The organism is Campylobacter massiliensis, assembly GCF_014253065.1.
GTDB classification, from domain to species: Bacteria; Campylobacterota; Campylobacteria; order Campylobacterales; family Campylobacteraceae; genus Campylobacter_A; species Campylobacter_A massiliensis.
This window is the reverse complement of sequence record NZ_JACLZK010000002.1, coordinates 512,557-627,899: the sequence shown is the minus strand read 5'-3', so window position 1 is coordinate 627,899 and position 115,343 is coordinate 512,557. Positions and strand designations below refer to the sequence as shown.

The following is a 115,343-nucleotide window of genomic DNA, read 5'->3' as shown; positions in this document are numbered from 1 at the left end:
CTGAGTTTCGCGTCGGTTTTGGCGGTAGCGCGGTTAAAATTTAAGAAAGCCGGGTTGTAAAATTAAGGCGCTTTGGTTTATACGGCAAGTTTGGGTCAAATTTTAAACCGTCAAATTTGACCCAAATCGCTAAACTTAAATTTGACGCGCAAGCGGGCTAAATTTAGAAAGTATGCAAAACCGAGAAAGCTAAATTTGGCGTATCAAGGCAAAATATCGACGTTTATTTCGTTTTTTACCTCTACGGTTACGCTTTGGGTCGTGCCGTTGTATTCGGTGTAGTCTGCGCCTACGTTTCCTTGGGTAAAGTTTTTAAGATGTAGCGTATCTCCGCTCTCGCCGTCTATCTTTAGCCTGTTGTCGCTATCCGTCATATCAAGCACGTCCTCGGCGGTTATCGTAGTTTCAACGTCGTTTTCCGCGCCGCCTAACTCGAGTTTTTCAAAGTCTTTAACTCTGCTAAAGTCTATGGTTTCGGAGATGTTTAGCGTATCCTCGCCGCTGCCGCCTTTTATGGCGGAGGTTGAGATGTTCGCTCCTTTTTCTATCACGACCTTGTCGTTGTCCTCGTCGCCTCTTATTTCGGAATAATTATCAAAATTTGCTCCGGCTTTTATGCTGATAGTATCATCGCCTCTGCCTCCAAATATCACGGAGTGCGAGACGTTTGCTCCGACGTTTAGGTTTATGGTGTCGTTGCCTTCGCCTCCGGCTATGCGTGAGGTGTTTTGGATCTGCGCGCCGCTGTTGATATGTATTTCGTCGTCTCCTTCGGCGGCGTTTATCTGGGCTTTATCAAGGATCGCTCCGCCGTTTACGTTTATAGCGTCGTTGCCCGTACCGGTGTGTATGTAGGTGCCTTGTTTAAACTCGGCTCCGCTGTTTAGCGTTACGACGTCTTCGCCTTTGCCCGTGCCTATGCCGGCAGTATTTCCCGATGTCGCAGCGTTTTCAAAGGCGCTATTAGAGATAGTCACTTTGTCGTTATCATCCTCCATAAATAGCTCGGAGTTTATAAATTTAACTCCGTCTAGCTCGATCTTTTCCTCGCCTGCGCCTGTATTTACGGCGACGTTGGTGAGCGTTACGCCGGATTTTATATTGATGTTATCGTTGCCTGCGTATGTTGATATGATGGAGTCGTTTCTGTTGTTTGTAGAGCCGGTCACGTCGGATTCTATATTTATCGTATCGGCGTCTTTTCCCGTCGTTACTCTAACGTCTTTAAAGGTGGAATTTTGCCCCAATGTTACCTTGTTTTCTCCGTTGCCCGCGATGATATCTACTTTTTCTAGTGTGGAATTTTCAACCGTTATGATATCGTCGCCTTCATCGGTATCTATCGTGGCTTTTGAGCCGTCTTGACCTTTGATGGCGGAGTTTTTTATAGTCACCGTATCATCGCCCACGCCGGTATGTACTTCTGAGTTTTCTATAACTCCTCTTGTGTTTACGACATCACTGCCTGCACCAGTATTTGCGACGAAATGATTTACGTGGCCGCTAAGATTTAGCGTATCATCGCCCGTGCCAGTATTTATGTGCTTGCCGTCGGTTTGCGCATTTCCTTGTATGGTTAGGTAGTCGTCGTGGTCTATTATTTTGCCCGTTGCGCTAGAGTTTATTATCTCGGCGTTGTTCGTGGTGACGGTCAGGGTTAAATTTCTAGAGTAGTCTTTGTAGGTTATGCCGTAGTCTTCGTATTTGACGCCGTCGCTATCCAGCTTTGATTGGCCCTCTACGCCTTGGTTTTGGTTGTCGCTTTGCGTCGTAGGGGTGCTGGATAAATTTACTCCGTCGTGCCCGTCGTTATCTATGATTTTTACTCTTATTTGGACGTTGTTTATATTGTTGGCATCGGCGATGGCTACTTGATTTCCGCTAGTCCACGTGAGGCCGCCGTCAGTCGAATACTGCATAGAACCCGCCTCGTAATCTACACCCGCCGTCCCGCCGCTTAGGCTAAAATTTAGCGTAGTTGCCCTAGCTTTTAGGGCGCTTCCTACGGATAAAGCAAAGGTTAGATAATTGCCCGATCCCTCTATAACATCGCTTAGGGCACTTACGTTTAGGGCTTTTGGAACTGGCGTCGGAGTCGGAACTGGCGTCGGAGTCGGAACTGGCGTCGGAGTCGGAACTGGCGTCGGAGTCGGAACTGGCGTCGGAGTCGGAACTGGCGTCGGTTGCTGAGAATCAACATTCTCAGCAATGCCGCTTGCTGCGGCGCTAGCGAATGCTTTGATGCTTTCAGAAGTTTGACTTGACGCTAAGTTGCCGTATGTTGCAATTACGCTTGATATATGGCCACCTTCGGTAAATGTAACTTTGCTCAGGCTCACGCCATCCGAGCTAACCGAGCCGCCGCTACCGCCAGACACTGTTTCTTGTGCGTCTTGAGGCTGGATTTCGTCTAGCGATGCTTGCCGTGAGGCAATGATATCGGCCGCCATAGTCTCGTCTTCAATGTTTTCTTTTGCTGTTGCGCCTTGATCTGATAGCAAAGTATCTTCGTCTGTTATGACTACGTCTTTATCGCTATTTTGCGGTATGACGATGGCGTCTTTTACGACGCTTTTTGCGATACTTGCTTTGACCGACACGACTATCCTTTGCTTTAAATTTTGCGGTATTATATTATTTTTCCTATTTTTTGTATATTGTACTTGAGTGCAGGTTTAAAAAGACCCCATTGAGGATAAATAAAAATGGTATAATAAGTAAAATTTCAAATTTAAAGAGTGAGACATGGCAATCTCTAGTAGCGATATAAGCGCTTTGTATATTACTTTATTTAATAGGGCTCCAGAGGGTGCGGGGCATGAGTTTTGGTTAAAATCGGCCGATAAACAAGGTTTAAATTTGAGCCAAGTTGCCGCACAGATGCTTGATACGGACGCATCGAAAGAGTATTTTGCAGGCAAAGAGACGAATTTTGATTTTATAAATCATATTTACGCAAATTTATTCGGCAAAACCAACATTCAGGATCCAGATGGAGTAAAATTTTGGACGGATAGCATAGAAAAAGGCGCATCTAAAGCATTTATCGTATCGGAAATACTAAATGCCGCCACGAACAATGTCTATACTAAGGCCGAAGATATAAAAGCCCAAAAGCTATTTTTAAACAAAGTAAATGCCGCCGAAATCACCTATAGATCGATAAAAGACGTCCTAAGTAAAGGCACGATAAATGAAAAAATAGCTGGCTTTAGCGCGATACTAAAAAATATAAAAGAGGCTTGCCCTCCGGTACATATCGCTCAAGTCGTAAAACAAGAGGCTCTGAAGGCAAATTTACAAATTTTAAGCGATGATGAGGTCGCTAAAATCACAAAAGAAGTATTTGCGTCGGTAAGCATCGATGAGGCTAAAAAGGCTCTAAAAGAAACTACCGCCACTAGCGATATATGCCCGCCTAAGCCTAGTCCTGGAGGCGACGTCAAGCCTAGCGAGGAGTATATCAAGCTTAATCAAGTCGGCGATACGTCCGTTTATAAAAGCGACGACGGTAAGTATGTCGTGGATCTCGGTATGGACGAGGTAGCGTCCGGCAAGGCGCTAGCAGTCGGTAAAAATAGTAATAAAACATACGAGATAAGCGAAGGCTCAAATACCTCGCCGGTTTTAAAATTTAACGACAAACCGCTTTTGAAGCAGGATACTCAAGGTGGAACTATTTATAAAAACGGCGCCATCACGGTTAAATTTATATCCAAGGATGGCAAGGTGGTTTTTGCGTACGATGGCGAAAGCAGCGGCTTTGTGCTTAAAGAGGACGTAAACGACGGATATGAGACGATGTCGCAGGCAAAAATCCAAAACGGCGAATTTAAGGTAAATGCCGACGTAAAAGCTACGTATAAAACCGAGATCGTAAAAATTTCGTCGCAAAGCTATCAAATTTCTAAGATAAAAGCCTTTGACGGAGCGAGCGATTATAAATTTGGCGCAAACAAGCTTGCTGTAGACCGCGATCTGAAAATATCGCAAAAAGATATGACTTCTTTAAAAATCCCCCTAGTAAACGGCAAAATTTATAGCGGCGAGATAGACGGATTTACTGTTACGGCCAAGGCAAACGGCGAGCTTGAAAGTATAGAAAAAGATGGAGCGTTATATGCTTTTGATACTCAAGAGAAGGTGAAATTTGTTAAATTTGCCGACTATACGTTTGTCTTAAAAACTCCGCTTTATCTTAGTGACATTATCGCAAAAACGGCCGACGCTACGGGAAATTTGCTAGCAAAAGCGTCGTCTGAAATTTTAAACGAAAGCGGAGATAAATTTATATTAGACGCCGCAGGAAGCGGAAACGTAGAAAAGGCTCAAGTAAACGGAGGCGCCGAGCTAACTCCGGTGGCTGCTACGCCTTTTGGATTTGCGACGATAAACGATATGGAGATAGCAAAGGCGAAATTTAATGATGAGAATTTGGAGTTTACTCTCACGGCTATGCCGGCGCCAAAATATAGCGATGCAAAAACCTATCAAATCGCCCAGGGTAAAGAGATGGGTGGAGTAATGTTAAAGTCGGAAACGGGCTACGTAAACAGCAAAGTTGAAAAGGGCGGGCATAAATTTGAGGTTTTCGGTGGTGGAGAGAATAAATACAATATAGTAGAAAAAGACGAGAATAACAATGATTTATCGGCAGAGCAGTTTAATGACGGGCTGTATAAATTTGTCGAATATAACGGCACTGCGGTGAGCAGTATAAGGCTCGTCGGCAGCGAAAACGACGATACGGCCGTAGTGCGTGCTGGACATATCATCGGCATAGGTAGCGCCAACGAAGTAGGCATAAATAGCCTAAACGGCGGGATAATAAGCTTTGAAAGTATAGAAAAATTCGAATTTAACGTAGATCCAGCCGATTTTGTATATCTTGATAAATTTAACTCCATAAATAAAGACGGCACAAAAGAGATCAAGCTAAATGCGGATCTAACTATAAAAAGTGAAAACGGCGGCGCGATAGACCTTACCAAGGTTGAGTTTGGCGACAATAAGCTCAGCGTAAATTTGAAGGTCGGCGGCACGCAAGATACTATCAAATTTGGCGGTAAAATAGGAAATCTGGCAATAAGCGGCTTTGAGACGCAAGACAAAGTAGACTTTAGCGCATTAGGAGCTACTGATAAAAACGTCGCTCCGGTCACATTGGGCGCTGGAGCAACCGTCGAAAACGGCAAAATTTATACTACTGACGCTGGCGATGCGATAAGTGGCAAAAACTATGCGGGAGCACAGTTTGACGAGCTGTTTGCTGCTTCGGGCACAGCGTTTAAAACAGCCGTAACAGCAGCTGGAAAATCCATAATAGCTGTCAAGGGAAGTGATGTTACCAAGATATACCAAGTGGATAACGCAGAAGGTGCGGGAGTCGATACGATAGATGGTAGCGAATTGCATTTGGTGGGTGTTTTAGATAATGGAGCTGCTAGCGGGGATAAAGGCGTGATGCTAAGCGATGCCAATATTGCTTAAAACCGCAATATGCAAGTTTGGCATAAATTTATAATACACAATAAAACATGTATTTTTACGGTTAACTTATATTCAATATCAACAAAACAAAAGCTTAAAGATACAATTTGTTTTGTTTTTGTAAAAAGTTAAAAAATCTGCTATAATGCGCGCGTATTTCAAATTTCAAATAAGGAGACAGAATGTCAGTTACAAGCAATAACATCAGTGCTTTATATATCACTATGTTTAACAGAGTTCCGGAAGGGGCAGGACATAAATTTTGGCTAGACCTTGCCAATAAACAAGGCTTAAATGTAAGCCAAGTGGCAGAACAGATGCTAAATTCAGCCCCTGCCAAAGAATACTTTGCAGGTAAAGATGCCGATGTGGACTTTGTAAATCATATCTATTCAAATTTATTTGGTAAAACAATCGCCCAAGATCCGGAAGGCTCTAAATTTTGGATAGATCATCTTAAAGATGGCAAGTCAAAAGCTTTTATCGTATCTCAGATGTTAGATGCTTCTACGAATAATAAATACACTAAACCTGAAGAGCTTAAAGCTCAAAATTTATTCCTAAATAAAGTAAAAGCAGCTGAGATAGCTTATAAAGCTATCGAAAACGTTCCAAGCAACGGAACTATAATTGAAAAGATAGCCGGCTTTGCTGCAGTACTAAAAAATATAAAAGATACTAGCACGCCTACTCAGATAGCTCAAGTTATTAAACAAGAAGCTATGAAAGCAAATTTAACCGTACTAAGCAACAAAGAACTAGCTCAGATCACAAAATCTGTATTCCCATCTGTCGATGCTAATGCGGCTGAAAAAGCTCTTGATGCAACGACTGCTACTACTGATATTTACGCAAATACTCCAACCCCAACTCCAACACCTACGCCAACTCCTGGTGGCGGCGGAAGCTCAGGCGGTGGCTCAGGTAGCGGTTCTACTCCTCTTACTCCGGAGCAGCAAGAGCAAAAAGCAAGAGAAGAGGCTGTAAAACAAGCCCAGAAAAATCTCGAGACTGCAAAGGAAGAAGCAAAACAAGCGCAAACAGATAAGCTTGTGGCAAATTACGTTAAAGATGCGGTTAAAGACAGCGTTGATAGCCATGGCGGAATAAAACAAGACGCTTTAAATTATATCCAAAGCAAGATAGACGATCCATCTACTACAGAGGCGCAAAAAGAAGCTTTAGAGAAAGCAAAAGAGATAGTAAAAACTTTTGCCAAAATATTGGACGAAAAAAAGCTTGTTGAAGTAACGGGTGAAGCTAAAGTAGCTGACGAGATAAAAAAAGTAGCCGATGAGCAAGAAAAACTAGCTGAGGCTAAAAAAGTGTACGCAGAAGCTAGAATACCTGAACAAGAACTTGATAAAGATCTTCAAAAAGCGATTGATGAGAAATCAAAAGCTGACGATAACGCTGTAGCGGCTAAAGCTATTAAGGACGCTTTTGAGGGTGCTTTTGCAGCAGGAACCAATGATAGCTTGAAAAAAATAGAATCTGCTATTACTAGCGATCCAAAATATACCGATGGCCAAAAAAAGGCGATATCCGAACAAATCGCTAAACTAATGGCAAAACAAGGCATAGGCAAACTAGATGATGATTTTGATAGTGCCAAATATGACGCTCTAAAAACCGATGCTGGTCGTGAGCTAACTACCGCCAATGGCAACAAAAATGCTAAAGATGGTCTGTATAATACCGCTTTAGGTTCTCAAAAGGCAAATAAAGCAGGTATAGCTAAAGCTAATAAGGATGTAGCTCAAAAAGATCTTGACGCAGCAAAAGCGATAGTCGATCTAAGGGATGCTGAGGTCAAGGCCGCACAGAACAATAAAAACCAGGATCCTGATAATGCCGAACTTCAAGAGACTCTAAATAAAGCCACGGCCGCAAAAGCTGACGCAGAAGCCAAAGTAATAGAAGCTACCCAAAAACTCAATGAGGCGAATGCTGGTAATGTAGCCGCAGTAGCGGATAAACTCAACTCTGTGGTTTTAACGAAAGATGGCTCGGTATACAAGAGCGCAGACGGTAAATATACTGTCGATATTACCGATGCTACATTAGCCGAAGGTAGTACTTTGGTAGTTAGCAAAACTGACAATAAACTATATGAGATAGACGCTCAGACTACCGCCCTGCCTAGCACCTCCGATGCTAAATTTAACGATAAAATCATCGTAAAGACAGGAGAAGATGGCTTTGTAGCTAAAAACGGAACAAAAGAGTTTAGTTTTGTATCCAAAGATGGCAAGGTACTGTTTGCACATAAAGACGGCACCAATGCATTTGCGCTAAAAGCCGACGTAAACGATAGTTACAACAATATCAAAGATGCCGTAGTTGATGGTAGTGGCTTTAAGCTAAATTCTGCCGCGCCTGCTTCCGATGCTTATAAGGCAACGATAGTTAAAGTCGCAGGCTCTGAGGATTATAAAATCACCAAAATCGATGTTGGAGGAGCCAATGAATATGAATTTGAACAAGGTCCTATTATTAAGGATATAGAGAAAAATATTTCTGTTCACAATCTAGATCAGATAAAAGTTCCTGTAGTAAACGACAAGCTGCTCCTTGGTAAGCAAGGTGATTTCTGGGTTATAAATAAAGGTGGAGATAAAGTCTCAATAGTGCAAATACTTCCTGGCGATAATTATATGTTTTCTCTTGATGACAACGAAAGAGTTATTTCGGTTAGAAAAGATGGCAATCATTATACTTTAAAAGATTCTGCGAGCTTTAGTGACGCTTGGAGTAAAGCCAATGAGTCTGATTCAAAGCTGGCGCTAGCAAAGATATCCAAAACGATTAACACTGATGGTGGGCGTCTGTTGCTAAAAGCAGATGGCAGCGGTACGGTAGAAAAGATACAGGTAGATGCTCATAATGAGCTAACGTTAGACAGTAATACTGTATTATTTAACAACGCTTTTGATATCTCAAATGTTGCAATATCTAAAGCAAAAATCGGCGATGTAGAATTTAATTTCACAAACGCCACCAAGCCTGCATACGATGCGGTTATTCACTACAAAGTCATTGAAGGCAAAAATCTCCTAAAAGGAGCAGCTGGATATGTAGAGACCGAAGCTGTAGTGGGCAATAATAAATATGTCGTTAGCGATGTCGCAGCAGATAAATATACCCTTACAAACAAGACTGCAGACAATGCTCAGACTATATCTGTAGAAAAACTCGAAGGCGGTATAACTAAAACTGTTGATGCAAACGGCGTAAAATTAGCAGGAACTAAAGATGCAATAGATACTATAACAGTCGAGGATGATCAAACAACTACTGCCAATGTAGGTGCCTCAAACAAGATTGGAGTAGAAACACTCAATACTGGAAAGGTTTCTTTTGATAGTATAGAAAAAGTTGAGATAAAAACAACTAGTGATACTATGAGCCATAAAGGGTTTACTGCTTTATATAATGCCGTAAAGAATGGTAGCGACGATACTATGAAGCTTATTAACGACCTTACTCTAAAGAGTACCGATGGCGGTGATATAGAGCTACACAAGCTGGACTATAACACCAAAAAGCTTACCATCAATCTTAAAAATGCTGATGATAGTGCTGCAAACGGTAAAGCAGACACTATTGGGCTTGGCAACAAAGTGGGTACCTTGGAGATAAATGGCTTCGATGCTACTCAAGATAAGCTATACTTTAAAGGTTGGGGTGGTACTGACAGTAGCACAACCCCGGTTGCGGAGGATGCGGAGCAATCCATAGAAAACGGTAAAATTTATACTACAACCGTTAATGGTAATATAGCTGATAAATTTTATGGCAAAGTCGGAAGCAATCCTGTTCATTTTGGCGAGCTATTTGCGGCTTCTGGAAAAACATTTAAAACTAATGTTGTTGCTGATACCAAGTCTGTAGTTGCTGTTAAAGGAAATGATGTGACCAAGCTTTTATCTGTATACGATGAAAACTCATCTGGTACAATAGAGGATACTGAGGTGCATTTGATAGGCACTTTGGTTGGTGGTGTTAATTTAACTGACGCCAATATAGCTGCTGGTCATTAAGCATTTTAGCCCGTCGTCTTTTGATGGCGGGCTTTTTAAATATCCTAAAATCTTAACTTCAAATCTAAAATACTTTTGAAATAAATTTTGCTGTAAATTTGTCCATGACAAACTTATTTAACCGGTTATTTTTTGCTTGCTAATCTAGTCATATATAAAAATTAACGACAAATTCATACTCTTATCTTTGTTGATTTTTTATAACAGCGGTTTTGTTCATTTGGGGGTTGAGCAAATTTGTCTGACACAAAAGCTTTAAAATCATAAAGTGTGGCAAATTTAGGGTGATTTTTGAGTATAGTCAAATTTGCCGTGAAATTTGATAAAAGTTTCTATTTTTGCAAGCTAAATTTAACTAATCTAGCCAGATATTTTTTGAAGCATTTGGTTTAAGCGGTGAAATTTACGCTCCAAATTTGTGTCGCGTTATGCTATTTTCTTAGTCTAGCCAAAAGCCCTAAATTTGTCCATAATCTACCTATAAAATAAAATTTGAGCTAAGGCTTAAAGCCCTTTAGTCTGCAAGCTGAAATTTAAACAGCAAATGGCCTGCACTAAGCTAAATTTTATCTAGCAACCAAGTTTACAAAACTGCTTAATGTGCTAAATCCCATTTAAATTCAACTACTTTTTTATTTTAAAAATGTAAAATCTCGTTTAAAAACTTAAGGCTAAAAATGACTGCGCTCCTCGTCGCCGAATACATCGGCATAGCCTCCGCAGCCACGAGCGGTTTTATCTTCGCGGTTAAGCGCGACTGCGACTGGCTGGGTATCTTTATCGCCGCACTTCTGACCGCGCTTGGAGGCGGTTTTATGCGCGACGCTATCGTCTCGCGCCCGCCGTATTCGTTTACGCACTATGCTCCGTGCATCATCGTTATGGCGATGCTCTTTCTCTCGGCGTTTTTGCGCCTGCACAAACGAAGCGATATCGAGAAAAAATTCCTTTTCGTCACCACCGACGCCGTGGATCTGGTGAGCTTTTCTATCGTCGGAGCGATCGTGGCGCTGCAGTTTGGTTACAACGTCTTTGGCGTCGTGCTACTCGCGCTTTGTAACGGCGTGGGTGGCGGCATGATACGCGACGTGCTGTTTAACGAGATCCCTTGGTGTCTTAAAACCGGGCTTTACGCGACGGTTAGCATCGTCGTGGGGCTGATTTATTTTGCTATGGATTATGCGGGATTTACGAGCGTGTTTTGGGTGATGGGGCTTTTTGCGTTTGGCGTCGTGTTTAGGCTTGCGGCGTATTATCTTGGTTGGCATTTGCCGACTTTGCAGAAGTGAAATTTATCTAACTTTTTACCGCGATGCGTTAAATTTGAAAATTTGCAAAATTTACGCGCAAGATATGAAAAATACGGACTCGGACGTATATTTGAGGAGATAAAAAACTATGCTAAAAATGCGGTGAAAATTTCGGCAAAAGAAAGCGCCGATCGGCAAATAGGGCTAGGCGCGTCGAAATTTGGTGAACCATTCAGCGAGCCGTGGCTCGTGAACGAACAAACCGGCGAGCCGCTTCGGTTTATAGCGCAGATAAATTTTAGCGAAGTTTTGTGGGTTGAAAAACTAGGCAAAACATCGGCGAGCGGGTTCTACTGCTACAGATTGGCAGCAATGATGAAAACGAGATGATGTAGTGCGATTACGGTAAAATTTATCTGTGGATCAGAAAAAGCGATCTACGCGAGAAGAAGTTTTATAAAAGCTGGTTGGTGCTGCAGTGCGATTAAAATTGCGGCTACGGTTGGGTTTGCGGGCTTAAATTTGAGCAATGTAAAAAATCGGCGCGGATAAAAACAGTATCAAATTTAGCTTGCGTTTGTCGAGTAAAACAGGGTTTGTAGCGGTTGTTAAATTTGGCTAAATCATGATTTTATTTAGCGGTAAATTTCAGCCCATATCCGAGCTAAATTTAAAAGTCTAATCCGCGCTTTGCAGTATCGCCGCGGCGATAGCAAAGCCGCCGTCGTGACTTATGGTGATTTGCGCGTCTTTTATATTAAAATTTTTTATGATTTTTTCTGAGAGTTTTACTTTTGGAGCGTTTTTGTCGTCTTTGTAAATTTGTGCGTCAAAGAAAGAAAACTCAGCCGAGATCCCGCAGCCAAGAGCTTTACTGATAGCTTCCTTAGCTGCGAAAAATCCCGCTATCGTAGCGTCCGTTTTTGCGATATTTATCTCGTCGTCGCTCAAAAAATATCTCAAAAAATCCTCGCCCCGCCGCTCTTTAAGCCTTGAGATTCGCGAGATCGCTACGATATCTATGCCGATCATTGCACCACAAAGTCGGTAAAGTAGATGTTTTTTATGTGACCGTCGGCCAAAACTTCGTTTAGGCGGTCGACTATCTCGTCTTTGAGGCGGTTTTTGCCTTTTTGAGTGCTTACCTCTTCATACGTTTTAGACGAGAGGGTAGATACGATGATGTCTCTGATTAGCGGCTTTTTCTTGTCTATTTCAGGCGTTAGCGTCTCGGCGCTAAGCTCTAGATCGACCTTTGTTTTTAGGTATCTTGAACCGCTTTCGCTAAGTAAATTTACGATAAACTGATCGAGCGGATAAACGGGCCCCATATTTATGTAGTCGTTTGAGCGCTTGCCTGCCGTGTTTTTTGGTGTCGCTGATTGGACTTGCTCGGTTTGCGCTTGTGCCGTTTGCCCCTGCGTAGCGTCGTCGTTACCACTCATTAATAAAAACGCAAGCAACCCTCCGACCACCAAAAGTAGTATCAAAATAACGATGATTATGATTAAAACTAAGCTGTTGCTTTTTTTAGCTTGTGTCTCTTCAGCCATCTATTCTCCTTAAAATTTTAGCTATAATTATATCTTAAATTTTTGAAAAATGGGAAGGCAATGGTACATAAAACAAATGTCGCGAGGTTTCTAGACGGCAAACATATCCCCTACGAGCTAGTCGAATACGAAGTGGACGAAAGCGATCTAAGCGCCGTTCACGTGGCCGCCGTTTGCGGCGAGCAAATAGAAAAAATCTACAAAACCATCGTCTGCGAATGCGAACCGAAAGGCTACGTCGTAGCGTGCATACAGGGCGATTTGAGCTTAAATTTAAAAGCTCTTGCAAGGCTAAGCGGGCATAAAAAATGCGAACTTTTAAACTTAAGAGAGCTTGAAAAAGTGACGGGCTACATCCGCGGCGGCTGCTCGCCCATAGCGATGAAAAAGGCGTTTGAAACGTTTTTTGACGAGAGGATTTTAAAACAAGACTACGTCTACGTAAGCGCCGGCGTGCGCGGAAAACAGATAAAAATCGCGCCGCAAAGCTTAATAGAAGCCACCAACGCAAAGCTCGGCGACGTCGCCGTTTAGTAAAATTTAACCCAAAAATGCTAAAATACGCCGTCTTAAAATAAAATAAATTTAAAAAGGTAAAATTTTGATAGATGAAATTTTTAGAGAATACGATATACGCGGCGTTTATGAGCGCGATCTAAACGAAACGAGCGTCAAGGCGATCGGGTTAAATTTGGGCCGAGAAATGCTACGCCGAGGCGCAAAAAACGTTAGCGTAGGATATGATGCTAGACTAAGCGCGGGTGAGATTTTCGGCTGGCTGGTTAGCGGGTTAAATTTAGCCGGGATCAAGGTCTATGGTATCGGCTTACTGCCGACGCCGGTCGGGTATTTTAGCGTGTTTTCGGATAAATTTGACGCAAACGTAATGATAACCGGCTCTCATAATCCAAAAGAGTACAACGGCTTTAAAATCACGATTTTTAAGGACAGTTACTTCGGCGAGGATTTGCAAAAGCTAAAAGTCGCCGTGCTAGACGACATCGCGGCAAAAACGCAAATTCCAGACGATTTGAGAGCCGAAAAATTCGACATCGCGACGCCTTATAAAAATTTTCTTATAGAGCAGTTTGCGCATTTAAAGGCTCTGCCGCTCAAAATCGTCATCGACTGCGCAAACGGCGCGGTCGGAGCGGTTCTACCTGAAATTTGCGAGGCGTTAAATTTGGATGCTCAAATTTTATACCCCGAGCCCGACGGAAACTTCCCAAATCATCACCCCGATCCTAGCGAGGAGAAAAATTTAAGCGACCTAAAGGCCGCGCTCAAGGGCGAATTTGACATAGGGTTTGGTTTTGACGGCGACGGCGACCGCATCGCGGTTCTAACCAAAAAACGCAACATAAAAGGCGACGAGCTAGCATATCTATATAGCCTTGCGATGAAAAATCCGCGAGTGCTGGGCGAGGTCAAATGCTCGCAAAATATGTACGACGAGATCGACGCGCACGGCGGCAAAAGCTTCATGGGCAAGACCGGTCACAGCAATATCAAAAAGGCGATGAAAGAGCTAAATATCGACATGGCGGCCGAGGTGAGCGGGCATATTTTCTTTAAAGAGCGGTATTTCGGCTTTGACGACGCGACGTACGCGATGTTTCGCGCGCTAGAGCTTGTGGCAAAAGGCTTCAACCTAGACGGCGAGCTGGATAAACTACCGAAGGTTTTTAGCACCGACGAGATCAAGGTAAAAACGACCGACGCGCAAAAATTTAAGCTGGTTGCAAATCTAAAAGAGGTCTTGGTAGAAATTTACGAGAAGGGCGACGCGCAAAATTTGCTAGCAGGCCTAGGTAAGATAGCTGAAATCATCGATATAGACGGTGTTAGAGTGAGATTTGACGACGGTAGCTGGGCGCTAGTGCGAGCCTCAAATACGACGCCGGTTATCGTTACGAGATTTGAGACCAAGGATGAAAATTTACTGGCGCGGCTTCAAGAAACATTTTTAAATTTGGTCGAAAATTTAAAGCAAAAGGCGTAAAAATGACAAACGTTATACTTTGCGGCGGTTCGGGCACGAGACTTTGGCCGTTGTCGCGAACGCTAATGCCAAAGCAATTTATCAGACTTTTTAACGGCAAATCGCTCTTTGACCTTACGCTTAGACGCAACGTACACGCACAAAAAACGATCATCGTTTGCAACGAGGCGCACTATTTTTTGGCGCTTGACGAATGCGGAAGTAAAAAAATAGATAAATTTATTCTTGAGCCTTTCGGTAAAAATACTGCCGCGGCGATCACCTTTGCGGCGCTTTGCTGCGATGAGGACGAAATTTTACTCGTTACTCCGAGCGATCATTTGATCGAGGAGGAGGCTGAATACAAAAAGGCTCTTTTGATCGCAAAAAGTTACGCAAGTCAAGGATTTTTGGTGACGTTTGGCATAAAACCTAGCGAGCCAAATACCGGTTACGGCTACATCAAGGCTGATAAAAACGGCGATGTGGAGCGATTTATCGAAAAGCCTAACCTCGAAACCGCTACTAAATTTATTAAAGAGGGCGGATATTATTTTAATAGCGGCATGTTTTGCTTTAAGGCGGGCGTGTTTTTAAGCGAGATGAAAAAATATGCGCCAAGTATCGTAAAGGATGTTGCGGCGGCGATAGAGGGCTCGGTAAACGAGCCTTGCCTGCTAAAAATAAGTCCGAATTTTATGGATAAGATCGAGGATATCAGTATCGACTATGCCTTAATGCAAAAAAGCCTAAACATCAAAATGGTGCCTCTTGATGCTGGCTGGAGCGATATGGGCAGCTTTGACGAGCTGAGTAAAAAGATAAAAAACGAGGGCGAATCGCTACAAATCGGCGCAAGCGAAAATTTCATCCTAACTAAAAAACCGACCGCGCTCGTGGATGTGCAAAATTTGCTCGTAGTCGATACCAAAGACGCGCTTTTGATCGCTAAAAAAGGTAGCTCGCAAAAGGTAAAAGAGGTTTATAAGCACTTTTCAAATTCGTTGCCTGAAATTTGCGAAACGCACACGAGCGTGTACCGTCCGTGGGGTAGTTACGAGGTGCTAGGCGAGGGCAGCGGCTACAAAATGAAAAAGATAGTGGTTAAACCCGGCAAAAGACTAAGCTTGCAAAAGCACTTTAAGCGAAACGAGCACTGGGTCGTCGTAGAGGGCGAGGCGTTAGTAACCATAGATAATAGTGAGATGCAGATAAAACGAAACGAGTCTATATATATAAAAAAAGGACAGACTCACCGTCTGGAAAACACTACGAACTCGGATCTCATCGTCATAGAAGTGCAAACGGGCGAGTATCTGGGCGAGGACGATATCGTGCGCATCAGCGACGACTATGATAGAAAGTAGCGGCGACGCGGATGAAAAAAGCTCTGGTTTGCGACTGGCTAGAAACCTATGCCGGAGCCGAGCGTTGCGTGCAGAGCTTTACGGATATTTGGGATGATTTTGAGGTTTTTAGCCTCGTTGATTACCTTAAATTCGACGATAGGCAAAAGATTTTAAAAGGTAAATTTGCTCGCACCGGTTTTATTCAAAATTTACCGTTTGCAAAGAGCAAATTTAGAATCTATTTGCCGTTTTTTCCGCTGGCGATAGAACAGTTTGACTTGAGCGAATTCGATGTCGTGCTATCCAGCTCGCATGCCGTGGCAAAGGGCGCTTTGACGCATTCAAATCAGCTTCATATAAGTTATATCCACACTCCGATGCGCTATGCTTGGGATATGTATTTTGATTATTTGCGCCAAAACGAGCTAGAATGCGGGCTAAAATCGATGCTGGCTAGGTATATTTTACATAAAATCCGTCTGTGGGATATCGCCGCGGCAAATAGAGCCAACGTTTACGTCGCAAACTCAAATTTTATCGCGCGCCGTATACGTAAAATTTACGGCAAAGACGCCGCCGTGATCTATCCGCCCGTAGATACCGCAAATTTTAAATTAAACGAAAATAAAGAGGATTTTTACGTCACGGTTTCAAGGATAGTGCCATATAAAAAGATCGACTTAATCGTGCGCGCCTTTAACGAAAACGGTAAAAAGCTAGTCGTTGTAGGGGGCGGCGAGCAGATGAACGAGATCAAAAATATCGCCAAAAGTAATATTGAAATTTTAGGCTTCAGGGATGCGCGCGAGACTGCTGAGCTGATGAGCAGTGCAAAAGCCTTTGTTTTTGCGGCGATAGAGGACTTCGGTATAGCTCCAGTAGAGGCTCAGGCCTGCGGGACGCCCGTGGTCTGTCTGGGTAGAGGCGGAGCGAAAGAGAGCGTGATAGACGGCGTTACGGGTGTTTATTTTAGCGAGCAAAGCGAAGCTAGCCTAAACGAAGCGCTGATAAAATTTGAAAAAAATAGTGACAAATTTGATCCGCAAGCGATCAGACAAAACGCGCTAAAATTTTCAAAAGAACGATTTGAACGCGAGATAAAGCGGCTCGTAGAGGATAGCTACGAGAGATTTTTAGAGGGCGAGCTATGAGGTTGCGCTCTAAAATTTTGCTAAAAGCCGTAGTTGATTATGCTATTGTTATCGCTAGTGCGCCGATTTGGCTTGCGGTCGTCGCCGTCATAGCCGCAGTCGTAAAGATAAACGAGCCGGGCGAGAGCATATTTTTCAAGCAAAAGCGAATAGGGCGCTTTGGCAAGCCGTTTAGCTGCTATAAATTTAGATCTATGCATAAAAATTGGCGTAAAATTTTAGACGATTATCTCGAGCAAAATCCTGCAGAGGTCGAGCATTTTGCAAAATTTCACAAATACGAATTTGATCCGCGCATAACAAAAGTCGGCGGATTTATCAGACGCACTTCTCTTGACGAGTTGCCGCAGCTTTTTAACGTTCTTAGGCTTGAAATGAGCCTGGTTGGACCGCGTCCGTATATGTTTTACGAAAAAAAACAAATCGGCAAAAATTTAGGCAAGATAACAAGGGTCAGGCCGGGGCTTACGGGGCTTTGGCAGGTGAGCGGCAGGAATGAAATTTCATTTGACGAGCGGGTTCAAATCGACTGCAAATATGTAGATAGTTTATCGGTTTGGGGCGACATAAGCATACTTTTTAGGACAATCAGTATCGTTTTAAAGGGATAGTTTGTATAAAATTTAATCAAATTTGGGTAGAATATAAATAAAAATTTAGGCTAATTATTGATAAAAAATAAAATAATAAACATTTATCAACTTGTAAAATTCGATTTAAAAAGCAGATACGCAAAAACCGGACTCGGCCAAATTTGGTATATCGTTTCGCCTATCGTGATGCTTTTTATATACACCGTTATATTTTCTGATTTTATGAGTGCGAGGCTTGGTATCAGCGATCAGGCTTACTCTTACAGCATATACTTGATACCGGGGCTTTTTGCGTTTTCGGCTTTTAGTAGTGCGTTGGCTATAATGATAGAAACGCCCTTTGCAAAAGCCGGCATCCTAAAAAAAGTTAGCACCCCGCTTTATGCGTTTGAGCTTAGTCCGCTCATCATACAGTACATAATATTTGCATTTTCTATGTTTATCGGCATTCTGTTTTTAGCCGCTGTCAAGGGACTTAGCTTAAATTTGCTATTTCTCATTCCGCTTATGGCGCTTCAGTTTATTTTTACATTTGGGTTTGGGCTTTTATTTTCCGTGTTTTCGGTATTTTTTAGAGATATCAAAGAGGTCGTTCCGATAGTTTTGCAGCTACTTTTTTGGGCTACTCCGATAGTCTATCCGGCCGAGATTATAGAAAAAAAAGCGCCTATTTTGCTTGATATAAATCCGCTTTATTATTTTATAAAACCGTATCAAAATATATTTTTATTTGACGAGTTTAAAATTTCAGATTTTATCGCTCCGTTTTTTGCGGCATCGGTTGCTTTTTTGCTGGGATTTTACTTTTATAAAAAACTCATAAGCGCCGTTAAGGACGTATTGTGAGCGTAGTTTTAAGTGTAAAAAATATAAGCAAGGAATTTAAAGTTTACGAACGCGAGAGCGACCGCTTAAAAGAGATATTTTTCGGTAAAAAATGTCACAAAAGTTTCTTTGCGAACCGCGATATTAGTTTTGATCTAAGAAGCGGCGAGAGTCTGGGCATCATCGGGCTTAACGGCGCAGGCAAATCTACTCTTTTAAAGATAATCAGCGGCGTTTTGGCGCCAAGCTCGGGCACTGTCGAGAAAGCGGGAAAAATCGCCGCGATTTTGGAGCTTGGAGCGGGATTTAACTACGATCTAAATGGTATAGAAAATATCTATTTTAACGGCTATTTGCTCGGTATGGATAGAGCCTATATCGATGCGAATTTACAAAATATCATTGAATTTAGTGAGTTAAAGGATTTTATAAATTTGCCCATAAGTACCTACTCTTCAGGTATGGTCGTGCGTCTTGCTTTTTCCATCGCTATTTTTTCGGACGCGTCTATATTTATCATCGACGAGGCGCTGTCCGTGGGCGACGCGCACTTTTCGCAAAAATGCGTCAAAAAGCTAAAGGAGATCAAGCAACTGGGAAAAAGCGTGATATTCGTCTCGCACGATCTAAACGCGCTTAAACTGCTTTGCGACCGTATAATACTTTTAAAATCAGGCAGGATGGTCCAGGATGGCAATCCTTCCGACGTGCTCGATACTTATAACTATTTGATCTCCGAGATATCAAAAGAGGACGAAGAGATCAGGATTTCTGAAAATAACTATGGCACGAAAGAGGTTGAAATTTTACAAATTTCGATGCAAAAAGACGGCTTGCAAACTACAACCGTAAGCTGCGGCGACGAGGTAAAATTTAGCGTCAAGCTTCTGTCTGATTTAGATAGTGATAACGCATCGATCGGGATTTTGATAAAAGATAAATTCGGACAAGACGTCTACGGCACGAATACCGGTTTGCTAGGCGCGAAATACGCGTTTAAAAAAGGCGAAATTTACGATGTGGATTTTAAAATGCGTCTAAATATCGGCGTGGGATTATACACCTTGACCGTCGCCGTTCATCCTGACGAAACGCACATAAACGAGTGCTATCACTGGATAGATAACGCTTTAAATTTCGAGGTTATAAGCGGGGAGCAAAAGGAATTTGTCGGGCTTTGTAGGCTTGAACCGATAGTGGAGATAAAAAATGAACGATGATTTTTACGTGGCGTTTGAGGAAAAATTTAGGGGTAGTGAAGAGCTCATAAAAGAGAGGCAGAAAAAATATCTAAAATTTATTAATCCTCTAAAAATTTTAAAAGACGAAGTAAAAGCCCTGGATATCGGCTGCGGACGCGGCGAATGGATAAGCTTGCTAAACGAAAACGGTTTTAACGCGCGCGGTATCGACGTGAATGAAAGTATGGTCAAAGTAGCCTCGCAAAAGGGGCTAAACGCGGCGGTAAACGACGCTTTAGGCGAACTAAAAAGCTTAGATGAAAGCAGTCTTGATATCATAACCGCTTTTCAAGTCGTGGAGCATATCAAATTTGACGACGTGCTAGAGCTAATCAAAGAAGCAAAAAGGGTTTTGGCTCCATGCGGTATCTTGATCCTCGAGACGCCAAATCCCGAAAATATAATGGTCGGCACGCAGTGGTTTTATCTTGATGCCACGCATAAAAATCCTATTCCTTGCGAGCTTTTGTCGTTTGCTACGCATTATTACGGGCTGGAGCGAAATTTTATCTTTAAAACCAATGAAAAATCGCCGTCCGAATACGAGCGCGATATGGGGATTTTTGACGTATTTGAGGGTGTGAGCCCCGACTACTCCGTAATAGTGCAAAAAAATGGAGATCAAAGCGAGCTATTTGACGAAGCTTTTGCGGTAACGCCGGGAGTAAATTTGGCTCAAATTTCGGCAAGTTATAACAATAAGTACAACGAATTGGCAAACAAACACGCTGAATTATTAAATAAACATAACGAACTAAAACAGCAAGTAGACGGTATTTTGAGTAGCTATATCCAGCGCTATGAGGCAGCTCAAAACGAGCTAAACGATATGCTAAACAGTAAATCGTGGCGCATAACAAAACCGCTTCGAGTTTCTATGAAAATAGCTAAAAAAATAGTCGGCAGGCTAAAAAGATACGCCCGTAAATCAAAAATTTTAATGAGTAAAGAGATGATAATAAACGAACAAGCAAAGACGCTCACGAAAAAAGAGCTGCAAATTTATAATCTTTTAAAAAAGGACTGAGATGGGTTGCGTTTTAGTCGATTTGGGCTTTTTGAGCGACATAGATACCGCTAAATTCGAAGGTTTTAACGAGCGCGAGATAGAGTTTTTGATAAACGCGAACAAAGACGTAAATACGCTAAATTTGAGAAAAAAACTCGGCAAATTTAAATGCTATATTTTTGAGCCGACTCTTTATATCAGCGATCAAAATGAGATAAAAAAGCTAAAGCGGTATTTTTTGAAAAATACCAATTCCGATTTTATCGTTTCTTACGACGAATTTGAAAAATTTAAAATCCCCGAAAGCGAGCCCGAAAAGATAAGCGATAAAAAGCCGAGCTTGGCCTTTTTTTCACCGCTACCGAATGAAAAAACCGGCGTTAGCTTGTATTCAAAAGAGCTTTTAGATGAGCTTGGCGCGTATTACGAGATAACCGTTTTTGTTGAAAACGCAGCAAATGTAGATGCCGAATTAAAGCAAATTTACGATATAAAAGAGGCGAAGGCTTTTTTGGAGGGTCCGCATAAATTTGAGCGCATAATATACCAAATGGGCGGTTCGCACTATCATCTTTATATGTATGAGATTTTGAAAAAATTCGAAGGCGTCGTCGTTTTTCACGATTTTTATATGTCGCAGCTTATTTACACGCAGGACGCTTATTATCACTCCATATTTTACGACGAGCTTTACTATTCGCACGGATACGAAGCGCTTAGCTTTCTTAAAGAAAACGGACTTGAAAAAACGGTGCTAAAATATCCCGCAAATAAAGCACTGATAGATGCGTCGCTGGGTGTTATAGCTCATTCAAACGAGCCTCAAAGGATATTTGACGAGCTTTGCGACGGCGAAAACGGTATATTTGAAGTCATCCCGCTACTTAGAAAACCGGCTCAAATTTTGCCTAAAAACGAATGCAAAAATAGGCTAAATTTACCCGTAGATAAGCTTGTTGTTTGCACGTTTGGCTACGTCGGCTCCACCAAGCTTACGTTTGATATCGTAAGGGCGTTTAAGCAGACCTTGGCAAATGCCAAAAACGAAGCGATTTTGGCCATAGTCGGCGACAGCACGAGTATGGAGTATATCTCGCTCATAAAGCGCTACATAAAAGAGCACGACCTGCAAGAGCGCGTAAAAATCACGGGCTGGACAAACGATGATAGCTACAAAGAGTATCTAAACGCTTGCGATATAGCCGTGCAGTTAAGGGCGGACTCCAGGGGCGAGACGTCGGCTGCGGTTTTGGACTGTTTTAACTACGCTTTGCCCGTTATCGTAAATAAGCACGGCTCTATGAGGGATTTGCCGCAAGATTGCGTGCGCTTTGTCGAGGATAAATTTAGCTCGCAAGAGCTCTCAACCGCTATAGACGAGCTTTGCGGCGATATGTTTTTAAGAGAAAAAATAGCCAAAAACGCTAAAGAGTATTTGGATAAATTTCACGATCCTAAATTTTGCGCCGAGAAATATTTTAAATTTATAGAAAAAATTTACGCCAAAAAGCCGCTACTAAGAGAAATTTTGCCCGATTTTAAAGAATCCAAAAGCGATATCATCTCTCTTTCAAAATCCATAGCTTCGCTAAAACCGCCGCTTCTTAAGAAAAATAAAATTTTCGTCGATATAACCGAAATTTACGTAAAAGATATAAAAACAGGCATCCAGCGCGTAGTTAGAGCTCAACTTTTGCAGCTTTTGCAAATGCGAAATTTAGCCTACCAAATAGAGCCGATATATTACGACGATCTGCGCTCTACGTATTTTTGCGCTAAAGATTTTATGAGGGATCTATACGGACTAAAAGAGTGGAACGCCGTAAATGAAGCGGCCGATATGAGCGAAGGGGATATATTTTACGGACTTGATTATATGCCTATCGGCGCGGTAAATGCATACAAAAACGGCGTTTATCAAAGGCTTCGCGCGAAAGGTGTCAAGCTGTTTTTCGTCATTTACGATCTTATCCCGATTTTGTATCCGCAGTTTGTGCCATCCGTCTCCCCGGGCAATCACGACCGCTGGGTGAAAGCCGTTATAAACGTAGCGGACGGTCTTGCATGCATATCGGATGCCGTCATAGACGATGTGAAAGAGTATATCGCTAAAAATGATCTGCCAACTCCGCCAATCATAAAAAGTATGAAGCTTGGCTGCGATATAAAAGCGACCGCGCCAAGCTACGGGCTCGATAAAGCCTCGCTTGAAATTTTAGATAAAATTCGCTCAAAACCGACCTTTATAATGGTCGGAACGCTTGAGCCCAGAAAGGGTCACGACGCGGCTATAATGGCGTTTGAGACGCTATGGCGAAAAGGGCTTGATATAAATTTGGTTATCGCAGGCAAGGTCGGCTGGATGGTTGATGAGCTTTACGAAAAGATAAAAAAACACGAGGAAAACGGCAAAAGGCTTATTTATCTAAATTTCGTCAGCGACGAGCTTTTGGATGAAATTTATAAAAACTCGAGCTGCCTCATCGCCGCAAGTAGAGCCGAGGGATTTGGCCTGCCGCTCGTTGAGGCTGCTATCCACAAGATCCCGATAATAGCGCGCGAGCTTAATGTGTTTAAAGAGGTTTCAAACGGCTCGGCGACGTTTTTTAAGGATGACGATGATTTAGCGGGCACCATAGAGAGGTGGCTCGGGGATTTTAAAGAGGACAAACACATCAAATCAGACCTAATAGAGCTTGTATCGTGGCGACAAAGCACCGAGCAGGCTTATCAAATTTTAACAGGAGAATTATAATGAAAAAAGCGTTAATCACGGGTATCACGGGGCAAGACGGAGCCTATTTAGCGAAGTATTTGCTGGATCTTGGCTATAAAGTTTACGGCGCGTGCAGGCGAACGGCGAGCCTAAATTTGTGGCGTTTAAACGAGATTGAAGTCGCGCAAAACGAAAATTTGCAAATTTTAGAGATGGATCTAACCGATCCTTTTAACATCCTAAGCGTCGTCTCCGAGGTTAGACCGGACGAAATCTATAACCTTGCCGCGCAAAGCTTTGTCGGAGTTAGCTTCAAAGAGCCTTTTCACACAGCAAACGCTACCGGCATAGGCGTGCTAAATTTGCTCGAAGCCGTGCGCATCGTAGATAAAAATATCAAATTTTATCAAGCCAGTACCTCGGAGATGTTTGGCAAGGTCCAAGCTATCCCGCAGAGCGAAGATACGCCGTTTTATCCGCGCTCACCTTACGGCGTGGCTAAGCTTTACGGGCACTTTATTACGGTAAATTACCGCGAGAGTTACGATATCTTTGGCTCCAGCGGCATACTATTTAATCACGAAAGTCCTTTGCGAGGCCTTGAGTTCGTTACGAGAAAAATCACAAACACCGCCGCAAAGATCGCGCTGAAAAAAGCCGAGGTTTTAAAGCTGGGAAATATGGACGCCAAGCGCGACTGGGGCTACGCCTACGAATACGTCCAAGGCATGCACGCGATCTTGCAGCACGATAGGCCCGATACCTTCGTGCTCGCTACGGGCGAAACGACGACGGTTCGCGACTTTGTGAGGCTTAGCTTCGAGGCGCTTGATATCGAGCTGAAATTTGAAGGCGAGGGTGAAAACGAGGTCGCGCGCGATAAAAACGGCAAAATTTTAGTCTGCATCGATCCGCAGTTTTATCGTCCCGCCGAGGTCGATCTGCTCATCGGAGATGCGAGCAAGGCTAAAAAAGAGCTTGGCTGGCAGGCGAAAACGGACGTCAAAGAGCTTTGCGCTATGATGGTTAAGGCCGATCTTAAAAAAATAGAGCGCGGCTTTGAGTTTTAAGGTTTTCGTAACGGGCGCGGAGGGTTTTAGCGGCAGGTATTTGTGCGCGCATCTAAAAAATTTAGGCTACGAAGTCTTTGAGGCTACGACGCAAAACTGCGATATCTGCGATATAAAAAGCATAAAAGACGCCCTCAAATTTGATCCTGATTTCGTGATCCATCTGGCTGGTATTTCTTTTGCGCCAAGCGATGCGGAGCTTATTTTTAAGGTAAATGTTGCAGGCAGCAAAAACCTGCTCGATGCGCTTGGCGAGCAAAGAAAAAAGCCCAAAAGAGTGATTTTGGCAAGTTCGGCTTCGGTTTACGGCGCGCAAGAAGCCGGAGCCTTGTCCGAAAATTTGACGCCGCATCCCCTATCTGTATACGCTAAAAGTAAATTGCAAATGGAAAATTTAGCAAAGGATTACGACCTTGATATCTTGATAATGCGCCCGTTTAACTACACGGGAGCGGGGCAGGGCGTGAATTTTTTGATTCCTAAAATCGTATCGCATTTTAAGCGAAACGCTAGCGTCATCAAGCTTGGAAATTTAACCCCAAAGCGCGAATACAACAATGTTTTGGACGTGGTTAAAATTTATGAAAAGCTTTTAAATTTAAAGACCGGCGAGAGGATTTTTAACATCGGCTCGGGCAAAGGGTACGGCATAGGCGAAATTTTAGATTTTATGAGAGAGATCTCAGGGTGCGATATAAAAGTCGAGCAAAATCCCGCGTTTATGCGAGCGGACGAGCCCGAGGAAATAACGGCCGATACTGCGAGGCTTGAAGCAAACGGGCTAAATTTGTGCAAAACGCACATCAAGCAAACGCTAAAATGGATGTATGAAAACGAGTAAAATTAAAAACTGCGCACCAAAAAAAGAGGGCAAAGCTAAAATTTTAATCGACGCAAAGCCGCTTATTTCGCAGCTCACAGGTATCGGCAGATACGCTTACGAGATCGTAAAAAGGCTGGATAAAGATAAATTTGAGCTCTTTTACGACTATGGATTTGTTTCAAAAGAGCTAATTTTTAAGGGCTGTGAACAGAAAACGTCTTTTTCAAATTCACTCAAAAAAAGTTTGGTAAAAAAACTAAAATGGTTTGTGCGACTACTGCCTCTAGGTGTAAAGACGCGTTTTAGACTATTTTTAAAAAAGCTAAACGAGCGAAATTTTAAAGGGATGAAATTCGACCTTTATTTTCAGCCGAATTTTATCCCACTTGATATTGAAGCGAGACATCTCGTGGTCTCGGTACATGATTTTACTTTTATCAAATTTAGCGAATTTCATCCGAAAGATCGCATAGAGTTTTTTGAAAAAACCTTTATGCAAAATATAAAAAAAGCCACGCATATCGTCACTGGATCAAATTTTACCAAAAACGAGATTGTGGAAATTTTAGGATTTGATGAAAGCAAAATTAGCGTAATATACCACGGCTATGATGATAAAGTTTTTCACCCAAAAGACGATACACAAAAAGTAGCCGTAAAGGCTAAGCTAAATTTGGCAAAAGAATTTATACTTTTTGCGGGCTCTATTGAGCCTAGGAAAAATCTCGCTACGCTTATTAAAGCCTACAATCTATTGCCAAGCGATTTGCAGACTAAATTTGACCTAGTTATCGTCGGCGCAAAAGGCTGGGAAAACTCGCAAGTCCATGAGCTCATAAATCAAAATAAAAATATCAAATTTGCGGGTTTTGTCGCAGACGAGGAGCTGGCGGCTCTTTATAGTTCGGCTAGCGTTTTTGTATATCCGTCCATCTATGAGGGCTTTGGTATTCCACCGCTTGAAGCGATGGCTTGCGGGTGTGCGGTAGCGTTATCTGATATCGAAGTTTTTAGAGAAATTTACGGCGAGGATGCGGTTTATTTCGATCCTTTAAACGAAGCGGATTTAAAAGAGAAGCTACAAATTTTACTTACTGACGAGAAAATGAGGGAAGATTTCGCGAGGATTGGACTTCGCCGCTGCAAAGATTTTTCTTGGGCAAAGTCCGCCAAAGCTCATAATGAGCTGTTTTTAAAACTGCTTAGTTAAACGCGCTCTCAAGCTTGCTCATGCTTTGTTCGTTTATGTCATTTATTAGGCTTTCAAGCTCAAGATAGGCCAAAACCACGTTTCGAGCAGAAGCTATCAGTTCATTTTTTATCTTGTGGACTCTAGCTTTAGCGTCTAGTAGATCGACTAGATCCTTTAGTCCCTCTTCGTATCCGCGCTCTATTGAGCGTTCGTATACATTAGCGTGCTCAAGCGACCTTACGTTTATGTCGTACTCTTGGATATAGTTTTGGAGGTTGATGGTGGCTTGTCTTTGTGCGATATCGACATTTTTTCTAGTATCGTTTTGTCTAGAGATGCTAGCTTGCCTTAAAAACATGCCTTCTTCAACCCTATAGCTTGTGTACCAGCTTGAAAATATCGGCATATTTAGGCGGATATTGGTTTCAACCCTATGATTTTTATCGCCAAAAGCTCTATCATCCTTGTAATCGTTGTTTGAGTAGCCTATAGAAAAGTCGATGGTCGGCAGATGTTCGCTTTTACGCTTGGTGTGCTCTTTTTCGGCTATTTGCGTCAGTAGCGCGCTTTGTCTGTAATCTAAATTTTGTTCTATGTCGCTGTATTTTCTAAGATCAAGATTTTTGAAAAAATCAATATTTATATTTTCAAAATACTCCATAGTATCGATGTCCTGCCCGACTAGTTTAAAAAGCGACATCTTGGCTATGTCTATGCTTCTTTGTGCTTTGCTTACGCCTAGCATCGACTCATCGTATCTCACTTTTGATTCGAGCATGTCCATTTTATTGGTGAGTCCTAGTGAGAGCGAGCGCTCCATCTGCTCAAATTTAGCCCTATTTGCATCTTGATAGCTTAGTGCTAGTTTTAAATTTGCATTAGCATAGGCTAGTTCAAAATACGCCTTGGCTACTTTTTTGGCAAGCTCTTGTCTGCTATGTTCTAGCTCGATATGACTTCCTTGCATCCTTAGTTCTTCTTGTTGCCTTTGGTAGTACAAGGATGGTTGAAATATCGGCTGCCTTAGCGTCACGCCGTAACTCGTGTAGCTTTCATTGCTGTTCTTGTTGAATCTTTTATATTTGTCGCCATGATAGGATAGGTCGCCGTTTATGGTAGGCAACAACTGAGATAAGGCTTGATTGTACCTTTGCTCTCCGGCTAGACTGTTGTACATATAATATTTGTACTCTTCGTCGTTGCCTAGAGCCATATTATAGGCTTGAGATAAGCTTGCGGACTGCGCCGACAAAAGTATCGGCGCGGCAAGTAGGGATAAAATTTTAATCTTCATTAAATGCCCTTTTAAACATATTCGTAAACGGATTTAAGATATAGCTTAAAACTGTTCTATCGGTCGTTTGCACCATTACCTCTGCAGGCATACCTGGAAGCAAGAAAAATTTATTATTCTCTAGTTCCTTTATGCCGTTTTCGGTGAGTTTAACCTTTATCTCATAGAACTGATGTCCGTTATTATCCTGTAAGCTATCGGCGGATATATATATGACTTCGCCCTCTACTACGTGGGCTTGCTGAAGCTCAAATGCGCTAAAGCGCACGTCGGCTAGTAGTCCTATAGTGACTTTGTCTATATCGGTCAAGTTCATCTTTGCATCGACGATATATTCGCTCGTATCCGGAACTATGTTCATTATTACTTCGCCCGGGCGCACGACGCCACTAATAGTATGCACGGTCATACCTACAACTGTTCCGCTTATCGGAGCCCTTATCTCGGTTCTAGTCAGTTGATCGTTTAGGGCTATATATCTTGATCTTAGAGCGTTTATAGATTTTGTTACGTTTTCTAGTTGCTTTAGGACTTCTTCTTTAAAGGTTCTTTCCCTTAAAATTATTTGAGATTTCGTCTCGGTTATTTGGACGTTTAGTCTAGCGATTTCTGCCGCGCTTGAGGCTATCTCGCCGTCAACAGCTATCTTTTCTCGCTTTGAGTCTCTAAGCCTTATCTTGTCGCTTAGTTGTTCTTTATATAGCCTATCCCACTCTTTTATCTCTTCGTCTAGCGATGCTGCTCTTAGTTTTCTTGAGGATATTATGGCGTTTAGTCCATCTATTTGCTTATAGAGCTGAGAGATGCGCTGATTTAGTATCTCTTTTTCATCGCTTAGCATTTTTCTTTGCTCATTAAAGATACTTATTTGCGCTTCCGAAGCTTCTTTAAAGCCGTCTAGTTTCTTTAGCTCGTCGCTGAAATTTATCTGTTTTTCGCTATCCCTCTGCGCTATAAGCCTGGCTTCCAAGACACCGTTTTGTAGATATTCTGTTGCGGAAGCGTTAAGGTCTGCTTGGAGTCTAGAGTTTCTTATTCTTAAAAGTACGTCCCCTTCTTTTACCTTATTGCCGTCTTTTACGTAAATTTCGTCTACTACGCCGCCTTCTAGGTGCTGTACGACTTTCTTGTCGTTTATTACGCTTACTTTTCCGACCGCTACGGCACCGCCTTTAAGTGGGGCAAAAGCTGCCCAGCCGCCAAACACTCCAACTAATATCAAAATAGTTAGTAGGCCAAATCTTATCGTTCCTCTTTCGTCAGACAGTATCATTATTTTTCCTCTGTTATCTTTTGCTTAGCCTGTTGCTGCACAGCCTGGTTTTGATTTTTGGTAAGCTCGTGTAGTACAGCGTCTCTTAGACCGAAATATATAAGTCTGCCGGCGGTTAGAACCGCTATTTTGTCGACTATTCCTAGTATGTTTAGCTTATGAGTTATCAATATGATAGTAGCTTTGCCTTTCATATTTAGCAGAGCTTGATGCAGCGCTCTTTCTCCGGCTTCGTCGAGGCTTGCGTTTGGCTCATCCAGTACGATTATCTTGGGCGATTTATAAAATGCTCTAGCCAAAGCTATCCTTTGTCTTTGTCCTCCGCTTAGGCTTGAGCCGCCCATGCCTATTTTGGTATCGTAGCCTTCCGGTAAATTTAATATCATCTCATGCACGTTAGCTAGTTTTGCCGCTTTTATTATTTCCTCGGAGTCTAGTTCGCCAAACCTTGCTATATTTTCAGCTACTGTTCCCTCGAAAAGCTCCACATCTTGAGGCAAGTACCCTACAAATTCTCCAAGGTGGTTGCTGTCGTATTGGTTTATATCCGCACCGTCTACTCTGACTGTTCCCTTAAATAAAGGCCATACACCCAGCACTGCTCTGGCAAACGAGCTTTTGCCTGCCGCACTCGGTCCTATCACCGCACACATATCTCCGGCGTTTAGGCTTAGCGTTACGTCCATTAGCGATAAGGTTTTTGCGTTAGGCGGCACTAAGGATACGCTCTGACACTCTATCTGGCCTATAGGATCTGGAAGTTTTATTCTGTCGGTTTCAGCAGGGAATTCGTCTAAAAATCTATCTAGTCTTTGATAGCTCTCTTTCGCACCCTTGTAGTTTTTCCAGCTGGCTATCAAGATATCAAGCGGAGCCAGAGCTCTGCCCATTATAATTGATCCCGCAATCATCATTCCTGGAGTTAGCTCCATTTTTACGACGAGGTACGCACCAAGGCCCAGCATCAAGGACTGAAAGGTGACGCGTGCCGTTTTACTTATGTTTGCGTAGACTCCGGCTTTTGAGCTTGCGTCCGAATGTGAATTCAAAAACTCATCATGCTTTTTCTCCCAAATTTTTCTCAAATTTGCATTCATTCCCATAGCTTGTATGACTTCGGAGTTTCTCAAATTTGAATCCACAAAACGCATCTCTTTTTTGTAGCTGTCATTTGAGTTTTTAAGCCCGTCTTTTGTTGCGTTTTCGTTTAAAAGCGCAAGGATAAAAAGAAAAATCGCGGCAAATACGCTAAACCAGCCGTAGTACGGGTGAAATAAAAACAGTATCGCGATATATATCGGTAGCCACGGAGCATCTAAAAATGCAAACACTCCGTTTCCGCTTAGATATTGCTTGAGCGTATTTATGTCACTCATCGCCTGCGAAGTAGTTTTTGACGGATTTCTTGCAGCTAGTTTAAATATCGCGTCGTAAACCCTGCCTGATAAATTTTGATCCATCTGATTGGCAAATATTATCAGTACGCGCGATCTAAGTATCTCAAAAAGCCCCATTGTTACAAATAGAAACACTACTATTAAAGTAAGCATAGTGAGCGTATCCAAGCTTCTTGATGTTACCACGCGGCCGTAAAGCTGAAGCATGTATAAAGGAGGCGTCAGCATCAGTAAATTTACGAAAGCACTAAAGATACCCGCATATATCAAGCACTTTTTGGATTTTCTGAGTATGCTTTTTAGTTCGTTTTCTTTTTTGGACGTGCTCATTTTGAAAGTATCCTTGAGGCTAGAGTTTGGAAGTTGCTCAAACTGCTTAGGTGTATGTTGATTAGATTCATATATCCGTTTCTAACGAACATTGCCAAAGTTTTGTCGTCTAGTTCGTTTAGCTTGCTTTTGCTCACGATCGAAAAGCCTTTTATTAGCACGTAATTTTCCTCGCCTACCTTTAAATTTAACTCTTTATCGACTAAAATTCCTGCTTTTTTTATCTCTTCCATCATTACTTCTGTTTTTCTAAAATCCGCATCGTAGTTTTTTAAAGCCGATACTACTTTGTCCAAGAAATCGCTTTTGTTGCCCTCATTGTCAAATAATATCTCGCCTTTCTCACCGCCTTTTTGTATCTGCTCGGAGTCCATATCGACGCAGAGTACTCTTTTGCCGTCTGCGTTGCCGAGTAAAAACGGATAGTTTTTTAGGCTTGCAGGCACGTAGCCGTTAAAATTTTCATCTATCATTACGTTTCCGTCTCGTCCTAGCAGCACCAGCATCGTCGGCACTATCTCGTTGGTAAAGACTATGCAGAAATTTTCAGCGCATTTTTTCATCTCAGATATCGTGATCTTTGCTACTGGGGTATCGGGCAGGGCGCCACCCACATATCTTAGGTCTCTGTGTTCATCTGAATGCAGGGCCGTTATGTTCATGTTTTTCCTTTTTTTTATATTATTTATATTATGTTTTTTGTCTATACTGATATTTTTGCTAGTCTTGACAAATACCGTTCCGCCGTTTTGCTTTATAAATTTAGCCACGTCGTCCTTCTCATTATCTCCGACTATAGTTGCTTCGTATCTTTCCGTCTTGCCGATCGGTTCGTCTCCCCTTTTTTTATTTCTTTCCCTTGAAAAGGAACTATTTAATATCTGCATAAATTTAGCTATATCTTCGCTTTGCAGATACAGCATCACGCTCGTCTTGCCTATGTAGTAGCCGTAAATTTGAGCTCCATATCTATTTGCCGTATCCGTAAGCTTGGTCTTGTATATTTCTACTTCGCTCTCATTTTTGCAAAAGTCGCCGTTTTGTTTTACTAAAACCGTTCCGCCGATTATCTCTCTTGCTTTTCTACCCACTGACTTCCTTTCGTTTGAAATATTTTTTGTCCAGATGCAATCTTATCACCCATAAACTTAAAATATATTTAAAAAGTGCCAAAGTAAAACAATTTTTTTTAAAATTTTCTCAAATTTTCGGTAAATTTCGTCTGTTTTTAATAATGAATTAAACTTATTTCCTAGCTTTTATGTTATAATAACCCTTAAGTATTTGCAAAAGTACTATCGATAGTAGGTAGGACACAGAGCAGACCTTAGTAGGCTCATCTGCGGTTACCTTATCTCGGTTGATTCTACTATGGTAGGTCTTTGCAACTACCAAATTTCATTTTAAGGAGTCCTTAATGGCTTTAACACAAACACAAGTTTCTCAGCTTTACGTTACTCTTTTTGGTAGAGTATCTGAAGGTGCTGGAAATAAATACTGGCAAAGTGCGGTTTCAGACGTAGCTGCCGGCGCTAATGCGATGCTAGCTACAACTGCTGCTCAAGAGTACTTCGGTTCTGCTTTGACTAGCGACGAAGCTTTTATTAAGCATATCTATAAAAATACGCTTAACAAGACACAAGTAGAAGATCCTGCGGGTATCAAATTTTGGGTTGATGCCCTAAAGGCTGGTAACTCACGTGGTTTAGTAGTTTCTGAGCTTATCAAAGCTGCACAAGATCCTGCAAATAAAGGTGCCGCACAAGATTATTTTAACAATAAAGTAGCTCTATCTGACTATACTGCTACAAAGGTTGAAGGAAAAGATCTAAAAGTTAAAGATCTTGCACCTTTCAAAGAAGCTCTTACAAAAGTAACTTCAAACCCATCTAGTTTAACTGATGCAAAAGCGTTTGTTGATAGTTTGGTTAATATCTCAACTGATAGTTCAGTAGATTGGAATTCTGCTCCTGTAAATCCGGGAACAGCTGCCGAGCTAACTACAGATACAGATACATTGACTGCAAATGTATTTAATGCGGGCATGAAGCATAACCCTGGTGGCACTGATAGGATTATGACGCTTCAAAGTAGTGATAGGCTAACTGGCGATGCTTCAAGAGCGGACAATACATTAAATGTTGAATTTGGACATATAAATGGCGACGAGGCTGATCCTGGTTCAAGAACGCCTATACTTAATAATGTTCAAAACATTAACATTCAAGTAACTGGAACTGTTAATACTCTTGATTTGCGCGATTCTAATGATGTAGAAAAAGTCAATATAGACAGAGTTACTCAAGAGGCTGCAAATAAATTTACTGTTCAGAGCATAGGTCAAAAGCTTGACGGTATGAGATTAGCTAATGTTGCAAAAAAAGACATAAATGTCAAATTTGAACACAAAAAAGGCGTTCTAGCGGGTTTTGAAGACAAATCTAGTGTGTTCTTAGAAAAAGTAGACGCAAAATCTCTTTCAATTACTAGTGACGCTAATACTGAAGGATACGAGCAATTAGATTTAGTTTCCAAACAAGATGTTTCTATGGATAAATTTGAGGCAAATCAGCTAAGAGAGCTTACTATAAAAGGTAGCGGTAGCTTAGAAATAGCTGATGTTGAGCTAAACGCTGGTGCAAATCCTCAATTTTATGAAGTTAAAGATGGTGGTATCCAAGCGGTTGGAACAAGAGGCTTTACTAAACTTGATGCTTCGAACTATAATGGCAAGCTAACTCTTGACATATCAGATATTGTTAAAAATGCATTTGATCCATTTGATTCTGGTAAAAAACAATATACCGATATTATCGGTAGCAAACTGGGCGATACTTTCTATCTACGAAATGGTGTTGAAGATAGAATTTCTATTAATGGCGGTGAAGGTCAAGATAAATTAGTTATGGTGGGCGGCTCAATAGGCGAATATGAAACTGAAGGTAAGGCTACTATAACAAATATCGAAACTCTAGAGATGAGAGCTCAAAAAAGTGATCTAGAGATGGATTTTGACAGATTTGATGAAAATCTTAAGAACGTAGTAGTTCGAAACGAAACTATCGGCACCGCTCGCACATTTACTCTTAATGATATTTCTGAAAAATTTGCAAAAGAAGGCGAGATAGTTGTAGAGCATGCTGTTGGCGATTCTGATAGTGACGGCAACTTTGATACAAAAATCGTTGCAAATTTAAAAGACGCTAAAGGCAAAGATGATACTCTAAACTTTAAAGTCGTAGATGCAAACAATAAAGACAATACTTTCGAGTATGAGATTGGCGCAAAAGGCGTTGAAAACTTAAAAATCAATGATAGCGACTCTGAGAGCAATAGTGTTAAATTTACAAATGCCAATGATCACACTGGAACGATAACTCTTACAGGTGGCACAAAAGATTTATACTATGCTGTTGATGGCGAAGTTGTAGCTAAGACTGTGGATGCAAGCGCTCAAAAGAGTGATCTAAGACTAACAGTAAAAGATCAAGATACAAATCCTGGTCAAGATATTAAACTTGGAACAGGTAATGATGTCTTGACATTTGCAGAGCTTGATGGTCTTGATGGTAAAGATAAGATAACCGATGCCGGCGGAGATAATGATACTGTCAGAGCTATCTTTAGTAAAGATGGCGCTCTTAATCTAGCTGGTATAGAAGGCATCCATATCGCTGCTAGCAAAAATGTCACTCTTGATATTGTAAGTAAAGATGTAAGCAAACTAGTTGTCATGTCTCAAGAGGCTGTTGCTCAAACTGACAAAGTAAGTAGTTTGGGATATGGTGTCAAAGGTATGGGTAAAACAGTAGATGCCACTAAAGTTATTACAGTCAAGAGCTCTACAAACATAACTGAGCTTAACTTTAAAGGTGACCTTGACAAGGTTGATCAAAAAGGACCAAGTGCGAATCCTGCAGAGCCTTACGTTGATGAAGAAACCGATCAGCACTTTAATGGAGTAAAACTTTTAGACAATAAAGCTGAGAGCGTAAATGTTAATATCGACTCAAAACTTGATGATATTGACAAAGGTGCTAAGAGCTACACTGTAGAGCAAATCACTGTCGACGGTACTAAAAATATCACCGTTAATGTAAATGATGAGAGAATAAAAAAGGATGCTGCAACTGTTACTACAGAGATTAAAAATATCGCAGGCAAAAATCTGGAGACCTTGACTCTAAACGCAAAAAGAGATCTTAATCTCAATACTGTAACTGCAAATGACCTAAATAACAGTATAAGTCTTGTTGATGCTTCAAATGTAATGGGTGAATTTATTGCACGCGTCGTAGGATTGGGTGACGGTGCTACAGTTAAGATTAGTGATGGCGGTAGTAAATTTAACGCCTTAGGTTCAGCTGGTAAAGGCATTAAGATAGCAGCTGGTGACGGCAAAAATGAGATTACCGGTTCTGCTCAGTCTGATTTTATTACTACTGGAAGCGCAAATGATAAAGTTTACGCACACAGGGGTGACAACGTTATAGACGTAGGCGATGGCGACGATGCTGTAACTGCTAGAGATGGTAACGATACTGTTGCATTTGGTAGAGGTTATGATTCTTATAAAGATAACTTCGGTACATCTATAAATACAGTAAACGCGGCTACTACAGTTACTAAATTAGCTGGTGTAGCTAACGTTCAGATTGCCGTAAAAGGAGATGTAGCTGAGAATACTGATATTACTCTAGCTCAAGCTACAGATGGTACAAATAATTATGTAAACCAGGTTATAGCTTCTGGAGAGGGATCTACTCTAAAAGTTCAGTGGCAGGGTGGCCAAATCCAAGGTAGTGCTACTACTTTAAATGGTAGATTTGCAGAAAACTATAATCTAAATAACGATACATGGGATTATACTGTTGACGGTACTGGTGCTACGGATGAAGAGAAGCTTAAAAAGGGAACTGGCAATGACAAGGATAACTTCTGGATAGCAAAAGGCGCTCACCATGCAAAAGTTAATGGCGGAGATGGAAACGACGTAGTTATAACCGCCCCTGATGTTACTAAGCTTACGTTTAATGGCGGAAATGGAAACGATGCTGCGGTAGGTACCAAAGGCGCTGACGTGTTTGAAGGCGGTAAAGGTGCTGACGTATTTGCTACAAACAATATTTATGAGGGTGGCAAAGTAAAAGACGACGGAGCAACAGATACTATCAAAATAGCTGATGGAGAGTCAGTTAAAGGATCTCATGATGTTATATATGGTTTCTCTACAGCTGCCGCCGGTAGCGATAAGCTTGAGCTTTCAAGCACTTTAGTAGCTGATAACAAAGCTGCTGGCGCTCAAGATATTGCCTCAGGTCAGGGTAAAGCCATCCAAGCTTATGGAATTACAAATGGTGTAGCTACATTCTATAGCGATGCCGCTCATACTCAAGCTACGGTGGTAAATTCTAAGAATCTTAACGATGTATTAGATTATTTTGCTAAAGAGTTGAATGGTACTACTAAGACGGTTGCTTTTGCTTACGATCAGGACGGTGACGGTACTGCAGATAGCACGTTCTTGTTCCAAGACGGTGCTGTGGATACCGTTGTACAGCTAGCAGGTACTACCGGCGTTCAAGCCTTAGGTGGTGCAGCTGGTGCTGATACTATAGTTCTTGCATAATACCTCGTATTTTTGCAATAGCTATTTCAAGGGTCTCTTTATAACAAGAGACCCTTTTTTATTTCTACTTATTAAAACTGGAACATTTATTGCTGTTTTATTCTTATATATTATAAAGGAGATAAAATATGCAAGTAAAAAATGACATACATTCACAACAGCTTGCCTTAGGCAGGGCTTTTTCAAAAGGCTACGATAGAATTTTTCAGAGCTACGTAAAAAAACTAGAAAATTACGAAGAAAAAGATACAGAGTCTAGACAAGAAGCTTTTGATAAATTTTATGATACGCAAAAAAAATTACGCGATCGGTATGAGGCTGCAAAATATAAACTTGATATACAAGATCGCCCAAATATATATACTATGACTTCAGTTACGAACTATAATCAGAAGATTACGCTTGACAAAATAAATGAAGAGATAGAAATCGAACGCAAAAAGCTAAAAGAAAAGCTTGCAAGTGGCAAATATGATTTTATGGAACGGTTGAGATTAAATAATGAGTTTAATGATTTTAAAGAAAATCTAAGAGAAAAGGCTTTTGGTGATATAAAAAAATTTAACGACCAATATCAGAGAGCTTTTATTAAAAAAGATTTTTCTACGATAAGTAATTTACAAAATAGTTTATTGTCAAGTCTTTTATCAGGTGATTTATAGCAGACTGTGCGGGTAAAATTTACTCGCATTATTTTTTTGCTCATGGAGATGAAATTAATGATTCTTTTTTATACCATGATTAAAATATTTACATTTTTTATCGCCATAAGCAAAACAATCTTTTGATGGCTATTGTTTTATCGTCTCAAAAAGCTGATTTTATAAACATATTTGAATTATTCGTTGATATAATTTTCGCAAATCTAAAAGCTACCGACCTCGTCGTTATAAAGTCAAATTTGACATTAAATAAAATTGCTTAACAAGATAAAAAATAACTAATAAAAAGTAACATAAGAGGAGGTCAATAATTTTGTTATATTTTTACTTTTAAATTTATTTTTATCCACCGCTTATTATGTAGCTAATTGTGCTCGACTTGTTTTGATGTTGGTGACTGCTTGTGTTTTTATGCTTTTTCGTATAAGAGCTTGTTAGTTGTTTTGTTGTATATCAAAGTACATATGTTTTGTTTTGGATATAATTGCGGAGTCTTGCATCCTTTTGTGTCATGTTTGAGTATTGGCTTTAGTGGGTCGTATCGAGCCAGGTTGTATTTGCGAGTTATATTTAACGCCCTTAGACTTGCCAAGAAGTAGATGGTCGAGCTTAAATTTACGGGTGCTTTTTAAATCTTATTTTGTTTATTTTTCTCTCTATAAAATAGAAATTTATAAACCCAAATACAACCGAACCAATCGTGATAAAAAACAAATTTACGGCTCCTAGTAAAAGTTGGCCAAGCCAAATAAAAAGAAAATGGCTGATAAAAATCGCATATGAAAGCGAGCCCGCGATCTCGTTAAATTTAAGCTTAAATTTAAATCTCTCATGCGCTAGTACGGCTGCGGCTCCGACTAGATAGCCGGTTGCCGTTTCTATCCCAAAGGCGCTAAATTCGCGCGAGTAAAAAAGATAGCCAGCTAGCGCCGCTACGGCCGCGTAAAAAACGGCGAGCTTGCCAAACTCTTTTTGATAGATCAAAAATCCCGTATAAAACATAAAAAATACGCCGCAAACGAGCCTATATCCGTAGATATCGGCATTTATAAAGCCCAAATTCGCCGCCGCGTAAACGCCTAGCGAGCCGGTAGCTAGCGCGTAGCCTAGCCGTCTAAATTTGATCGCTAGCACGAGCAAGGCGTAGGCCTGAAGCTCGGCTCCTAGCGACCAAGCCGGAGGTATGATGAAATTTAGCCCCACGGGCGCGTCTATGACGGAAACATCAAGCCAAAAAAAGTAATTTAGAGGCGCGATAAGCGCATTTAGGAGCAAATTTTTTGCGTTAAAATGCGGCTGTAGATACGACGTCGCGCAAAAAAACAGTACCGTTAGCGCAAACGCAAAGAAAAACGCGGGATAAACGCGCAGAAATCTATCTTTTATAAAGTAGCTTATTTGCGCGTTTTGCGGTGCGATTTTGATAAAAACCTTTGATGTAACCAGCCCTGCTAGGATATAAAAAATCACGACGGAAAAGACGCCGATATTTTTGCCCGCTAGCCCGACTCCTATGTGCGAGAGCAGCACGAAATACGCTAAAATAAGCCTAATATAACCAAACATTTTGTTCCTAGTTTTTACTTTTTACGGCATTTTGCGGCTGCAGTTAGCCGGATTTTACGGCGCAATTTATTTTTTTGTAAATTTCCGCCGCTTTGCTCTTTTGGGCTGCGACCGTTGCAAACCGCTAAAAACGGCTCCTTTTGCCGAGCTTTATTGCGCAAAGGCGATTGTCGCCTTTTTTAGCCGGCTAGATATGTAAAATTTGCCGCCCGTATTTATATTTTTGCCCAAGTATGCATAAAATTTAACCGTCTCTAGCTTTGCCGTTTTTGCGTTTATTTTGGTTTTGATTTTACCGTAAATTTAAGCGTTTTAGGCTTTTGTATCGGCTTAAATTTTTGAAGCAAATTTAAAGTGGCGGTGAATTTAAAAATCTCCGCTTTCGCCGAATTTAATGCTAGAGCCTAAAATTTTACAAACGAGGTCTAAGATTTCTAAATTTACCTCGCTCGCGTATTCGTCGATAACTTTAAAAACCTCTTGTCTCACGTCCAAATCATTATTCGCATGAGCCTTTGCGTAGGTCTCCTCGGCGATTTTAGCTAGCGTAAAAGTATCGATATCCTTTTGTCTCATCGCTGTTTTTAGCGATTTTGAGAGTTTCCATTTTAGATTTTCCATATTTTTCCTTTTGCGTTTTTACGGCTAAATTTCACATCCACTCCAAAACCTGCGTGATGTCGCCTGCGACGAAGCATTTTAGCCCCTGCGCGTCAAGCGGCTTAGACGGCACGATCGCGTTTTTAAATTTCTGCGTTTTGGCCTCTTTTAGGCGCTGATCGAGGTTAAATATCTCGCGAATCTCGCCGTTTAGGCTAAGCTCGCCCATAAATACGCTCTCTTTGCTGATCGGACGGTTTTTAAAGCTGGAAATGATCGCCGCGACTACGGCTAGATCGGCCGCCGTTTCGCCGATCTTGACGCCGCCGCTCACGTTGATGAAAACATCGTAGTGACCCAGCGGGATCTCTAGTTTGCGCTCAAGCAGCGCTAGCAGCATATCCAGGCGGTTTTTGTCAAAGCCCGTGGAGCTGCGCTTAGGATACGCGCTCTCGCACACGAGCGCTTGTATCTCGACGCTAAGCGCGCGCGAACCCTCCATCGTGATAGTGATCGCCGAGCCGCTAGTGGCCTTACCTCGCGTGAAAAATTTGCCCGCGACGTCGTTGGCGCTGATTAACCCGTTTTCGCTCATCTCGAAAATCCCCACTTCGCTAGTAGAGCCGAAGCGGTTTTTAAAACCTCGTAGCATGCGCAGCTCGCGGCTGGAGTCGCCCTCGAAATACAGCACCACGTCCACCATATGCTCCAAGATACGCGGCCCCGCGATCGAGCCGTCTTTGGTGATATGGCCGATGATAAAGACGCAGATATTTTCGTTTTTGGCTAGGCGCATGAGTTCGAAGGTGATCTCGCGCACCTGTGACACGGAGCCCGGCGCGGAGGCGATTTTTTCGCTGTAAAGGGTCTGTATGGAGTCGATGACGAGGATTTTATACTCGTTTTTGCGCACTTCGGCGAGGATATTTTCGAGTAAAATTTCCGTGAGCAAAAACAGCCCGTCTTTGACCGCGTCTAGTCGCTGGGCTCGCATTTTGATCTGGCTTGCGCTCTCTTCGCCGCTTACGTATAGCGTTTTTTTGCCTTGAGCGGCAAAATTTGACGCGATTTTTAGTAGCAAGGTACTTTTGCCGATGCCGGGGCTTCCGCCGATCAGCACTAGCGAGCCCTCCACGACGCCGCCGCCAAGAACCAGGTCCAGTTCGCTATTTTGCGTGCTGATACGCGTGATTTTTTCTATTTCGATCTCGCTGATTTGTTTTGCCAGGCTTGGTTTTGCAGAGCTTTTGGAGATCTCTTTTAGCGTTTCGATCTGCTGCGCGTTTAGCTCTAGAAAGCTATCCCAAGCCCCGCACTGAGGGCATTTACCGACCCATTTGCTCTGCTGATTACCGCAGGCTTGACACTCAAATACCGTTTTGATTTTTGCCATATTTTTCCTTTGCGCGATTATACTTTAAAATGTTTAAATTTTACTCTCGACGCGCGGTTAAATTTCAAATCGAAACACGCGCGAGCGAAAAGTAAGTAAATTTAACTCAAATCAACGAAAATTCAACTTTATCTAAATACAATTTGCCAAATTTAAAACTAAAATGGAGCGAAAATGAAACAAAAGCTTAGCAAAAATCAGTTTTTAGTCATCTCGCTCACGCTTTTTGCCATGTTTTTCGGCGCAGGGAACTTCATCTTTCCGCCGAATTTGGGGCGAGAGGCTGGGCAGAATTTTTACGTCGCGATCATGTTTTTTTGCGCTACGGCGGTGCTTTTACCCGTGCTTGGCGTCGCAGCGATCGCTAGAGCAAAGGGGCTTCAAAGCCTAGTTCGCCGCATAGATCCGGTATTTGCGGTGCTTTTTACCGCGCTTTTATACCTCACGATTGGGCCGCTTTTTGCGATACCTCGCGCGGCAAATATGCCATTTGATATCGCCGTTAAGCCGTTTATCGCGGCTGAAAATTTGCAAATTTGGCTGTTTTTCTACTCGGCGGCGTATTTTGCGCTAAATTATTACGTCTGCATGAATCCGTCAAAACTAGTCGATCTGCTCGGCAGATACCTCACTCCGCTGCTTTTGGCGCTTATTTTGCTACTTTTTGGGGCGGGATTTTTATTCCCGATCGGCGAGTTCGTCGCTCCTATCGGAGATTATGCGCAGCGCGCAGCGGCCAAGGGCTTTGTAGAGGGCTATCAGACGATGGACGCGCTGGCGTCGCTGGCGTTTGGTATCATCGTGATAAACGCTATCAGAACCGTGGGCGTAAAAGACGAGCGCCACCTTGTCTCATCGACTATAAAGGCCGGCATGACGGCGGGCGTGATTTTGATGGCGATTTATTTGATGCTGGGCTACCTTGGCGCGACGTCGGCGGAGCTTTTTAAAGACGCGCCGGAGATAAACGGAGCCGAACTACTATCTCGTATTAGCGGCCATTACTTCGGTAAGGCGGGCGTTTTGGTGTTAGGTTCAGCGTTTTTCTTAGCTTGTATCACGACGACACTGGGACTCATCAGCTCTGCTAGCGAGTACTTCGAGGAACTAACGGACGGACGCGTCAAATATAAAATTTGGGTTGCGGCGTGGTGCTTGATCGGTTTTGGCGTGGCGAATTTCGGCCTCACGACCATCATCAAGGGCTCGATCCCGGTACTGATCGCCATCTATCCGATCGCCATCATGCTCATCATCCTTTCGCTCATCAATCCGCTGATCGACTCGAGCAAGCTCGTCTACCGCACCTGCGTCTACGTCTGTGTGGTCGTCGGCACGATAAACGGCCTTGATATCGCGGGCGTCTCCGTGCCGCTAGTGACGGATCTCGTCAAGGAAATGCCGTTTTACGACTCGATGCTTGGCTGGATCGTGCCTAGCGCGGTCGCATTTGCGGTGACTTACATACTGCACCTTGTGCTAGAAAAGAAAGAAAATACTTTTTAACTACTAGCTGCAAAGCGCCGAGCTCGTAAGGGGTCGGCGCGCCGTCAAATTCCCCGTGCGTCTAAATTTACCCAGCCGTCAAATTCCCCGTGCGTCTAAATTTACCCAGCCGTCAAATTCCCCGTGCGTCTAAATTTACCCAGCCGTCAAATTTACCCAGCCGTCAAATTCCCCGTGCGTCTAAATTTACCCAGCCGCGATTAGACGTATTCTTTCGTGTGCTTTAGGTCGGTGATTAGTAGAGGATTGTCCTCGCGCATCATATCTATGAGCCTCTCTACGCGCTGCGTAGTTGGGTTCTAGCGCAGCCAGTCTAGCTCGCGCTACGTGATACCCACCAACTAAAGGAACTCGACTCTACTGCTTGGCGTGGTCTATACCGCCCAGTGCTGGGTCGGGCGCGAAGGAGACGCCTGCGAGTTTCGTATCCGCGTTAAGGCGTAGAGGCGAATTGGTCGGTATGAAATGATAAGCCTCGAACCATTTTTTGCTTTTATAGACGTATTCGGCGAGATTTTGCATGAGAGATATCGCCCAAAAAGGCTCGTTTGGGACTACCTTGCTGCCAAAGGACTCTAAGCTGGGATCGTCCGCAAACGGCGCGATACACATACTAAACTCAAAGCCCCAACCGCTAAATTCCCCGTGCGCGCTTTGCGGATCGTAGTAAAGCTCACTAGATGGCGGCGCGCGCCCTCGACGAAATCAAATATACTAACGCCTTCTAGATAATCCTCGCCGCCCAAGCTCGCATGCAGCCGCGACGGGTAGTGGCGTTCGTTTGCGGGATCGTAGATATTTTCTAGTGCGCGTGCTATCGGAGTCCCAGCCGGGCGCGTCGTCCTCGCTAAATTTAGCCTCGTACTCTTGCGTCGTCATTTTTATGCCTTTTAGCGAGTTGCGTTAAGCGCGGGTACTATATATAAAATTTGCAAATTTAAGGGAATGGGGATAAATTTAAAAAGCTAAAATTTACGCCCGATATTTAGGTGTAAATTTCATCCACGATAGTATCTACGAAATCGTGCGGGTCAAATTTGACTAGATCGTTCATCGTCTCGCCGGTGCCGATGTAGAGTATCGGTAGCTCCAGCTCGCGCGCGACACCAAAAAGCGCTCCGCCCTTTGGCGTACCGTCAAGCTTGGTGATGATGACGCCGTCAAGGCTCACGATGTCGTTAAAGGCCTTTGCCTGCGCTAGACCGGCGTTGCCCTGAGTGCCGTCTAGGATGAGGATCTTGCGGTGCGGCGCGCCTTCGTAGGCTCTGTCCGCGATGCGGACGATCTTGCTTAGCTCGTTGGCTAAATTCGTTTGATTTTGCAGGCGACCGGCGGTGTCGAGGATGACGTTGTCGAGATTTTTAGCCACAGCCGAGCTGATCGTGTCAAAGGCGACCGCAGACGGATCGTGGCCTTGTTGCGTAGCGACGATAGGCACGTCCGCTCGCTGCGCCCACTGACGTAGCTGCTCGATGGCTCCTGCTCTAAACGTATCGCAAGCGCCTAAAATAACATTTTTGCCTTCATTTTTATATAAATTCGCAAGCTTTGCGATCGTGGTTGTCTTGCCTGCGCCATTTACGCCCAAAATCAGCTCCACAAAAGGCCTTCCGATTTTTGCCTCACGCTCGTTCTCGTATATGAAGTAGGTATTTAAAAGCCGCTTTAGGTCGTCTTTTTTTACCTCGTTTTGCGGCGGCAGATAGTAGAGGACCTCCTCGACGATCTCGTAGGCGATGTCGGCTTCGAGCAGGATCTCTTCTAAAATTTCCTTTGAGATTTTTTTATCGGCGGGTTTTGACGAGCGGATCACCGCGAGCGTCTTATCAAGCCCCTTTTTTAAAAAGCCAAGCATTAGTTTATTACCTTATTTATATCGCTTTCTAGCATCTCTTCCGGCACGAGTCCGACGTAGTGCGTGGCGTATTCGCCATTTGGCTTATAAAGCACCATATATGGGATGCCTACGACGCCACCTAGAGCTTTTGCGAAGAGGAAGTTATTTTCGCCGTAGCTAACGCCGAAATTTACTTTAAATTTCTTCATAAAGGCGTCTATTTCGTCTTTTGACTTATCTTCCATAAGTACGCTTACGATTTTTAGCTTGCCTTTAAATTTATCGCTTAGATTGTTTAGGTGCGGGATTTCCGCCTTGCACGGCGGACACCAAGTGGCGAAAAAGTTAAACAAAATCGCCTCGTCGTTGCCCTCTACTTTAAAGCCTTTGTCAAATTTTTGCAGCGTCATCTTGCTCTCGTCCATTAGCGTTAGCTCAAAAGGCGCTTCTACGTTTGCGCTTTGGCTTTGGCTTTGGCTCGGAGCGGAAGTAGTCGGCGCGGCGTCGCTCGTCTTGGTCTGATTTACGTCGCTTTTTTTTTCATCGCCGCAGCCGCTCAAAAGTAGCGCCAAAAATGGTATAATCAAAAGGTTTATTTTCATTTAATAATTCCTGTCTAAGATTGGTTTTAGGCTTGAATTATACATAAAATTTATGAAACGAGCGTTAAATTTGATAAAAGAAGAGTTCAGGCGCGACGCGAAACGGATTTTGAAAAAAGAGATTCAAATTTCGGCGCGAGCGAAGCATTACAAGATGTTTAAGCCGCTTTTAAATTTGCTAACCGAGCTTAAAGCGAAACGGATTTTGATATTTAATCCACTTTCTTATGAGCCAAATTGCTACATTTTGAGGCGCGAGCTAGCCAAAAGGTATGAAATTTTCGTTCCGTTTATGCTTGGTATTAGTTTAGAAATGGTAAAATCCAGGCTACCGCTTGTATCTCGGACGAAATTTGGCGTAAAAGAGCCGCTAAGTACCAAGATATTTAAAAAGCGTATAGACGTAGCTATAGTTCCGACTCTCGGGGTGGACGGAAATATGGCGCGCATAGGGCACGGTAAAGGTTTTTACGATAGATTTTTTGCAAATTTGCCTTACCGACCTACCTTGATATTCGTTGAAATTTTAGACAATTTTACAAATGAAATCATATCCGAAGATCACGACGTTACTTGTGATTTTTACCTGACCCCGAGCAAAATTTACGCAAAAAGAGGAATCTATGATAGAGATTTTAATCGGCTTAGGAACAGGTGCGGTGGGCGCTGGCGCAGGCTATCTCATCGCTAAAAAAATTAACGACGCTAACTACAATATATTTTTAGAGCAGGCTAAAGCGAAGGCTAAAGCGATAGAATTTGAGGCTGAACGCACGCTAAAAGACGCTAAAATCCAAGTCCAAGAGGCTGAATTTGAAGCCAAGAAAAAATACGACGACAAAACCGTAAAACTACAAAAAGAGTACACGCAAAAATTCGAAGAGATCGGTAAAAAAGAGCAAACCCTGCTAAACGAGCAAGAAATTTTAAACGAAAGCAGGGCTGAGCTAGAAAAATCCCGAAATGAAGCAAAAAGCGTCTATGAAGAGGGTCTTGGGCTAAAAGCAAGCTATCAAGCCAAACTGCAAGAGGCGCTAAAGGTGCTTGAGCACGCTGCCGGCCTAACGCAAGAAGAGGCGCGCGAAGAGGTACTAAAAAAAGTAGAGGAAAAAAGCCGCGCCGAGATCGCTCACATCGTGCGAAAACACGAAGAAGAGGCTAAACGCGAGGCTAAAAAACGGGTGAATTATATTTTGGCGCAGGCCACGTCGCGATTTGCGGGAGAATTTGCCGCTGAGCGCCTGATAAACGTAGTGGATATCAAAAACGATGAGCTAAAAGGCCGTATAATCGGCAAAGAGGGGCGCAATATCAAGACCCTAGAAATGGCGCTTGGCGTAGATATCATCATCGACGATATGCCTCACGCTATCACGTTAAGCAGCTTTAACCTATACCGAAGAGCGATTGCTACGCGCGTGATAGAGCTTTTGGTGCAAGACGGCCGCATACAGCCGGCAAGGATAGAGGATCTGCATAAAAAAGTATGCGAAGAATTTGAAGCCTCGATCTTAGAGGAGGGCGAAAATATCGTCATCGACCTAGGCCTTAGCAAAATCCATCCCGAGATAATGAAACTAATCGGCAAGCTAAAATTTAGAGCTAGCTACGGACAAAACGCCCTCGCGCACAGCCTCGAGGTAGCGCATCTTGCCGGCATCATCGCGGCTGAAACCGGCGGAGACGAAAAGCTAGCCAAAAGAGCGGGCTTGCTGCACGATATCGGCAAGGCCTTGACGCATGAATTTGAGGGTAGCCACGTCGATTTGGGCGCTGAAATTTGCAAACGCTACAAAGAGCATCCTGTAGTCATAAACGCCATCTACGCCCACCACGGACACGAGGAGGCAACTAGTGTAGAAAGCGCCGCCGTTTGCGCTGCGGACGCTCTGAGTGCGGCTCGCCCGGGAGCGCGCAGAGAGGTGCTTGAAAGCTTCCTAAAACGCGTCGAAGAGATAGAAAATATCGCAAAAAGCAAAGAGGGTATCAAGCAAGCATACGCGATAAACGCCGGTCGCGAGATCCGCGTCATCGCAAACGCAAAGCTCATAAACGACGACGAAGCGGTGCTCGTTGCTAAAGAGATTGCCGCAGAGATTGAGAGCAAGGTGCAGTATCCGGGCGAGATCAAAGTAAACGTGATCCGCGAAACTAGAGCCATAGAAATGGCAAAATAGGTCAAATTTAGGTAGAAAATGAGAAAAATTTTACTAGCGATTTTTTGCGTTTTAGCGCTCGGTGCCAACGACGAGCTCGTGCTAAACGCGTCAAATTCTTTTACGACGACGATGCGTAAGAACCCAGACGCGCCGGTTAAGGCTTTGCTTCAAAATGCAAAAGCGGTCGTCATTTTTCCTGGCATTACTAAAGTCGGCTTCGTACTGGGCGGCATGCACGGCAAAGGCGTGATGCTCGTGGGAAACCCGTACGCGCCGAGCGAAATGATGGTCGTGGATATCAGCGGCGGCAGTATCGGACTACAGGTGGGTTACGAAAATAGCTCGCTCGTGCTTTTTATCCTAAAAGATAGCCTCGTAGCCGACATAAAAGACGCCAAAATCACGATAAACGCCGACGCATCGTTTGCATTTGCCGATACGGGCAAATTTTACGGTAGAGTGAGTGATTTTAGCTTCACCAGCGACATTTATGCATATACGGACAATGACGGTTTTTTCGCGGGAGCGAGCTTTGGCGGAGCGGTGCTGGCTAAAACTAGCGACGCGCCTCTAAGGATGGATAGCTACGGATATAACGCGCTAATGGGCGCTATCTCAAAATACTAAAGGCCGAATTTGCAAGAGATGCTAACCTCGCTATCGACCTACGGGTACGTGATAGTGTTTTTATATTCGCTTGGAGGCGGTATGGTCGCTATCATCGCGGCCGGCGTGCTTGCCCATCTTGGCAAGATGGACATAACCGTGAGTATCGTGCTGGCGGCCGCCGCCAATGCTATCGGCGATACTTTGCTTTTTTACGTCAGCAGGTATAACCGCACGGCCGTGATGCCGTATCTGGCTAGGCATAAACGCAAGCTTGCCTTCTCTCAAATTTTATTTAAGCAGCACGGAAATAAAATAATATTTTTCAAAAAATTTATCTACGGACTAAAGACCCTCATCCCGCTTGCTATAGGGCTTACGAAGTATTCGTTTGCTAAATTTAGCGTCATAAACGTTATTAGCGCGGTAGCTTGGGCGATTTTGCTCGGGCTGGGCAGCTTTTGGGCGGGCGAGGCGTTTGAGCGGGCGTGGGATTTTATGGGCGAAAACGGCTGGCTGATGCCGGTTGCGATGTTTTCTCTACTGACGCTCATCTGGGTATATCTGCAACAAGCGACGAAAAAGAAAGGAAGGTCGGAATGAGAAAGTTACTCATTGTATTGGTGATTATAGCCGGCGTGGTTTTTGGCGGGCTAAAATTTAACGCAAACAAGGTGGAGGAAAAATATAACGAGGCTTTGAACCTAATCAAAGCAAACGGTATGGAGGTCAAAAACAGCGTATTTGAGGGCGGTCTACTAAAATCGCACGCAAACTACGACGTGGTTTTGTCTAAAAACTACATAAACGAGCTTGTCTCTCTTGGCGAAGAGTACGGTGCGCCCGAGGATCTAGCTATAAAAATCGACATGAATATCTCGCATGGATTTGATAGCTTGCTAGGTAAATTTGAGCTTGCGGGCGATGCCGAGTTTTTAAATGACCCGTATAAAAATTTCATCAAAGAGATATTTGATACGACGAGACCTATCAAATTTCACGCGGACGGCGCTTCGGGCGGAGATAAAAAATTTGTCTTTGAGCTAGTCGGAGTACAAAAAGAACAAGACGGCAATAAACTAAATCTCGCCAAATCGCTTTTAAATTTTGACATAAACGGCGAAAAGAAAATAGCCGGAGTCTCTTTTATAAATGATTTCATAGACTTTGCAAGCAAAGAAGGCGTCGCTATAAAAATCAAAAATATCGACTACGACGTGAAGTATGAAACGCCGATCGAGCCTAATATGATCTCAAAAGCGCTCGTAAATAGCGCTTATAAATTTGAACTTGGCGGCATAGACGTGATTTCGGGCGCCGAGGCTCTGCAAATCGGAAAGATAACGAGCGACTCCAAGCTAACCGTGCTAAGCGATACTCTAACGCAGGACGATACGAGCACGATAGAGAAGATAAAATATGCAAAATATGAATTTAAAGACTTTTTGATCAAAACGAAATTTGCAAATTTAGATAAAGCCGCGTTTGAAGATATTATTAACGCCAAGGGAGAGCCTGAGGCTCAGCTTGCGGTGATAATGCAAGCGCTTGATAAATTTATAAAAAGAGCGCCGAAGCTTACCTTTGAAAATTTCAATTTTAAAAATGCGGCCGGCAAGAGCTACGTCTCAAATTTTGAGTTTTCTATCGACCCGGACGGGATAGATAGTCAAAATTTCCTTGATAATATCCCGGCTGCTATAAATTTTAGCGGTAAAATCGAGCTTGATACGACGCCAGGAGAGTTTATATTCGGCAGCGGCGAGGAAAAAGAGGGGATAAATGCGATGCTCGTAAACGGCGGACTATTTAAAGAAAACGGCGGCAAATACGTAACTATTTTTAAATATAATAAAAGAACGCAAGATTTGATCTTTAACGAAAATTTATCTCTAAAATCTCTTTTTCAATAAAATTTAGCATGCTTGGACAAATTTTTATGTTTGTTTAAGCATGTTTTCTATATACTTCACTTTCCGTTTCACAGAAAGCGAGTTTTTTAAATTAACACTGTTAAACTAATTAGTCAATCTTTGAAATCTAAACAAGTGATCGATTGAGCCAATCTTTTATCAGGCTTTCCCTGGAAAGTAGATATAAAGATAAAACTAATTAATAAAATTAAAGTTTTTTGATTAAAACTTCATATTAAATCCTAAGATATTTTATTTTAGGTAAATTTTATATGGAGAGTTTGATCCTGGCTCAGAGTGAACGCTGGCGGCGTGCCTAATACATGCAAGTCGAACGGAGATTAAGTAGCTTGCTATTTAATCTTAGTGGCGCACGGGTGAGTAATATATAGCTAACTTGCCCATTACTAAGGGACAACAGTTGGAAACGACTGCTAATACCTTATACTCCGTATCTATATAAGTAGGTACGGGAAAGTTTTTCGGTAATGGATAGGGCTATATCGTATCAGCTAGTTGGTAAGGTAACGGCTTACCAAGGCTATGACGCGTAACTGGTCTGAGAGGATGATCAGTCACACTGGAACTGAGACACGGTCCAGACTCCTACGGGAGGCAGCAGTAGGGAATATTGCTCAATGGGGGAAACCCTGAAGCAGCAACGCCGCGTGGAGGATGACACTTTTCGGAGCGTAAACTCCTTTTCTTGGGAAAGAATTATGACGGTACCCAAGGAATAAGCACCGGCTAACTCCGTGCCAGCAGCCGCGGTAATACGGAGGGTGCAAGCGTTACTCGGAATCACTGGGCGTAAAGGACGCGTAGGCGGATTATCAAGTCTCTTGTGAAATCTAACGGCTTAACCGTTAAACTGCTTGGGAAACTGATAATCTAGAGTAAGGGAGAGGCAGATGGAATTCTTGGTGTAGGGGTAAAATCCGTAGAGATCAAGAAGAATACCCATTGCGAAAGCGATCTGCTGGAACTTAACTGACGCTAATGCGTGAAAGCGTGGGGAGCAAACAGGATTAGATACCCTGGTAGTCCACGCCCTAAACGATGTATACTAGTTGTTGCTTCGCTAGTCGAGGCAGTAATGCACCTAACGGATTAAGTATACCGCCTGGGGAGTACGGTCGCAAGATTAAAACTCAAAGGAATAGACGGGGACCCGCACAAGCGGTGGAGCATGTGGTTTAATTCGAAGATACGCGAAGAACCTTACCCGGACTTGATATCTAACAAATCATCCAGAGATGGAAGAGTGTCTGCTTGCAGAAATGTTAAGACAGGTGCTGCACGGCTGTCGTCAGCTCGTGTCGTGAGATGTTGGGTTAAGTCCCGCAACGAGCGCAACCCACGTCATTAGTTGCTAACGGTTCGGCCGAGCACTCTAATGAGACTGCCTTCGCAAGGAGGAGGAAGGTGTGGACGACGTCAAGTCATCATGGCCCTTATGTCCGGGGCGACACACGTGCTACAATGGCGTATACAATGAGACGCAATATCGCGAGATGGAGCAAATCTATAAAATACGTCCCAGTTCGGATTGGAGTCTGCAACTCGACTCCATGAAGCCGGAATCGCTAGTAATCGTAGATCAGCCATGCTACGGTGAATACGTTCCCGGGTCTTGTACTCACCGCCCGTCACACCATGGGAGTTGATTTCACTCGAAGCCCAAATACCAAACCGGTTATGGTCCACAGTGGAATCAGCGACTGGGGTGAAGTCGTAACAAGGTAACCGTAGGAGAACCTGCGGTTGGATCACCTCCTTTCTAGAGTACAACGAATATTCTCTCACAAGATATTCGTCAAAGGAAAATTTAGGTTATCGTTATAGATAATCTACTCAATCGACCTTGTTTAGTTTTGAAAGATTGACGCAAACCTATAGGGGCCTATAGCTCAGCTGGTTAGAGTGCACCCCTGATAAGGGTGAGGTCACAAGTTCAAGTCTTGTTAGGCCCACCAGAGAATTTAATTGGGGAATTAGCTCAGCTGGGAGAGCGCCTGCTTTGCACGCAGGAGGTCAGCGGTTCGATCCCGCTATTCTCCACCATAATTAGTTTAACATCAAAAAAGTCTAAACTAAGTATTTTTATTAAGTATTTAGTTTAGACTTTGTCGAAATAGACTCTTTATTTTTACGGCGCTTTCGAAAGAAGCGGTGTGCTTTAGGGGTTTCCAAAGGGCTTTGCCCTTGGTCGCAAAGACTAGCTTTACTAGTCTGCGAAGTCTAAACGTTATTTAGTTTATTATTGTTAAAAGTCACAATCAAGTTTTAATAAATAAAACAATTTTACAGGACTTGTTAAAGATTTAAAGATCTTGCTTATTTGCTTAATGCAGAAGTTTGACGTCACAAGATATCATAGGATTTAAAACTTACCTAGATATTAGTCAATGCTTTCCGTCTTAAAAGCTAGAGATTTAAATTTCGTAATAGATCTAAATTTGAGGCTTCGTTATGAAATCTTAAATTTATGAGTTACCTTTAACAAGGAAGTGATGCGAATTAGAATATATTATATACTAATAAAAGGTAAGCTACTAAGAGTAAGTGGTGGATGCCTTGGCTAGTAGAGGCGATGAAAGACGTGCCAGGCTGCGATAAGTCTCGGGGAGCCGTCAAGGGGCTTTGATCCGGGAATTTCTGAATGGGGCAACCCAGTTAAGCGCGAGCTTAACTACCTAATATGGAGCGAACGAGGGGAATTGAAACATCTTAGTACCCTCAGGAAAAGAAATCAAAAGAGATTACGCTAGTAGCGGCGAGCGAACGCGTAAGAGGGCAAACCGTTAGTTTACTAACGGGGTTGTAGGACTGCGATATAGACTAAACTTAGCTAATAGAATAATCTGGAAAGATTAAGCATAGAGGGTGATACTCCCGTATATGAAAGCTTTGTTTTACTTAGCAGTATCCTGAGTAGGGCGGAACACGTGATATTCTGTCTGAAGCCGGGTCGACCACGATCCAACCCTAAATACTACTACTAGACCGATAGCGCACAAGTACCGTGAGGGAAAGGTGAAAAGAACTGAGGTGATCAGAGTGAAATAGAACCTGAAACCATTTACTTACAATCATTCAGAGCACGATTCTTTATGACGTGTGATGGACTGCCTTTTGCATAATGAGCCTGCGAGTTGTGGTGTCTGGCGAGGTTAAGGAAACCCGGAGCCGTAGCGAAAGCGAGTCTTAATAGGGCGTTTAGTCAGATGCTGCAGACCCGAAACGATGTGATCTATCCATGAGCAGGTTGAAGCCGGTGTAAGAGCCGGTGGAGGACCCAACCCGCTGGCGTTGAAAAGCCATGGGATGACTTGTGGATAGGGGTGAAAGGTCAATCAAACATCGTGATAGCTGGTTCTCTCCGAAATATATTTAGGTATAGCGTCATGTAGTAACACTGGGGGGTAGAGCACTGAATGGGCTAGGGCATACACCAATGTACCAAACCCTATCAAACTCCGAATACCTAGTGTGTAATCATGGCAGTCAGGCGGCGAGTGATAAAATCCGTCGTCGAGAGGGGAACAACCCAGACTAACAGCTAAGGTCCCTAAATCTCATTTAAGTGGAAAACGATGTGGAGTTACTTAAACAACCAGGAGGTTGGCTTAGAAGCAGCCATCCTTTAAAGAAAGCGTAATAGCTCACTGGTCTAGTGATTCTGCGCGGAAAATATAACGGGGCTAAAATGAGTACCGAAGCTTTAGACTTAGTTTTACTAAGTGGTAGGAGAGCGTTGCATTCAGCGTCGAAGGTGTACCGGTAAGGAGCGCTGGAGCGAATGCAAGTGAGCATGCAGGCATGAGTAGCGATAATTGGGGTGAGAATCCCCAACGCCGTAAACCCAAGGTTTCCTACGCGATGCTCGTCATCGTAGGGTTAGCCGGGTCCTAAGCAAAGTCCGAAAGGGGTATGCGATGGAAAATTGGTTAATATTCCAATGCCAACTATAATGTGCGATGGAAGGACGCTTAGAGTTAAGCAAGCTAGCGGATGGTAGTGCTAGTCGAAAGGTGTAGGTTAAGATCCAGGCAAATCCGGATTTTTTTAAGCCGAGACCCCACAGGCGTTTGAAGTTCTTCGGAATGGATAGCGAATTGCTGATACTGTCGAGCCAAGAAAAGTTTCTAAGTTTAGTTATAGTTGCCCGTACCGTAAACCGACACAGGTGGGTGGGATGAGTATTCTAAGGCGCGTGGAAGAACTCTCTTCAAGGAACTCTGCAAAATAGCACCGTATCTTCGGTATAAGGTGTGCCTAACTTTGTGAAGGATTTACTCCGTAAGCATTGAAGGTTACAACAAAGAGTCCCTCCCGACTGTTTACCAAAAACACAGCACTCTGCTAACTCGTAAGAGGATGTATAGGGTGTGACGCCTGCCCGGTGCTCGAAGGTTAATTGATGACGTTAGCTCTGCGAAGCGTTTGATCGAAGCCCGAGTAAACGGCGGCCGTAACTATAACGGTCCTAAGGTAGCGAAATTCCTTGTCGATTAAATATCGACCTGCATGAATGGCGTAACGAGATGGGAGCTGTCTCGAAGAGGGATCCAGTGAAATTGTAGTGGAGGTGAAAATTCCTCCTACCCGCGGCAAGACGGAAAGACCCCGTGGACCTTTACTACAGCTTGACACTGCTATTGGGATAAAAATGTGCAGGATAGGTGGGAGGCTTTGATCCATATACGCCAGTTTATGGTGAGCCGTTGTTGAGATACCACTCTTTTTTATTCTGATAGCTAACTAGCTTGAGTTATCCTCAAGTAGGACAATGTCTGGTGGGTAGTTTGACTGGGGCGGTCGCCTCCCAAAATGTAACGGAGGCTTACAAAGGTTGGCTCAGAACGGTTGGAAATCGTTCGCAGAGTATAAAGGCAAAAGCCAGCTTAACTGCGAGACATACACGTCAAGCAGGGACGAAAGTCGGTCTTAGTGATCCGGTGGTTCTGTGTGGAAGGGCCATCGCTCAAAGGATAAAAGGTACCCCGGGGATAACAGGCTGATCTCCCCCAAGAGCTCACATCGACGGGGAGGTTTGGCACCTCGATGTCGGCTCATCGCATCCTGGGGCTGGAGCAGGTCCCAAGGGTATGGCTGTTCGCCATTTAAAGCGGTACGCGAGCTGGGTTCAGAACGTCGTGAGACAGTTCGGTCCCTATCTGCCGTGGGCGCAAGAAGATTGAGGAGAGTTGACCCTAGTACGAGAGGACCGGGTTGAACCGACCACTGGTGTACCAGTTATCCTGCCAAGGGTAGCGCTGGGTAGCTATGTCGGGATGTGATAACCGCTGAAAGCATCTAAGCAGGAAGCCAACTCCAAGATGAATCTTCTTTTAAGAGCTCTTATAGACTATAAGTTTGATAGGCTGGGTGTGTAATGGATGAAAGTCCTTTAGCTGACCAGTACTAATAGCTCGTCTGCTTATCTTTTAATAAGCATCACTTCCTTGTTAAGGGTAATTTTATTTCGAAAATCCGAAATAAAATATCTAATCTATACCTTATCAAGATCTTGTTTTAGTTAAAATGAGATTTGACTTTTAACAATTAAATAGCAGTGTTAAAGAAGTAAATTAATATAGTTTATTTCTTTAACACTGCCCGTGACTATACAGACGAGGAAACGCCTTGCTCCATCTCGAACCAAGAAGCTAAGCTCGTCCTGGCTGATGATACTCTCCCTTACTGGGATGTCGGGAAAGTAGGTCGTTGCGGGCTTTGTTTTTTATTCTTTTATACTATTTACTCCCTTGTTTTACACTCTGTATTCTTTAGTTTGTTTGTCTTGTAATATGTTGTCTGTTCTTGGATTGATGAAGTTGTTGGTGCGCTCCTTTATTAAACTTTATTCAAGTATTTTTAGGAGAAAATGCTAAATTAAAATTATTTGGAGTATCATGAGTATTTACGAGCTAAAACCCAAATTTCAAAACCTGCTTCGTCCGTTAGTAAAGCATCTTTATAATGCCGGTATTACGGCAAATCAAGTTACGCTTCTAGCCTGCATTATCTCCATTTTATTAGGTGCGCTACTTGCTAAATTTTCCGATATTTCAGCATTATTTTTTCTGCTACCTATTTGGATGTTTTTACGTATGGCGTTAAATGCTATCGACGGTATGCTGGCTCGCGAGTTTAATATAGAAAAATTACTAATTTTGTGTAGCTGTGTTGGTTGGTTTGGGTAGTTTACTTAGTTTGAAATTGGTTTAGGTAAGTATTTTCATAGCAGGGCTTTTTTAAATAATTACAATAAGGCCGTTCTGTTTCTAGAATGGGTAAGTTGGTGTTATAGAATGATTTGAACTAATAATAAAAAGCAAGGTGTTATTGGATGCTTAAGGGGAATTAAGTTTTTAATTTGGTGCAAGGATGGCGAATGGCTGCTCTGTGGTTTATTTGTGGGTATGCAAGAGGGTTGTAGTAGGGTAGAATGAGGGGTATAAAAAGGAAAGATAGCAATAAAGCAAGGGAAGTAAAGTATATAAGAGCGAAAAAGTCTTTTAAGAGCTTTTTATCGTATGGAGTAAATGGATGTTGGAGTTTTTTAGTGGTAACAGCATTGGTTTATTTTATGTAAACGGCTGAGCTAATGCTGCTTTATATTATTTACGATGAAGTGCATTAGACTAAATCAATATAAAAATTAAGCAGAGTGCTTAAAAGTGTACATTCAAAGCCCCATTAAACTTTTTAAGCTATTGTTGATTGTTTATATTAATAATATTTCTTAATAATCTTATAATTATTTTTTGGTAGAATGCGGACTTAAATTTTTAAAAAAGGAAAAACAATGAACAAATTCGTGTTATCAATGTTGGCATGCGCCTCAATGGTATTTGCTGCTATAAATTTAAATACCGCTACAAAAGAGGAGCTTATGAGTTTAAACGGCATTGGTTCAGCAAAAGCCGATGCTATTATTGAATACAGAAAAACAAATAAATTTGAAAGCATAGAGGATATTAAAAACGTAAACGGTATCGGCGATAAGACGTTTGAAAATTTAAAAGGTGATATTTCTACGAGCGGCGCAAGCGTAATACCTTCAAGCGACAAAGTATCCAAAAAGGCGCAAGAAGCTAAAAGTGATATGGTTGACAAGGTGAAGCAGAGTAAAAAGGAGGTTGCTAAAAAAACAAAAGATGCAGAAGAAAAATTAGCTACGCCTGCAAAAGATATGGACAAATCTAAAACCGATATAGAGGAAAAGGCTTCTAAAAATACTAAAAGCAAAGTAAAATCCGGCGAAGATAAAATAGAAAAAGATATTGATGAGGCTAAGACTAAGACAAAAGTTTCAAAAAAGAAAGTTGAAGAAAGCGTAGGCAAGGAAGTTGAAGCTAAAAAACATACAAAGAAAAAATCAGAATAATTCTGTACCATTGCGGTTCAATTTTGAGCCTATAATTTAAACTGCGTAAATCCTTTTTGATAAATAATCTGAAAGGATTTACGCAATACCACTTGCTGACTATATACGTCCTCCACAATTGTTTAAATCACGATAAATGCAAAATTTAAAGTGCTATATCTGACATTAATCGTCATTGGTAAATGCTAGTCAAAAAACAATAAAAACGCCTGCCAGTAGCAAGCAACTTAAAAACTAACTGCTGTTATCTTTATTATTGATAGTTAATGGCTGTAAAAAACAATATATTTTGATGGCGTTATTTTGAAAATTACAATATAGTGCCATAGCTGACAATGCCAAATTTAATTCTCCGTACACGGATATATGCATACTAATGAAATACGACAATTTTTAAAATACGATTACCAAATTTACATTGTTGTATTTTTAAAACCAAAATCTCGTTGCCAAATTTTTTAACAAAGCCCGACAAATTTTATTAAAAAATATCTTGCATGCCGATTTTTGCACCCTGCGTTGTTTTTAAAGGTTAAAAAGATATAATCTGTGCATTATTCTAAAACAAACAAAATTTAATAAGGCGACCAAAGAGTGTGGTTTAAAAAGGTTTTAAATTTTATATCTATTTTTGCTCTAGCGTTTGCGCTCGGCGGATGTGCGGCGAAGGCTAAATTTGATGTTCCGCAGATCGTAAATTTCGATAAACGCGAGTTTGAAGTGATTTCCCAAAGCGGCTCAAATTTGCTCTATATTTCGCATGAAAAAGAGGATTTTTATTTTACGATGATAAATTCCATGGGTACTCCGCTGGCTAGGCGGGTTTTAAGACCGAGCGGCGAATTTGAAGCTATCGGCTTTTTACCGCCAAATGGCGCTTACAACGAGCTTTTTGTTAAAGTGCTAAGTATCGTAAAATCAAATCAAAAAGAGGCCATCATAACGGCAAATAACGAAAATTTTAAGGTGAGAGCTCTTGATATACGTTAGCAAGCCCGCCGTCATCAGCGCAGCCGGAGCCGATGCGGAGGAAAATTTTGCAAATTTATGCGGCGAAAAGAGATTTTTGAGCGTTTGCGAAGGCTTTAGGGCGGATAAAAGCTTTATCCTCGGCAAAGTCGGCGCGCCGCTAGCTAAATTTAGTCAAAATACGCCAAAACACCTGCAAACGCGCACGAACGCTCTGGTTTTAAGCGCGCTTTTGCAGATAGATATAGACGTACGAAACGCTATCAAAAAATACGGCAAAAACCGCGTCGGTGTAGTCGTAGGTACGACCACTAGCGGCGTAGAGGAAAATTACGAAACGTTTAAAGATTTTGCCGCGACGGGGGTTTTCGATGCTTCAAAATTTGGCATAAATCGCAACTCTCTAGCCAATCCGTCCGAATTTATCGCCGATTTTTACGGGCTCAGCTCAGTTGCGTTTTCCGTATCGACCGCCTGTACGTCGGGCGTCAAGGCGATCATAACGGCAAAAAGACTGCTGAAGTCGGGTATCTGCGACGCCGTTATCTGCGGCGGCGTGGATAGCCTAAACACGCTAACGATAAACGGCTTTGATAGTCTAGGCATCCTAAGCGCGCGCGAAACCAATCCGTTTTCCAAAAACCGCGACGGCATAAATATCGGCGAAGGCGCGGCATTTTTCGTGGCGAGCAGGGATGAAATCTCAAACGTCGTTATCGCGGGCGAGCACTCAAACTGCGATGCGTTTCATATGACGCAGCCCGATTTTAGCGCTCAGATGCAAACGAAGTGCGTGCAAAAGGCGCTTCGGGCGGCAAATTTAAGCAGCGTCGATTATATAAATTTACACGGCACGGGCACGCAGGCAAACGATAAAATCGAGGCAAAGATCGTGCACTCGCTTATGCCGAGCGTTTTTGCCAGCTCCGTTAAGCCTCTAATCGGCCACACGTTAGGAGCCGCAGGAGCTATTGAGAGCGCGCTTTGCGCTATGCTTTGCGCCAAGGGCGAAACCGCGCTGCCGCCGCACGTATATGACGGCGTTTACGGTGATGAGATAGAGGGGGTAAATTTGGTAAAATTTGGCCAAAAAGCAGTCGTAAATTCAGCTATGTCGCTGTCGTTTGCATTTGGCGGCGATAACGCTGCGATCGTGTTTGGGAGGGCGAAATGAGCCTTGGAGATTATCTTCCGCACGGCACGGCGATCATTTTTATCGACGAGGTGCTTAAATTTGAAGATGGGCGCATAAAAACCAAAAGCGTTATAAAAGAGGATAATAAATTTCTTGCAGACGGCAAATTCGCCATGCATAAAACCGTCGAGATGATGGCTCAGTCGCTGGGCATCTACGACTCAAAGATGCGCGAGCTAAAGGGGATGAAATTCGGACTGGGTTTTTTGCTGGGCAGTAGAAAATTTGAGATATTTAAGCAGTTTTTAAAGGTCGGAGACGAAGTCGTCATCGAAGCTGCCTGCTCGATACAAGATGCAAGCGGTTTTGGCGTTTACGACTGCGAGCTTTACGTAAACGGCGAGCTTGGAGCACGTGCGACGCTAAACGTGCTCAGCCCGGACGAGGAATACGTAAAAAGGATACTAGATGAGTAAAAGAGTGCTGATAACGGGCTCGAGTCGCGGCATCGGAGAAGCGGTGGCTAGGCGGCTGGCGGCGGCGGGATACGAGGTCGTGCTGCACGGTAAAAGCGCGAGCGAGCAATTATTAAATTTACAAAACGAGTTAAATTTGAGCGCTTTAAAATTTGACGTAGCAGATACGCAGGCGGCAAGGGCGGCGATCGAAGCCGACATAGAGGCTAACGGCGCTTATTACGCCGTCGTGCTAAACGCTGGCATCACGCGCGATAATACGTTCGTTGCGATCGAGGACGAGGATTGGTTTGGCGTCGTGGATACGAATTTAAACGGCTTTTATAACGTCCTAAAGCCCGCTCTCATGCCTATGATCCGCGCTAAAAAGCCCGCTCGTATCGTCGTGATGAGCTCGGTTTCAGGCGTCATAGGCAACCGCGGTCAGAGTAACTACGCGGCTAGCAAGGCAGGTCTCATCGGCGCGGCAAAATCCCTAGCCGCCGAGCTAGCCTCGCGAAATATCACCGTAAACTGTATCGCGCCTGGACTCATCGAGACGGATATGACGGACGGCGGTTTGCCGATGGAGGAGATATTAAGGGCAATCCCAGCTAAAAGAGCGGGCAGGGCGGACGAGGTCGCGCCTTTGGTCGAGTTTTTGCTAAGCGAGGGCGCAGCCTACATAACGAGGCAGGTTATCGGCGTAAACGGAGGGCTTTGCTGATGCGAGTTTTTATAACGGGTATGGGCATGGTGAGCGCCTTTGGCAAGAGCTGGGAGGAGATAAGGGCTAAATTTGAGCTCGGCCGAAACGCCGTGAAATATATGCGGCAGTGGGATAGATATGAGGATCTAAATACCCGCCTAGCTGCACCCATAGAGGACTATGAGTGCCCTAGTTCGTGGGACCGCAAGCAGCTAAGAAGCCTAGGCACTGTTTCTATGTATAGCGTCGAGGCGGCGGGGCTGGCGCTAAGAGACGCGGGGCTAATGCGGGGCGAAAATTTAGACGCCGCGAGCCTCGATCCTAGCATGCAAGACGGTAGACTAGGCGTTGCGTGCGGTTCGTCCACGGGCAGCACCGAGTCGATACTAGCAATGGCAAAGCTACTAGAGCGCGGCGAAAACGAGTGTAACGCCAACACCTACATCAAGATGATGCCTCACACCACGGCGGCAAATATCGCGCTTTTTTACTCGCTAAAAGGGCGCATCATCCCGACCTCCTCGGCATGTACGAGCGGCTCGCATGCGATCGGATACGCCTACGAGAGTATCAAAAGTGGCAAAATTGATATGATGCTAGCAGGCGGCGCGGAGGAGCTGTGCCCGAGCGAGGCATATGTGTTTGACATGCTCTACGCCACTAGCGTGAAAAATAGCTCGCCCGAGATTTCGCCTGCCCCGTTTGACGAGGAGCGCGACGGGCTAGTACTAGGCGAGGGCGCTGGGATACTTTTACTAGAGAGCGAAGAGAGTGCCGTAAAGCGTGGGGCTAAAATTTACGCCGAGGTCGTAGGCTTTGGCTCAAACTGCGACGGCTCGCACGTAACGCGTCCGCAAAGCGCGACGATGAAAGGCGCGATGGCTTTGGCGCTAAAAGACGCAAATTTAACGCCTGAAAAGATCGGCTACGTAAATGCTCACGCCACGGCGACTAAACAAGGCGATATCGCCGAGAGTATCGCTACAAACGAGCTTTTTGGCGATAAGATCGCTATCAGCTCGCTAAAAAGCTACCTCGGCCATACGCTAGGAGCTTGCGGCGGTTTGGAGGCGATATTTAGCGTGATGATGATGCGGGAGAAAAGATTTTTCCCGACGATAAATTTGACCCGCGTTGATCCTAGTTGCGCGCCTCTTTTTTACCTGACCGAGCAAACCGCGATAGATACGGACTTTGTGATGAGTAACAACTTTGCTTTCGGCGGAGTAAATACATCGCTGATATTTAAAAGAATTTAAAATTTGAAGGTAAAATATGAAATGAATTTTAGCCGTTTTGCTTTTGATTTGCTCTTTTTCGGCGGCAAAGGACGAGTTTTACGAGCACGATATCGCAAGCGCGCTGGAGTCTAAATTTGCAAAGAAATATCTGCTAAAAGATATAAGCTTGCAGTTTTCTAAGCAGACAGATGAGGAGCTAGAGCCAGTAAAATCGCAAAGGCGTAGCAACAAATACCGCGCGGTCGAGGAAGATAGTTTCGGCGACGCGGTAAAAGACCCGCGCGAGGATAACTACAAGGAGTCTTGCGAATACGTTTTTGTTAAGGTCTTAGTCGATCTGCAAACGGCGGCGAAAAACGCGGGCAAAAGCAGCGTCGTGAACATACAAGGAAACTATAGGGATAAGTTGCTGGATAGCAAGGATAAATTTCAATGCGTAGTCGGAAATATGGCGACTGCGGTGGCGTTGAAAGCAAATTTGAAATAAGGAGAAAAAATGAAAAAATTATTAGTTTTAGCAGGCGTTTGCGCCTTGGCTTTAAATTTGAGCGCGCGCGACGACGTGCTTAGCTTTTCGATCGAGGAGGCGTTAAGCTCGCCGAAGGCAAAAGAGGTGCTAAATCCAAACATCAAGCTAAGCTTTGGCTCGGGTACGAAAGGCGGCATCATCAAAAGCGGCCTAATGGCAAACAAAAAAACCAACGCCTTTAACAAAAGCGACAAAGAGGCGTGCCAGTGGGCGTTTTTGTCGGCGATAAAGACTTTCCAAGAGCGCGCGGTGCAAGAGGGTGGCGCGAGGGTAGTAAATTTAACGGGCTACTACAAAAAACAGCCTTTTGACTCCAAAACGCAGTTTCAGTGCGGCGCGGGCGCTTTGATGGCGGGCGTAACGCTAAAAGGCGATATAGCAAAATAAGCGGCGAGAGGGGCGAATGAGGCTAAAATTTAAACTCGATTTTTTTGACGCGGTAGTTTTTAACGGCGAGCAGGATGCGAAGCTGGCGGCATACGAGAGGGAGCTTGACGTCTCGCACGTGCCTCCGCTTGAGCGCCGTAGGCTTAGCCGAGCGGCAAAGTGCGCCTTTGATCTAACCAAAAACATCGCGCCGCTTAATATGCCTATCGTTTTTAGCTCTTATGAGGGCGAGATAAATCGCTGTTTTGAGCTGCAAAACACGCTAGCTCACGGCGAGCTCATATCGCCGACCTCGTTTTCGCTCTCGGTGCACAACGCCCTTTCCTCGCTTTTAGCGATAAATTTTAAAAATAGCAGCGAAATCTCAGCCGTTTCGGCATACGCGCCGCTAGAGTACGCTTTGGTGCAGGCGCATCTGATGCTAAAAAGCGGAGCTAAAAACGCTCTGGTTTTAGCCTATCACGAGAGCATTTCGCAGGAGTATTTTGACGAGTCTGCGCCCTCTTGTATGGTTTGTTTGCTAGTTAGCGAGGGTGAAAATTTGAGCCTATCGCAAAGCGAAATTAGCGGCAAAACGGATGAAAATTTGCTCGTCAAATTCCTGCAAAATTTTGATCCGAAGCAAAAATGCTCCTGGCAAAGCGCGGATAAAAACTCCGCTTGGCGGTGGGATTATGAGCCCTCGTCACTGGTTTAAGATTTTTATCGTAGGGGCGAATTTCGCGCTATTTGGACTCATTTGCGCGCTTGGAAATTTGATCTTTGTTCCGGTTGCGCTTCTTGGGCTTTATAAATTTAAATTTATCCGAAATTTTTGCCGCGATTTGGTGCGTTTGGCTTGGATATTTTTTATATTTTCTACTCAAATTTGCGGCTATCAGCGCACCAAATTTGACCTTCCTTTGGGGCTTGGCTCCGCCTCGCAGATAATCATCGCAAATCACCCTTCGCTTTTAGACGTCGTCTTTTTGATAGCGCTCATTCGCCGCGCAAACTGCGTGGTAAAAGCAAGCCTTGGTAAAAATATCTTCTTAGCTCCCGCGATAAAATCATGCGGATATATCCTAAATACCGCTAATGAGGAGCTCTTGCAAAAAAGCGCGGACGCCCTAAAAAGCGGCGAAAGTTTGATAATATTTCCCGAAGGTACGCGCACGGCGGGCGAGATAGTTTTTCATAAAGCGGCCGCCTATATCGCGGTAAATGCGGCAAAGCAGCTAGTCGCCGTCGCCATCAAAATGGATCCGCCCAGCCTCAAAAAAAACGAGCCTTGGTACAAAACCCCGAGCGTTATGATAAAATACGAGTTCAAAGAGCTTTTTAGGCTAAATTTGGACGGATTTTGCGCGGATAGGCCAAACCCGATCAGGGCTAGAGAGCTGCACGCTTTTATCAGCGAAAATTATACAAAGGAGTTTAAACGATGAACGAACTAATAGATGAGATAAAAGAGCTCATCATAAAGAGCTTAAATTTAGAGGATATGAAGCCGAGCGATATCGACGAAAACGCGCCGCTTTTTAACGAAGGGCTAGGGCTTGATAGCGTCGATGCGCTTGAGCTTGGCCTTGCAGTACAAAAAAGCTACGGCCTAGTTTTGGACTCTAAAACCGCAAATTTAAAAGAGATTTTTTACAGCGTAAAAAGCCTCGCGCAATACATCTTTGAAAACAGGAACTAACGATGAAAAAAGAAGAAATTTTTGAGATTTTAAAGTCAGCGCTAGTGCAGCTTTTTGAGATCGATGAGGCTAAAATCACGCTGCAAACGCGCATTTACGAGGATTTGCAGATAGATAGCATCGACGCGATCGATCTTATAGATCACATCAAGCGCAAAACAGGATACCGATTGATGCCTGAAGACTTTAAAAATGTAAAAACGCTCGAAGACATCGTAAGCGCGGTGGCTAAAAAATTTGACGAGCAAGCTTAAAATCGTCCTAAGCGTAGTTAGTGTCATCTACCCGTTCGCGCTATTTTTCGCGGGCGATTTTGCCTTTTGGGTCGTATGGGCGCTGGCTGCGCTGTGGATAGCGCGCGGGGCGTATTCAAGCGGCTTTGAGAGAAGGCTTAGTATCTCGGCCGCCGTTTTTTTCATAATTTGTATGATTTTTAGAGGCGGATTTTTGGCGTACCTTTACCCTTTTTTGGTGAGTTTGGCGTTTTTAGCGTTTTTTGCTTTTAGCCTAAAAAACGAGGCCGTCATCACCAAAATCGCAAGACTAAAAGAGCCTGATTTGGATGAAAAAGGCGTGATCTATACGCGAAATTTGACCAAAATTTGGTGCGCGTTTTTTGTTTTTAACGCCGCCATATCGCTTGCGCTAGCTTTGATTGAGGATAAATTTTACTGGAGCGTTTATAGCGGCGCGATATCTTACGCGCTGATGGGAGCGCTGTTTTTCGGGGAAATTTTATTTAGAAAGAGATTTGTAAAAAATAATGAGCTTTGAAGAAAATTTAAAAAATTTTAGATTTACGGACGACTCGCGCGACGTATTTGAGGCGTGCCTCGGATTTGCCGCGTTTTTAGAAAAAAACGGCATAAAAGAGCTGCAAATTTACATTGACGACGCGTTTAAATTTTACGCTGCGTTTTTCGGCTCGCTTTTGGCGGGCGCTGCGCCTTACGTGCTGGCAAAGCCGGTTTATGAGCCAAATTTAACTGCAGTAAACGACGAAAATTTTTCAAATTTTCTTTCAAGCAAGCCCGCAAACGGACTCAAATTTGATCCGCAGGCTAAATTTTATCTGCAAACTTCAGGCTCGAGCGGCAAAAGCAAGATGATAGAAAAGTCGCTCGCGCAGATGATAAAAGAGAGCGAGTATCTAGCCGCTGAGCTAAATTTTAGTAGCCAAAACACCTTTTTTTCAAGCGTTTCGCACAGGCATATGTTTGGACTTACGTTTAAGGTTTTTTTGCCGCTGGTGCTGGGCGCTCGCGTTATCGCGGACGAGCTAAACTATCCCGAGGCGATTTTGGGTTTGGAGCTTGCAAATCACGTATTTATCGCTAGTCCGGTGCTACTTAGAACTCTAGCTCAAAGTCCCGCCGCAAGCGCGCTAAAAGGCTTAAGCGGGATCGTAAGTGCTGGTTCGCCGCTAAAAAAGGAGCTAAGAAGCGAGCTAGGCCAAATCTGCGACGCACGGATCATCGAAATCTACGGCAGTACGGAAACGGGCATAGTGGCTAGAGACGAGGGGTGCGGACTTAGGCTATTTGGCGCGGTGAACGCGGGGCTGGATGACAGGGGCGCGCTAAACGTGAGCTCACCTTGGTGCGAGTTTTTTCAGACTAACGACGCGGCTAGCATCGACGAGGGCCGCCTCGCGCTACAAGGCAGGATAGATCGCATCGTGAAGCTAAATGACAAGCGCGTGAGCCTGGAGAGCATCGAAACAAAGCTGCTAGAGAGCGGTCTGCTCGCGGACTGCTACTGCGCGCCGCACCCGAAATTTAAACGCATCGCCGCGCTTTTACAGCTTAACGGCGAGGGGCTTAAAAAATTTAGAAAAATCGGCAAAAAAGGCGTGGCAACCGAGCTAAAAGAGCTTTTGAAGCTCGAGTTTAAAAACAGCGTCCGCTACTTTAAAATAGTGGAAAAAATGCCGCGAAATCAGCAGGGTAAATTTGAAAAAAGCGAATTTGAAAAAGTGCTATTTGCTAGCCCTAAGCCCGTTTGGAGCGGCGGGCGCGTAAATGAAGCGGGTGAAATTTGCGGCGGTCAAATTTACCAAAACGGCCAAAATTTAGCGAGCGGCTTAAACTGCGGCGCAGATAATGTAAACGATGGGTGCGCTAAATTTGACGAGGGCGGCGATCGGCTCGAAAACCACGCGCAAAAATACGAATTTAGCGCTATCATGCACGCGGGGCTTGAGATTTTTGAAAGCCATTTTCCAAATTTGCCGCTACTGCCGGGATTTATGCAGCTTGACTACGTCTTTGAGCTAGTTAGCGGCGTAGGTATCGACGTTGGCGGCGCTAGCACGGTTGAAAATCTAAAATTTATGAAGTTTGTAAGACCTAGCGACGCGCTTCGCGTTTGTTTTGAAAAACGCGGCGGCAAGCTTTACTTTGAGCTGTTTTGTAACGGCGAAAAGTGCTCGACGGGAAGGGCTACGCTTTGAATAAATTTGCGTTTTTGGTGCCCTTTTACAACCATCCGCAAAATATCAAAGCCCTGATCGCCGCGCTAAAAACATACGAGCTACCCGTTATCGTCGTGGACGACGGCTCGGACGAGGCGAGCAAGCAAATTTTGGCGGAGCTTGAGCGCACGGAGGGTATCTTGCTGCTCACGCGCGCGCAAAACGGCGGCAAGGGTATCGCGATGAAGGAGGGGTTTAAATTTGCGCTGGAGCGCGGATTTAGCCACGTTTTGCAAATCGATGCCGATTTTCAGCACGACGCGGCGCTTATCGGCGAGTTTTTGCGCGAGAGCCGGGCGCACCCGCAAAGTATCGTCTGCGCAAATCCTATCTACGGCGATGATGCGCCAAAATCACGCGTTTACGGTAGGAAAATCACGAATTTTTGGGTCGCGATAAATACGCTAAGCCTTGGCGTAAAAGACGCTATGTGCGGCTTTCGCGTTTATCCTTTAGAGCAGCTTAAAAAAGCGGCGGCGAAAAGCAAAACAAATAGGATGGAATTTGACATCGAGATCCTCGTAAATGCCGTAAGACAGGGCATCGACGTGCGCTGGATAGATACGTGCGTGTGCTACGAAAAGGGCGGCGTTTCGCACTTTAAGATGCTACGCGATAACGCGCTAATCAGCCTCATGCACGCAAAATGCTTCTTTTCTCTGCCCAAATTTGCGCTGAGTAAAATTTGGCGAGCGTGTGGGCTAAATTTGAGCGAGAAGACGCACGTCGAGCCGCGTAAATTTGATGAGGCAAACAAAGCGAATGATGCGCAAAATTTAAAAAAATCGCAAGAAAACGCCGAGCAAAATCTCTGGTGGAAAAAGCAGGAAAGAGGCGGCGCGTTTTTTCTGAGACTTAGCCTATTTTTGGCGCAAATTTTGCCTGAGTTCGCGCTAAAGCTTATCGTTAAAATCGTGGTTTGGTTTTATTATATTTTTTCAAAAAACGAGCGCGAGAACATCGCGGCATTTAGACGAAATTTAAGCGAATTTGCGGGCGCGCAGACGCTAAAAAAAACGAGCGTTTTTAGCCATTTTGAGGCGTTTGGCGGAGCTATTTGCGATAAATTTAGAGTCTGGAAAGGCAAGATTAAAGATGACGAGCTAGAGATCATAGATCTAGAGCATATAAAAAGCGAACTAATCGGCGCGCAAAAGGGGCAAATTTTGCTCACGGCGCACCTTGGAAACGTCGAAATTTGCAAGGCTCTGGGCGCGCGGGTCGATGGCTTTAGGATGGTGATTTTGGCCTATGACAAAAACTCGCGCGAGTTTAACGAGGTGCTAAAGCAGATCAGCCAAAGCGACGGCAGCGTGCGCATGATGCTAGTTAACGAGCTCGACGTAGCCGCGATGCTGGAGCTAAAAAATATCGTCGAAAGCGGCGCGCATATCGGTATAATGGGCGATAGGACGCCCCTTGGCGGCGATAAGGCCGCGTGCGTGAAATTTCTAGGCAAGGAGGCGAGCTTTAACTACGGTCCTTACTTGATCGCCGGGATTTTAGGTGTAAAAATAAGCTCGCTGTGGTGCCAAAAAATAGGCGGCAAATTTAGGATCGAGCTCGTACCGCTAGCAAGCGCCGTAAAGCTAGGGCGAGATAAGACCGCCGCAGCGCGCGAATATCTGCAAATTTACGTCCGCGAGCTGGAAAATCGCTGCAAGCAAACGCCTACGCAGTGGTTTAATTTTTTTGATTTTTGGAGATGAGATGATATCAAAATCAGTCGCGCTAAAGGCGCAGTTTTACGACGTAGACAGTATGAACGTCGTGTGGCACGGCAACTACGTGAAGTATTTCGAGACGGCTAGATGCGCGCTGCTAGAGGAGATAGGCTACGACTACGAGGCGATGAGGGCGGACGGCTACGCCTACCCGATCGTAAAAATCGAGGCGAAATACATAAAACCCGTGTTTTTCGGCGACGAGATCGAGGTGGAGGCGACGCTAAAAGAGTGCGAGTGCTTTCTAAAGATCGGCTACGTCGTCAGAAACGCAAAAACAGGCGAGACGCTGTGCACGGGCTCTAGCTCGCAAGCAGCCGTCGATATGTGCGCGATGCAGACGTGCTTTGAGATCCCGCAAGAGTTACAAAATGCAATAAAAAGGTATATAAATGAAAAAAATAGCAATAATTTTTAGTTTGGCGGCGAGCCTGATGGGGCTTGATTTTAACGAGATAAAATCTCAAATCAAAACGCAAAATATCAGCGGCGATTTCGCTCAGACGAAGTTTTTGAGCGGCTTTAACGTGGAGTTTAAAAGCTACGGCAAATTTGAACTCAGCCAAAGCGAGCTGCTCTACGACACGCTAAGCCCGATCGCGGTGAGCATCGTCATAAACGAGCGCGGGATCTTTCAAAAAAGCGGCAACCAGCTCATAAAAATCGATCAAAATTTTGATAAAAAGCTCTTTTTATCTATCATAAAGCTCGATAAAGCCGAGCTTGAGAAGGAATTTATCTTTAAAATCTCAGGCGACAAAAACAACTGGAAAATCGAGCTCACGCCTAAAAACGTACTGCTAAAACAAATCTTTACGCGTATTTTGGTCGGAGGCGATAAATTCGTCAAAAAGATCGTGCTAAACGAGGTTAGCGGCGATAAAACGGTAAATGATTTTTACAACGTAAAATGAAAAAATCCGCGCGTTTTTTTATCTTTTTAGCGGCGTTTTTGGCCGCGCTCGCCGTTTGTTTTACAAACGCGAAAAAGATAAACGCGGATATTTTTTCTCTAGTAAAATTTGAAAACTCTACCGAGCAAACCGCGCTAAAATCGATGCTAGATAGCGCTTCAAACGAGTTTTTGCTAGTTTCAAATTCGCCTGAGTTTTTAGAAAAAAGCGAAATTTTAGCCGAGCAAAGCGGAGTTTTTGAGGAGTACCGCGCGAAGCAGGACGTAAATTTAACCTCCTATCTAACCCAGCTAAATGCCCTAAAAATCGCGCTTTTAAACGAGCAAACCTTTGAGCTTTTAGTAAAAGATAAAAACGAGTTTTTTAAACAAAGCGCGCAAAATTTATTTAATCAATTCGCCTTTAAACCGCTTAACGCGAAGGATGATTTTTTCGCCCTAAGCTCGCACATGAGCTTAGATGGCTCAAAAATCAGCCTAAATTTGTCAAATTTGATGCTGGAAGCCGCGCACGAGAGCGGTAAATTTTACCTCGTAAAAGCGCGCCTAAAACCCGGCTACGAACCGCGAAATTTGATCAAATTTTATGAAAGCGTACGCGAGCTCGCGGCTGGGGACGCGGTGCAGGCTTACGCTAGCTGCGGCGCGCTATACGGAGCCTATGGAAAAAAGGGCGGCGACAAAGAAAGTGCCGCTATGAGCGCGGTTTCGCTTAGCCTTTGCGCGATTTTTTTGCTGCTCGCGTTTAAAAATTTGCGCATTTTTTGCGTCGTTTTCGTCGCGATTTTCGGCTTTGCGTGCGGGCTTGCGGCTTCGCTTTTGATCTACGAGAGCCTTAGCGTCATGGTCGTGATTATCGGCACGAGCCTTGTGGGCCTCATGTTTGATTTTGCGCTACACTGGCTGGGTAAAAATCAAAACGCGCCCGTGGCTGCCGCGAGCGTGCGTCCGATGCTTAAGATTTTCTTGCTCGGGCTTTGCATCACGATGAGCGGATACGGCGTTTTTGCCTTTTCGTCGCTTGAGCTACTGCGCCAAACCGCGATATTTTCGCTATTTACCCTGCTTGGGGCGTTTTTATTTACATATTTTTGCTTGCCTTTTATATTTGAGGGCGCGACGTTTTCGCAAAGCGCCGTATTTTCAAGGTTTTTTGATAAATTTGCGGGACTTTGCGAGCGTGCGGCGGGAGTGATAAATTTAAAGATTTTACTCGCCGCATTTGTGCTTTGCGCGGGAATTTTGGCGCTAAATTTTAAAAGCCTAAGCACGCCCGAGCAGATCAAAGACTACGCAAGCTCGCCCTCCGAGCTACTGGAGCAGTCTAAAAAGATCAGCACGATAACGGGCGCCGCGCCGCAAAACTCCGTCATCGTGCTAAAGGGCGGCGACGATCTAGTCGGCGATGAAAAACGGCTGATGCGCGAGCTAAAGCAGGCAAATCTCATTAAAGACTACGCCTCTGTTTCTAAATTTATCCTAAGCCGCGCCGAGCAAGAAAGTGTAAAAAATATCTTTAAAGAAACTGTAAAAGACGAGGAAATGTTTAAAATTTACGCACAGTTTGGCTTGCCTAGCGAGCTAGTAAAATCCGAGCTAGAAAAGATCGCAAACATGCAAACTATCGGCATTAGCGAGATTTTAGAATTTGACGCGGCGAAAAATTTGACGCGATTTTTACCGAGTAAAAACAGCAGCACGGTATACGCCGAGGGGCTTGCGGGCGGTGCGAAAACGAATGAAATTTTAAAGGCAAACGGCGCATTTAGCGTGGATTTCGCAGGCGTCCTAAATCAAAATTTGACCGAGGCAAAGGCCTGGGCTGCGGTGCTAAAGGGTGGCGCTTTTTTGCTTGCGTTTGCGCTTTTGTGGGCGTTTTTCGGGGCGGCACGCTCGCTTTTGGTCATGAGCGTCATCACGCTTGGCGTGCTAGCCGTGCTTTGCGGTTTTGCGGCGCTTGGCGTTCACGTAAATATTTTTGCGATTTTCGGGCTTATCTTGGCAAGCGCGGTCGGGATCGATTATCTCATCTTTGCGCTGAACGAGGACTTATCGCGGCGGGAGCGCGTATTTGGGATATTTGCCGCGTTTATCACGAGCTTTATCTCGTTTTTTGCGCTTAGTTTTAGCCAGACGCCCGCAGTTAGCGTTTTTGGACTAGCCGTTAGCCTTTGCGTCGCTTTTTACGGGCTTGCCGCCTGCACGCTGGCGATGAAAAATTTGGCTTAAATTTAGCAAAAAGAGGTATAATCGCGAGCTTACGCAGCGCGAAATTTGACCCGCAAGGGCACGCTAAATTTAATAAAACGGAAAGAAAATGCTAAAAATAAACGGCAAAGACGAGGGCGAATTTATCGGCAAAACCGTAGCGCAGCTGCTCGCCGCAAAGGGACTAAAACCTGAGCGCATCGCAGTCGAGCTAAACGGCGAAATCTTGCCAAAAGATAAATTTGATACGGTGCTACGAGACTGCGACTCGGCCGAGATAGTGCATTTTGTAGGCGGAGGCTGAGATGAAAAATTACGAAAAAGACGATATTTTAGAACTTGGCGGGCATAAATTTAGCTCGCGCTTTATCCTGGGGTCGGGTAAATTTTCGCTACCTCTTTTGGAGGCCGCAGTGCACGAGGCGGGCGCGCAGATCGTCACGCTAGCGCTTCGGCGCGTGAACGAGGGCGGGATCGAAAATATCCTGGACTTTATCCCAAAGGGCGTGACGCTACTACCAAACACCTCAGGCGCTAGAAACGCCGATGAGTGCGTGCGTATAGCAAAGCTAGCGCGCGAGGCCGGTTGCGGCGATCTTGTCAAGGTTGAGGTCATCAGAGACAGCAAATACCTGCTGCCCGATAACTACGAGACGATAAAAGCGACCGAAAAGCTCGCAAGCATGGGCTTTGTCGTGATGCCCTATATGTATCCCGATCTAAACGTCGCGCGCGATCTGGCGTCGGCTGGGGCTGCGTGCGTGATGCCGCTGGGCGCTCCGATCGGGACGAACAAAGGCCTTTGTACGCGTGAATTTATCAAAATTTTGCTCGCCGAGATAGACCTGCCCGTGATCGTGGATGCTGGCATCGGCAGCCCCGCGCAGGCATGCGAAGCGATGCAGATGGGCTGTGCGGCCGTGATGGCAAACACCGCTATCGCGACTGCTGGCGACGTAAAAACGATGGCGCGTGCCTTTGCGCTGGCGATCCGGGCGGGTAGGCTGGCGTATCTATCCGGGCTTGGGGGCGTAAGCGATAGCGCGCGGGCGTCGAGTCCGCTGACGGGATTTTTGGAGTAAATTCGACTTCAAATTTGACGGCATGAAAAACGGCGTCAAATTTGAGGCGGGCGAGGATTAAATTTGCCTCGTTAAATTCTGCGAATTTTAAATTTGATAAATTTGCCGAGTTTTAAATTTAGCGCCGTAAAGGTGCGGGTCTTAGCGCGTCAAATTTGCCGCCTCGCGCCATAAAAACTATCAAATTTAACGCCTAAAATTTAGACGAAAAAACGGAGAAATATTTGAAAAATATAGACGTGATGGAGTATGCGGCGGACGCCCAGCGTATCGACGAAACGCTGATGCGGCGGGTGCTAGCCGCGCGAGAGGGCTACGACTACGAGAAATTTGACGCCCTCAGCGTAAAGCGCGCTCTTGGTGAAGAAAATCTAAGCGTGGAGGGCCTAAAAGCGCTTCTAAGCCCTGCTGCGGGCGCATTTTTAGGCGAGATGGCTGAGGCGGCGCGAGATAGGACGCGCAGGCAGTTTGGCAACTCGGTGCAGTTTTTTACTCCGCTTTATATCTCAAATTTTTGCGATAGCGACTGCGTATACTGCGGCTTTAGCTCGAAAAACAAGATCTCGCGCGTGCGGCTAAAGGCGGACGAGGCGGCGACGGAGCTAGCAAATATCGCAAAAAGCGGGCTAAAAGACGTGCTTATCCTGACCGGCGAAAGCGCGAAAAAAAGCGACCTAGGCTACATCGGCGAGGTTTGCAAGGAGGCGTCTAGGCTTTTTAGCAACATCGGCGTCGAGATCTATCCGCTAAATGCCGACGAATACGCGTTTTTGCACGGTTGCGGCGCGGACTACGTCGTGGTTTTCCAGGAGACTTATGGCCCTGCTGCGTATGCGAGATTTCATCTGGGCGGCGTCAAGCGCTCGTTTGCCTACCGCTTTCACGCCCAGGAGCGCGCTCTCATGGGCGGTATGCGCAGCGTCGGATTTGCCGCGCTTTTGGGCCTTGACGACTTTAGAAAGGATGCTCTAGCCACCGCGCTGCACGCGCATCTCATCCAGCAAAAGTACCCGCACGCCGAGATCGCGCTATCTTGTCCGCGCCTGCGCCCCGCGATTAACAAGGCCCACGTCGGCCCGAGGGACGTCGATGAAAAGGCGCTATTTCAGGTCATCTGCGCGTACCGTCTCTTTTTGCCCTACACAAATATCACGATCTCCACGCGCGAGTCGGCGCGATTTAGAGACGGCGTCATCGCAGTCGCCGCGAACAAAATTTCAGCCGGCGTTAGCACTGGCGTGGGGACGCACTCGGATAAGGCCAAAAAAGGCGACGAGCAGTTTGAGATCAGCGATGCGCGCTCGGTTGATGAGATACTGGGCGCCGTGCGAGGGCTAAATTTACAGCCCGTGATGAGCGAGCATATTTACGTTTGAGGTCGGTCGGCTATCGGTCGCGCGTTTTTGCGAACGTAAAATTTAGCTTTTTGGAGTAGGGGTGATGGATTTTGGTAAATTTGAGCTTGTTTGGGTGACGAGCCGCCGCTTGAGCGAGGATTTTTTCGCGGACGTTAGGCGCGTAGCGCAGGGCGGCAAGGCGGATAAAATTTTGCTCAGGGAGAGCGATTTGCCAGAGGACGAATACGAAAATTTAGCCCGCAAAACGCTTGAAATTATCGCCGAGTGCGATTCCGGCACGCGGCTCGTTTTGCATACTCACACAAGCGTCGTAAGTAGGCTTGGCACGAGCGAACTGCATCTGCCTTTTGCTAAATTTATGGCATCAGGCGGCAAGCGGGCTGTAAATTTAGCGGATTTAAATTTGGTAAAATCAGGTAGCGTCCGTGCGGATAAAGATGAAATTAGCGGCGTTTATGCGCCGAATTTGATGCAAAATCTCAAAATCGGCGTTTCGGTACACTCTTTAGACCAGGCTCTAGCGGCGCAAGACCTCGGTGCTAACTACGTCGTGGCGGGGCATATTTTTGATACGCCGTCTCACGCGCCCGAGCAGGGCAGGGGGCTTAAATTTTTGCGGGGGATTTTCGAGAGGCTAAGCATAAAAAACTACGCTATCGGCGGGATAAATTTTGAAAATTTAGGCGAGGTCAAGGATGCGGGCGCAGCCGGTGCATACATGATGCGGGGATTTTTGAGTTAAATTTAGCCTCCGATGTTTTATTGATTTTGCGGCTAAATTTGAGTCGGCGGCGATGCACTAATTTGAATTTAGCAAAAGAAAGTAAAGTCCTAATCGCAAGTAAAATTTAGCACGCAAAAATGCAAAATAGCCCCAAATTTACACGCCCCGTTTCTGCGTAAATTTCTCAGATTATCGCCGTAAAATCCGCCAAATTTAAGACTATTTTGCTACCATTTCAGACGAAATTTAACTCAAAATGGAGAATGTGTGAAAAAATTAATCTTTGTTACGGTGCTTTGGGCGTTTAGCTTTAGCCTCATCGGCGAGTTTTTGGCGGGGAGAGTGGATAGCTACTTCGCCGCGTTTTCGCGCGTCGTGCTTGCGCTTGGCGTATTTTTGCCCTTTATGATTAAGGATTTTGCCGCGAAAAACCTCGCCCTCTACGCCAAAGTAGCCGCGATCGGCGCGGTTCAGATCGGCGCGATGTATATCTTTTACTACAACTCGTTTGCCTACCTTAGCGTCGCCGAGGTCGCGCTCTTTACGATATTTACGCCGTTTTACGTGAGCGTGGTTTACGATGTGCTCGCGGGCAGGCTTAGGCTACTGTATCTGTTTAGCGTGGGCACGGCGGTTTTGGGTGCGCTCATCATCAAGTACGGCAACGTAAACAGCGGCTTTTGGCATGGATTTTTGCTCGTGCAAGGGGCAAATTTATGCTTTGGCGTCGGACAGAGCGCGTATAAATTTTTACTAGAAAAGCGTGATTTTAACGAGCAAAGAGGGGTTTTTGGCTACTTTTTCGTCGGAGCCGCGGCGGTTACGGGCGTAGCATTTGCTATGTTTGGAAATCCGGAAAAAATCAATCTCGACCTAACCCAGAGCGCCGTACTACTGTGGCTTGGCATCGGAGCTAGCGGTCTTGGATACTTTTTATGGAACAAAGGCGCATGCGAGGTAGATAGCGGCACCCTAGCTATCATGAACAACGCTCTCATACCTGCGGCCATCATCGTAAATTTAGTATTTTGGCATAAGGATGCGGATATACTAAGACTCTGCCTAGGCGGTGCTGTGATTTATATCTCGCTACTGATTCATAATAAAATCATCGCACACTACGAGCGAGCAAGCGTAGCGGCAAAATAACCTAAATTTGAAGCCAAATTTAGCTAAAATTTAAAACTAGCGGCGAGACCAAACATCGCCGCTTTACTTGACGGCAGTAGGTATTTTAAATTTTGGCTTTTAAAAAGGATCAGATATGCACGACGCCGCAGTACTTCTAATCGCACTCATTTTTCTAATCGTAAGCTTTTTTGTTGCTTTAATCGCCCCCAAAGGCAAACGCAAACTGCTTTGGCTTTTTGTTTGGTTTTTGGTATTTTTCGCAGACGGGTTTATAACCTCGGCCATATTTCATTACTACGGAAATTTATACGGCAAGATAAACGTCTACGAGAAACCAGCTATCAGAGCATATTATGCAGGAGAAAAGAAATTTGATAGGTGGTTTCCTGAAGTAAATCAATTATCGTCGCAATATACTAAAGACATTGCTTTTACGATGCTGATAAACGGCGATTTGGACTATATAGATTATGGAGTTCAAGCGGAAGATAGCCCTAATAACGGTAAAATTTTTAGAGTTTACGTAGATAACGATACTTCAAGTAATTGTTTTATGTCAGTAGATGAAGAACTAAAAAAATACTTATCCGATAAAAAAATACCTTATCGCGAGTTCAAACAACTTTACGATGAATACCATTCAAAACCTAGCGAGTATAAAGAGATATATTATAATGCCTGGTTTGATAATGAAGAGAGAAAAAAGAGCTACCCGCAGCAGCAAAGAATAGTAGTAGACAAAATAATAAAAATAGTGCAAGAGCGATACAAAAGCCCAAACCCTATTAGTAGGAACGGCAAAGTATTTACGTGGGACGACTATCAAATAGAGTGGGTTGTAGATAGATTGCAAGACGTAGATAAAAAGATGGAATACTACAAACAAATCTACAAAGACAAATGCGTAGCTCGCAAAGAAATCAATGAAGATGAGATAGCGTCTGCCGAGCTTATCATAAAATATCCGTATGCTATCATAGAGGAAAAGCCTAATATAAAAACTATGTTTGATAAGATAATAGGCATGGGATTTAACTACGGCGGACTAATAAAAGACAGAAATACGGGCAAGATACTAGCCGACAATACATACATCTACGAGTCTTATCACTCTTGGCTGATTCAAGCCTTAACTAATGCTTTGGGTCCGGAATCCGGCGGTCCGTTTTGGATGTGTAATAAAAACGAGACCACTTGGATACAGGACTGTAATCAAAAAATGATAGAGGAATTTTTTAAAAAGGATAGAAGATGATGCTAAAACCTATGCGGAGTTTTCTTGATATAAAATTTGACGCAAAAGCTGCAGAAATTTAAAAGCACCAGTTTTTTGCAAAGCGGCTAAATTTATGAAAATCACGCTAAACGTGGCAAATGCTCCAAAAGCTATCCTTAAACCCGAAAAAGTTATAATCGCGCCCAAGGTATGGCAAGTGATTGCTTTTGCGTAGGCAAAAGAGGAAAGTCCGAGCTGCAATAAGACGGAGTTCCATCTAACGGATGGCTGGGGCGACCCAAGGGACAGTGTAACAGAAAGCAGACTGCCGCTTAGGCGGTAAAGGTGAAACGGCGGGGTAAGAGCCCACCAGCGCGGCGTGCAAGCGCGGCGGCTATATAAACCCAACTCGCAGCAAGAAGGGATGGTTTTGAGTCTTATGTCAAACCCTTCGCTAGAGCCAAATTGTAAAATTTGGAGTAGATAAATAATCACTCACGACAGAACTCGGCTTATCGCCATGCCTTTTTACTACTTTTATTTCATCAAATTTTTAAATTTACGTGTTTTTACTGTGGCAAAACGCTATCTTGACGGCGCGTTTTGCGAGATTTTGACAAATTTAAGCTGAGGTTTGCGTCAACCGCGCGGCGAAGTAAAATTTAATCAAATTTGGCGAGGCGGAATCGGGTTTAAATTTGACGACTGCGGACAGGGTTTAAATTTGAAACGGTATAAGGCGCGTTTTAGATCCTAAATATCCCAAATCTCTAAAATTTGCGAACATAAGGCGCTAACGGCTAGCTTAAATTTAGATTTTTGTTCGTCGTTTGGCTCGTTTATGGTTTCAAATTTTCCAAACATCTCGGCGATCTTAAGCCAGCCCGTCATATCCAGATCAAATTTAACCAAATTTGACGCGCAGAGATATCCGGCGTCGTGATCATAAAAAGCGACCTTGCCGTCATTTAGGCGGACAAGCCAAAGATCGCCTACGCCCGTATCTGCAAAGATATAAAACTCTCGCAGTATCTTACTCTCGCCTTCAAAGACGAATTTTGCTTCATCGTTAAATTCGGCCAGCTCGCGCTCCTTTAGCACTCGAAAGTCGCCCGCTATCTCCGCGCCGAATCTGCTTTTTAAAGCGTCCTTTACGTCGCTTTTCGTCATATTTTGCCTTTGAGGGATAAAAATTTAGAGGAGAATTTGAGATAAAAGCGCCGTAAATGCGGTCAAATTTACTTACGACGCCATGTATTTTTTTACGTTTTTTAGTTTTTCTAGCTCTTTGCCGAGTTCGGTTTTGTTTTTTTGTATCAAATTTATCGCTGCGCCGAGGAGTTCCTGAGCTTGAAGGGCTTCCTCTAAGCTATCAAATTTACTAGGCATCTCGTCCGCTAGCGCCGCGATAGCCTCCGCGTCATCGTTAGCGACGGCGATTTTGAGCTCATCCAGCCACATCGGCCCGCCCCGTGTTCGTCGTCTCTTTCCACGCTTCAAGCAGCTGCTTGGTTACGCTCACGACCTCATTTAGACTCTGCTCGTCGTTGTTTATATTTGCCATCGACAGTAGCTGGATCTGCCTCGTATAAAGGCCGCTTAGATAGTGCGCGACGTTGCCTTGGTTGTAGTCTAGCGAGTTTAAAAGCTCGATAAAGATTGCGTTCGTGCGGTTTATAAAATATACTTTTTTCTCCACGTCGTTATCTTGCATCGCTTTTCTAGCTCTAAAAATAAATCTCAAAACGCCCTCGTAAAGCATCTCGATGAGCTTAGTAGGCGACTCGATGCCGCCTACCGCGTTTTGCGAATACGCCGCGTGTGCAGTGTTGTATTGCATAAATTTACCTTTTACTTCTTATTATATTCGGCTTCGATCATCGATTTTAACGACGAAAATTCGTTATTTAGTTTGCTGATGATCTTATCGTACGCCAAAAATCGCTCTTCCATCGTGGCGTATTTTGCGTCCAGCGACTTTTGCGTTTTTTCTTTTTCCGAGTCCAGCGACTTTTTCTCGTCTACTAGGCTTTGGCCGTATTTGGTTAAAGAGCCGTCTTTTGAGTTGATTAGCCTGTCTACCGCCTTTTTGGTTGACGAAAATATCCCGTTTACGGTCGTGTTTTTCGGCGTTACCGTCGATTCGCTAAAGCCAACTGCATTTAGCGCTGCGGTAGAGCCTTTTATATCTATGGCGGTGCCGTTTGTCGTTTTTAGCATGATGCCGTCTTCGTTTGCGGTTAGCGTCGCTTGTACGCCCGATATCCCAGCGTCGTTTATAGCTTTTAGCAGCGCTAGCGCGTTTTCTTTTGCCGAATTTGACGCAGGCGTAGCGGCTAAATTTATCTTTTTGCCGTTTATCACGAGATCGTCGCCGCCGATAGTGAGCGCTCCGCTATCTACCGGTTTTGAGCTAAGGACTTGAGCCGTACCGTAGGTGGTACCGCCGGCAAATATTTTTTGGACGCTTTGCAAATCCTCATCTAGTTTTTTGCCGAGTTTTGAGCTATCTAGCTCTAGCAAACCTTCTTTGTTTAAACTTAGACCGTAGTCGGCTAAATTTGCCGTCTTGGTCACGTTGTCCTTGGTGTAGGTCTGATTGCTGAATAAAATTTTATTTAGCGTCGATTTTATCGTATTTATCTCGCTCACGCCTTGAAAAGTGCCCGATTTTTTCGTATCCGAATCGTAATCGGTAGCGACTTTTAGGTTGTTTACGAGATTGTTGTACGCCGTTACCATGCTTTGCATGCTCTCTTTTATCGCGCTCGTGTCCTCTTTGACGCTAAAAGTCGTCTTGCCGGTATCTTTTAGCTTTATCGTCATTCCTAAATTTAGATCTTTTACCTCGTTGCCGCTTCGTTTTATCGTGATGCCGTTGTAGACGAACTCGGCGTCTTGCGCGGTCGAGATTTTGTTATTTGCGATATTTGCGCTATCCCAGCCGAGTTTACCCAAAACATCGTCTGCGCCGCTTAGGGCGTTGCCGTCGTCGTCGACGTTTGTTAGCTCGACTTTGTTTTCCGCGCCCGTTTCTTTTGATTGCAATATAAGCTGATACGGATCTTCGCCACCGACCTTCATCGCTTTTGCCGAGACGGCACCGTTTGTGACCTCGTTGATTTTATCGGCTAGCTCTTCTAACGTGGTTGAGCTTTTGACTTCGATCTTATAGGTTTGACCTCCGACTTTTACGCCAAAGGTTCCGTTTTTGCCGATAAACGAGCTTGAGGTGGCAAATTTGGTGCTTTGATAAACGTCTTTTTTAGCTAGTTGCTTAACGTCTATCTCGATATCTTGTACCGCGACGCCCGAGCTTACGCTTATATCTGCGCTTTTGCCGTCCGAACTAGTCGTTCTTTTTTGATACGAGCTATCGTCTGCCAGAGTTGAAACCGAGGAGCGAAAAGTACCTATCAGCGTTTTTAGAGCCGTTAGGTCTTTTTGTTTTGTCGCATTTGCAGTGATCTTTGTGCTTACTGGTTTTATCTGACCCGCTTCGTCGGCGGCTTTTAGCTTATCTATAACTTCCTGCGTTAAAACCTGGCTGCCAAAGCCAAGCGAAGAAACTTTACCTAGCGCCATTTTTAACTCTCCTTGTCAAATAAAACTCCGACCGCCTCTCTAAAATATTCGCTTAGTTTCATAGCTTGTTCGGTCGGAATTTTGCGGATTACGTCGCCGGTTTTCATCTCCATCACGTTTACGTACATGGCCTCTATCTTGTCGTTATAGCCAAAGCGTATGCTAGTGCCTAGATCTTCCATCTGTCTATTTAGCTTTTCGGTGGCTTCTTTTACTTTTTCATTTAGCGTTTCGTTATTTTGCTCGGTTAAATTTTGGGTTGCGTCTTGCTGGATCTGCGTCCTTTCGACCTCTCTAGTTTGCGTAGAGCTTTGCGCGTGCGAGCTTGTAGCTACGTTTGCCATCGATTGGCTCGCTACTTTGAAAATTTCCATATTTTCTCCTTTGAATATTTGCTAGCTTCTATATCGTCAAATTTGCAAATTTTTTTAGCCCCGTTCGGGAATTTTTTGCTTAATTTAAATTTTCGCATAAATTTGTTAAAATCCAGCCTAAATCAAGGCGAGAAAAAGGAGAGTTTGTGAAAATTTCGTTTGAGTGCGACTGTATTTTGCTCGAGGAGTCGCTAAGGCTATTTTTGAGAGATTTTATCTCGCCTAGAAAAGATTGCGATTTTATCGTGGCGGACAAAAAGATAGAGGCCAAAAAGCCCGTTTTCGTGATCGCCGAGCGCTCGCCTCATCTAAAAATCCCTTTTAGTAAAGAGGCCCTTATCTCCGCGCTTGAGGAGTTTTACTCGGCGATCCAGTTTTCAGAACCCGTCGCGCCCTCTCGCACGACCTTGCCCGCATTTGTTATAAAAGAAGAATCCGCGCCGCATAACGGTTCAAATTTGGAGCTTGAGGTTTCAAATTTGATAGATAAATTTAAAGAAGAGCTACTCGCGATTCTAAGGAAAGCTCGTTGAAAAATCTCTACGCGACTATATCAAGCGGCAAATTTAAAGGTAAAAAGCTGCTTTTGCCCTCGCTTCAAACAACAAGAAGCACCAAAAGCATCGTCAAGGGTTCGTTTTTTGATTCGTTTCGCTACGAGCTAGCGGGTAAGGTTTTTATCGAGGCTTTCGGCGGTAGCGCGCTCATGGCCGCAGAAGCGCTAAGTAACGGCGCGACAAAGGCCTACGCGGTAGAAATCGACAAAAACGCCTACAAAATCTCGCTACAAAACGCTAAGCTTATCGGCGACGAGCTGGAAATCGTAAACGGCGATACTTTTGACGCTACTCCCGCCATCGTCGCTAGGCAAAATTTGCCCGTTATCTTGTATCTTGATCCGCCTTTTGATATCAGGGACGGCTTTGCGGACGTTTATGAAAAGTGCGTAAATTTGGCGAGAAATTTGCCAAAAGACAAAATTTATCTGATCGCTTTCGAGCATGCCAGCCATCTAAATTTACCTGAAAACATCGGCGCGTTTACGCTTTTAAAATCTAAAAAATTCGGAAATACTTCGCTTAGCTACTATTCTTAAAAATTTTTGTTTCAAATTTGGAATGCTAATTGCTTTTTGTCCTTGAAAATATAAATTTAAGGACTAAAATGAAACTAGCGGTATGCTTGCTAACCATTGCCATATCGGCTTTTGCGGCGCAGATAAAAGACATCGCAAACGTCGTGGGCGTGAGGGAAAATCAGCTGATTGGATACGGCCTCGTAGTCGGTCTAAACGGCTCTGGCGACGGCAGTAGCTCGGAGTTTACGATCCAGTCTCTTTCAAATATGCTTCAAAGCGTGAACGTAAAAATCAAGCCAGACGACATCAAATCAAAAAATACCGCTGCGGTTATGGTTATCGCAAAGCTACCGCCGTTTGCTAGGCAGGGCGATAAGCTTGATGTCGTGATCTCATCTATTGGCGATGCAAAGAGCCTGCAGGGCGGAACGCTTTTGATGACTCCGCTTAAGGGCGTGGACGGTGACATTTACGCCCTAGCACAGGGCTCGCTAACTATAGGCGGTAAGACGGCGTCTCGCGGTGGAGCAAGCAAGGACGGCAACCACGTAACTGCAGGTACGATCCCAAGCGGCGCGATCGTGGAGCGCGAGATAGCGTATGATATCTATAATCAAGAAGCGATATTTTTAAGCCTTAAAGAGTCAAATTTCGACACCGCTTCAAATATCCAAAGAGCCGTAAATTTAAATCTAGGCGGCGAAACTGCGACGGCTATCGACTCTAGAACCATCAAAGTATTAAAACCGGAAGGCTCAAACGCGGTCGAGTTTATCGCTAAGGTATTAAATTTGGACGTGGATTATAAAGCGCTAGATAAAATCGTAATCGACGAGCGCACCGGCACGATAGTAAGCGGTATAAATATCACGGTCGATCCAGTCGTCATCACGCACAGAGATATCACGATAAAGATAGAACCTAGCTCGTATGGCGATATGGCTGCAAACGGGCAAACAATCGACTTGCAAGACGGCGCAGCGGTAGATCCGCTAACCAATATGCTAAAAATCAGCGGCGAAAAAACAACCGTAGCTAGCGTCGCAAGAGCGCTAAGTAAGATGGGCGCGACGCCTAGCGATATCATCGCGATAATGGAAAATCTAAAACGCGTGGGCGCCATACATGTAAATTTGGAGATAATATAATGTTAAACGTAGATACTTCGGCGGCTTTAAGCTCGTATAATAAATTTGCCACGAGCTCTATCGAAAATAGACGCACGGATAAGCCTCAAAGCGAGCAAGACGCACTTTTAAAAGAGCAAACCGACGCTTTTGAGGCGTTTTTGGTTAAAAGCGTGCTAGATATCGCGCTAAAGGATGAAAATCCGTTATTCGGCAAGGATGCCGGAGACGAGATCTATCACTCGATGTATAACGACACGATGAGTAAGGCTCTGAGCGGAAATTTAGGCTTTAGCGAACTTTTATTCAATTATTTGAAAGAAAGGGCTTAAGAAATTTCAAAATTTGCCGATTTAGTTTCTAACAAATCTAAAAAGGCTTTAAAATGATAGGAACTTTGGGAGCTAAACTGGGCATGAGCCCGCAGCAAATCACTCGCTCAAACGACGTAAAAAAGAGCGAAAACATGGAAAAAACACAAGGCAAAGAAGAAAGCAAGGTTGCAAAGATAGCCGAGCAGATCGCAAACGGAACATATAAACTAGATATGTCCAAGACTGCAAAAGCCGTTGCCGATACGCTTTTATAAGATTTTTTGTCCTTGCGTAAAAAGAAAGGACAAAAATGCTTAAAAGATATTTGGATGAGGCGATGGGGGTGCTAGACGAACTCATCGCTCAAACTACGGAAGATATAGAAAAGATAAAACTAGCCGATCACACTAAGGTCGATGATAGCGTAAGGCGCAAAAACGAGCTGGTTAAAAGATTCGAATCTATAAAATCGCTGCTAGATAAAGAGCTTTTAAGAGTCTCAAAGGAAAACGGCGGGGTAAATTTAAGCTCTATCCTTGACGATGAGGTAAAATCATCTCTCGCGCTTATGCGCTCAAAGCTCGAAGAGCTCTACTCAAAAAACAAAGAATACGCAAAATACGTCGTCGGAGTGAAAGAATTTTTCGATAGCTTGCTAAAAAACATGTTTAAAAGCGAGCCCGGCAACTACGACAAAGAGGGCTTGACGCCTGAAAGTTTATTTAAAACGAGGGTTTAAAAATGGCTAATATTTTTTCGTCTTTACATATTGGAGTTAGCGGACTAGACGCCGCGCAAACGCAGATCACTACGACAGGACACAACATCACAAACGCCGATAGCGAGCACTACACCAGACAGCGCGTCGTGCAGTCTGCTAGAGAGCCTTTTCACGATATTCCTGGCGATATCGGCAGGGGTACACAGGTAGATACGGTCGTGCGCGTGCATGACGAATTTACATTCGCTAGGCTTCGCACTTCAAATATAAATTTAGAATCAACCGAATACAAAAAGCAAATTTTAGAGGAGATTTCGCAGCGCTTCCCTGATCTGCAAAGCGTTGGCATAGGCAGAGATTTGCAAAATTATTTCAATGCCTGGAACAATCTCGCTTCAAACCCGACCGAGGGCTCGCAAAAGATAAATTTGCTAAACAACGCTAACACGCTCTCGACTAGTATCAACAAAGCTAGCGACATGCTAACTAAGATCCAAAAGGACGTGGACTCGCAGATAGAAGTTACCGTAAATGAAATAAATAAATACGCCAAGCAAATCGCGCAGATAAACAAAGAGATCGTACGCGTCGAGTCCGTGGGCAACACTAGAGCAAACGATCTGCGCGACAAACGCGATCAACTCGAGCTTGCTATGTCAAAGCTTGCGGGTATAAGCGTATTTAAGGGCGAACTACAAGGCAGCAACGTCGATCCGACCGTAACGGACGTAGGCACGAAGCATCAGATAAATATCTCGGGATTTAATATAGTTGACGGCGTGACATACCACCCGCTAAAGATAGACAAAATGAACGGCAGAAGCGATTTTAAAGGCGTTTATTTTGAGAGAGAGGACGGCAAAAAGGTCGATCTAAACGGACGTATCCAGGGCGGTAAACTGGGCTCGGCCTTAGATCTACGCGGACGCAGGATGGATGATAGCGGAGAGTTTCAGGACGGAACGATACAAAAATACATCGACAACCTAAATACCTTCGCCAAAGGCATCATAAACGAGACAAACAACATCTACGCAAGATCGGCCGTAGAAAATGCCGTAACAGACGAGATAAAAGACCTAAGCGACTCTAGAACGCTGATGAATTTTAATAACGACATCAAGCACGGTAGCTTTGACGTCGTGGTTTATAACAACCAAGGCCAAGAGGTCGCTCGTAAAACGATAAACATAAACGCCTCGACTTCGATAAACGACAATACTCGCGGTAACTCTATCGTGAGAGATTTTAACTCAGACACCGACGATAACGGCGATAACAATTCGCTAAACGACGTGGATGATTATTTTCGGGCAAGCTATCAGTACGACGCGGCGACTGGCAGGGGAACGTTTGGCGTCATACCGAAAAGAAACGCCGGCGAATACAGCGTGGCTTTCATCGATAAAGGCACGAATTTCCCAGGCATCATTGGGCTAAATAGAGTATTTGAGGGCGACAAAGCCAAAAACATGAGCGTAAAAAGCGAGCTGATGGAAAATCCGCACAAGCTAAAAGCCTACTCAAATCCGACTCCGGGCAACAACGAAGTCGCAAACGATATGGTGCAGCTGCAATACAATAAAATCGTGTTTTACTCCAACAAACACGCGGATAAGCAGGAGAGTATCGAGGGCTACTACCGCTACATCACGTCCGATTTAGCTAGCGAGACGCAGGCAAACAACGACCTAAACGACGCAAACACCGCCATCCATAAGGTCGCGATGTCCGAACATCAGTCCGTTAGCGGCGTAAATTTAAACGAGGAGCTAACAAATCTCATACGATTTCAAAGCAGCTACGGCGCGGCGGCGAAAATCATCACGACCGTAGAAAAGATGCTCGATACCTTGCTAACCGTCAAACAATAAATTTAAATTTCTTTTAGCCTTTTTGGTTTAAAATCTCAGCCAAAAAGGCTAAAAATGGACTTAAAAACCCTTCTAGATCAAAACGTAATCTCTAAAAATACCCATGCGGATTTGTTTGCCGCCGCCGATCCGCTGCAGGTCGCGAGCAAATTTAAAACGCCCGAGATCTCGCTCATCTGCGCGCTTTTTGCCTACGGCAACGCAAAACTCATCGTAAATTTTCTAAATTCGCTCGACTTTTCGCTGTTAGATAAAAGCGAGGATGAAATCATTTCAAATTTGACGCAGCACAAATACCGCTTTCAAAGCTGCGAGGACGTGCGGCAGATTTTTATCACCGTTTCACGCCTAAAAAAGCACGGCGATATCGAAAGCGCGGTGAGATCGGGCTTTGAAAGAAGCGGCTCGATGATAGAGGGCGTAAACGAACTTATCAAATTTATCTACTCGCTAAACCCTTACCGCTCGGAGGGGTATGAGTTTTTCTTCGGCAAGCCGTACGAAAAAGCGCCACAAAGCCCGTATAAACGCTACAACATGTTCCTGCGCTGGATGATTCGAGATAGCGACATCGATCTTGGGCTCTTTAAAAACCTGCCAAAAAGCAAGCTCCTCATGCCTCTTGACGTGCACACGCACCGAGTTTCGCTAAATTTGGGTCTAATCTCTCGCAAAAGCTATGATTTTAGGGCCGTGCGCGAGCTAACGGACAAGCTTTGCGAATTTGACCCCGCCGATCCGATCAAGTACGACTTCGCGCTCTACCGCATCGGTCAAAGCGGCGAACTAGCGCAAATTTTAAGCGAGATAAAGTAAATTTGACGGGTTTGCCTCGCGCTAAACGGCGGCAAATTTAAGCCCTCGCGGCGCATTAAATTTAAGAAAATTTAAAGCCTAAATTAATCAAATTTAGGCTATAGTTACCTCGCAATTACATTTTAAGGAGAAAAAATGAAAAAAATCGTTTTAGCTAGCGCGGCTCTAGGCTGCCTACTCGCTACTAGCGCTCTTGCGCACGAGGAAAAAGTCTTTGATCCAAAGGCAGGCAAGCACCTAGTCATCACTATGGAGCAACTAAGCGAAAAGGGCAACACTGTCGTTGGCGAGGTAGTAGCGATCGAGACTAACTACGGCGTGGCGCTATTCCCGAATCTTAAAGGCCTTGAGGGCGGCGCGCACGGATTTCACGTGCACCAAAACGCTGACTGCGGCGCGAATGAAAAAGGTCTAGGCATGAAAGCGGGCGGTCACTGGGATCCAAGCGACACCAAAAAACACTCGTTTGCATGGGACGACAACGGCCACAAGGGCGATTTGCCTGCGCTTTTCGTCGATGCCGAGGGTAATGCGGTTTATCCGGTGCTAGCTCCGAAAATCAAAACATTGGGCGAGCTAAAAGGCCACTCGCTAATGATCCACGTCGGCGGCGATAACCACAGCGACCATCCAAAGCCTCTTGGCGGCGGCGGCGCTAGAATGGTTTGCGGCGTCATAAAATAATCCCGCATTCGCCGATTTGCCGCGCTCGGCAGTCGGCGAACTTTTTTTCATACTCGGTCAAATTTAACGCGGCTTTAAATTTGGCGTCTCGTATATTTTAAAGCCCGCATCTTGAAAAAGCAAAATCTAAATTTTGTCCGCGCGGTTTCGCAAACTAAATTTCAAAAACTATATCAAATTTGGCGCCGTTAGATAGAACTCAAATTTGCAAATTTTATCTAAAGCCTCAAAATAAAATCGCAGAGCGCGCCCACAAAATCTACAAAACGCGCCTCAACCCAAACCGCTAAATTTAACCCCGCTCGGTAAAATTTACTCGCAGTTTCGTTAAATTTTAACCGCAGTAAAACAAAAAGCCGAGTTTTTATAAATTTTTAAATTTTTCGTAGTATGATTTTGTTTTTTGAAGGGGCAAAAATGGACTTTGACTTCGGCGTTACGGCGTATTTGATATTTTTCGCGGCGGCCTTTGCGGCTGGCTTCGTCGATGCCATCGCGGGCGGGGGCGGACTGATTGCGCTACCGACAATCATGGCTATGGGCGTACCGCCTCACGTGGCGCTAGCTACGAACAAGCTTCAGGGCACTTTCGGTAGCTTCACTGCGGCGCTAAATTTCGCCCGAAAAGGTATGATAAATTTCCGAGAAGTGTTTATCGGCATCGTTTTTACCTTTATCGGCGCGTGCATCGGCACGGTGCTTATACTGTTTTTGAGCGCCGAGTTTTTGCGCGTTATTATACCGTTTTGTTTGATAGCGATTTTCATCTATACGCTTTTGATGCCAAAGGTCGGCGACGAGGATAGAGCCGCTCGTATGAACGCGCGAGCCTTTTACGTGATATTCGGGCTTATTTTGGGCTTTTACGACGGATTTTTCGGGCCGGGAGCTGGCAGTTTTTGGACGTTTGCGATGGTTGCGCTCATCGGGCTAAATATGAAAAAAGCCGTCGCGCATACGAAAATACTAAATTTTACCAGCAATATCGTCTCTCTTGCCGTTTTTATCGCTGGCGGGCAAATACTTTGGGCGGTCGGGCTTTTGATGGGCGCGGGACAGGTTTTGGGCGCGTATTTCGGTTCAAATATGGTTATGAAAAAGGATGTTAAATTTGTTAGAGTCGTATTTTTAGCCGTCGTGGGCGCGACGATACTAAAGCTCGTTTACGATAGATTTTTCGCGTGAGCGGGAGTTTTAAAAAACGGCGACGAAATTTGGGTTAAATTTTACAAAAAAGCTAAAATTCGGGCGAAATTTGAGATAAGCTTAAAAAACTTTTAACGTTTATTTGGATAAAATTGCCGTTAAATTTCATAAATCTAAGGTTAATCCATGCAAGAAAATTTGTTTTTGTTTACAGGTTGGATCGCTTCTTTGTTTACCGACAACGAGCACGTTATCCACGCGGTAAATTACGCGGGACATCTCGTTTTAGTCGCGATTATCGTGCTTATCGTGGCAAAATTTGCAACTAAAAATTTGCAACTCGTGCCTCGCGGAACGCAAAATATCCTCGAAGCGTATCTAGAGGGCGTCGTGTCAATGGGTAAGGACGTTCTAGGCAGCGAAGCGCTATCTAGAAAATATCTGCCGCTAGTCGCCACCATCGGTTTGATCGTATTCGTAAGTAACATAATAGGCATAATACCTGGATTTGAGGCTCCGACTTCGAGCTTAAATTTGACCCTTACTTTAGCGCTCGTGGTTTTTGTGTTTTATCACTACGAAGGTATCCGAGTTAACGGCGTCGTCAAGTATTTTGCGCACTTTATGGGACCGAATAAATGGCTAGCTCCGATAATGTTTATCGTCGAGATCGTTTCGCATCTGTCTCGTGTCGTATCGCTTTCTTTCCGACTTTTCGGTAACATCAAAGGCGATGATTTGTTCCTTTTGGTCGTGCTTGCCCTTGCGTCGTACGCTGCGCTTCCGGCATTTGTTTTGCTTACGTTTATGGCGTGCTTGCAGACATTTATCTTTATGATTCTTACTTACGTGTATCTTGCCGGCGCGATCTTGATCAGCCACGACGAGCACTAAAATTTAAATTTACGCGTCCGCTAGCTAAAATACGCTAAAAATCGGCGGGCGCAACCCCTTCTTTTTATCTAACTTAAATAAAAATCCTGCTAAAATAAGCCCTAAATTTTAAATAAAAGGCAAATTATGTTTGAAGTCGTTATCGGGCTTGAGGTTCACACTCAGCTTAATACAAAAACTAAAATTTTCTGCTCTTGCTCCACGAGCTTCGGCGATGAGGCAAATACGCACGTTTGTCCGACCTGCCTGGCGCTACCTGGATCTTTGCCGGTGCTAAACAAAGAAGCCGTGAGAAAGGCGATAAGCTTCGGTGCGGCGGTAAATGCGACTATAAATAAGCGCTCAGTTTTTAACCGTAAAAACTACTTTTATCCCGACCTTCCAAAAGCCTATCAAATTTCGCAGTTTGAGATACCGATAGTAGAAAAAGGCGAGCTTTTTATCGACGTAAACGGCGAGAAAAAACGCATCGGCATCACTCGCGCGCACCTTGAAGAGGACGCGGGTAAAAATATCCACGAGAGCGGACAGAGCCTAGTCGATCTAAACCGCGCAGGCACGCCGCTGCTTGAGATCGTGAGCGAGCCTGATCTGCGCAGCTCCGACGAGGCGGTTGCATACCTAAAAAAACTGCACTCGATTTTGCGATTTTTAAACATCAGCGACGCCAATATGCAAGAGGGAAGCTTTCGTTGCGACGCCAACGTCAGCATCCGCCCAAAAGGCGACAGCAAGCTTTATACGCGCGTCGAGATTAAAAATTTAAACTCGTTTAGATTTATCCAAAAAGCGATTGACTACGAGGTCGAGCGTCAAAGCGCAGCGTGGGAAGACGGTAAGTATGATGAGGAAGTTTATCAAGAAACGCGCCTTTTTGATACCGTAAATTTAGTCACGCGCTCGATGCGAGGCAAGGAAGATAGCGCCGAGTATAGATATTTCCCCGATCCCGACCTGCTACCAGTCGAGATCCCCGAGGAGATGTACAACGAAGCGATCAAGATCCCCGAGCTTGCCGAGCAAAAGGTCGCTAGATACGAGCGCGAGCTTGGCGTCAAAGAGGATGATGCGCTGATTTTAACGAGTAGCGTGGAGACGGCGAAGTATTTCGAGGAGCTCGTAGAGGCTAAAATATCGCCGAAACTTGCCGTGACGTGGCTCATCGTCGAGCTTTTGGGTCGCCTAAAAAACGGCGCTACGATCGAGACGTCACCCGTAAATTCGTCTAAGATGATAGATCTCTTACACCGCATCGAAGACGGCACGATAAGCGCCAAGGCAGCTAAAGAGGTGCTTGACTATCTCATGGAAAACGAGGGTAGCGTAGACGCCGTCATCGAAAAATTGGGATTAAAGCAGGTCAGCGACGACTCGGCCATCATAGCGATAATAGATCAAATTTTAAGCGCGAACGCCGATAAGGTCGCCGAGTATAAAAGCGGTAAGGACAAGCTTTTCGGATTTTTCGTCGGACAAACGATGAAAGAGGGTAAAGGCGCGTTTAATCCTGCAAAAGTAAATGTGCTTTTGAAGGCTAAGCTAGGGTAAATTTGGGTTTATATCGTCGTTTCGGCGCTTAAATTTTGCTTTTTCCGACGCGACCGTTTTGCGCTAAATTTGACTTAAGCAAGCTTTCGGAGTTAAATTTTTACTCGTTTTCGGTTAAATTTATGGGTTTTGCAGAGGGCGGAAAGGTTAAATTTGACAAAAACGGATCGAATTTGTCTCTCGAATTTATCGTCGCACGGTTTAAAACTCCAAATACGGCGCCGTAAAGCCGCCTAAATCGGTAAAAACACAAATATTAAGTGCGCTTTATTTTGCATAAAGTCGGTATCGGCAAAATTTGAACTTTTAAACCTAGCTTAAATTTAATGAGCTTTGCGAGACCGCGAGCGGCGTGAATAAATAGAGTAAATTTAGCATTTCAGCAGTTAAATTTGCTTTGCGATCGCTTTAAATTTTGGTTTTCTTGGACGTCGGTAGCAGTAAATTTAAAACGCTTTTGGCGCATCGGAGATCAAATTTTGCAAAAAGGTAGCGCTAAATTTCATTAAAAGCGAAGCAAGCCGAGCAAATTTAGCTACAATAAAGTAAATCACAAAAAAGAGAAAAAATGAAAATAGCCATCATCGGAGCGGGAAAGTGGGGCAGCGCGCTTTTTCACGCGCTTTCGCAAAAAAATGACTGCGTCATCAGCTCGCGCAGGCAGCTTGAAGGCGCGCATTTTGTCGGCTTAGAGGAGGCGCTAAAGCGCGATCTGCTCGTCGTTGCCATACCTTCTCAGTCTGTTAGCGGCTGGCTAAAAGAGTATTTTAAAAACTTCGGGCAGAAAATTTTAGTCGCCTCAAAGGGCATCGAAACCTCGAGTCTGCGTTTTTTAGACGAGATTTACGAGCAGCACGTAGATGCGGCAAATTTGGCCTTTTTATCAGGACCGAGCTTTGCCAAAGAGATACAAAACGACCTTCCGTGCGCGCTCGTGATAAATTCCAAAAACGAAGCCCTTGCGCGCGAGATTTCAGGACTTTTCCCGCAAAATATCAAAGCCTACGCTAGCAGCGACGTTATCGGTGCCGAGATCGCGGGTGCATATAAAAACGTTATCGCTATCGCGGGCGGCATCTGCGACGGACTCGGGCTCGGCAACAGCGCTCGCGCTAGCCTCATCTCGCGCGGACTTGTCGAGATGGCGAGATTTGGCGAGTATTTCGGCGCGCAGCAGCAGACTTTTTTGGGTCTTAGCGGGGCGGGCGACCTCTTTCTAACGGCCTCATCGGTGCTCTCGCGCAACTACCGCGTGGGCTTGGGACTTGCTAAAAACGAGAGCCTTAACAAAATCCTAAACGATCTAGGCGAGGTCGCCGAGGGCGTGGACACCTCCTACGCGATAGAAAAGATCGCCGCCGGCAAGGGCATCTATACGCCGATAGTAAACGAGGTCGCGGCGATGCTGCGCGGTAAAGACGTGCAGGAAAGCCTGAGAGATCTACTAAGTAAAAAATAAAATTTGGTTTAAAGTCGTGTATCCTGCGGAGGCTCACAGCTGCTATAAAATTTGAAAATTTGACGGCGGACAGCGGTTTTTAAATAGCTGGCTTCTTTGGCTTGTTTAAATAATCCAAATTTGCCGAATTTTTATGCTGGATTTGAGTTTAAAGCGCCGTAAAATTTGGATTCCGGCTAGTATTTAGTCTGTTTCAGTATAAAAATCCAATTTATGTCGTCAATTTAAATCTAACCAAATTCGCCGAGTCGGCTTTTTCTTTTAGTTCTTTTGAGCCAAATCTTAAAATAATTTTATTGCCGGAAACCGCGGATAGCGATAGCAAAAAGACATCTAGCTGCGCGTCGTCATTCGTGCATTTTATCTCTAAAATACTTCTCCAGCCCTTGCAAATGCGAAATCCCGTATGCTCACGAGCACTCGTATCAAGTATAAAAATAGAATCTAAATCAAATCTCGCCCCGTTAAAAGCTATTAAGTTTTTGTTTGTTACATATAAGCCTTTGTGGATCAAATTTGCAATAAAAATATATATTAATAACATGCAAAAAATAACAAAAATAGCAGCGCAAACCTTTAGAAATAGGCTTTGATCGGCGAAGTCTTTAGATATTACCGTATATATAAATACAGCTATACAAACCACGGCAAATATAAATTTAATAAAAAGATTTTTAATGTGTTTTTCCTTATATTCACATAAAATATACTCGTTTTTATCTAGCTTGATATCGTTTTTTGGCGGGATATTTATAGCGCAATTAATATTTAAATTTATCATATATGCCCTTTTGACTAAATTTTAAACAATATTTTCAAAAATTATATCAAATATTTTATAAATGCCGATCTAAATTTGCGAGTGATCAATCGCAAAAAGCACCTCCCGCACCTAAATCCCGTTTCAATTTTCTTAAATTTATCCAAAATAGTGTAAAATCCGCAAAAACAAAAAAAAGGAAAAATATGAAAAAATTTATCGCAGCGCTTTTTTCGGCGCTATTTTTGGCGGGTTTGCCGACTGCGCTAAATGCTGCCGATGTGCAAGCGCAAGAAAAACCGACGCTTCGCAAAATGATAGCTCAAATGATAATGGTCAGCTTCAACGGCTCTGATCCCAAAACCGCCAAAGAAGCCGTCTCGGAGGCCAAATATCAGCGTTTTGGCGGCGTGATGCTGCTTGGTAAAAATATCTCGGACAAAAAGAACCTCAAGGCGCTAACAAGCGCATTTAAAGAGGCGCAAAAAGGCATTTTTATCGCTATAGACGAGGAGGGCGGGCAGATCACGAGATTTAAGGATAAGAGCGGATTTGAGACCTTTATCTCGGCGCAAAAAGTGGCAAAAACGCTCGATCTAGCCGCTGCGGGCGAGCTTTACGCTAAGATGGCACAGCAACTCAAAGACGTCGGCGTAAACGTAAATTTCGCTCCCGTGGCCGACGTGCTAAATCCAAAATCCACCATCATCGGCTCGCGCGGCAGGGCGTTTAGTGCCGATATAGACGAGGTTTCGCTGTATGCGAGCGAGTTTATGAAGGCCTCGCAAGCTCGCGGCGTGATAGCTGCGATGAAGCACTTCCCGGGACACGGTAACGTCGAGGCCGACAGTCACACCGCCAAGGTCGTGATCGAAAAATTCGACTATACCGAGCTTAAGCCATATTTTGACGCGGTTCGCAAAAACGAAGCTAAGATGATAATGGTCGGCCACATCTACCTAATGCAGCGCGACTCCGAGCTTCCAGCCTCGCTCTCGCCTGCGCTCATCGACGGCTTGCTACGCGGCGAACTCAAATTTGACGGCGTAGTCATCAGCGACGACATGCTCATGGGCGGGCTAAAGGACTTTACACTGCAAGAAAAGGTGATAAACTTTATCAACGCAGGCGGCGATGTGATGCTTTTTAGCGACTACAAGATAGACGGGCGCAGGACCGCAGAGCTCGTCACGCAGCTAGTCGTGGACGCAGTGGGTGCCAAGCAGATACCAAAAGAGCGCATCGAGGAGTCCTACGAGCGGATAATGAAGCTAAAAAATAGCATAAAATAGTCTGCTTGAAGGGCAAATTTGAGCTTTTGCGCGGAGTTTGTTTTGCGGCTAGTCAGTCCGCGCGGCGACCGAAGTCAAATTTGCCTTTTTGTCTAGTTTTCTAAATTTGAGTTCAAATTTGACGACATTTTAAATTTGAACTCAAATTTATCGCCCAAATTTTACTGGCTAGCTCGCCAAACCCGTACCGCTTTGATGCAAATCGCCGCTTAAAAACCGACTGAAATACCCCCGCGGACAAAAATCAAATTTACGCCAAACAAGTCGGCTTGCAAAAATCAGCATTAAATTTATCATTATTCGGCTCAAATTTAAGCTTTTAAAATTAATCTTGATGTATAATATATCTTTAAGAAAAATAATAAAAATTCCAAATTTAAGGAGCAAAAATGGACGAGGTGGCAGCAAAAGTCGAAGCGCTAAAAGACGAAATGGTGAAAAATAGGCGGTTTTTTCACTCGCATCCCGAGACCGGATTTTTCACATTTTTTACGACGGCAAAGATCGCTAGCGAGCTAAAAAAGCTCGGCTACAGCCTAAAAATGGGACGCGAGATAATGAAACCCGAAGCCAGAGCGGGTCTTGGCAGCGAGAAAGATAAAGAGAAGTATCTAGAACGTGCAAAAAGCCTGCTAAGCGCCGACGAGCGCGAGTTTTTACCAGTGATGGAGGATGGGCTAACGGGCGTGGTAGCTGAGCTTGATACGGGCAGGCCGGGCAAGACGCTTGCGTTTAGATTTGACATCGACGGCGTGGACGTGACCGAGAGTAAGGATGAGACGCACAGACCGTTTAAAGAGGGCTTTAGAGCTGATATAGACGGCATCACTCACGCCTGCGGGCACGACGGTCACATCACGATCGGCCTTGCGATGGCTAAACTCATCGCGCAAAATTTGGATGATTTTAAAGGCAAATTTAGATTTATATTTCAAACCGCCGAAGAGGGCACCAGAGGCGCTGTGCCGATGGAGCAAGCGGGCGTGCTAGAGGGCGTGGACTACCTGCTGGGCGGTCATATCGGCTTTCAAGCAAAGACTAGCGGCGGCATCATCTGCGGTACGAACAAGCTTCTTGCGACGTCGAAATTCGACGTAAATTTCACGGGCAGATCGGCTCACGCGGCGGGCGCTCCGCAAGAAGGCGCAAACGCTCTGCTGGCCGCAGCTCAGGCGGCTCTAGCCATGCACGGTATCACGCGCCATGCCGACGGCGTCACGCGCATAAACGTGGGCGTTTTGCGAGCGGGCGAGGGGCGAAACGTCATCGCGCCAAACGGCTACATCGCCTGCGAAACGCGCGGCGAAACGACCGAGCTAAATGAATTTATGTTTCAAAAATGTATGGATATCGTCGCAGGCGTCGCGCAGATGTACGGCGTGCAGTACGACGTGAAGCTAACCGGCGGCACGAGCGGAGGCGATAGCAGCAAGGAGATTACCGATATCTACGAGCGCGCCGCGCGCCAGTCGCCTTTTATCAAGGACGAGCTCATCGTGCGGGATCTAAATTTCGGCGCTTGCGAGGACTTCGCGCATTTTATGCACGCCGTGCAAAAAGCAGGCGGCAAGAGCGGCTATCTGATGATCGGTACCAAGCTAGCCGCAGGGCATCACAACGGCGCGTTTGACTTTGACGAGAGCGCGCTACTATCGGGCACTGACGTATTTTTGCGCTCGGCGTACGCGATAAACGGCAAGGACGCGTGAGGATAAATTTGAACCGAATTTGACGAATTTGCGTCGCTTGCACTCGGCTTGATCGGTTTTTTAATCATTGATTGAGCCGCCGCGGCGGCGTGGATTTGCTCGGGTTGTTTTGGGGAGGCTTAGAGGGTGGCACGGGTTTAATTCATGCTGTTTTTGGAGCGAATCGTGTCGCTTTTATTGAGGCTTGGCGGTTTGGCCGATCGGAGCGGCTTGCAGCGGCGTAAATTTACTCCGTTTAGCTTTTAAATTTGATAAATTTTGCAAACCAGCTTTGGATTAAATTTAAGCAAGTCGGTTTTTAAATTCGGCTCGGCGGCGATTGCAAATTTGAGCGGACAAAAGTGCGTAAGCGTAATTTTACGGCTTAGTCGGGCGATAAATTTGACAAATTTAGACTTGGAGGCTAAATTTAGCCGCTAAAAGGATAGCTTTAGCGAGCCGGCAAGGCGTCAAAATAGGCGGATTGAGCGAGCGAGGCGTAAAATTTGAATAAAAGCGCACGGCCAAATTGCGGGTCAAATTCGGCTTTGGTAAAGTTACCGTCAAATTTAGCTTTTGCAAAAAATTGGCTTGATAAATCTAGGCCGATTTTCTCATAATCAAAACGCGCGGCGCGGCCTGCATTTTCCAATTTGCCGACATCAAAACTGCAAATTTTAAACTATTTTTATTTACTCTCTTTTTCCAGATAGAAAATCTTAAAAAATAAATCTCGCAACAAGACGACCGATAAAAACAGTCCAAGTAAAGAGAAAAAAAGTTGAAAAACCGTTATGACGGCAAATATTTCAAATTTTGCATCAAAGGTTATCTTGGTACGAGTTCCACCTTGTAAAATTATATCTCTTGCTTAAACGGGCTTATGTCGCTAAAAATTTGGATATTTGGAAAGATGTGTTTCACAGCCGTTACAAAACCGCGGTAAATTTTGCAACTAGATAATATATCCTCGGGGATGATAAAAAACCCGAAAGAGGCGACGACATAAGCGATAAAAATGTTTTTAAGAAACCGCTGCTTTGTATTTTTGACGGGTTTGGTCGCGAGTTTATTTTGCGATACTCGCCTTATGGTTTCAAATTTTATTTTAGTCGTTACTAAATTTGACCATACGGCAGCCTTAACCGCCGCAAAGTCAAATTTTAAATTTACGCCAAATTTGATCGGATCACGCCACGACGTTTGGAAACTCAAACACCGTTTTTCCGCTTTTTATCGTAATTACCGCCGCGCCTTTTAGCATCTTGCCTAGCAGCGGAGAGTTTTGGGATTTTGATTTATTTAGGTTTTTGTCGTAGAGATACTCGAAATTCGGATCGATTATCGCGATGTCGGCGAGGTAGCCTTCCGCGATCACGCCTTTGTCTTTTAGTTTTAAAATTTTAGCCGCGTTATAAGACGTCAGAGCCGCCATTTTCTCGTAGTCTATCACGCCGTCTCTTACTAGATCTAGCGTCATAGGCACGAGGGTTTGCAGGCCAAGGATACCGAAAGGCGCCTTGTCGAATTCTAAAAATTTCTCGTCGTTGTGGTGCGGGGCGTGGTCGGTGACGATGACGTCGATTAGGCCGCTTTTTAGCCCCTCTCTGATCGCGTCCACGTCTGATCTGGTGCGAAGCGGCGGCGACATTTTAAAGTTCGTATCATATCCTAGCAACTCGTCCTCGGTGTAGGTAAAATGGTGCGGAGTCGCCTCGCAGGTCACGTTTATGCCGGCCGCGCGAGCCTGCGCAATGAGCTTTAGCGACCACTCGGAGCTAACGTGCGCGATGTGGATGTGTCCGCCCGTGAGCTTGGCTAGCAGTAGATCGCGCGAGACCATGATTTCTTCTTGCTCGCGCGGCATGCCTTTGATGCCTAGTATCGCCGAGACGCGGCCTTCGTTCATGTGGCCGCCGCGGCATAGCGAGCAGTCCTGGGAGTGGTTGATGACGAAGCTGCCGAAGTGCTTTGAGTACTCAAGCGCGTATCTCATCACGTCGCTGCTGGCTACGGGCAAACCGTCGTCGCTAAACGCTACTGCGCCGGCCTGCGTCATATCGCCCATCTCTACGCACTTTTTGCCGTCCATCTTGCTCGTTATCGCGCCGATTGGTAGCAGGTCGATGAGGCCTCGAGCTCTAGCTTTAGCTACCATATCGCGCGTGACGACGGCGTTGTCGTTTACGGGATTTGTATTTGCCATCGGGCAGCAGGTGGTTACGCCGCCGGCGACCGCGGTTTCCGAGCCCGTGTTTATGTCGTCTTTGTACTCAAGGCCCGGGTCTCGAAAATGCACGTGCATATCGATTAGGCCAGGCATCACGAGCTTGCCGCTAGCGTCTATTACTTTATCTGCCGCAGGTTCGTCAGCCGTGATGAGAGCGATCTTGTCGCCGTCTATTAGTATGTTTGCTTTTTGCGAACCGTTGTGGTTTATGATCGTGCCGTTTTTGATGAGAGTTTTCATTTTGCGCCTTTGTTTTTGATGAGAGTATCTAGGATCGCCATCCTGACGGCGACGCCGTTTTCGACCTGATTTAGCACGTGCGAGTAACGCGGATCGTCGGCTACGTCGGAGTTTATCTCGACGCCGCGGTTTATCGGACCCGGGTGCAGGATCATAACGCCCTCTTTGGCGTATTGCATTTTGTTAGCGGTTAGGCCGAAAAATTTGGAGTATTCGCGTACGGACGGAAATGCGATCTCATCATCCTGGCGCTCGAGCTGGATACGCAGCATGATGATGACGTCCGAGTCCTCGACGGCCTCGCGCATATCGGTGCAAATTTGACAGCCAAAAGCCTCCATGCCAGTTAAAAACATCGGCGGACCAAAGAGCTTAACCTTGGCTCCGAGCGTTTTTAGGACGTAGATATTTGAGCGCGCCACGCGGCTGTGAAAGATATCGCCGATGATGGCGACCGTGAGATTTTCTAGACTGCCGCGATTTTCCAGTATAGTAAAGAGATCAAGCAGCGCCTGGCTAGGGTGTTCGTTTAGTCCGTCGCCTGCGTTTACGACGTGAGCGTCGGTGTTTTCAGCTATAAATTTAGCCGCGCCCGAGCTGTAGTGGCGCACGACTACGATATCCGTTTTCATCGCGACGATGTTATGGATGGTGTCGATGAGTGTTTCGCCTTTTTTGGTGCTGGAGCTTGAGGCGGTGAAATTTATAGCGTCGGCTCCGAGGCGCTTGGCCGCGATCTCAAAGCTCGTCCGCGTCCTGGTCGAGTTTTCAAAAAAGGCGTTTACGGTCGTTTTGCCGTAGAGCGACTTTGCTTTTTTGGTCTCGGAGTTGTTTAATGCTTTAAACTCTTTGGCTAAATTTAGGAAATGATAAATTTCGTCTTTGGTTAAATTTGCAGCGGTTACGAGGTCTTTTTTGGTATAGCTCATCCGTTTTTTCCTTAGAAAGATAGAGTTAAATCAAAAAAGCGATATTACCCCGTTTTTACTTAAGGTTTAATTTTGCAGCTTGCTAAACTCAGCGCCCAGACGCTCCCTAATCTCGTCGCCCGCGCGCTCGCCGTCTTTGAAATTTTCCGTGACGAGATCGTCTAGGCGGCTAAGCACCTCAAAGAGCTCGCTTTCCCATTTGTCTGGGTTTCTAGCGGTGTTCATCGTCTCGATAAACGTCAGCTTCTTGCTCATCTCGCTTAAGCTTTCTAAAAATTTTTCTTTTAAATTCTCGTTTTTTAGGGCGTCGTCGTAGAGCGCTTTCATCTTTAGCTCTCTTAGCTCGCCGTTAATGATCTCGCAAAAATCCTTGTACTTTTGCACCGAAATTTGACGTACGGCCTCGGGGGAGTTGTTTGCTAGAGTGCCGTTCTCGTCGATCTTTCTCGTTAGCTTTTGTATCTGCGCGTAGAGCACGAGCGCAGCTATGACGCAGATGACGGCGTAAAATGCGATAGATGACATTGTTTTTCCTTTTTTGATTTAAATTTGCGGTTATACTGAAATTTTGCTTTTTTTACTATAAATCGCGCTAAAGCTAACCACCGCAAGCGCGCTCCAGATCAGCAAAAACGACAGCGCCTTAAGCGCGCTAACTTGCTCGCCGTAGTAAAAAACGGCAAGCAAAAGCTGCATCGAAGGCGAGATATACTGCAAATAGCCTATCGTGCCCAAATTTAACCTAGTAGCCGCCGAGTTAAAAAGCAAAAGCGGCACGACGGTCGCAGGCCCGCAAAGAGCGATCAAGAGCCCGAACCACGAAAAGCTAAAGTGATTTTGCCCGCTAGCTGCGACGAAAAATAGCGCGACGAGCGCAATGGGAGCTATGAGCGCGGTTTCGACGAAAAGCCCCTCTAAAGAGGGCACGCTAAGGCGCTTTCTAATGAGCGAATAAAATCCAAACGTGATAGGCAAAATGATAGATATGATAGGTAGGCCGCCCGCATCGTAAATTTGCACTCCGATAGCGACAAAGACGATGCCGACGGCAAATTTGCCAGCGCGCGATAGCTTTTCTTTTAAAATCAGCACGCCAAGGAGCATATTTACGAGCGGATTTATGAAGTATCCAAGGCTAGTTTCCACGATCTTGCCGATATTTACGGCGTAGACGTAGATCCACCAGTTGGCAGCGATTAGAAGCCCCGTGACAAATAGCCAAAACGCGGTTTTTTTGTTACTTAAAATTTTCTTTGCGGCGCCTAGTTTGCGGCCAAATTTGAGCAGTAAAAATAAAAGCAGCACCGACCAAAGGATACGGTGAGCGACGATCTCGGTAGCCGAAAGCGCGCTGAGTTGTTTAAAATAAATAGGAAAAACGCCCCAGATCATAAAGACCGACAGGCCGTAGATGAAGCCGATTTTGGTTTGGTTTTTGTCCTTCATTTTTCCGCTTTTTTGGCAAAATTATATTTATTTGTCGTTAATCGAAACTTATGTGGCTCAAAAATGCGCAGCGAGGGCAAATTTGAGGGTAAAATTTGAAATTTTATCTGTAATAAAAGTTCTTTTAGTTAAAATCGGCGTTATTTTTAAAAAGGTTTAAAGATGTGGAGTAGAGATTCGTGGAGAAAATTTAATATCTTGCAGCAGCCTAGCTACCCCGACGAGGTCTTGCTAAAAAAGGCCGAAGATAAGCTAAAGACGATGCCGCCGCTAGTTTTTGCCGGAGAGGCTAGAAACCTAAAACAAGACCTTGCAAAAGTTTGCAACGGCGAGGCATTTTTGCTACAAGGGGGCGACTGTGCGGAGAGTTTTTCAAATTTTAACGCCGTAAATATCCGCGATATGTTTAAGGTAATGCTACAAATGGCGATCGTTTTAACCTTTGCCGGACGCTGCCCCGTCGTAAAAGTAGGGCGCGTGGCGGGTCAGTTTGCCAAGCCTAGAAGCTCGGACTACGAGGAGCAAGGCAGCGTAAAACTACCAAGCTACCGCGGCGACATCATAAACGGCTTTGAATTTAACCCAGATGCCCGCGTACCCGATCCAAACCGCATGATCGAGGCGTATTATCAAAGCGCATCCACGATGAACCTTCTTCGCGCCTTTTCTCGCGGCGGTCTAGCCGATCTGCACGAGGTAAATCGCTGGAACTTAGGCTTTATCAAAAAACCCGAGCTCGACGCTAAATACGGCGAGTTAGCCAGGCAGCTAAGCCAAACTCTAGCGTTTATGGGGGCTTGCGGCATAAACGCCTCAAATACGCCCGCAATCAGCGAAACTAAGGTCTACACCTCGCACGAGGCGCTTTTGCTGCCGTACGAGGAGGCGCTCACTAGAGAGGATAGCCTCACCGGCGACTGGTACGACTGCTCGGCGCATATGCTCTGGATCGGCGAGCGCACGCGCGGCGTAAACGACGCCCACGTACATTTTCTAAGCGGCGTACACAATCCTCTAGGCGTAAAGATCGGACCAAACGCAACCGCGCAGGACGTCATCGCGCTCGCAAATGCGCTAAATCCGCAAAACGAAGCGGGCAGACTAAACGTAATCATCAGAATGGGCGCGGATAAAATCGGCGAGCGGCTACCTAAAATCCTACGCGAAGTAAAACGCGAAGGGCTAAATATCGTATATAGCATCGATCCTATGCACGGCAACACGATAAAGGCGGCAAACGGCTACAAGACGCGCGAATTTGATAAAATCCTAGCCGAAGTGCAGAGCTTTTTTGAGATACATAGAGCCGAAGGCACGCATGCGGGCGGCGTGCATCTAGAGATGACGGGGCAGGACGTGACCGAGTGCACGGGCGGATCGTTTAAACTAAACGAGGATGATCTCGCGCACAGATACGAAACGCAGTGCGATCCGCGCCTAAACGCCGATCAGTCGCTAGAACTAGCGTTTTTAATCGCTGAGTTTTTAAAGAAAATTTAGCTTTACCGGGCGTAAATTTGATGAAATTTGCGCCCTTTAAATTTAACAAAGCTCAAATTTGACTCGTAAATTTACGGAATTTAAACGAGTCAAATTTACTCACGCCCGCCTTTTGTCTTTCAAATTTGACCGCTTTTGTCGCTTTTAAACTAAATTTATCCCAAATTTCGCGAATTTCTTAAAATTTAATACAATTTTCGCTACATTAATGAAAAATTATCAAATCGGAGAGAAACAATGAGCGATGTTTACGACATTATCGTGATAGGCGGCGGCCCTTGCGGTATCGCGACCGTCGTAGAGGCGAGAGCCAATGGATTAAAAAAAGTTTTGCTTCTCGAAAAGGGCGACAACCACAGCCAAACTATAAGAAAATTTTACAAAGACAATAAGCGCGTGGATAAAGAGTATAAAGGTCAGGATAGCACCATTCACGGTATCGTGTCCTTTGAGGACGGCACTAAGGAGAGCACGCTTGATTATTTTGATAAGTTGCTAGACGAGGAAAAGATCGAGGCCGTGTTTAACTCCGAGGTCGAAAGCGTAAAGAAAAAGGACGGTTTGTTTTTCGTGCACACCGCAAAGGGCGACTATCAAGCCAAAAACGTGATGATAAGTATCGGTAAAATGGGACGCCCGAACAAACCTGATTACAAGATCCCGCCTTCGCTAAATAACGTTATAAATTTTAACCTAAACTCCTGTTCTAGCGGCGAAAAAGTTCTCGTAGTAGGCGGCGGAAACTCGGCCGTAGAGTACGCTATCGAGCTATGCCAATACAACAAAACTACGCTGGCGTACCGCAAGGATAAATTTAGCCGCGTAAACGACGTAAACGTAACGGCGCTATGGGAACTAGAAAAAGCAAATAAGCTAAAAGTGCGACTAAATCACGATATCACCGAGATCGAAAACGAATCCGGACGCGTGAGGGTGCACTTTTCAAACGGAAAAATCAGAGTCTACGACAGGGTCGTCTACGCCATCGGCGGCTCGACTCCGGTGGATTTTCTGCAAAAATGCGGAGTAGAGCTTGACGCAGATAAAGATCCGGTCGTAAACGAGCACTATGAAAGCAGCGTCGGCGGTCTATATATCGGCGGCGACATCGTGCTAAAAAACGGCGGCTCGATCGTGCTCGCGCTAAATCACGCGCATAAGGTAGTCCAAGACATCAAGGAAAAATAGAGTTGAGAGCGTTAAATTTAGTCTTATTTTTTATCTGCGGTTGTTTGCTCACGCTGGGCGGGTATTATTTGTATTTCGAGTTTACGAAGCCGTCTGCAAGGCCAACGGAACTCGCCGTGCAGATAATGAACGTCGAAGAAGTGCCTAAAAACGAGAGCGTAGGCGGTACGGACGAGACAAATTCGGCTATCCAAAGTCAAGCTTTACCGCAAGAAAAATATGCTAGAAATTTGGATGCGAACTATACGGACGCTCCTATTTTAGGCGATGAGGACGAGCTAAAAGAACAAATCCGCGTCCTGCGCGCTCAAAATAAGCTGCTTTATGACGACAACGTCGATCTAGTCGGTAAAAATCTAGAAATCTCAAATCTCTTAAACGATCAACAAGCCGAGCTGGAAACCAGACGAAAACAAGCCGCTAGCGCTAACGACAAGCAGCGCCTAAGCGCGATTGACGAGCTAAATGAAAAACTAGCCAAAGCGCAGGAAGAAAACGAAAAAAATAAAAATTTAGAGCAAAATTTGACTTCGCTTCGCAGCGAGATCAAGACTCTAAAAGCCGAGCTTGAAAAAAAGCAGAGCGAATTTGACAAATCAAGCGCTAAAACGCAAAACGAGAGCCAAAATGCGTTAAAACGGCTCGAAGCTCAAAATGACGAACTGAAAAATGAAGCGACTGCTGCTAAAGCTAAATTTGAAAGCGAACTAAGAACTGCGACCGAGGAGGCCGCAAAACTAAAGAGCGAAAACGCTAGGCTTACAAACGAGCTAGGACTAAAAGACACCGAAATAAAAAGGATCGCGAGCGAATATAATGCCCAGGCGCTAAACGCTCAAAATTTAACCAAAAGCAGGATAGAAGCTCTAGAAAAAGAGCAAAACGCGGACAGAAAAAAAATAAGCGAGCTTGAAGCGAGCCTCGAAAACGCAAATAAAAAAGCCGAGTCAAAAGCCAAACTAAAATCGATAAATAGCGAGCTAAACGCGACGAATAAAGAGCTGGTCGCAAAGCTTGAGAGAGAGAAAAAGGGCTTTGAAAAAGAGGTAGAAAAAATCCTAGCTATGCACAAAACGGAGTTTGAAAAGCTAAAAAATCAGCTCGAAAAAGAGCGTCAAGATACCGAGCGAAACGTAACCGAGCTAAAGGGTAAAATTTATGAGCTAGAAGACCAGATCTCAAAAAAAGATAGTTCGTTAAAAAGCGCGGAAGCCAAGGTTGTCGATCTAAACGAGTCGCTAAATATCCAAAAAGAGCTGCTAGCAGACGAGATCGCCGCGAGCAAAAAAAATATCCAAAACTATAAAATTTTAAATAACAAAATCACGACCTTGGTCGAAAACAACATCAAGGCCGACAAGGAAAATAAAGAGCAAATAGACGCTCTAAACAAGCTTTTGACGCAAAAAGACGCAGAGTTAGCGACTCTAAAAAAACAGATGCAAGACGGAGCTAAAGATCTAAGCGATACGAAGGAAAATTTAGCCAAAACGAGTACGCAAAAAAACGTCGCAAAGGGCGAAGTGGCGCAGATACTAACCAAAAATGAAGAGCTGATGAGCGAAAATGAAAATCTAAAAAAGATAATCCAGCTAAATTTTAAAGCCGAAGTGCCTAAAAAGGTAGTTTTCATCGCCTCAGTCGAGTGCTCGGACATGAGCGCGGGTTCGGACAGGCCGACGCAAGTTTGCAAAAATAAAGTTAGCGACTTTTTGCAGAGTTATAATTCAAATTATTATTTCGAAATCACGCCGATAGTGAGTCGCGGTAACTTTATCGCCACGTCAAAAGCGGCAAAAGTGATCCCGCAAGATGAACTAGAAAAGATCAACTCATACGCAAATTTCGGTATCGGCAAGGAGCGCGCTAAGGTTGCCGGCGAGATGATAAAAGACGAATTCGGCGACTTTTCGCGCATATCGTATAGTAACGACATCATAACGTCTCAAGATAAGCAAGGATTTATCATCAAGGTATATAGATGATAATCACTCAGCCCAAAAACGGCTACCGCTACAACAGCGATACGATGTTTTTGTACGACTTTATCCGTGAGGGCGGAGTGCGCGGCGAGGTGCTAGAGGTCGGCTGCGGTAGCGGGGTTTTGGGACTGCTTTTAAAGCGTGATTTTCCTAAAATTTCGCTTAGCTTGCTTGATATTTTAGAAGCTAACGTAAATTTAGCCGCCGCAAACGCTAGCCAAAACAGCCTTGAAGCTGACTTTATAACGGCTGATTTTGCTAAATTTAAGAGCGAAAAAAGATATGATCTCATCGTCTCAAACCCGCCTTTTTACCACGACGGTGCAAAAAAAAGCGAGAATGAACATCTTCGCACCGCCAGATACAGCGAAAATTTGCCCCTTAGCGAGCTTGTAGGTAGGGCAAATTCGCTCCTAAAGCCGCGCGGAGTTTTTAGTTTTTGCTACGACGCTAAGCGCCTAGCTGAAATTTTACTTTGTTTGAGCGAGTTTAAATTTACGCTTACTAGGCTTTGCTTTGTGCATCCAAAAGCAGACGGCGCGGCAAATTTGGCGCTAATCGAAGCTAAAAAAAGCTCAAAATCCTTAGCTCAAATTTTGCCTCCGATTGTTGTTTTTGAAGGCGGAGTTTATAGCAAAAAAGCGGCTGAAATTTTTGCCGCGGCAAATACGCAAAGTAAGGATGCGCTAGAGTGAGTTTGCTAAGACAAAGCGGCTTTGGTTATGAATTTGACGCTAGCAAGTGCGAGCGGTGCGGCGGCAAGTGCTGCACTGGCGAGAGCGGCTATATATGGATAAGTTCGGCGGAAATTTCGGCACTAGCGGAACATTTAAAAATAAACGAGAACGAGTTTAGATCGCGATTTTTAGATAAATTCGGATATAAATTTAGCCTCAAAGAAAAGCCCTATGAGGGCGGATTTGCGTGCGTATTTTTTGACGAAACGGCAAAAAACTGCTCGGTTTACGACTTTCGCCCGAGCCAGTGCCGCACCTTTCCGTTTTGGGACTATTTTAAGGATAAAATCAATGAATTGGAGAAAGAATGCGCGGGAATAAGGCGATTTTAAAATTTATATTGGCGGCTTTGCTTGTTTGTTTTGCTACTGCCGAAGACGGTTTTGACGAGAATTTATACGTTATCAAGGCGCTTTTAGCGGTAGAAAACGCCAGACACGACGAGGCGACCGAGCTTTACGAGCAGCTTTACGAAAAGACCAAAAACACGGACTATCTAAAAGAAGCGCTTAGACTCGCGTTTTTTTCTAAAAACGTAAATTTTAAAAGCATTTTAGCGCTCAGCCAAAAGGTGCTAAAAGACGACGTGGACGTGCTTCGTATACAGGGCGCAAATTTGATGAGCGAAAACAAACTAGACGAAGCGGCAAAGATAATGCAAGAGCTCGTCAAAAAAGAGGACGTTTCTAAAAACCACGTCATGCTCTCTGCCGTCTACTCGATGCAAAACGACAACAAAGCCGCTCTAGGCGAGCTCGAGCGTGCATACGAGCTAGATAGGAGCGTGGAAAATCTACTGCGAATAGTCGATCTTTTATACAATAAAATGAACGACAAAAAAGAGGCGATTAGGCATCTGGAGAGCTCGCGCCGTATCGACGGCTGCGAGGTCGAGACCTGCACGGCGCTAGTTGATATCTATGCACAGGACGGCCGCTACTCAGATATGATCGATGTTTACGAGGGGCTTTTTGAAGCAACGAAAGAAAAAATCTATCTCGAAAAAGCGCTTGGCGTCTACGTCTATCAAAAAAACTACGACAGTGCGATCAAATTTTTGCAAAAATACTCCTACAACGACGACGCTTTGATGGATCTTTACGCTGCGACGGGGGATTTTGCTAAGGCTTATAAAAAGGCGCAGGAGGCCTTTGATAAGAGCTTTAACCTCGAATATCAAGCCAAGATGGCGATATATCAGTACGAAAGAGACACAAACAAACAAACCAAAAAGATAGATAAAGATAGCCTAAAGCAAGTCATAAATAACTTTGAAAAATCAGCCGTAAAGCTAAATAACGCGTTATATCTAAACTACTACGGCTACCTACTCATCGACCACGATATAGACGCGAAAAAGGGGATAGATCTGGTAAATAAAGCCCTCGAGCTAGAGCCGGGGTCGGTATTTTATCTAGACTCGCTAGCGTGGGGATACTATAAGCTAGGCGAGTGCAAAAAGGCCGACGAGATAATGCAACAAGTCCTGCACGACGAGGAATTTGTAAATTCGCCCGAAGGCAAAGAGCACATAAACGCTATCAAAGGGTGCTTAAAAAATGGTAAAAAATGATACTAGATCAGATAATTGAACGAACGAAAGAGGACTTGGCGCTTCGAAAATCTCAAACGCCTTTTGAAAAACTGCAAGAGCTCGCGGCCAAAAATCCTCGCGAGATAAAAGACGCGGTAAAAGCGCTAAAAAGCAGCGCAGACGAGCCGTATCGCATCATCGCCGAGGTCAAAAAAGCAAGCCCTAGCAAAGGGCTGATAAGGCAAAATTTCGCGCCCGTAGAGATAGCCAAAGAGTATGAAAAGGGCGGCGCAAACGCCATCTCGGTTTTAACCGAGCCGCATTTTTTTAAAGGAAATTTAGAGTATCTAGCCGCTATCAGACGCGAAAGCTCGCTACCGTTACTTCGCAAGGATTTTATCGTAGACGAGTATCAAATTTTAGAAGCGCTTGTTTACGGAGCTGACTTTATCTTGCTTATCGCAAAGGCTCTTAGCGCGGGCGAGTTAAAGCGGCTGCTTGATTACGCGCGATCGCTCGGGCTTGAGGCTCTAGTAGAGACGCACGACGAAGAGGACGTAGAAAAGTCAAATTTTGCACGCGCAAAGATAGTCGGGGTAAATCACCGAAATTTAAGCACGTTTGAGATGGATATGAGCCTTTGCGAGAAGCTGTTTTCTAAAATAAAAAACGCAAGCGTCATCGTCGCCGAAAGCGGTATCTACGAGCATTCGCAGCTAAAAGAGCTTCACGCTCAAGGAGCCGACGCGTTTTTGATAGGCGAGCATTTTATGAGGCAAGAGGACTTGGCAAAGGCCGTAAAAACCGTAAAGGAGGGCTAGGATGGATCACATTTGCGCGCCGTGGAGGAGCGAATATTTCGGCAAAAAGGAGCAGGGCTGCGTCTTTTGCAACGTCGTAAATCATCCCGAAAAAGATGCGCAGACGGGCGTTTTGTTTCGCGCAAAGCGGTGTTTTGGGATCATGAATCTCTACCCGTATACGCCGGGGCACTTTATGGTGATACCTTACGTGCATACAGATAATATCGAAAGCCTAGATGAGCAAACTTGGTCGGAGATGAGCGCTTACGTGCGCGAGGGCGTGAAAATTTTAAAACTCGAACTAAACGCGGCGGGCGTAAATATCGGGATGAATCTGGGCAAAGCAGGGGGTGCTGGTATCGCAGAGCACGTACACTATCATCTAGTGCCGCGCTGGAGCGGCGATACGAACTTTATCACATCTATCGCCGAAGTGCGCGTAAACGGCGTGCCTTTTACTCCGCTTTACGAAAAGCTCAAAGCCGCGTTTGCGGACGTTTGCTTTAATGAGCGGTAAATTTATTTTTACCAAATTATTTTTTGGTAGAATTATCAAAATTAAAAGATATTGAGGCATACGATGAGATTTATTTTGCCGATATTTTTGTCGTTTTCTTTTGTTTTTGCAGATTTTAGCTGCGATGACGCTTTGGCTGAGAAGCAGCGGTTTTTCTCGCAAAATTTAACATTTTCGGGAGAATTTGAGCCAAACTGCAATGATTCTATCCTAGGGATAAAAGAGGCTCAAATTTTACTCTCGGCCGCTCAAAAGATCCGCGCCGAAAGCCTTGCTTGCGTCGGAAATTTGGCGACTAAAAATTTAAACGAGTTTAAATTTAAGATACTAAAAGCCTCCTATGCGCCCGAAATTTATGCCAAAGAGCTAGAGAGCCCCGACGAATACGAAAAACTCGTATCGCAAAACAGAGCCAGGCTTCGCTACTGGGGACATCAAAGCTTAAGTAATTTCACGGTTTTTAAGGACTTTAACAAAGACTACAACGCCGTCTTGGGGCTGCTGGTAAACTACTACAAATCAAATTTTAAAATAGACGAAGGCAGCGCGATTTATTACGCTTCAAAGGTCGCAAACGAGTTTTTAAAATTTGCCGCCGCGACTTTGCAAAACGGCGATATGGACGAATTTGCCAGAAAGGTTAGCGACCCAACCTTTACAAAATACGGCATAAATGAGGCGATATATTCTGGCGCCGTCTCGCAAAGCTCGCTACAAAACGCCTTTAATGCCGCGCTTCTTTACGAAAAAAGCGAGGACGTGATAAGAGAGTTTTTGCGTGCGGGGGTAAATTTAAACTACGGCTTTGAGAGTTCGCTGTTTTTCGCGCTTAAAAATTTAAATAACGTAAAGCTCCTGGTTTCTAGCGGCGCGGACGTAAACTATGCAAATCTGCTCGGCGTCACTCCGCTTTTTAATGCCGTGCAGCTAAATGACATAAATTTGGTTAAATTTCTCCTCGAAAACGGAGCGCTGGTAAACAAAAGGCTGATAGACGTGAGCACTAAGCTTGCATATAGCTCAAATTTAAGCGTCCAACTGCCGAGCTTCGTGAAGCTCTGCGACTTTGACGCGGCGTCAAAAAGCGTGCTCATGAGCGCGGCGGGGGCGGCAGATGTGGAAATTTTGCAGCTTTTGGTGGATAACGGCGCGGACGTGCAGGCAGTGGATGATAACGGACTAAACGCCCTAGACTACGCCCTCATCGGCAAAAAAGAGATCAACGCACAGTACCTAAGGGCGATGGGGCTAGAGTCAAATTTGATCACCGAATAAGGAGAAAATATGAAAGGAACGGCTTTTATCACGGGGGCTACGTCGGGTTTTGGCGAGGCGATAGCTAGGACGCTCAGCCGCGAAGGCTACAAGATCGTAGCGCTCGCTCGCCGTAAAGAAAGGCTCGAGGCCTTAGCTAAGGAGATTGGGAATACACACATCATCGTCGCCGACATCCGCGATAAAAAGGCGGTTTTTGACGGCGTGGCAAATTTACCGCAGGAGTTTCGCGATATCGAAGTGCTCGTAAATAACGCAGGCCTGGCGCTAGGGCTCGAAGGCGCGGCGGAGACTAGCATCGAGGACTTTGAGACGATGGTCGATACCAATATCAAAGGCTTTTTATACTCGACCAAGGCCGTTTTGCCCCTTATGATCGCGAGAAAGAGCGGCTATATCTTTAATCTAGGCTCGACCGCGGGCGCATGGCCGTATCCGGGCAGTCACGTTTACGGCGCGAGCAAGGCGTTTGTCAAGCAGTTTAGTAGAAATCTGCGTAACGACATCCGCGGCACTGGCATACGCGTGACCGAGATAGCTCCCGGCATCTGCAAGACCGAGTTTAGCGAGGTTCGCTTCGGCGGCGATAAGGCTAAAGCCGATGCGGTTTACGAAGGCGTGGAGTACATAACCGCCGAGGATATCGCGCAGATCGTGCTAAACTGCCTAAATATGCCTCACCGCGTCAATATCAACGTCGTCGAGGCGATGGCGACGCAGCAGACTTGGGCCGGGCTTTTTATCGAAAAAAAGTAGGCTTTTAGCGTTAAATTTGCGGATTTTAGGGTTAAATTTGACTCTTTTATCAAATTTAACCCGAAATTTGGCGCCTAGTATTAAATTTCGAGCGGCAAACTTAGTAGCGTTTTAAACCCGTGCGGTTTGAAGCAGATATCGTAAATTTACCTTTTTATGCAAATGACGCTCTGCGCTTTAAGTACCAAATTTGACCAACAAGCCAGAGTTTAAAATTCCTGTAAAAATCTAAACTACGAGCAAATTTAAAATTTGCCGCCGAGTACAGTTTTAAGCAAAATTTCCACAAAAGCTTCATTTTTAACATAAAATTTTAATAAAGAGCTAAAAATTTTGAATTCTAAGCGAATTTAAAACAAAAATTTAAGCCGCATTTAGCTAAATTTATGCCTTAAATACCGACCGATGGCACGCGGGGCGGAAAATTTGATTAAACCGACGAAAAACAAAAAGGAGTTTTTGATGAAAAAGATTTTATTTTTGTCGCTTTTGCCGATCTTGGCGCTAGCCGTAGATCCCGAAGTAGCGAAAAAAAATGCCGAAATTTTCGGCTTTTGGACGCTCATACCGCCCGTGGTGGCGATAGTTTTGGCGTTTATCACCAAAGACGTCGTTTTGTCGCTGTTTATCGGCGTTTTTAGCGGTACGTTTCTCATAAACGTCATCGATTCAAGCATCCCGATGACCTTCGTAAAGGGCTTTACCGACATCGTAAAAAGGGTCGTGGGCTCGCTGGCCGATAGCTGGAATGCGGGCATCGTGCTTCAGGTGCTTTGTATCGGCGGCGTGGTCGCGCTCATCACCAAAATGGGCGGAACCAAGGCCGTGGCGATATGGCTGAGCAAAAAGGCCAAAACAGGCGTTTCAGCTCAAATTTCAACCTGGGTGATGGGACTTTTCGTCTTTTTCGACGACTACGCGAACTCCCTCATCGTGGGCCCGATCATGCGCCCGATAACGGACAAATTTAAAGTCTCTCGCGAAAAGCTAGCCTTTATCATCGACGCTACCGCCGCTCCGATCGCTGGTCTAGCCGTCATCTCGACCTGGGTCGGGCTTGAGATCTCGCTCATAAAGCAAGGCTACGAGCTCATCGGCATAACGAACGTAAACGCCTTTAGTATCTTCGTCGAGACGATGCCTTATAGATTTTACAATCTTTTCATGCTATTTTTTATCGTCTGCACCGCATTTATGGGGCGCGAATTTGCCGGTATGCTAAAAGCCGAGCGCAGAGCTAGAGCGGGCGAACTACACCCTAGACGCGACGGAGCGATGATAGAGGACGTCGAGGATAAGACGCTAGAGCCTAAAGAAAACATAAAACTACAAAGCTCAAACGCGATCGTACCGCTTTTGGTGCTTATTTTGGGCGCGTTCGTTAGCTTTTATTTTAGCGGTTTGGGCTCGCTTGAGGGCGAGGCTCTTGAGAGCGCGAAGGCTCATCCGCTTACGTTCCACACCTTCCAAGCGACTTTTGGTGCGGCTGATGCGTCCGTGGCGCTATTTCAGTCGGCTTTGTTAGCTACGATAGTGGCGATATTTATGGCCGTTTATAGGAAAATTTTAACCGTGCGCGAGGCGATAGAGACATGGGGCAAGGGCTGGAAAACCATGATAACTACGATCATCATCCTGCTTCTTGCGTGGTCGCTTAGCTCGGTGATCAAGGAGCTTGGCACGTCTCGCTACCTAGTCGATCTGCTTTCGCAGTCTACGCCAAAGATCGTCCTTCCGGCGGCGATTTTTATGCTGGGTTCGTTTATCAGCTTTTCTACCGGCACCAGCTACGGCACGATGGGTATCTTGATGCCGCTTGCGATACCGCTAGCTAGCGCGGTGGGCATGCATAGCGGACTAGAGGGTGACGCCTTGCACGCGTATATGATAGTAAATATCTCAGCCGTTTTAACGGGCGCGATATTCGGCGATCACTGCTCTCCGATCTCGGATACTACGATACTTTCGTCCATGGGTGCGGGATGTAACCACATCGATCACGTCCAGACTCAGATGCCTTATGCGCTTGCTGTTTGCGCGATCAGTATTTTTGCGGGATACTTCCCGACCGCGCTTGGCCTAAGCATCTGGATAGTGCTTCCTTTGGGGCTTTTGGTTACGGCATTAGTGGTTAGATTCGTCGGGCAAAAGGTTTAAATTTGCCCGATAAGTTTTGTAAATTTCTAGGAGAGTGCGGCAGTTGCACTCTTGATATGCCTTATGAGGAGCAGGCTGAGTTTAAAAAAGATCTCATAAGGCGCGAATTTGAGCCGTTTTACCGCGGCGAATTTGAGTTTTTCGCCTCGCAGATGGCCGGCTACCGCACGAGAGCGGAGTTTGGAATTTGGCACGATATTTGGCATAGCGCGGTCGATCTAGCATACACGATGCACGGTGCCAAAACCAAGCGGATTATGATAGACGAATGCCCAAAAGTAGCCGCTCCTATCGCAAATTTGATGCCGCGTTTGCTTGAAGCGCTTGCGAAAAATCAAATTTTAAAAGAGAAGCTCTTTGGCGCCGAGTTTATCTCGTGCGCGAGCGGGATATTAGCGACGCTGCTCTATCATAAGCGTCTAGGCGAAGCCGAGCAGGGCGAGATAGAAAATTTAGCGCGCGAGCTTGCCGGTTACCGCGTAACGATCGCTGCAAGAGCAAAGGGGCAAAAGCTGCTAAGCGGCGAGTTAAATTTGCTAGATAGCCTAAATATGGGCGGTAAAATTTACAAATTTACATTTGGCGACGGAGCTTTTATCCAGCCAAATACCGCCGTAAACGAAAAGATGGTCGCATGGGCGAAGGGCTGCGTAGAGCGCGGCGCGGATCTGCTCGAGCTTTACTGCGGACACGGCAACTTTACCGTCCCGATGGCGGAAAAATTTAAGCGCGTTTTGGCGACCGAGATATCCAAAAGCTCGATCGCAAATGCCCTTAAAAACTGCGAACTAAACGGCGTAGATAATATCAAATTTTTGCGAATGAGTGCCGAGGAGCTAATGAGCGCGTTTGGGCGCGAGCGCGAGTTTAACCGCTTAAGAGAGCTTGATATCTTTAGCTACGACTTCTCGCACGTTTTGGTCGATCCGCCTCGCGCGGGACTTGATGAGAGCGTGATAAATTTCATCAAAAACTACGAAAATATCATCTATATCTCCTGTTCGCCGCAAAGTCTAAAACGCGATCTAGCGCAGCTTGCTCTAACGCATGAGGCGGTTAAATTCGCCGTCTTTGATCAGTTTGCAAACACTGCTCACATCGAGTGCGGCGTGCTTTTAAGGAGTAAAAATGCCTAGCGAATTAAGGCAAATTTTATCTTCTGCTAAAAATATCGCGGTCGTGGGCCTTAGTCCTGACGAGAGCAAACCTAGCAACGAGGTGGCAAAATTTCTCATTGAGAGCGGTTTTAACGTGTTTCCCGTCTATCCAAAATTTGATGAAATTTTAGAGCTCAAGGTTTATCGAAATTTGACCCAAATAGATGAAAATATCGACATCTCCGTGATGTTTAGAAAGGGCGAGTTTGCTAGCGAGCTAGTAAAGGACGCCGTCAAAAAAGGCGTGAAAACGCTGTGGCTACAGCTGGGTATAACAAACGACGAAGCAGGAGCTGTCGCGCGCGAAAACGGGATAAATTTCGTGCAGGATAAGTGTATAAAAATCGAGCTTGAAAGGCTTGATTTAGGCTAAATTTGACGACGAAGCTTGCACTGTAAATTTAGCGGCCCGCGGCAAAAAACAAAAGTATAAAATAAAAATAAAGAAAACGTAAGCAAAAATACGGTAAATAAACGCGCGAGCAAAAGCGACGAAAAGTAAAATTTAAACAAAAATGAAAGGCTAAAATGATCTCTCTAAATAAAATAATCCAAGCCAAGCGCACGATAAGCGGCTTCGTGTATAAGACGCCGTTTGCCTACAGCGCGAAACTAAGCCTCGCAAGCGGCGCGCTCATCTACCTAAAAGAAGAAAACCTCCAGCGTACGGGCGCTTACAAGATCCGCGGCGCGTATAATAAAATCGCAAATTTAAGCTCAAACGAGCGTAAAAAAGGCGTCGTCGCAGCAAGTGCGGGCAATCACGCCCAAGGCGTAGCTATCTCGGCGCGCGAGTTTAAAACGCCCGCTACTATCGTGATGCCCGAGTCCACGCCACTTTTAAAGGTGTTAGGCACCAAAGATCTAGGCGCCGAGGTTATCCTAAAGGGCGATAACTTCGACGAGGCCTACGCCTACGCCGTCGAGTACGCTAAGCAGCAGGGCATGAGTTTTATCCATCCTTTTGACGACGAGTACGTGATGGCCGGGCAGGGTACGGTGGGGCTTGAGATGCTTGACGATCTAGCCGAGCTTGAGACTATCATCGTGCCGGTTGGCGGCGGCGGGCTAATCAGCGGCATATCAAGCTGCGTAAAGCAGGTAAATCCAGACATCCGCGTGGTTGCCGTGAGCGCAAAGGGCGCGCC

103 protein-coding genes, 2 tRNA genes, 3 rRNA genes, 1 other RNA gene and 1 pseudogene (2 of these 110 only partly in view) are annotated in these 115,343 nt (G+C 44.7%); 86 read left to right on the top strand and 24 right to left on the bottom strand.

Translation table 11 applies throughout. The features are described from left to right. On the top strand, window positions 1–44 hold the 3' portion of the coding sequence (locus H7R39_RS09665; RefSeq protein WP_185899026.1) for a sensor histidine kinase. Its footprint begins 1,129 nt before the window's first position; the window shows 44 of its 1,173 coding nt (coding positions 1,130–1,173); the start codon falls outside the window, past its left edge; the stop codon is at window positions 42–44. Window positions 45–203: 159 nt separating this feature from the next. On the opposite strand, the gene H7R39_RS09660 is transcribed toward H7R39_RS09665, so the two are convergent. Further along, a complete protein-coding gene (locus tag H7R39_RS09660) occupies window positions 204–2,600 on the bottom strand; it encodes a hypothetical protein (protein ID WP_185899025.1) in 2,397 nt (798 codons plus the stop codon). Window positions 2,601–2,745: 145 nt separating this feature from the next. Here H7R39_RS09660 and H7R39_RS09655 point away from each other — a divergent pair, with 145 nt between their 5' ends. The 5 genes from H7R39_RS09655 (at window position 2,746) to H7R39_RS11665 (ending at window position 11,271) form a co-directional block, all read left to right on the top strand. Then, the gene (locus H7R39_RS09655) at window positions 2,746–5,490 is read left to right on the top strand and encodes a hypothetical protein (protein ID WP_185899024.1); all 2,745 of its coding nucleotides are present in this window, start codon (window positions 2,746–2,748) and stop codon (window positions 5,488–5,490) included. 182 nt (window positions 5,491–5,672) lie between these two features. After that, window positions 5,673–9,533 (top strand): DUF4214 domain-containing protein, encoded by a 3,861-nt coding sequence (locus tag H7R39_RS09650; protein ID WP_185899023.1) that lies wholly within the window; start codon window positions 5,673–5,675, stop codon window positions 9,531–9,533. Between the two features lie 677 nt (window positions 9,534–10,210). Beyond that, window positions 10,211–10,822, top strand: coding sequence for a trimeric intracellular cation channel family protein (locus tag H7R39_RS09645; RefSeq protein ID WP_122873850.1), 612 nt, complete (start codon window positions 10,211–10,213; stop codon window positions 10,820–10,822). A 42-nt stretch (window positions 10,823–10,864) separates the two neighbouring features. Then, window positions 10,865–11,173, top strand: coding sequence for a YwqG family protein (locus tag H7R39_RS09640; RefSeq protein ID WP_185899022.1), 309 nt, complete (start codon window positions 10,865–10,867; stop codon window positions 11,171–11,173). A gap of 20 nt (window positions 11,174–11,193) precedes the next feature. Beyond that, a complete protein-coding gene (locus tag H7R39_RS11665; protein WP_185899424.1) occupies window positions 11,194–11,271 on the top strand; it encodes a hypothetical protein in 78 nt (25 codons plus the stop codon). Between the two features lie 190 nt (window positions 11,272–11,461). On the opposite strand, the gene acpS is transcribed toward H7R39_RS11665, so the two are convergent. Both acpS and fliL read right to left on the bottom strand, forming a co-directional pair. Then, on the bottom strand, window positions 11,462–11,815 hold the full coding sequence (acpS, locus tag H7R39_RS09630; protein WP_185899021.1) for a holo-ACP synthase: 354 nt from the start codon (window positions 11,813–11,815) through the stop codon (window positions 11,462–11,464). Continuing rightward, window positions 11,812–12,336, bottom strand: a complete 525-nt coding sequence (gene fliL / locus H7R39_RS09625) for a flagellar basal body-associated protein FliL (protein ID WP_185899020.1) — start codon at window positions 12,334–12,336, stop codon at window positions 11,812–11,814. The genes acpS and fliL overlap by 4 nt, the downstream gene beginning before the upstream one ends. A gap of 60 nt (window positions 12,337–12,396) precedes the next feature. Between fliL and ybaK the strand changes: the two genes are divergently transcribed. The 12 genes from ybaK (at window position 12,397) to H7R39_RS09565 (ending at window position 26,304) form a co-directional block, all read left to right on the top strand. Then, on the top strand, window positions 12,397–12,870 hold the full coding sequence (gene ybaK, locus H7R39_RS09620; RefSeq protein ID WP_185899019.1) for a Cys-tRNA(Pro) deacylase: 474 nt from the start codon (window positions 12,397–12,399) through the stop codon (window positions 12,868–12,870). 67 nt (window positions 12,871–12,937) lie between these two features. After that, on the top strand, window positions 12,938–14,338 hold the full coding sequence (locus H7R39_RS09615) for a phosphomannomutase/phosphoglucomutase (RefSeq protein ID WP_185899018.1): 1,401 nt from the start codon (window positions 12,938–12,940) through the stop codon (window positions 14,336–14,338). 2 nt (window positions 14,339–14,340) lie between these two features. After that, the gene (locus tag H7R39_RS09610) at window positions 14,341–15,684 is read left to right on the top strand and encodes a mannose-1-phosphate guanylyltransferase/mannose-6-phosphate isomerase (protein WP_185899017.1); all 1,344 of its coding nucleotides are present in this window, start codon (window positions 14,341–14,343) and stop codon (window positions 15,682–15,684) included. 11 nt (window positions 15,685–15,695) lie between these two features. Next, the gene (locus H7R39_RS09605) at window positions 15,696–16,817 is read left to right on the top strand and encodes a glycosyltransferase family 4 protein (protein ID WP_185899016.1); all 1,122 of its coding nucleotides are present in this window, start codon (window positions 15,696–15,698) and stop codon (window positions 16,815–16,817) included. Next, window positions 16,814–17,428, top strand: a complete 615-nt coding sequence (locus H7R39_RS09600) for a sugar transferase (RefSeq protein WP_185899015.1) — start codon at window positions 16,814–16,816, stop codon at window positions 17,426–17,428. Before H7R39_RS09605 ends, H7R39_RS09600 begins: the two co-directional genes overlap by 4 nt. Window positions 17,429–17,485: 57 nt before the next feature. Beyond that, on the top strand, window positions 17,486–18,256 hold the full coding sequence (locus H7R39_RS09595) for an ABC transporter permease (RefSeq protein WP_185899014.1): 771 nt from the start codon (window positions 17,486–17,488) through the stop codon (window positions 18,254–18,256). Further along, window positions 18,253–19,455 carry an ABC transporter ATP-binding protein gene (locus tag H7R39_RS11565; protein ID WP_185899013.1) on the top strand — a complete coding sequence of 401 codons (1,203 nt, stop codon included), beginning with the start codon at window positions 18,253–18,255 and terminating at the stop codon, window positions 19,453–19,455. Before H7R39_RS09595 ends, H7R39_RS11565 begins: the two co-directional genes overlap by 4 nt. Next, complete coding sequence (locus tag H7R39_RS09585; RefSeq protein ID WP_185899012.1) at window positions 19,445–20,503, top strand: class I SAM-dependent methyltransferase; 1,059 nt, start codon at window positions 19,445–19,447, stop codon at window positions 20,501–20,503. The genes H7R39_RS11565 and H7R39_RS09585 overlap by 11 nt, the downstream gene beginning before the upstream one ends. A gap of 1 nt (window position 20,504) precedes the next feature. Then, window positions 20,505–23,240, top strand: a complete 2,736-nt coding sequence (locus tag H7R39_RS09580; protein WP_185899011.1) for a glycosyltransferase — start codon at window positions 20,505–20,507, stop codon at window positions 23,238–23,240. Continuing rightward, window positions 23,240–24,271, top strand: a complete 1,032-nt coding sequence (gmd, locus tag H7R39_RS09575; protein WP_185899010.1) for a GDP-mannose 4,6-dehydratase — start codon at window positions 23,240–23,242, stop codon at window positions 24,269–24,271. The genes H7R39_RS09580 and gmd overlap by 1 nt, the downstream gene beginning before the upstream one ends. Next, window positions 24,261–25,112, top strand: a complete 852-nt coding sequence (locus H7R39_RS09570) for an NAD-dependent epimerase/dehydratase family protein (protein ID WP_185899009.1) — start codon at window positions 24,261–24,263, stop codon at window positions 25,110–25,112. The genes gmd and H7R39_RS09570 overlap by 11 nt, the downstream gene beginning before the upstream one ends. Next, window positions 25,099–26,304, top strand: coding sequence for a glycosyltransferase family 4 protein (locus H7R39_RS09565; protein WP_185899008.1), 1,206 nt, complete (start codon window positions 25,099–25,101; stop codon window positions 26,302–26,304). Before H7R39_RS09570 ends, H7R39_RS09565 begins: the two co-directional genes overlap by 14 nt. Here H7R39_RS09565 and H7R39_RS09560 read toward each other — a convergent pair. The 4 genes from H7R39_RS09560 to H7R39_RS11560 are packed head-to-tail and all read right to left on the bottom strand — an operon-like array spanning window position 26,297 to window position 31,671. After that, window positions 26,297–27,580 (bottom strand): TolC family protein, encoded by a 1,284-nt coding sequence (locus H7R39_RS09560; RefSeq protein WP_185899007.1) that lies wholly within the window; start codon window positions 27,578–27,580, stop codon window positions 26,297–26,299. The two genes, H7R39_RS09565 and H7R39_RS09560, sit on opposite strands and share 8 nt — an antisense overlap. Then, complete coding sequence (locus tag H7R39_RS09555) at window positions 27,570–28,853, bottom strand: HlyD family type I secretion periplasmic adaptor subunit (RefSeq protein ID WP_185899006.1); 1,284 nt, start codon at window positions 28,851–28,853, stop codon at window positions 27,570–27,572. Before H7R39_RS09555 ends, H7R39_RS09560 begins: the two co-directional genes overlap by 11 nt. Continuing rightward, a complete protein-coding gene (locus tag H7R39_RS09550) occupies window positions 28,853–30,580 on the bottom strand; it encodes a type I secretion system permease/ATPase (protein ID WP_185899005.1) in 1,728 nt (575 codons plus the stop codon). The genes H7R39_RS09555 and H7R39_RS09550 overlap by 1 nt, the downstream gene beginning before the upstream one ends. Further along, window positions 30,577–31,671 carry a SapC family protein gene (locus H7R39_RS11560; RefSeq protein ID WP_185899004.1) on the bottom strand — a complete coding sequence of 365 codons (1,095 nt, stop codon included), beginning with the start codon at window positions 31,669–31,671 and terminating at the stop codon, window positions 30,577–30,579. The genes H7R39_RS09550 and H7R39_RS11560 overlap by 4 nt, the downstream gene beginning before the upstream one ends. 326 nt (window positions 31,672–31,997) lie before the next feature. Between H7R39_RS11560 and H7R39_RS09540 the strand changes: the two genes are divergently transcribed. Continuing rightward, window positions 31,998–36,209, top strand: coding sequence for a DUF4214 domain-containing protein (locus tag H7R39_RS09540; RefSeq protein ID WP_185899003.1), 4,212 nt, complete (start codon window positions 31,998–32,000; stop codon window positions 36,207–36,209). A 128-nt stretch (window positions 36,210–36,337) separates the two neighbouring features. After that, the gene (locus H7R39_RS09535; protein WP_185899002.1) at window positions 36,338–36,871 is read left to right on the top strand and encodes a hypothetical protein; all 534 of its coding nucleotides are present in this window, start codon (window positions 36,338–36,340) and stop codon (window positions 36,869–36,871) included. A 615-nt stretch (window positions 36,872–37,486) separates the two neighbouring features. Here the strand turns inward: H7R39_RS09535 and H7R39_RS09530 are convergent. From H7R39_RS09530 to radA, 3 genes are all read right to left on the bottom strand, one after another. Then, entirely contained in the window at window positions 37,487–38,437 is a 951-nt protein-coding gene (locus H7R39_RS09530; RefSeq protein WP_185899001.1) for an acyltransferase family protein, read from the bottom strand. 366 nt (window positions 38,438–38,803) lie between these two features. Beyond that, window positions 38,804–39,058 (bottom strand): hypothetical protein, encoded by a 255-nt coding sequence (locus H7R39_RS09525; protein ID WP_185899000.1) that lies wholly within the window; start codon window positions 39,056–39,058, stop codon window positions 38,804–38,806. Between the two features lie 31 nt (window positions 39,059–39,089). Next, window positions 39,090–40,430: a DNA repair protein RadA gene (radA, locus tag H7R39_RS09520; protein ID WP_185898999.1), complete on the bottom strand. Its 1,341-nt coding sequence runs from the start codon at window positions 40,428–40,430 to the stop codon at window positions 39,090–39,092. A gap of 174 nt (window positions 40,431–40,604) precedes the next feature. Here radA and brnQ point away from each other — a divergent pair, with 174 nt between their 5' ends. Continuing rightward, entirely contained in the window at window positions 40,605–41,936 is a 1,332-nt protein-coding gene (gene brnQ, locus H7R39_RS09515; RefSeq protein ID WP_185898998.1) for a branched-chain amino acid transport system II carrier protein, read from the top strand. A 357-nt stretch (window positions 41,937–42,293) separates the two neighbouring features. Here brnQ and H7R39_RS11340 read toward each other — a convergent pair. From H7R39_RS11340 to H7R39_RS09500, 4 genes and pseudogenes are all read right to left on the bottom strand, one after another. Further along, window positions 42,294–42,554 (bottom strand): annotated as a pseudogene (locus tag H7R39_RS11340) (suppressor of fused domain protein); the annotation flags it as partial. Window positions 42,555–42,650: 96 nt separating this feature from the next. Continuing rightward, window positions 42,651–42,815, bottom strand: a complete 165-nt coding sequence (locus H7R39_RS11335) for a hypothetical protein (protein WP_228724771.1) — start codon at window positions 42,813–42,815, stop codon at window positions 42,651–42,653. 106 nt (window positions 42,816–42,921) lie between these two features. Beyond that, window positions 42,922–43,791: a signal recognition particle-docking protein FtsY gene (ftsY, locus tag H7R39_RS09505; RefSeq protein WP_185898997.1), complete on the bottom strand. Its 870-nt coding sequence runs from the start codon at window positions 43,789–43,791 to the stop codon at window positions 42,922–42,924. Next, window positions 43,791–44,375: a TlpA family protein disulfide reductase gene (locus H7R39_RS09500; RefSeq protein ID WP_185898996.1), complete on the bottom strand. Its 585-nt coding sequence runs from the start codon at window positions 44,373–44,375 to the stop codon at window positions 43,791–43,793. Before H7R39_RS09500 ends, ftsY begins: the two co-directional genes overlap by 1 nt. Window positions 44,376–44,427: 52 nt before the next feature. On the opposite strand from H7R39_RS09500, the gene H7R39_RS09495 reads away from it, so the two are divergent. The 36 genes from H7R39_RS09495 to rnpB all read left to right on the top strand — a co-directional run bounded on the left by H7R39_RS09495 (window position 44,428) and on the right by rnpB (window position 76,915). Next, window positions 44,428–45,066, top strand: a complete 639-nt coding sequence (locus H7R39_RS09495; RefSeq protein WP_185898995.1) for a 5-formyltetrahydrofolate cyclo-ligase — start codon at window positions 44,428–44,430, stop codon at window positions 45,064–45,066. Beyond that, window positions 44,999–46,552: a ribonuclease Y gene (gene rny / locus H7R39_RS09490; RefSeq protein ID WP_185898994.1), complete on the top strand. Its 1,554-nt coding sequence runs from the start codon at window positions 44,999–45,001 to the stop codon at window positions 46,550–46,552. The genes H7R39_RS09495 and rny overlap by 68 nt, the downstream gene beginning before the upstream one ends. Window positions 46,553–46,570: 18 nt before the next feature. Next, window positions 46,571–47,161 (top strand): lipid-binding SYLF domain-containing protein, encoded by a 591-nt coding sequence (locus H7R39_RS09485; RefSeq protein WP_185898993.1) that lies wholly within the window; start codon window positions 46,571–46,573, stop codon window positions 47,159–47,161. 9 nt (window positions 47,162–47,170) lie between these two features. Next, window positions 47,171–47,743, top strand: a complete 573-nt coding sequence (locus H7R39_RS09480) for a DedA family protein (RefSeq protein ID WP_185898992.1) — start codon at window positions 47,171–47,173, stop codon at window positions 47,741–47,743. Further along, a complete protein-coding gene (locus H7R39_RS09475) occupies window positions 47,740–49,053 on the top strand; it encodes a DUF945 family protein (RefSeq protein WP_185898991.1) in 1,314 nt (437 codons plus the stop codon). Before H7R39_RS09480 ends, H7R39_RS09475 begins: the two co-directional genes overlap by 4 nt. A gap of 269 nt (window positions 49,054–49,322) precedes the next feature. Then, window positions 49,323–50,833, top strand: a 16S ribosomal RNA gene (locus tag H7R39_RS09470). 119 nt (window positions 50,834–50,952) lie between these two features. After that, window positions 50,953–51,029: transfer RNA gene (locus H7R39_RS09465), tRNA-Ile, on the top strand. 12 nt (window positions 51,030–51,041) lie between these two features. Next, window positions 51,042–51,117: transfer RNA gene (locus H7R39_RS09460), tRNA-Ala, on the top strand. Window positions 51,118–51,598: 481 nt separating this feature from the next. Continuing rightward, a 23S ribosomal RNA gene (locus tag H7R39_RS09455) occupies window positions 51,599–54,504 on the top strand. 169 nt (window positions 54,505–54,673) lie between these two features. Next, window positions 54,674–54,792, top strand: a 5S ribosomal RNA gene (rrf, locus tag H7R39_RS09450). The 16S, 23S and 5S rRNA genes sit together here with 2 tRNA genes alongside, the layout of an rRNA operon. A 179-nt stretch (window positions 54,793–54,971) precedes the next feature. Further along, window positions 54,972–55,262, top strand: a complete 291-nt coding sequence (locus H7R39_RS09445) for a CDP-alcohol phosphatidyltransferase family protein (protein ID WP_228724770.1) — start codon at window positions 54,972–54,974, stop codon at window positions 55,260–55,262. Between the two features lie 605 nt (window positions 55,263–55,867). Further along, the gene (locus H7R39_RS11660) at window positions 55,868–56,449 is read left to right on the top strand and encodes a helix-hairpin-helix domain-containing protein (protein WP_185898990.1); all 582 of its coding nucleotides are present in this window, start codon (window positions 55,868–55,870) and stop codon (window positions 56,447–56,449) included. 594 nt (window positions 56,450–57,043) lie between these two features. Further along, on the top strand, window positions 57,044–57,439 hold the full coding sequence (locus tag H7R39_RS09435; protein ID WP_185898989.1) for a hypothetical protein: 396 nt from the start codon (window positions 57,044–57,046) through the stop codon (window positions 57,437–57,439). Further along, window positions 57,426–58,592, top strand: coding sequence for a beta-ketoacyl synthase N-terminal-like domain-containing protein (locus H7R39_RS09430; protein WP_185898988.1), 1,167 nt, complete (start codon window positions 57,426–57,428; stop codon window positions 58,590–58,592). Before H7R39_RS09435 ends, H7R39_RS09430 begins: the two co-directional genes overlap by 14 nt. After that, complete coding sequence (locus tag H7R39_RS09425) at window positions 58,589–59,029, top strand: ApeP family dehydratase (protein WP_185898987.1); 441 nt, start codon at window positions 58,589–58,591, stop codon at window positions 59,027–59,029. The genes H7R39_RS09430 and H7R39_RS09425 overlap by 4 nt, the downstream gene beginning before the upstream one ends. Continuing rightward, entirely contained in the window at window positions 59,022–59,735 is a 714-nt protein-coding gene (fabG, locus tag H7R39_RS09420) for a 3-oxoacyl-ACP reductase FabG (protein WP_185898986.1), read from the top strand. The genes H7R39_RS09425 and fabG overlap by 8 nt, the downstream gene beginning before the upstream one ends. Then, complete coding sequence (locus H7R39_RS09415; protein ID WP_185898985.1) at window positions 59,735–60,976, top strand: beta-ketoacyl-ACP synthase; 1,242 nt, start codon at window positions 59,735–59,737, stop codon at window positions 60,974–60,976. The genes fabG and H7R39_RS09415 overlap by 1 nt, the downstream gene beginning before the upstream one ends. A gap of 43 nt (window positions 60,977–61,019) precedes the next feature. After that, complete coding sequence (locus H7R39_RS09410) at window positions 61,020–61,445, top strand: hypothetical protein (RefSeq protein WP_185898984.1); 426 nt, start codon at window positions 61,020–61,022, stop codon at window positions 61,443–61,445. Between the two features lie 9 nt (window positions 61,446–61,454). Further along, a complete protein-coding gene (locus tag H7R39_RS09405) occupies window positions 61,455–61,874 on the top strand; it encodes a hypothetical protein (protein ID WP_002946946.1) in 420 nt (139 codons plus the stop codon). A 16-nt stretch (window positions 61,875–61,890) separates the two neighbouring features. Beyond that, on the top strand, window positions 61,891–62,571 hold the full coding sequence (locus tag H7R39_RS09400) for a beta-ketoacyl synthase chain length factor (RefSeq protein WP_185898983.1): 681 nt from the start codon (window positions 61,891–61,893) through the stop codon (window positions 62,569–62,571). Beyond that, window positions 62,549–63,301 carry a lysophospholipid acyltransferase family protein gene (locus H7R39_RS09395; RefSeq protein WP_185898982.1) on the top strand — a complete coding sequence of 251 codons (753 nt, stop codon included), beginning with the start codon at window positions 62,549–62,551 and terminating at the stop codon, window positions 63,299–63,301. The genes H7R39_RS09400 and H7R39_RS09395 overlap by 23 nt, the downstream gene beginning before the upstream one ends. Continuing rightward, window positions 63,298–63,555, top strand: a complete 258-nt coding sequence (locus H7R39_RS09390; RefSeq protein WP_185898981.1) for a phosphopantetheine-binding protein — start codon at window positions 63,298–63,300, stop codon at window positions 63,553–63,555. Before H7R39_RS09395 ends, H7R39_RS09390 begins: the two co-directional genes overlap by 4 nt. 2 nt (window positions 63,556–63,557) lie before the next feature. Then, on the top strand, window positions 63,558–63,809 hold the full coding sequence (locus tag H7R39_RS09385; protein WP_185898980.1) for an acyl carrier protein: 252 nt from the start codon (window positions 63,558–63,560) through the stop codon (window positions 63,807–63,809). Continuing rightward, complete coding sequence (locus tag H7R39_RS09380) at window positions 63,793–64,329, top strand: COG4648 family protein (protein ID WP_185898979.1); 537 nt, start codon at window positions 63,793–63,795, stop codon at window positions 64,327–64,329. The genes H7R39_RS09385 and H7R39_RS09380 overlap by 17 nt, the downstream gene beginning before the upstream one ends. Further along, the gene (locus H7R39_RS09375; RefSeq protein WP_185898978.1) at window positions 64,319–66,007 is read left to right on the top strand and encodes an AMP-binding protein; all 1,689 of its coding nucleotides are present in this window, start codon (window positions 64,319–64,321) and stop codon (window positions 66,005–66,007) included. Before H7R39_RS09380 ends, H7R39_RS09375 begins: the two co-directional genes overlap by 11 nt. After that, complete coding sequence (locus H7R39_RS09370; RefSeq protein ID WP_185899422.1) at window positions 66,004–67,737, top strand: glycosyltransferase family 2 protein; 1,734 nt, start codon at window positions 66,004–66,006, stop codon at window positions 67,735–67,737. The genes H7R39_RS09375 and H7R39_RS09370 overlap by 4 nt, the downstream gene beginning before the upstream one ends. 1 nt (window position 67,738) lies before the next feature. After that, a complete protein-coding gene (locus tag H7R39_RS09365; protein ID WP_185898977.1) occupies window positions 67,739–68,170 on the top strand; it encodes an acyl-CoA thioesterase in 432 nt (143 codons plus the stop codon). Continuing rightward, entirely contained in the window at window positions 68,145–68,666 is a 522-nt protein-coding gene (locus H7R39_RS09360) for a LolA family protein (RefSeq protein WP_185898976.1), read from the top strand. The genes H7R39_RS09365 and H7R39_RS09360 overlap by 26 nt, the downstream gene beginning before the upstream one ends. Further along, the gene (locus H7R39_RS09355; protein ID WP_185898975.1) at window positions 68,663–70,894 is read left to right on the top strand and encodes an MMPL family transporter; all 2,232 of its coding nucleotides are present in this window, start codon (window positions 68,663–68,665) and stop codon (window positions 70,892–70,894) included. The genes H7R39_RS09360 and H7R39_RS09355 overlap by 4 nt, the downstream gene beginning before the upstream one ends. A gap of 88 nt (window positions 70,895–70,982) precedes the next feature. Then, on the top strand, window positions 70,983–71,177 hold the full coding sequence (gene thiS, locus H7R39_RS09350; RefSeq protein ID WP_185898974.1) for a sulfur carrier protein ThiS: 195 nt from the start codon (window positions 70,983–70,985) through the stop codon (window positions 71,175–71,177). A gap of 1 nt (window position 71,178) precedes the next feature. Further along, complete coding sequence (locus tag H7R39_RS09345; protein ID WP_185898973.1) at window positions 71,179–71,955, top strand: thiazole synthase; 777 nt, start codon at window positions 71,179–71,181, stop codon at window positions 71,953–71,955. A gap of 242 nt (window positions 71,956–72,197) precedes the next feature. Then, entirely contained in the window at window positions 72,198–73,331 is a 1,134-nt protein-coding gene (thiH, locus tag H7R39_RS09340; protein ID WP_228724791.1) for a 2-iminoacetate synthase ThiH, read from the top strand. 64 nt (window positions 73,332–73,395) lie between these two features. Then, complete coding sequence (locus H7R39_RS09335; RefSeq protein WP_185898971.1) at window positions 73,396–74,055, top strand: thiamine phosphate synthase; 660 nt, start codon at window positions 73,396–73,398, stop codon at window positions 74,053–74,055. A gap of 249 nt (window positions 74,056–74,304) precedes the next feature. Further along, a complete protein-coding gene (locus H7R39_RS09330) occupies window positions 74,305–75,186 on the top strand; it encodes an EamA/DMT transporter family protein (RefSeq protein ID WP_185898970.1) in 882 nt (293 codons plus the stop codon). A 115-nt stretch (window positions 75,187–75,301) separates the two neighbouring features. Further along, window positions 75,302–76,423, top strand: a complete 1,122-nt coding sequence (locus tag H7R39_RS09325) for a hypothetical protein (RefSeq protein WP_185898969.1) — start codon at window positions 75,302–75,304, stop codon at window positions 76,421–76,423. 166 nt (window positions 76,424–76,589) lie between these two features. Continuing rightward, an RNA gene (gene rnpB, locus H7R39_RS09320) (RNase P RNA component class A) lies at window positions 76,590–76,915 on the top strand. A 222-nt stretch (window positions 76,916–77,137) separates the two neighbouring features. Here the strand turns inward: rnpB and H7R39_RS09315 are convergent. The 5 genes from H7R39_RS09315 to H7R39_RS09295 all read right to left on the bottom strand — a co-directional run bounded on the left by H7R39_RS09315 (window position 77,138) and on the right by H7R39_RS09295 (window position 80,343). Continuing rightward, window positions 77,138–77,554, bottom strand: coding sequence for a hypothetical protein (locus H7R39_RS09315; RefSeq protein ID WP_185898968.1), 417 nt, complete (start codon window positions 77,552–77,554; stop codon window positions 77,138–77,140). A gap of 72 nt (window positions 77,555–77,626) precedes the next feature. Next, window positions 77,627–77,845: a hypothetical protein gene (locus tag H7R39_RS09310; protein WP_185898967.1), complete on the bottom strand. Its 219-nt coding sequence runs from the start codon at window positions 77,843–77,845 to the stop codon at window positions 77,627–77,629. Then, on the bottom strand, window positions 77,832–78,224 hold the full coding sequence (gene fliS, locus H7R39_RS09305; RefSeq protein ID WP_185898966.1) for a flagellar export chaperone FliS: 393 nt from the start codon (window positions 78,222–78,224) through the stop codon (window positions 77,832–77,834). Before fliS ends, H7R39_RS09310 begins: the two co-directional genes overlap by 14 nt. Window positions 78,225–78,235: 11 nt before the next feature. Further along, window positions 78,236–79,969: a flagellar filament capping protein FliD gene (fliD, locus tag H7R39_RS09300; protein ID WP_185898965.1), complete on the bottom strand. Its 1,734-nt coding sequence runs from the start codon at window positions 79,967–79,969 to the stop codon at window positions 78,236–78,238. A gap of 2 nt (window positions 79,970–79,971) precedes the next feature. Beyond that, window positions 79,972–80,343: a FlaG family protein gene (locus H7R39_RS09295; protein ID WP_185898964.1), complete on the bottom strand. Its 372-nt coding sequence runs from the start codon at window positions 80,341–80,343 to the stop codon at window positions 79,972–79,974. Window positions 80,344–80,489: 146 nt separating this feature from the next. Here H7R39_RS09295 and H7R39_RS09290 point away from each other — a divergent pair, with 146 nt between their 5' ends. The 15 genes from H7R39_RS09290 to H7R39_RS09220 all read left to right on the top strand — a co-directional run bounded on the left by H7R39_RS09290 (window position 80,490) and on the right by H7R39_RS09220 (window position 95,765). Continuing rightward, window positions 80,490–80,876 carry an ornithine carbamoyltransferase gene (locus H7R39_RS09290; RefSeq protein WP_185898963.1) on the top strand — a complete coding sequence of 129 codons (387 nt, stop codon included), beginning with the start codon at window positions 80,490–80,492 and terminating at the stop codon, window positions 80,874–80,876. Further along, entirely contained in the window at window positions 80,873–81,439 is a 567-nt protein-coding gene (rsmD, locus tag H7R39_RS09285) for a 16S rRNA (guanine(966)-N(2))-methyltransferase RsmD (protein WP_185898962.1), read from the top strand. Before H7R39_RS09290 ends, rsmD begins: the two co-directional genes overlap by 4 nt. A gap of 68 nt (window positions 81,440–81,507) precedes the next feature. Then, window positions 81,508–82,569, top strand: coding sequence for a flagellar basal body P-ring protein FlgI (locus H7R39_RS09280; protein WP_185898961.1), 1,062 nt, complete (start codon window positions 81,508–81,510; stop codon window positions 82,567–82,569). Beyond that, a complete protein-coding gene (locus H7R39_RS09275; RefSeq protein ID WP_004321285.1) occupies window positions 82,569–82,880 on the top strand; it encodes a rod-binding protein in 312 nt (103 codons plus the stop codon). The genes H7R39_RS09280 and H7R39_RS09275 overlap by 1 nt, the downstream gene beginning before the upstream one ends. Before the next feature lie 53 nt (window positions 82,881–82,933). Then, the gene (locus tag H7R39_RS09270) at window positions 82,934–83,137 is read left to right on the top strand and encodes a flagellar biosynthesis anti-sigma factor FlgM (protein WP_122873807.1); all 204 of its coding nucleotides are present in this window, start codon (window positions 82,934–82,936) and stop codon (window positions 83,135–83,137) included. Window positions 83,138–83,172: 35 nt separating this feature from the next. Then, a complete protein-coding gene (flgN, locus tag H7R39_RS09265; RefSeq protein WP_185898960.1) occupies window positions 83,173–83,601 on the top strand; it encodes a flagellar export chaperone FlgN in 429 nt (142 codons plus the stop codon). Window positions 83,602–83,603: 2 nt separating this feature from the next. Next, window positions 83,604–85,457, top strand: coding sequence for a flagellar hook-associated protein FlgK (flgK, locus tag H7R39_RS09260; RefSeq protein ID WP_185898959.1), 1,854 nt, complete (start codon window positions 83,604–83,606; stop codon window positions 85,455–85,457). A gap of 54 nt (window positions 85,458–85,511) precedes the next feature. After that, window positions 85,512–86,273 (top strand): TIGR02757 family protein, encoded by a 762-nt coding sequence (locus H7R39_RS09255; protein ID WP_185898958.1) that lies wholly within the window; start codon window positions 85,512–85,514, stop codon window positions 86,271–86,273. Window positions 86,274–86,408: 135 nt separating this feature from the next. Then, window positions 86,409–86,957, top strand: a complete 549-nt coding sequence (locus H7R39_RS09250; protein ID WP_185898957.1) for a superoxide dismutase family protein — start codon at window positions 86,409–86,411, stop codon at window positions 86,955–86,957. A 417-nt stretch (window positions 86,958–87,374) separates the two neighbouring features. Beyond that, window positions 87,375–88,142 carry a TSUP family transporter gene (locus H7R39_RS09245; RefSeq protein WP_185898956.1) on the top strand — a complete coding sequence of 256 codons (768 nt, stop codon included), beginning with the start codon at window positions 87,375–87,377 and terminating at the stop codon, window positions 88,140–88,142. A 147-nt stretch (window positions 88,143–88,289) separates the two neighbouring features. Beyond that, window positions 88,290–88,997, top strand: coding sequence for a F0F1 ATP synthase subunit A (locus tag H7R39_RS09240; protein ID WP_002953298.1), 708 nt, complete (start codon window positions 88,290–88,292; stop codon window positions 88,995–88,997). A 126-nt stretch (window positions 88,998–89,123) separates the two neighbouring features. After that, entirely contained in the window at window positions 89,124–90,545 is a 1,422-nt protein-coding gene (gene gatB, locus H7R39_RS09235; RefSeq protein ID WP_185898955.1) for an Asp-tRNA(Asn)/Glu-tRNA(Gln) amidotransferase subunit GatB, read from the top strand. Window positions 90,546–91,113: 568 nt separating this feature from the next. Next, the gene (locus H7R39_RS09230) at window positions 91,114–92,004 is read left to right on the top strand and encodes an NAD(P)H-dependent glycerol-3-phosphate dehydrogenase (protein WP_185898954.1); all 891 of its coding nucleotides are present in this window, start codon (window positions 91,114–91,116) and stop codon (window positions 92,002–92,004) included. Window positions 92,005–92,970: 966 nt separating this feature from the next. Next, window positions 92,971–94,056 (top strand): glycoside hydrolase family 3 protein, encoded by a 1,086-nt coding sequence (locus H7R39_RS09225; protein ID WP_185898953.1) that lies wholly within the window; start codon window positions 92,971–92,973, stop codon window positions 94,054–94,056. 389 nt (window positions 94,057–94,445) lie between these two features. Then, entirely contained in the window at window positions 94,446–95,765 is a 1,320-nt protein-coding gene (locus H7R39_RS09220) for an amidohydrolase (RefSeq protein WP_185898952.1), read from the top strand. 837 nt (window positions 95,766–96,602) lie between these two features. On the opposite strand, the gene H7R39_RS09215 is transcribed toward H7R39_RS09220, so the two are convergent. The 5 genes from H7R39_RS09215 to rarD all read right to left on the bottom strand — a co-directional run bounded on the left by H7R39_RS09215 (window position 96,603) and on the right by rarD (window position 100,589). Then, window positions 96,603–96,959, bottom strand: a complete 357-nt coding sequence (locus tag H7R39_RS09215) for a hypothetical protein (protein WP_185898951.1) — start codon at window positions 96,957–96,959, stop codon at window positions 96,603–96,605. Continuing rightward, on the bottom strand, window positions 96,934–98,214 hold the full coding sequence (locus H7R39_RS09210) for a dihydroorotase (protein WP_185898950.1): 1,281 nt from the start codon (window positions 98,212–98,214) through the stop codon (window positions 96,934–96,936). The genes H7R39_RS09215 and H7R39_RS09210 overlap by 26 nt, the downstream gene beginning before the upstream one ends. Next, the gene (locus H7R39_RS09205; RefSeq protein WP_185898949.1) at window positions 98,211–99,143 is read right to left on the bottom strand and encodes an aspartate carbamoyltransferase catalytic subunit; all 933 of its coding nucleotides are present in this window, start codon (window positions 99,141–99,143) and stop codon (window positions 98,211–98,213) included. Before H7R39_RS09205 ends, H7R39_RS09210 begins: the two co-directional genes overlap by 4 nt. A gap of 66 nt (window positions 99,144–99,209) precedes the next feature. Further along, the gene (locus H7R39_RS09200) at window positions 99,210–99,668 is read right to left on the bottom strand and encodes a hypothetical protein (protein ID WP_185898948.1); all 459 of its coding nucleotides are present in this window, start codon (window positions 99,666–99,668) and stop codon (window positions 99,210–99,212) included. 30 nt (window positions 99,669–99,698) lie between these two features. Continuing rightward, window positions 99,699–100,589: an EamA family transporter RarD gene (gene rarD / locus H7R39_RS09195; protein WP_185898947.1), complete on the bottom strand. Its 891-nt coding sequence runs from the start codon at window positions 100,587–100,589 to the stop codon at window positions 99,699–99,701. A 162-nt stretch (window positions 100,590–100,751) separates the two neighbouring features. Here rarD and H7R39_RS09190 point away from each other — a divergent pair, with 162 nt between their 5' ends. The 14 genes from H7R39_RS09190 to ilvA form a co-directional block, all read left to right on the top strand. Further along, window positions 100,752–102,089 carry a class II 3-deoxy-7-phosphoheptulonate synthase gene (locus tag H7R39_RS09190; protein ID WP_185898946.1) on the top strand — a complete coding sequence of 446 codons (1,338 nt, stop codon included), beginning with the start codon at window positions 100,752–100,754 and terminating at the stop codon, window positions 102,087–102,089. Between the two features lie 237 nt (window positions 102,090–102,326). Further along, window positions 102,327–103,277, top strand: a complete 951-nt coding sequence (locus H7R39_RS09185; RefSeq protein WP_122862852.1) for an NAD(P)-binding domain-containing protein — start codon at window positions 102,327–102,329, stop codon at window positions 103,275–103,277. Window positions 103,278–103,279: 2 nt separating this feature from the next. Beyond that, complete coding sequence (locus H7R39_RS09180; RefSeq protein WP_185898945.1) at window positions 103,280–105,262, top strand: coiled-coil domain-containing protein; 1,983 nt, start codon at window positions 103,280–103,282, stop codon at window positions 105,260–105,262. Beyond that, window positions 105,259–105,954, top strand: a complete 696-nt coding sequence (locus tag H7R39_RS09175) for a tRNA1(Val) (adenine(37)-N6)-methyltransferase (RefSeq protein ID WP_185898944.1) — start codon at window positions 105,259–105,261, stop codon at window positions 105,952–105,954. The genes H7R39_RS09180 and H7R39_RS09175 overlap by 4 nt, the downstream gene beginning before the upstream one ends. Then, the gene (locus H7R39_RS09170) at window positions 105,951–106,328 is read left to right on the top strand and encodes a YkgJ family cysteine cluster protein (RefSeq protein ID WP_185898943.1); all 378 of its coding nucleotides are present in this window, start codon (window positions 105,951–105,953) and stop codon (window positions 106,326–106,328) included. Before H7R39_RS09175 ends, H7R39_RS09170 begins: the two co-directional genes overlap by 4 nt. Continuing rightward, entirely contained in the window at window positions 106,304–107,569 is a 1,266-nt protein-coding gene (locus H7R39_RS09165; protein ID WP_185898942.1) for a tetratricopeptide repeat protein, read from the top strand. The genes H7R39_RS09170 and H7R39_RS09165 overlap by 25 nt, the downstream gene beginning before the upstream one ends. Next, on the top strand, window positions 107,566–108,351 hold the full coding sequence (trpC, locus tag H7R39_RS09160) for an indole-3-glycerol phosphate synthase TrpC (RefSeq protein ID WP_185898941.1): 786 nt from the start codon (window positions 107,566–107,568) through the stop codon (window positions 108,349–108,351). The genes H7R39_RS09165 and trpC overlap by 4 nt, the downstream gene beginning before the upstream one ends. Window position 108,352: 1 nt before the next feature. After that, window positions 108,353–108,850, top strand: coding sequence for an HIT family protein (locus H7R39_RS09155; protein WP_185898940.1), 498 nt, complete (start codon window positions 108,353–108,355; stop codon window positions 108,848–108,850). A gap of 63 nt (window positions 108,851–108,913) precedes the next feature. After that, a complete protein-coding gene (locus H7R39_RS09150) occupies window positions 108,914–110,125 on the top strand; it encodes an ankyrin repeat domain-containing protein (RefSeq protein WP_185898939.1) in 1,212 nt (403 codons plus the stop codon). A 9-nt stretch (window positions 110,126–110,134) separates the two neighbouring features. Beyond that, entirely contained in the window at window positions 110,135–110,881 is a 747-nt protein-coding gene (locus H7R39_RS09145) for an SDR family NAD(P)-dependent oxidoreductase (RefSeq protein ID WP_185898938.1), read from the top strand. A 462-nt stretch (window positions 110,882–111,343) separates the two neighbouring features. Then, window positions 111,344–113,038, top strand: coding sequence for a Na+/H+ antiporter NhaC family protein (locus H7R39_RS09140; RefSeq protein ID WP_185898937.1), 1,695 nt, complete (start codon window positions 111,344–111,346; stop codon window positions 113,036–113,038). A gap of 2 nt (window positions 113,039–113,040) precedes the next feature. Further along, a complete protein-coding gene (gene trmA / locus H7R39_RS09135) occupies window positions 113,041–114,174 on the top strand; it encodes a tRNA (uridine(54)-C5)-methyltransferase TrmA (protein WP_185898936.1) in 1,134 nt (377 codons plus the stop codon). Beyond that, window positions 114,167–114,568 carry a CoA-binding protein gene (locus tag H7R39_RS09130; protein ID WP_185898935.1) on the top strand — a complete coding sequence of 134 codons (402 nt, stop codon included), beginning with the start codon at window positions 114,167–114,169 and terminating at the stop codon, window positions 114,566–114,568. Before trmA ends, H7R39_RS09130 begins: the two co-directional genes overlap by 8 nt. A 155-nt stretch (window positions 114,569–114,723) precedes the next feature. Continuing rightward, a protein-coding gene (ilvA, locus tag H7R39_RS09125) for a threonine ammonia-lyase (RefSeq protein ID WP_185898934.1) crosses the window boundary here: on the top strand, window positions 114,724–115,343 show its 5' portion. 592 nt of this gene lie beyond the right edge of the window; 620 of the gene's 1,212 nt are visible here — the first part of the coding sequence; the start codon lies at window positions 114,724–114,726; its stop codon lies beyond the right edge, outside the window.

What these genes read in the sequence shown, in the direction of transcription:
- H7R39_RS09655 (WP_185899024.1), top strand. Translation starts at nt 2,746, where the DNA reads ATGGCAATCTCTAGTAGCGATATAAGCGCTTTGTATATTACTTTATTT.
- H7R39_RS09650 (WP_185899023.1), top strand. Translation starts at nt 5,673, where the DNA reads ATGTCAGTTACAAGCAATAACATCAGTGCTTTATATATCACTATGTTT.
- H7R39_RS09645 (WP_122873850.1), top strand. Translation starts at nt 10,211, where the DNA reads ATGACTGCGCTCCTCGTCGCCGAATACATCGGCATAGCCTCCGCAGCC.
- acpS (WP_185899021.1), bottom strand. Translation starts at nt 11,815, where the DNA reads ATGATCGGCATAGATATCGTAGCGATCTCGCGAATCTCAAGGCTTAAA.
- fliL (WP_185899020.1), bottom strand. Translation starts at nt 12,336, where the DNA reads ATGGCTGAAGAGACACAAGCTAAAAAAAGCAACAGCTTAGTTTTAATC.
- ybaK (WP_185899019.1), top strand. Translation starts at nt 12,397, where the DNA reads ATGGTACATAAAACAAATGTCGCGAGGTTTCTAGACGGCAAACATATC.
- H7R39_RS09610 (WP_185899017.1), top strand. Translation starts at nt 14,341, where the DNA reads ATGACAAACGTTATACTTTGCGGCGGTTCGGGCACGAGACTTTGGCCG.
- H7R39_RS09605 (WP_185899016.1), top strand. Translation starts at nt 15,696, where the DNA reads ATGAAAAAAGCTCTGGTTTGCGACTGGCTAGAAACCTATGCCGGAGCC.
- H7R39_RS09600 (WP_185899015.1), top strand. Translation starts at nt 16,814, where the DNA reads ATGAGGTTGCGCTCTAAAATTTTGCTAAAAGCCGTAGTTGATTATGCT.
- H7R39_RS09585 (WP_185899012.1), top strand. Translation starts at nt 19,445, where the DNA reads ATGAACGATGATTTTTACGTGGCGTTTGAGGAAAAATTTAGGGGTAGT.
- H7R39_RS09580 (WP_185899011.1), top strand. Translation starts at nt 20,505, where the DNA reads ATGGGTTGCGTTTTAGTCGATTTGGGCTTTTTGAGCGACATAGATACC.
- gmd (WP_185899010.1), top strand. Translation starts at nt 23,240, where the DNA reads ATGAAAAAAGCGTTAATCACGGGTATCACGGGGCAAGACGGAGCCTAT.
- H7R39_RS09565 (WP_185899008.1), top strand. Translation starts at nt 25,099, where the DNA reads ATGAAAACGAGTAAAATTAAAAACTGCGCACCAAAAAAAGAGGGCAAA.
- H7R39_RS09560 (WP_185899007.1), bottom strand. Translation starts at nt 27,580, where the DNA reads ATGAAGATTAAAATTTTATCCCTACTTGCCGCGCCGATACTTTTGTCG.
- H7R39_RS09555 (WP_185899006.1), bottom strand. Translation starts at nt 28,853, where the DNA reads ATGATACTGTCTGACGAAAGAGGAACGATAAGATTTGGCCTACTAACT.
- H7R39_RS09550 (WP_185899005.1), bottom strand. Translation starts at nt 30,580, where the DNA reads ATGAGCACGTCCAAAAAAGAAAACGAACTAAAAAGCATACTCAGAAAA.
- H7R39_RS09540 (WP_185899003.1), top strand. Translation starts at nt 31,998, where the DNA reads ATGGCTTTAACACAAACACAAGTTTCTCAGCTTTACGTTACTCTTTTT.
- H7R39_RS09535 (WP_185899002.1), top strand. Translation starts at nt 36,338, where the DNA reads ATGCAAGTAAAAAATGACATACATTCACAACAGCTTGCCTTAGGCAGG.
- H7R39_RS09530 (WP_185899001.1), bottom strand. Translation starts at nt 38,437, where the DNA reads ATGTTTGGTTATATTAGGCTTATTTTAGCGTATTTCGTGCTGCTCTCG.
- H7R39_RS09525 (WP_185899000.1), bottom strand. Translation starts at nt 39,058, where the DNA reads ATGGAAAATCTAAAATGGAAACTCTCAAAATCGCTAAAAACAGCGATG.
- radA (WP_185898999.1), bottom strand. Translation starts at nt 40,430, where the DNA reads ATGGCAAAAATCAAAACGGTATTTGAGTGTCAAGCCTGCGGTAATCAG.
- brnQ (WP_185898998.1), top strand. Translation starts at nt 40,605, where the DNA reads ATGAAACAAAAGCTTAGCAAAAATCAGTTTTTAGTCATCTCGCTCACG.
- H7R39_RS11335 (WP_228724771.1), bottom strand. Translation starts at nt 42,815, where the DNA reads ATGACGACGCAAGAGTACGAGGCTAAATTTAGCGAGGACGACGCGCCC.
- ftsY (WP_185898997.1), bottom strand. Translation starts at nt 43,791, where the DNA reads ATGCTTGGCTTTTTAAAAAAGGGGCTTGATAAGACGCTCGCGGTGATC.
- H7R39_RS09500 (WP_185898996.1), bottom strand. Translation starts at nt 44,375, where the DNA reads ATGAAAATAAACCTTTTGATTATACCATTTTTGGCGCTACTTTTGAGC.
- H7R39_RS09495 (WP_185898995.1), top strand. Translation starts at nt 44,428, where the DNA reads ATGAAACGAGCGTTAAATTTGATAAAAGAAGAGTTCAGGCGCGACGCG.
- rny (WP_185898994.1), top strand. Translation starts at nt 44,999, where the DNA reads ATGATAGAGATTTTAATCGGCTTAGGAACAGGTGCGGTGGGCGCTGGC.
- H7R39_RS09485 (WP_185898993.1), top strand. Translation starts at nt 46,571, where the DNA reads ATGAGAAAAATTTTACTAGCGATTTTTTGCGTTTTAGCGCTCGGTGCC.
- H7R39_RS09475 (WP_185898991.1), top strand. Translation starts at nt 47,740, where the DNA reads ATGAGAAAGTTACTCATTGTATTGGTGATTATAGCCGGCGTGGTTTTT.
- H7R39_RS09445 (WP_228724770.1), top strand. Translation starts at nt 54,972, where the DNA reads ATGAGTATTTACGAGCTAAAACCCAAATTTCAAAACCTGCTTCGTCCG.
- H7R39_RS11660 (WP_185898990.1), top strand. Translation starts at nt 55,868, where the DNA reads ATGAACAAATTCGTGTTATCAATGTTGGCATGCGCCTCAATGGTATTT.
- H7R39_RS09425 (WP_185898987.1), top strand. Translation starts at nt 58,589, where the DNA reads ATGAGCCTTGGAGATTATCTTCCGCACGGCACGGCGATCATTTTTATC.
- fabG (WP_185898986.1), top strand. Translation starts at nt 59,022, where the DNA reads ATGAGTAAAAGAGTGCTGATAACGGGCTCGAGTCGCGGCATCGGAGAA.
- H7R39_RS09415 (WP_185898985.1), top strand. Translation starts at nt 59,735, where the DNA reads ATGCGAGTTTTTATAACGGGTATGGGCATGGTGAGCGCCTTTGGCAAG.
- H7R39_RS09405 (WP_002946946.1), top strand. Translation starts at nt 61,455, where the DNA reads ATGAAAAAATTATTAGTTTTAGCAGGCGTTTGCGCCTTGGCTTTAAAT.
- H7R39_RS09400 (WP_185898983.1), top strand. Translation starts at nt 61,891, where the DNA reads ATGAGGCTAAAATTTAAACTCGATTTTTTTGACGCGGTAGTTTTTAAC.
- H7R39_RS09395 (WP_185898982.1), top strand. Translation starts at nt 62,549, where the DNA reads ATGAGCCCTCGTCACTGGTTTAAGATTTTTATCGTAGGGGCGAATTTC.
- H7R39_RS09390 (WP_185898981.1), top strand. Translation starts at nt 63,298, where the DNA reads ATGAACGAACTAATAGATGAGATAAAAGAGCTCATCATAAAGAGCTTA.
- H7R39_RS09385 (WP_185898980.1), top strand. Translation starts at nt 63,558, where the DNA reads ATGAAAAAAGAAGAAATTTTTGAGATTTTAAAGTCAGCGCTAGTGCAG.
- H7R39_RS09375 (WP_185898978.1), top strand. Translation starts at nt 64,319, where the DNA reads ATGAGCTTTGAAGAAAATTTAAAAAATTTTAGATTTACGGACGACTCG.
- H7R39_RS09365 (WP_185898977.1), top strand. Translation starts at nt 67,739, where the DNA reads ATGATATCAAAATCAGTCGCGCTAAAGGCGCAGTTTTACGACGTAGAC.
- H7R39_RS09360 (WP_185898976.1), top strand. Translation starts at nt 68,145, where the DNA reads ATGAAAAAAATAGCAATAATTTTTAGTTTGGCGGCGAGCCTGATGGGG.
- H7R39_RS09355 (WP_185898975.1), top strand. Translation starts at nt 68,663, where the DNA reads ATGAAAAAATCCGCGCGTTTTTTTATCTTTTTAGCGGCGTTTTTGGCC.
- thiS (WP_185898974.1), top strand. Translation starts at nt 70,983, where the DNA reads ATGCTAAAAATAAACGGCAAAGACGAGGGCGAATTTATCGGCAAAACC.
- H7R39_RS09345 (WP_185898973.1), top strand. Translation starts at nt 71,179, where the DNA reads ATGAAAAATTACGAAAAAGACGATATTTTAGAACTTGGCGGGCATAAA.
- thiH (WP_228724791.1), top strand. Translation starts at nt 72,198, where the DNA reads ATGGAGTATGCGGCGGACGCCCAGCGTATCGACGAAACGCTGATGCGG.
- H7R39_RS09335 (WP_185898971.1), top strand. Translation starts at nt 73,396, where the DNA reads ATGGATTTTGGTAAATTTGAGCTTGTTTGGGTGACGAGCCGCCGCTTG.
- H7R39_RS09325 (WP_185898969.1), top strand. Translation starts at nt 75,302, where the DNA reads ATGCACGACGCCGCAGTACTTCTAATCGCACTCATTTTTCTAATCGTA.
- H7R39_RS09315 (WP_185898968.1), bottom strand. Translation starts at nt 77,554, where the DNA reads ATGACGAAAAGCGACGTAAAGGACGCTTTAAAAAGCAGATTCGGCGCG.
- H7R39_RS09310 (WP_185898967.1), bottom strand. Translation starts at nt 77,845, where the DNA reads ATGTGGCTGGATGAGCTCAAAATCGCCGTCGCTAACGATGACGCGGAG.
- fliS (WP_185898966.1), bottom strand. Translation starts at nt 78,224, where the DNA reads ATGCAATACAACACTGCACACGCGGCGTATTCGCAAAACGCGGTAGGC.
- fliD (WP_185898965.1), bottom strand. Translation starts at nt 79,969, where the DNA reads ATGGCGCTAGGTAAAGTTTCTTCGCTTGGCTTTGGCAGCCAGGTTTTA.
- H7R39_RS09295 (WP_185898964.1), bottom strand. Translation starts at nt 80,343, where the DNA reads ATGGAAATTTTCAAAGTAGCGAGCCAATCGATGGCAAACGTAGCTACA.
- H7R39_RS09280 (WP_185898961.1), top strand. Translation starts at nt 81,508, where the DNA reads ATGAAACTAGCGGTATGCTTGCTAACCATTGCCATATCGGCTTTTGCG.
- H7R39_RS09275 (WP_004321285.1), top strand. Translation starts at nt 82,569, where the DNA reads ATGTTAAACGTAGATACTTCGGCGGCTTTAAGCTCGTATAATAAATTT.
- H7R39_RS09270 (WP_122873807.1), top strand. Translation starts at nt 82,934, where the DNA reads ATGATAGGAACTTTGGGAGCTAAACTGGGCATGAGCCCGCAGCAAATC.
- flgN (WP_185898960.1), top strand. Translation starts at nt 83,173, where the DNA reads ATGCTTAAAAGATATTTGGATGAGGCGATGGGGGTGCTAGACGAACTC.
- flgK (WP_185898959.1), top strand. Translation starts at nt 83,604, where the DNA reads ATGGCTAATATTTTTTCGTCTTTACATATTGGAGTTAGCGGACTAGAC.
- H7R39_RS09255 (WP_185898958.1), top strand. Translation starts at nt 85,512, where the DNA reads ATGGACTTAAAAACCCTTCTAGATCAAAACGTAATCTCTAAAAATACC.
- H7R39_RS09250 (WP_185898957.1), top strand. Translation starts at nt 86,409, where the DNA reads ATGAAAAAAATCGTTTTAGCTAGCGCGGCTCTAGGCTGCCTACTCGCT.
- H7R39_RS09245 (WP_185898956.1), top strand. Translation starts at nt 87,375, where the DNA reads ATGGACTTTGACTTCGGCGTTACGGCGTATTTGATATTTTTCGCGGCG.
- H7R39_RS09240 (WP_002953298.1), top strand. Translation starts at nt 88,290, where the DNA reads ATGCAAGAAAATTTGTTTTTGTTTACAGGTTGGATCGCTTCTTTGTTT.
- gatB (WP_185898955.1), top strand. Translation starts at nt 89,124, where the DNA reads ATGTTTGAAGTCGTTATCGGGCTTGAGGTTCACACTCAGCTTAATACA.
- H7R39_RS09230 (WP_185898954.1), top strand. Translation starts at nt 91,114, where the DNA reads ATGAAAATAGCCATCATCGGAGCGGGAAAGTGGGGCAGCGCGCTTTTT.
- H7R39_RS09225 (WP_185898953.1), top strand. Translation starts at nt 92,971, where the DNA reads ATGAAAAAATTTATCGCAGCGCTTTTTTCGGCGCTATTTTTGGCGGGT.
- H7R39_RS09220 (WP_185898952.1), top strand. Translation starts at nt 94,446, where the DNA reads ATGGACGAGGTGGCAGCAAAAGTCGAAGCGCTAAAAGACGAAATGGTG.
- H7R39_RS09210 (WP_185898950.1), bottom strand. Translation starts at nt 98,214, where the DNA reads ATGAAAACTCTCATCAAAAACGGCACGATCATAAACCACAACGGTTCG.
- H7R39_RS09205 (WP_185898949.1), bottom strand. Translation starts at nt 99,143, where the DNA reads ATGAGCTATACCAAAAAAGACCTCGTAACCGCTGCAAATTTAACCAAA.
- H7R39_RS09200 (WP_185898948.1), bottom strand. Translation starts at nt 99,668, where the DNA reads ATGTCATCTATCGCATTTTACGCCGTCATCTGCGTCATAGCTGCGCTC.
- rarD (WP_185898947.1), bottom strand. Translation starts at nt 100,589, where the DNA reads ATGAAGGACAAAAACCAAACCAAAATCGGCTTCATCTACGGCCTGTCG.
- H7R39_RS09190 (WP_185898946.1), top strand. Translation starts at nt 100,752, where the DNA reads ATGTGGAGTAGAGATTCGTGGAGAAAATTTAATATCTTGCAGCAGCCT.
- H7R39_RS09185 (WP_122862852.1), top strand. Translation starts at nt 102,327, where the DNA reads ATGAGCGATGTTTACGACATTATCGTGATAGGCGGCGGCCCTTGCGGT.
- H7R39_RS09175 (WP_185898944.1), top strand. Translation starts at nt 105,259, where the DNA reads ATGATAATCACTCAGCCCAAAAACGGCTACCGCTACAACAGCGATACG.
- H7R39_RS09165 (WP_185898942.1), top strand. Translation starts at nt 106,304, where the DNA reads ATGCGCGGGAATAAGGCGATTTTAAAATTTATATTGGCGGCTTTGCTT.
- trpC (WP_185898941.1), top strand. Translation starts at nt 107,566, where the DNA reads ATGATACTAGATCAGATAATTGAACGAACGAAAGAGGACTTGGCGCTT.
- H7R39_RS09155 (WP_185898940.1), top strand. Translation starts at nt 108,353, where the DNA reads ATGGATCACATTTGCGCGCCGTGGAGGAGCGAATATTTCGGCAAAAAG.
- H7R39_RS09150 (WP_185898939.1), top strand. Translation starts at nt 108,914, where the DNA reads ATGAGATTTATTTTGCCGATATTTTTGTCGTTTTCTTTTGTTTTTGCA.
- H7R39_RS09145 (WP_185898938.1), top strand. Translation starts at nt 110,135, where the DNA reads ATGAAAGGAACGGCTTTTATCACGGGGGCTACGTCGGGTTTTGGCGAG.
- H7R39_RS09140 (WP_185898937.1), top strand. Translation starts at nt 111,344, where the DNA reads ATGAAAAAGATTTTATTTTTGTCGCTTTTGCCGATCTTGGCGCTAGCC.
- H7R39_RS09130 (WP_185898935.1), top strand. Translation starts at nt 114,167, where the DNA reads ATGCCTAGCGAATTAAGGCAAATTTTATCTTCTGCTAAAAATATCGCG.